Below are 115343 nucleotides of genomic sequence, written 5' to 3'. Positions count from 1 at the left end.
TAAATGGAATATTTTACAGTTGACTGTTGCATCTGTTTTTGCAGATATTCCGTTGCATGGGCAGAAGTTAATGGCTGTGAAAATAAGTAACCCTGTAATATGTCGCAATTTTGTCGTTTCAAGTATTCGTACTGCTGTTCTGTCTCAACGCCTTCTGCTACAACTTTTAGGCCAATGGTTTTGCCCATTGCAATCATGGCATTAACTATCGCATCTTGTTTGGCATTGCCAATTTTCGAGATAAAAGCTCGGTCAATTTTTAAAATGTCAATTGGATATTCGGTTAAGTAGGCGAGTGAAGAATAGCCTGTGCCGAAGTCATCTAAAGCGATAGAAATATGACGTTCTTTAATGGCATTTAACACCGTTTTGACACTGTCGGTATTTTCAATAAAGGCAGATTCAGTAATTTCCAATTCAAGATTTTTCCCTGAAATGGCATAGGTATTTAACACAGCATCAATGTCATGTAGAAGTTGGCCACGTAAAATCTGCTGCGCCACAATATTGACAGCAATGTTGATATTACTAAAACCAAGTTTTTGCCATGTTTGCAGTTGTTTGGCTGCCTCATGCAAGACGAATTGACCAATATCCGAAATCAGGCTGGTACTTTCGGCTAAAGGAATGAAAATGCTTGGCATGATCAGACCTTTGGTTGGATGCTTCCAGCGGATTAAGGCTTCAAAACCATTAATTTGATTATTGTGTGCATTAATTTTCGGTTGATAGTAAACAACCAGTTCATTGTTCTGAATGGCTTTTCTGAGATCAAGTTCAAGGTCGGTATATTTCGCAACAAAATTGGCTCTTTCATTGGAATAATAACGAATGGTATTGCCACCCAAGCGCTTTGCTTCTGTCAGTGCCTGTTCAGCATGGGTATTTAAATTATCTACTTGGCGACCATGTTCTGGGTAAATCGCAACACCAATTGAAATACTCACGAAGTATTCTTGGTCAGCCAAATAAAATGGCTTGCTGAAGGCTTCAACGATGTTATTACACAGTTGATGAATTGGTGGGTGCAAGGGTGACATTTCGTAAATGATCGCAAAGTCATCTGCACTTAAGTGGGCGACCAATAGCGCATCAATATTACTAATGCGTAAACGTTGTGCGACCTGTTTCAGCAGTTCGTTACCAGCTTGATTACTAATGATTTCATTCAATGCACGGAAACGATCAATATTTAAGCGAATTACAGCCAAATGTTGAATCGAAGCTTCATTGACCAAATATTGATGTAGTTGTTGTTGATAGTAAAAGCGATTTGGCAGATCAGTCAGCGTATCGTAATTGGTGAGGTAAGATAAACGCTGTTCTTGATGTTTGCGTTCAGTTTGGTCCGAGACAATGCCAATATAATTGATGACACGATCTTGCTCATTTTTCACTGCATTGATGTGGATCCAGAGGAAGCAAGATTTTTCAGAACTATAGGTTTCTTGAAATTCACCTTCATATTCATGCTCTTCACGGAGAGTATCGAGAATAGACAAATGGAAATTGTGGTGATGCTGTTTATTTTGTTTGGTGATTTCAAATAACTGTTTATTGATGATGGTTTGTTTATCGATGCCGGTAAGTTGCTCGTATTTTGGATTCACTTCAATGTAGTTAAAGTTTTCATCTAAAATAAAAATACCTTCAGACGCTTGTTCGAACACACTGGCGGCGAGTTTTAAACGCTCCTGATCTTTCTTTTCCTGATTGATATCACGATGAATACCCACCATCCGTAAAGGCGTATCATCTTTTGGATCCCTTAAAATCACTTGACCGACATCGTGAATCCAGGTCCACTCACCATTTTGGCGTTTAATTCTGAAGGTTTCTTCATAACGTTTAGTTTGACCGCAGAGGTGATTGTATAGCGTATTTTTTACCCGCTCGATGTCTTCTGGATGAATAATTTTATGTAATAGGGTGTAGTGATTTTCAGAATTTCGGGTAACTGCATTGCTGTGCGCATTGGTCACACCAACGGTATGATTTTCAAGATTCCAGTCCCAAGGGCGAATGCCCGCAGTTTCATGGGCAAAAGTTAAGTTCTGACGATGTTCTTCTAGACTTTCATTCATTTGTGTGAGGTCGAATGTACGCTCACGAACCTTCTGTTCCAATAAGTGATTATTAAACTGGAGTTGCGCTTCAATATCTTTAGATTTATTCACTTCACGTTGTAATTGTTGGCAAAGTTCTTCTGTCCATTGATTATGTTGTTCAGCAACATCAATCAATTGTTTATTCTTATCCAGTACCAAAGCTAAACGTTTATGAATTTTATAGGTGACTTGAGCACACAGGACTGTTGCAAAAAAAGAAGAATAATAAGCAAGATAGAACAAGGTGTGATCATGATCACGATGTAATAACTGAGATGCGATTAAAGGGAAGATACTTGGAATAAAAAATAAGAAAAAATAGCGAATATGTTGAGTTAAAAAGGTGAGTGCAATGATATGAGATGCCGTAAGTAACAAGGCAGTCAAAGTTAAAACATGCGACCCGACCAGATGAGGGACATCTACCATCAAATAGTGATTAATCACAATGGTATTGACCCCGATCAATAAGCCTGTAAAGAAACAAATCAACTGGAAAATGATGTTGGTTTGTTTGGTATAGCGAACCGAAGAATAGCGTTTTAATAGAAAATGACAGATACAAGTGAAACTAAACAAAAGGATGAGGGTAATGCTCATCCAAGTTGTGAAGATGTTGGATTCAAATGAATAAAAAAGACCAAACAGGGCGTAATCTAACAGACAAATACAAAATACGCTTAATACGAATAAACGTACATGATTTGGATAATCGATTTGATCCGTATAGATAAACTGTGGCAAATTTTTTTCCTGAACCCCTAACATACAAAGAATAATCCTTTTCATTTTTTATCTATATTTACAGTCTTTGTTTTTTTGTAAACAGAGCAGAGTTTTATTTTAAATTAACGCTAAACATAACAGAAAGCAATGCTACTGTTTTAGTTCGATGCAAAGTGATAATTTAAAATTGATAAAGCGACAACTGGCGCTGTTTCCGTTCTTAGAACACGATCACCAATACACCAGTTTTGAAACTGATGTTGATTGGCAGTGTTAATCTCTGCTTCACTTAAGCCACCTTCAGGACCAATAAGTAAGGCTAAATCAGGGGAGCTATTCAGCAATACATTGTTTTGGTCTTTATTGGGTGCGAGTACTAAACGTGTTGTAGGCAGCTCTGAACTTAGCCACTCTGTTAAGGGAATCGGGGCAAGGACTTGCGGAACGCGATTCATGCCACATTGTTCGCAGGCTGCAATTGCAACGGACTGCCAATGGTCTATTTTTTTCTGGTCACGGTCGTACTTTAAACGCATTTCACAGCGTTCGCTGGTCAGGAGTTGAATGGTCGTAACACCGAGTTCAGTGGCTTTTTGAATCGCATAATCCATGCGATCACCTTTACTCATCACTTGACCTAAAACAACTTTGAAAGGTGCTGTACGGTCTGCTGCTTCAAATTGATCAACAGAAACAAAAGCATTTTTTTTGTTGATTTGAGTTAGTGTTACGACATATTCACCACCTTTTCCGTTGAAAAAGATGGCTTGTTCTTGTTCTTTTGCACGTAGCACACGCACCCAATGATGAAATACCGATTCGGTTAATTCAACGGTATTGCCTGTATTTAATTCGGTTTCGATATAAAAACGATTCATGCTTGGGTTGTGCTCGTACAAATTAGTTTAAACCAAGATCGACAACCAGTTGTCGAGTCGGTTCGGTTTGGTTCATTGAATAAAAATGTAGGGTAGGTGCGCCACCTGCGATCAGGCGTTCACAAAGTTTTACAATCACTTCGTGACCAAATGCTTTGATGCTTGCGCTATCGTCACCATACGCTGCGAGTTGCTTACGAATCCAACGTGGAATTTCTGCACCTGTTCCATCAGCAAAGCGGATCAAGTTACTCGCATTGGTAATTGGCATGATACCTGGTGCAACTGGAATATTCACGCCAGCTTTAGTAATACGTTCAATAAAATAGAAATACGCATCTGGATTGAAGAAAAATTGAGTAATACCTGCATTCGCGCCTGCATTTACTTTTTCAACAAAACGTTGAATATCACTATCAAAGGTATCAGCTTGTGGATGCATTTCAGGATAAGCAGCCACTTCAATGTGGAAATGATCGCCTGAATGCTCACGAATAAAGCGGACTAAGTCTTGGGCATAAGGGAGTTCACCCAGACCGACCTGACCTGATGGTAAGTCACCACGTAAAGCGACAATACGATCAATCCCTTGAGATTTATATAAATCTAAAAGCTCAGCAATACGTGCTTTGTCATCACCAATACAAGAGAGGTGAGGCGCAACTGGTGTACCTTTGCCGTTAAAGTCACTAATCGCAGCGAGTGTACGTTCACGCGTTGAACCACCCGCACCATAAGTAATCGAGAAAAATTCTGGATTTAAGAGTTGTAATTCTTGATGAACAAGTTTTAATTTTTCCGCGCCCGCATCTGTTTTAGGTGGGAAAAATTCAAAAGAAATAGGAACACGCTTTGTCATTTCAAATCCTTTTTAAAATCGCTTGGAAATTTTAGAAAAAAGGGCAGTCCGTAAAACGTCTGCCCTGATTTTCTTAGTATTTATAAGCGTCAGATTTGAACGGACCTTCTACAGGAACGCCAAGGTAATCTGCTTGTACTTGCGTTAATTGTGTTAACACACCGCCAAAGCCAAGGACCATTGCAGCAGCCACTTCTTCATCTAATTTCTTAGGAAGAACTTCGACACGAATCGCTGCTTGTTTTTGCTCAGCAGGTAGGTCAGCAAATTTTTCAGCAAATAAATGCATTTGACCTAACACTTGGTTAGCGAAAGAACCGTCCATCACGCGTGATGGGTGGCCTGTTGCATTACCAAGATTCACTAAACGACCTTCAGAAAGAAGGATGAGGTAATTGTTTTCGTCTTCCGAACGATACACTTGGTGTACTTGTGGCTTCACTTCAACCCACTTGTAACCACGTAAGTATGCAGTGTCGATCTCTGTATCAAAGTGACCGATGTTACACACTACAGCACCTGCTTTTAAGCTATCTAACATTGCAGAATCACATACATGGTAGTTACCAGTTGTCGTTACAACAAGATCAGTATTGCCCAATAAGTCTTGGTTAATATCTTCTTTTTTGCCAGTTTGTACGCCATTTTTATATGGAGATACAACTTCGTATCCATCCATACATGCTTGCATTGCACAGATTGGATCAACTTCAGTTACACGAACGATCATGCCTTCTTGACGTAAAGATTGCGCAGAACCTTTACCAACATCGCCATAACCAATGACTAGTGCACGACGGCCAGAAAGTAACATGTCAGTTGCACGTTTGATAGCATCGTTTAATGAATGGCGGCAACCGTATTTGTTGTCATTCTTCGATTTAGTGATCGAATCGTTCACGTTGATCGCTGGTACTTTAAGCGAACCGTCTTTCCACATTTCCAACAGACGTTGTACACCTGTTGTGGTTTCTTCAGTAATACCGTGGATACGTTCTAAAAGCGCAGGGTATTTTTCATGAACAAGTGCAGTTAAGTCACCGCCATCGTCCAAGATCATGTTGGCATCCCAAGGCTGACCGTTGACGTTGATTTGCTGTTCTAAGCACCACACATATTCTTCTTCAGTTTCGCCTTTCCACGCGAATACAGGAACACCGCTTGCAGCAATCGCAGCAGCAGCATGGTCTTGAGTAGAGAAGATATTGCAAGAGGTCCAACGCACTTCTGCGCCGAGTTCAACCAATGTTTCGATTAAAACAGCAGTTTGGATTGTCATGTGGATACAACCCAAGATTTTTGCGCCAGCAAGTGGTTTAGCTGCTGAATAACGCTTACGTAAACCGATCAAAGCTGGCATTTCTGCTTCAGCAAGTTTGATCTCTTTACGACCATAGTCAGCAAGGGAAATATCAGCAACTTTATAATCTGTAAATGAAGCATTCACCGCGTTCATCAGGATCTCCTAGAAAAAATAGTATGGATCATTCTGTTCGCGGATGCCGTTGTTGGTTAAAACGAGTGTCTAACCGATCGTCGAGCCTGGCAAATTGATCTTTAGTGCCAATCAATTGTCGCAGCATCCCTCGACTGGGCATAATGATACTTGGAATTTGCATTTGTTCCAATGAAATTTTGTTTGAAATGGTTAGAAAATGAAGGATTAAATGATAGATACGTTTTAATTATTTTTATGAGCATCAATCAAGGATTCCAAATCCCTTTGAAACCCTGATATCTAGGGAAATTTGCCATTAGGCTTTTAAATGATCTTCAAACTCTTCACCCAGTTGCATTGCTAAAGCATTACCAGATAAATCGCCTGTGACTAAACCATATTCTTTTTTAAAGCTAAATGTGAAGCCACGGTTATCTGTCAGATTTTTAACCGAATATCCTAATTTTTCTAACCAAATACGGAAAGCCAATACGTTTTTTGCTTTAACAACTCTGTTTTTCATGACAGATCTCCTTGTGAACATGTATTTATTAATAAGGGTCGGTTAAATTTTTTTAAAGGGGGATTGCATAGATTTATTTTTCCACATGTAAGTAATGTAAATTTAGCGTAATTTTTATAGATATAATCTTATCTATGCTTTTATTAGTTGTTTGAATTTATTGTGAAAAATATTTTTTATAAATGTGGTGAAAATCAATTTTTAGGAAAAATATTCTTGAATCAAATGTAAAAAATGATTTCATTTTCCACTTTGTGGAGAAAGTAGAAAATGAATCAGTCGAAGCGATGGGATTTAATTAAAATTGATCTTTCAGACTACGAATTCGTGCAAACTCTTCTGCACTTTCAGTCCGCAGGAAGGGGTTGGTTTCAAGCTCTAATTCGATCGTACTTGGAAGGGTAATTTGATCTGCTTCTCTTAGTGCTTTGACTTGTTGCATGCGCTCTTGTAGTGCGACGTTATTTGGTTCAACAGTTAAGGCGAATTCAGCGTTGGCAAGGGTGTATTCATGGGTACAATACACTTTGGTCTGAATAGGTAACGCAGCCAACCGATTCAATGAGTGATACATTTGCTCCGCTGTCCCTTCAAATAGACGACCACAACCCATTGCAAATAAGGTGTCACCGCTAAACAGTGTCTCTATTTTTTCAATAAAATAAGTAATATGACCAAGGGTATGACCAGGTGTTGCAATAATTTCAACTTTAAGATCATTAAAATGAAAATGATCGTCATTTTGTAATGGATTTGAAATGAATGAGATTTTAGTCAACTCATCCCGTGGTCCATACACCAAAATATTCTGATCGGCGAGTAAACCTTCAACTCCACCTGTATGATCTTTATGCCAATGCGTCAGCCAGATTTGTTTAAGTTGTAGACCATGCTGCTCACAGAAATCAGTAACTAAACCAGCTTCTGTTGGATCAATGGCTACGACTTCTTGTGTATCTGTATCTTCCAATAACCAAATATAGTTTTTTAAGGCATTTTTTACGTCAATTGCATGAATCTTATAATGCATAGCCGAATCCTAAAGCTTTGTTTCGTGAGGTTATTGCGGTTTGGGTACCCATATGAGTGCCTATTTCTAGTGTAAGTGCAAATTCAGTCCAGTGCAAAACTCCTACTGATTTATAGTGCTGAATAATGACTTTCTCGGGCATATTTTGACAGCTAAGTTCAGCCGATATCTTTATCGTTGACAAGTGTCATATTTTCAATAAAGATGAGATAAAAGTTTTATAAGTTAATGATTTATCTTTAATCGTATAAAAATATTGAAGTAAAGCTAAATAATTTCAATGATTAGATTTAAAAAGAGAAATACAGATTTTTTACGATGGGTGAAAAGTAATAAATCTGAAAAACAAGAGGGGGCGTTATGTCTGAGCTGATCGATCATGAAGTGGTCGTTATCTTTAAAAAGTATTTATACCCGCTCTCTGCCAAACTTACAGAAATGCTGAATGAGCATTTTAGTCATCAGACTGAACGTCGGGGTTGCGGTTATACACAAGCGACGCGTGTCATTGCAGAGTTTGTTTCTCAAGTTCGAGATCCAATCGGGTTTCAGGATTTGCGTATTTTTGAAGATTATGACAGCAAAGGTTTAAAGAATATCTTGAACCAGAGTGCTTCCTATGGATTGGAACTTGATTCGTGGCGCAACTTAGATGTTAACCCAGCAGTTCAACAATGTTTGCAACGCTTAAATCCGCAAGAAACCTTTGCCCAAAATCTGCAACAGGAAGTTGATTTTCAAGCCAAGTTAAGAACCATTCATCAATATGCAGAACTTGAAGAGAGCCAGCTGATTTGTCAGCTTCTTAGCGATATTATTCTGCCGCAAAAAGCACAGCAGATTGGCATGATTGAGTGTCAGGCTTTAGAGGAAAAGCCCAAGGTCGGCTCTTGTCCAATGGCGGAAAAATTTTTCTTACGTATCGCACACCACCGTTTATTACGGCAGGGCGAAATCAATATTTTTGTGGATGAGCATGATCAACCCATCATGATGGAAAAATTGAATATGGGGGATAATCACTCTTGCATCAGCTTAGTTCCCTTGATGATGAACGGTGTTCGTTTGCCTGCCGGAAGTCTGTTTTCAACACATTATGAAATCGAGCAGCTCGAAAAGCATAAAAATAAGCAATATAAAGGCTATGTGATCCCGATTGCCGAGATGAATGGTTTTTGGTTTTTACGTTTAACAACTTTGGCTGTGTCACCTGAAAATCGTGCTCGGGCATTTGGATATCACTTTAAACAACAGGTCGATAATGGATTATTTAGACCTGATACAACCGAATTGAGTCAGCTGATGGAAATTGCGCGTGATCAGATTTACGTAGGGCATCCATGCTAAAAGCTTGTTATTCTCCACGCTATTTTGCAAAAACGCATACCAATAGCATGGAAAAACTCACTGCTGTTGCGGATGTATTACGTGCTCAACAGATGGTTGAATTGATAGACCCAGGCAGCATTGATGTTGAGCTATTAAAGAAATTGCACAATCCACAATATGTGGAAGCATTTTTATCGGGACAATCAGCATTTGCCACCATACAAGGGTTTAAGCCATGGAATGAGCAGCTGCGTGATGCAATTTTATCAGTTCAGGCAGGGCAATTGGTCGGGGCGGAAATTGCATTCAAAGAAGGTGTTGCTGCCAATATTGCTCAGGGATTTCACCATGCCAGTTATGAATCAGGTGCAGCTTACTGTACTTTTAATGGTTTAGCATTGGTTGCTAAGCAATATCCAGAAAAACGTATCTTTGTTTTAGATTGTGATCAGCATGGCGGTGATGGCACAGCTATTTTCACCAATCGAATGACCAATCTGATTAATTTTGGAATTTTTGGAATCCGTTTTGGCTGTAAGGCCAGTGAGCGGAGTTTGACGCGTTATATTCACCCTAAACAAGGTAATTTCGATTTATATCGTGAAGCGATTTTTGAGGCATTCCAATATGCTTCGCGTTGGGAGGCAGATTTAATCATTTATCAGGCAGGTATGGACTGTCATCAACATGATAAATACGGCTCTAAATGGTTTAGCACCGAGCTATTATTCGAACGTGATCGAATTGTCTTTGAGATGGCCAAGAAAATGAAAATTCCAATACTGTTCGTTTTGGCTGGGGGATATCAGGCATTGGATGATTTAGTGCCATTGCATGTAAATACTTTTAAAGCGGCGAATGAAATCTATTTTCCTTAAGTAAAAATACAAGACATAAAAAAACGCTCAGCTGAGCGTTTTTTCTATTTTTTCTATCGCAGTTTTGCTAACCAATCACCGAGCATTTGTACCATCTGAACCAACAGTAATAACACGATGACTGTTAAAATCACGACACTGGTGTCGAAACGCTGGTAACCATAAGAAATTGCCAAGTCACCAATACCACCCGCACCAACAGCACCTGCCATTGCAGTTGCACCGATGAGCGAGATCGTACCCGTAGTCAAATTCAGAATCAGAGAGCTACGTGCTTCAGGAATAATAAATTTAAAGATAATTTGCCAAGGTGAAGCACCCATTGCTTGTGCGGATTCGACAATGCCTTCATTCACTTCAAGTAATGAAGTTTCAATTAAACGACCTAAATATGGGCCGACATAAATGGTTAAGGGCACAATCGCAGCCCAAGTCCCAATCGATGTTCCAACCAACATTTTGGTCAGTGGAATAACAGCAATCAATAAGATAATGAAGGGAAGGGAACGTAGTGCATTCACAATTGGGTTTAGGAAATAATAAATCGCGCGATTTTGTAAGATGCCACCCGTACGGGTAACCACCAAGGTAATGCCTTGGATAAGTCCCCAAATACAGCCAAACAGCAGCGAGAAGAACACCATTTGGAAGGTTTCTTGTAGTGCAGTAACAAATTGGTCGATGGATAAGGAACTATGCCAAAACGGAGCGGTGACTTGAGTCAACCATTGTACGATTAAATCTCTCATTGGCTAACCACTCCAGACTGTTCAACTTTCACGCCTTGAAGCTCAAGAAATTTAACAGTTTCTTGAATGGTCAGCGGATCACCTAAGAGTTGGATGAACATTTGTCCAATCACGGTGCCATTAATTTCGGTCATGTTCGCGAAAAGAATATTCAGACTGATATCAAATTGCTTAATCGCAGCCTGAATCACGGTTTCCTGCGCTGATGTACCCAAGAATTGCAAACTATAGATGCTATTGTGATGTTTATGCTCAAGATTATTCAGAATATTGATCGGCAACTGTTGTTGTAATACGGTTTGAATAAAGGTTTTAGTGGTAGGGTGTTGTGGCTGACTAAAAATATCCAGTGTCGGGCCTGTTTCAATCACATGACCTGACTCCATTACCGCCACATAATCGCATACCGATTCGATTACATCCATTTCATGAGTGACCATGACAATAGTGATGTTTTGTTCTTGATTGATCTTTTTTAATAGCGCCAAAACAGATTTGGTGGTTTGTGGATCAAGTGCAGATGTTGCTTCATCACAGAGTAAAATCTTTGGATGATTTGCCAGTGCACGAGCAATCCCGACACGTTGTTTTTGCCCACCTGAAAGTTCATCAGGATAGGCATCTTTTTTATGTTTGAGATCAATGAAATCAAGCAATTCAGCGAGACGTTTTTCTCGCTCTGCTTTGCTATGACCTAATAATTTCAGCGGTATTTCAATATTTTCAGACACAGTTTTGGTCTGAAGTAAATTGAAGTGCTGAAAGATCATGCCGATATTTGCACGTTCTTGACGAAGTGTACGCGCATCCATTGCGGTAAAATCTTTTTGATTAATGATCACTTGTCCCTGAGTCGGGCGCTCAAGTAAATTAATCATACGGATAAGCGTACTTTTACCTGCACCACTGTAGCCAATAATGCCAAAGATACTACCGTCTGGGATCTCTAAATTGATCTGATCCAGCGCGTTAATCGTTTGACCTTTCAACTGATAGTGTTTCGAAATGTTTTTAAATTGGATCATGTTCGTCAATACTATGCAAAAAAGAAAAAACAGGCAAAATCACTTTGCCTGTTTTATTTGGGGGTATTATATTACGAATTCGCTTCTGTGAGGTAGCTTGTTGGTTTATTTACGTCAACTTTAGTACCAGCAAAGTGTTCTTGAACATATTTCTTCACTGCTTCCGTATGATAAAGCGCGCCAACTTTTTGGAGTACTGCATCATCCTTACGTGATTCAGCAGTTGCCAATACATTGACATTTAATTTGGTGCTTTGATCAACTGGTTCATAGTAGATTGCATCTTTAAGAACGTTTAAACCGCCTTCCATTGCAAGTGTATTACCCAATAGAATCGCATCAACTTCATCTTTAACACGTACAGCTGTTGCCATTTGAATTGGTTTGATCACGATTTTTTTGCTGTTTTCGATAATGTCAGCAGGCGTGCCTTTTACGGGGTCGAAGTCAGCTTTTAATTTGATTAAGCCAGCACTTTGTAAAAGTAATAATGCACGTGATTCATTGGCACCGTCATTTGGAATCGCAATGGTTGCGCCTTCAGCAAACTCTTCAACTTTCTTTACTTTGCTTGAGTAGATACCCATTGGTTCTAAGTAAGTGGTTGAAACAGGAGCAATCTTGTCTTTATTTGCAGCATTGAATGCAACAAGGTAAGCGTAAGATTGGAATGCGTTCAAATCAACTTCTTTATTCGCGGCTGCAGTGTTCATTGCAACGTAGTCTGTGAAGTTCTTGATTTCGAGTTTAAGTCCAGCGGCTTTAGTTTCTGGTAATGTTGCGATATAACGCCAAATATCAGCGTCTGAACCTGTAGAAGCGATTACAACGGTTTGTAATGCAGCAGCATCACCTTTTTGTTCAGTAGATGCGGTATCTGGTTGTTTACTGCAGGCTGCAAGTAATAACACAGATACACTTAAAAAAAGACTAATCAGCTTTTTCATGTATAAATCCTAATCGGAAAATGTCGAGAAAATCATCATTTCTCTAGCATTAATGATTGCAATAGGTTTGTATGTTGTAAATTGACATCGCACTCAAAACAATCCCTGAATTATTCTTAAAGTTTGAACAAGTGTGATAGATCTACAACATCCGAAAAGTAGATGAATATTCATGTTCCAATTCAGTATATACAGATAGGAACCAACTATTCATCTCATTTTCAAATCAAATTTGGATTTAGCTGCAATTTGTTTTGTTAGGTTCAATATTCTAGACATTTAAAAATAATGAAAAAGAATATACAGTTAACATAAAAACAACATCTAAAATTTCGGCAATCATAGCAATAATTTATGGGCGGTTATAGTGGAACAGCTTGTACTTCGCAGCTTAACAACCTGCTTGCTAGAAGAAAATTATGGCCTAAGTAAATATAAATAAATGATAGTTTTATAAATTTTTCCAAAAATATAAAGAGAGGAATCAGTTGAATAATAAATATATATTTTTCTGAATTTTATATTTAAATAATGAATATAGAATTCATATTTATGCGGTTTATGGAATAAAAAAAGCCTTCCGGAGAAGGCTTTTTTGCTCAACAAAGCTTATTCAGCTTTTTCACGAGCAATTGCGCGGTACCCGATGTCACTACGGTATTGCATACCTGTAAAGGTTACTTGACCGCATACCTCTAGTGCATTGATTTGTGCTTCAAGTACGGTATCACCCAGTGCAGTCACACACAGTACACGACCACCCGCAGTAATCACATGTCCATCAGCACTCATCGCCGTGCCTGCATGGAAAATCTTGGTGTCTTCTGGAGATTGACCAAGACCTGAAATCACATCGCCTTTGCGTACAGTTTCAGGGTAACCACCAGCAGCAAGAACGATACCAATCGATTTGCGCTCATCCCATTCAGCTTCGCTTGGCAAGTTACCTGCAATACCAGCCTCAACCAAATCAACTAAAGATGATTTTAAGCGCATCATGATCGGTTGAGTTTCAGGATCACCAAAGCGACAGTTGAATTCGATCACACGTGGTTGACCTTGTTCATCAATCATCAAGCCTGCATATAAGAAACCTGTATAAACGTGACCATCCGCAGCCATACCATCAACGGTTGGGCGCATCACTTCGTTCATGACACGTTCAAACACTTCTGGGGTTACCACTGGTGCAGGAGAGTAAGCACCCATACCGCCAGTGTTTGGACCTTCATCGCCTTCAAAAATACGTTTGTGATCTTGTGAGGTGGCCATTGGCAAAATGTTGTTGCCATCGATCATACAAATGAAGCTTGCTTCTTCACCAGCGAGGAACTGTTCGATAACAACACGTGAACCTGCATCACCAAACTTGTTACCCGCAAGCATATCGTCAATCGCAGCAAAAGCTTCTTCGTTGGTCATTGCCACGATTACGCCTTTACCTGCAGCTAGACCGTCCGCTTTAATTACGATAGGTGCGCCATTTTTTTCAACATAGGCTTTTGCTGCATCCACTTCAGTGAAAACGTCATAAAAAGCCGTCGGAATGTTGTGGCGTTTTAAGAAGTGTTTGGCAAATGCTTTAGAACCTTCAAGCTGTGCAGCGTACTGGGTTGGGCCCCAGATTTTTAAACCTGCTTCACGTGCTGCATCTACCACACCATTGACTAATGGTGCTTCAGGACCAACAATCACCAATGCAATATCATTTGCTTTTGCAAATGCGATGATTGCTGGATTGTCTAGAATATTAAGCTCTACGTTTGTACATTTATCTTCTGTTGCTGTGCCTGCATTACCTGGCGCAACGAAAACTTGAGTGACTTTTGCATCTTGTGCGATTTTCCATGCAAGTGCATGTTCACGGCCACCGCTACCCAAAACTAAAATATTCATTATTAAGTTATTTCCCTTTTTCAGTATCTAAGAATATACCTGTTCAGAATAAAAAAGTCCCCCTTAACCTCTCCCTTACGGAACTACAATCGTTCCTCATCTCCTGAGAGGAGAGGGAACCCATATTGATATTGGTGTAGTCTCCCTCCTTTTAGGAGGGAGATTTAGAGGGAGGTAAATAAGATGGAATTTTTAAAGTAGTATTAGTGACGGAAGTGACGCATACCTGTGAACACCATTGCGATACCAGCTTCATCCGCTGCTGCAATGGTTTCTTCGTCGCGCATTGAACCGCCTGGTTGGATAATACATTTAATACCAGCCTTAGCCGCATTATCAATACCATCACGGAATGGGAAGAATGCATCAGATGCCATTACCGCACCTTCAACCACTAAACCTGCATGTTCAGCTTTAATCGCTGCAATACGTGCTGAGTTGACGCGGCTCATTTGACCTGCACCTACACCAATCGTTTGACGATCTTTTGCATAAACAATTGCATTTGATTTCACATATTTCGCTACTTTCCAAGCAAAGATCAAATCATCAATTTCTTGTTCAGTTGGCGCACGTTTGGTCACAACTTTAAGATCATCTTTAGTGATCATGCCTAGATCTTGGTCTTGAACCAATAAGCCGCCATTCACGCGCTTATAGTCAAGCTGTGCTGCACGAGCGTCAATTGCTGGAAGCTCACCACACACCAACACACGTACATTCTTTTTCGCACCTGTGATTTCAAGTACACCATCCGCAACGCTTGGTGCAATAATCACTTCAACGAATTGGCGATCTACAATTGCTTGTGCTGTCGCAGTGTCCAATTCACGGTTGAATGCAATGATGCCACCGAAAGCAGATTCAGGATCGGTTGCATAAGCAAGATCATAAGCTGCTTTGATACCATCCAATGAAACAGCAACGCCACAAGGATTTGCATGTTTAACGATGACACAAGCAGGCTTCGCAAATGATTTCACACACTCAAGTGCTGCATCGGTATCTGCAATATTGTTATAAGAGAGTTCTTTGCCTTGTAATTGCTTCGCGGTAGAAACAGATGCTTCTTTTGCATTTTCTTCTACATAGAATGCTGCGTTTTGATGCGGGTTTTCACCATAACGTAAATCTTGTGCTTTATTTAGTTGGGTATTGAAGGTACGTGGGAACAGATCCGCTTCACCTTCAGTTTTGCCAACACGCGCGCCTAAATAAGATGCGATCATGCCATCGTATTGTGCAGTGTGCTCAAATGCTTTTACCGCTAAGTCGAAACGAGTTTCGTAAGAAAGTCCACCATTTGCTTTTAATTCAGCAATCACTGTGTCGTAATCAGCTGCATTCACGATAATGCCTACTGAAGCATGGTTCTTTGCAGCGGCACGAACCATCGTCGGACCACCGATGTCGATATTCTCGATTGCATCTGCAAGTGAACAGTTCGGTTTTGCTACTGTTGCTGCGAATGGATACAGATTTACAATCACCAGATCAATCGGATCGATGTTGTGTTCTTGCATCACTGCTTCGTCCAGACCACGACGAGCTAAGATGCCTCCATGAATTTTTGGATGTAATGTTTTTACACGACCATCCATCATTTCGGGAAAACCTGTATGCTCAGAAACCTCTACTACGGCGATATTGTTGTCTTTAAGCAACTTATATGTACCGCCCGTAGATAAAATTTCTACCCCTAGAGCTACAAGATTTTGAGCGAATTCAACGATTCCGGTTTTATCAGATACAGAGATTAAAGCACGTTTGATAGTCATGATTTTAGTCAACAGTTTGAAGTCTACAGATTGAAAATAAAAGGCAAAAAAAATGCCCACGAGAACGTGAGCATTTTATCAATTATTCACTCATTAAACCGTGAGCTTTTAACTTTTTGCGTAAAGTTCCGCGGTTAAGGCCTAAAATCTCAGCGGCACGTGTTTGATTACCGCGAGTATATTCTAAGACCACAGATAAAAGAGGTTTCTCCATTTCTGCTAAAACCATGTCATAAACTTGAGATGGTTGCTCACCTTGCAATTGTGCAAAATAATGACGAACTGCGCGATCTACATGGATGCGAAGAGCGACATCAGATTGAGCCGTAAAAATAGGAGATTTGCTATTCATGCGTTTTAATCCGAAAAATCAAAATATCACTTGGGTAAAGTGATATAAATGTGGTCTAAATTACTGAGTCCTGTTTTAGATCCTAAAACAGTGACTCTAAAACAATGGGACTATTAGCTTGCCACAAATCCTCGAATTGTGTAAAAAATAAGCGTAACAATAGTTAAATATTTGTTACAGCCTACTTTTAAAAACAAAAAAACCAACAATGCGCTTATGGGATAGAAGCACAGTTCGTTTAACGATTTTATTGTCTATAAATAACGAGGAGTAAGTAGGTCAAAGCATTCGTGGCGCGTATCATACCACTGTCAGCGAAAAAGTGAGCAAATTAACTTCACTTTTTTTTGTTTTTTTGTCACTTTTTTGAGCTTTTAGGGCTGTACAAATTCTAAACTATAGTCATTAAAGCTATTTTTGCTTTTTGGAAGAGTAAATTCGAAGCGAAAAGGGCTGTTGGTTGGAATACGTTGAATCGTTTTCAAACTGTCGACTAAATAATCTTGTGGTTTGAGCATTACGTTAAAAACGGCTTCGTCGTTTTGTTTGAGCACGACTTTAATAGGTGGTAGTGCCACACTATTTTCGTGGTGATTCAACAGCACACCAGAAAAAACGGTTGAATCTTTCTCGGCCTGCTTAATTTTTACTTTTTCAAAGCTGAGGTATTTATATTGCTCAGTACTGGTTTTGCATGAAAAAATGCTGCATGCATAATTAAACATTTGATTCAGTGCTGGGCTTTCATGCATCAGTTTTGGGTTGAACCATAGAATCTGAAATGCAAAAACTAAAATTAAAGCAATATTGCCCATACCCCACAAGGTGTAATACAGCCACCCATGCTGTTTGTCATTGTTCTCATGATCGATCAACAAAGTATCTTCAGATAGATTTAAATTGGGTAGGGCGGTAACGGGTTCGGTATTAAAGTAATTCAGATTATTGAGATAAGTTAATAAATCAATATTTGAGTTTTCAATTTTCTGATCGAAGATTCGCAAAATCTGCATTTGCTTTTCTGCAAAGGAGCTATCAGGTTGAATTGAAGAAAAGAGTGAGCGATTTGTCGGAGTGGGGATATCTTCGCTTTCTGATTCTAATAAATTGGTCAATGCATTAAAGTTAATCACGCATTTCGGACAACAAACCATGCCCTGTGCAACACTGAGTTGTGAAAGGGTCACTTTGTACACAGTTGAACATTTAGGGCAGCGGGTTTGTTTTTCACTCATAAGTAACAATGTTCTCAAATTGTTGTTTTACGTTTTCCTGAAATGCGACACCAGTTTTCTTCACGCTTTTCAATCTCTAATATATCAAAAAACTGTGAGTAAACACTAGAAACATCAGCAACTTGCTCTTCAATTACACCTGCAAGTGCGAACTCACCCTCATTTTTTAATAAAGTTGAGAATTCAGGCGCAAGCGCCATTAACGGTGCCGCTAAAATATTTGCGACAAGGACGTCTGCTTGTTGTGGTTTAAATTCTTGATCAAATTCTTCTGGTAATCCTACATAAAGACGATCAAGTACACCATTCAAATCTGCATTTTGTTTTGTAGCAAGTACAGCTTGCGGGTCAATATCCGTTGCATAAACTTTTTTTGCACCTAATAAAAGTGCCGCAACGCCTAAAATACCTGAACCACAACCATAATCGATTACGATCTTATCTTTTACATCAGTTTTACCTAACCACTGTAAGCATAAAAAGGTACTCGCATGGTTGCCCGTACCAAATGCAAGACCTGGATCTAACTTGATGTTGGTTGCATCTGCTTCTGGCGGTTCTAACCACTCTGGAACGATCCAGTATTTTTCACCAATTTGAATTGGCTCGTAAAAATCCATCCATGCACGTTCCCAGACTTGATTTTCCAAGTATTGGTGGCGCATAGGAACATCTGGAAGTTGTACTTTGAGGAATGCTTCTAAAGTGTCGACATCAATTGGGTCATCTTCTTCTTGTTGATAAATGCCCGTGACGATGACTTTATTCCAAAGTGGTGTTTCTCCTGGAAGTGGCTCTAGCAAGGCTTGATCTTCTGCATCATCCAAAGTAACACTTACCGCACCCAATGACAGGAGTAATGTTTCGGTGAGTTCAACTTGATTTTGATCAACAGTAATATGAATTTGTAGCCAGTTCACAGGAAAACCTAAATAAATGTATTTGTGCGTATTGTAATAGATTAAAACTTATTAAAGGGATTATAAAATAGACAGATTACAATTTTAAGCGCAAATATCTCAGTAAGTGGGTGTTATGAGATTGTTTTTGTAGCCAATAAATAAAAAAGAAGGTCATAAAGACCTTCTTAATGATTATTGCAATTAAGGTGCTGTCTGCTCAACATCTGGTGCAACTGGAGGTGCTGGAGCCACTGGTGGGGCCTCTACAGGTTCAGTTACAGGACGAGGTGCAGATTGCGTTTCTGAAAGACGGCTTTGTGTTTCAGGTGTCGCATTATTGGCAGGTGTTGGTGGTTGGAAGGATAATTTACCTGCTTCATTCGGTTCACATGAACCATTGAAAACAACGCCTTTATATGCAAAAGAAACTGGGTCACCTTGTTTTTTGCCTTTACAAACCTGCTGATATTTCTTGGTTTGCTGATCTTGGGTTGCCTTGGTATCTGCATGTGCAGCTACGCTAAAACATAGGCCACAAATAAGAGATGAAAATAAAAGCTTTGTGTTCATGTCATTTTCCTAAAGTATTTGTTATGCACTTTTTAGGATAAGAAACTGAACAGATAAAACAGTGGTGTTCAAGTTAATAGTGATGATTCGCTGTGTGAAGTCTAAGAGGAAAATGCAACAGAAGGTTTCTTTTTGTGTATTCTGTAGCCAGAACAGTGGCTTGAAACCTACAACAATGTTGATGGTTTTTGCCAATTTAATGGAAAACTCCTATATAATACTCTGTCATTTTTTGAATACACATTTACCACTATGCACTATCCTAAAGTTTACGACGTTATCGTAATTGGTGGCGGTCACGCTGGTACGGAAGCGGCGCTTGCTGCTGCACGTATGGGAAGACAAACATTATTGTTAACGCATAATATTGAAACTTTGGGGCAGATGAGCTGTAACCCTGCGATCGGTGGTATTGGTAAATCACATCTTGTCCGCGAGATTGATGCACTTGGTGGTGCAATGGCACTCGCTGCTGATAAAGGTGGTATTCAGTTCCGTATCCTAAATTCTCGTAAAGGTGCGGCTGTGCGTGCAACACGTGCGCAAGCGGACCGAGTACGTTATAAAGCTGCGATTCGTGAAACTATAGAAAATCAGGCGAATTTGGATATTTTCCAACAAGCAGCAGATGATTTAATTGTAGAAGGCGATACTGTTAAGGGTGTTGTCACTCAAATGGGTATCCGTTTCGATACTAAAACAGTGGTATTGACGACAGGAACATTCTTGGGTGGTGTGATCCACGTTGGTTTACAAAACACAAGTGGTGGTCGTGCAGGTGATCCGCCATCAATTGCATTGGCTCATCGTTTACGTGAGCTCAAATTACCTGTTGGACGTTTAAAGACTGGAACGCCACCGCGTATTGATGCACGTAGTGTTGATTTCTCAGTAATGACGCCACAACCTGGTGATTTCCCATCGCCAGTGATGTCATTCATGGGTGATGCGTCAATGCACCCTGAACAAGTCAATTGTTATATCACGCATACCAGTGAAAAAACCCACGAAATTATCCGTGGTGGTTTAGACCGTTCACCAATGTACACTGGTGTAATTGAAGGTGTTGGTCCACGTTATTGCCCATCAATTGAAGATAAAATTCACCGTTTTGCCGATAAAGATTCACATCAAGTGTTCTTGGAGCCTGAAGGCTTGGATACTCATGAGCTTTATCCAAATGGTATCTCGACTTCTTTACCATTTGATGTGCAGTTCAATTTGGTGCGTTCGATCCGTGGTATGGAAAATGCGCATATCCTTCGTCCAGGTTATGCGATTGAATATGACTATTTCAATCCACAAGCGTTGAAATTCACACTTGAAACCAAAGCGATTCAAAACTTGTACTTTGCTGGTCAAATTAACGGTACGACTGGTTATGAAGAAGCGGGTGCACAAGGCTTACTTGCAGGTTTGAATGCGGCACGTCGTGCGTGGGAACAAGAAGAATGGACACCGAAACGTGATCAAGCATATATGGGCGTATTGGTCGATGACCTGATCACTTTGGGTACCAAAGAACCGTATCGTATGTTTACTTCACGTGCGGAATACCGTTTGATGTTACGTGAAGACAATGCCGATCAACGTTTAACGTCAATTGGTCGTGAACTTGGCCTAGTTGATGATGCGCGTTGGGCTGCATATAGCGAAAAAATGGAAGCAGTTGAGCGTGAAACCTCTCGCTTACAACATTTATGGGCTGCGCCAAACAACCCAATGGGTAAAAAATTCGTTGAAATGACGGGTGCTGATCTCAGTAAAGAATGTAGTGCGATCGATTTGTTGAAACGCCCAAATATCAACTTTGCTCAAATTGCTGAATTAACGGGTTCAGAAGTATCTGAACATGTGGGTGAGCAAATTGAAATTGCAGTGAAATACGAAGGCTATATTAATCGTCAACATGAAGATGTTGCGCAATTAAAGCGTCTTGAAGAAACTAAGATTCCTGCTGATTTTGAATATGATGGTATTTCTGGTTTGTCGCGTGAAATTACCTTGAAGTTAAAAACAGTTCGTCCTGAGACTTTAGCGCAAGCAAGTCGTATTCCGGGTGTTACACCAGCTGCAGTTCAGTTGGTGATGATTACTATCCGTAAAAACAATATGGCGAAGAAGTCGGCTTAAACTTTTATTCGACACATTGAAATAAACATTAAAAAAACACCCTTTATAAAAGGGTGTTTTTTTCTTATAGATGTTCTTATAGGTCGTATTTAATTATGGGAGATGAGTAAATGAACAATTGGATAATTTTATTCATTGCGATTACTGCAGAAGTGATCGCAACATCTGCCTTAAAAAGTAGTGAAGGTTTTACTAAACCTGTTGCGTCTATCGTGGTTGTAGTTGGCTATGTAGTTGCATTTTATTGTTTGTCTTTAACCTTAAAGACCATTCCTGTAGGCGTTGCTTATGCGATTTGGTCTGGTGTCGGGATTGTTTTGATTACCACCGTGGCTTGGTTTGTATTTGATCAAAAGCTGGATATCTGGGGAATTATTGGTATTGTCTTGATCATGAGCGGTGTACTTATCCTTAATTTGCTGTCTAAAACCAGCTCGCATTAATTTTCTAATAATAAAAAACCGAGCTGTATTAGCTCGGTCCTAAATTAAGTTTTCAGAGTTAAATTATCGACCTGCGAAATCAAATATGCCATTGATATGAAAAATACGATTCAGTGTAGGATTCTTTTCATCTTTATAAAGTAATGGTGTATTTGAAAAAGTTACTTTGGTATTTGAGGTATCATAATTAATTCCTTGGCAAGGATGGTTTTTATCACAGCTAAAATTGTTTTCAAAACGTTTTAGTAATCCTGTAGTAATATCAACCCCTAATTTAATTTCTTTAAAGTTAATTTTTTCGATACTGTTATTGAGAAGGGTTACTTGAAGGGTGTCGTTTCCAAACTCCTGTTTATTATTATTGATTGTATCAAAGTACAATGCAGGTTGGTTGAAAGGAGGGATATATGTATTTTTATCATCAGGTGTGATTGTAAATTGTGTAAGTGGCTTATTTACTGTTATTGAACCATCTAACTTAAGATTAGTTGCGATGCACTCTGAGGGTGGATTGTGTATTTGTTGATATTTTGTCTGATTAAAAGTTAGATTTACCTTGTCTATAGTTTCTTGTACTGTAATAGAGAGTGGATTTTGGACAGGAATGTTGGTGTCAATGAGGTCTAGACACCCAATTGTTGGCAGTGCTTGATAGGATTTGGTATAAACAGAGGAATTCGACCCATTGTTGTAAGTAGTTAGTGTGGTAAATAAATCTGATTTAAGACCTTGATTAATTCCATTATCAGTATATGTGTTAAAAGTAACACTTGTGGATTCTGGTTCGTAAATTATACCGATTGGAGAGATTGGTTGACTATTTATTGAAAGATTAACTTCACTTGTTTTTCTGATGTTTTCAAATGTTTGAGGTGGGGTAGATAGTTTTCCTATTAATTTCCCATTTAATGTCATGAAGCGTTTGGTAGTATTAGTCGAACCATCTACAGTTAGGTTTGGAGTAGATAGTTTTGTATTGTTAAATATAATTTCACTATTACCTGTTTTATCATCAAAGTTTAATTGAATGTTTTTGCAAACATCATAGAATGACTTGCTGCAAGCATATTGCATAGATCCTATTTCTAGTTGACCAGTTTTGATCCTTTTACTACCAATTGAAACGGCTAATATTTCTTTAAGTATTGGGTCATAATTAACATGGAGTGTCTTATTCGTATCGTTTTTATCGAAATTGTAGCTCAAAATAATTGAGGTACTTTCTTTGTCAAAATGATGTGTAACTGAGTATGCATTTACTTCATCATTCTGATTGCTACTTCTATTTGAAATTTGAATGATCGGATCTGCATCTTTTTGCAAACTTAACGTACTTTGAAACTCAGTTGTAAAGGGTGTTAAGAATGGGGTCGTGTCTTCAGTTATTTTACTATCATTTCTATCCCCACCACCACAAGCTGAAATTATAACTGCTGTGGTTAAAATGGTAATACAAGATTTAATCTTTAACATTTTTAGTTTTCTACATGGATTATTTTAGAGAGGAATAATATCTATTAATGATGTTCTTTCAAAGTGTTTTAAATAATTTTTGTGATTAAAGCCCAATCAAAATGATTGGGCTCAGTAGGAGGCACAAGAGGATATTTATAACGCTACCTCAATCCCTTGTTTTAAATTCTGTTGATCAAATTGTGTATTGGCATCAATTTGAGCATAGGCTTTCGGTAATAACCGACGTGCTACCCGATTTACTCTTTTTTCCAACCATTTCGGCATGTTGATCGCCAAGGGATTAGTTTCCGTTACTGATACATCAGTCATGACTCGCGTTCCCATAATGTAATCAAACCATGGCTTAGTCACACACCAATTGGCATTTTGATTGCTAGTCATGTGGTGATCATAGTGCCAAGGAATCCGTTTTTTTGCGAATTCTGGGTCTAGGTGTGATTTGGCATGCACTTTCCAATAATTCCAAATGCCATAGTACAAACCTGCGGTAAAGAAGGGTGCAACGGGCAGAAAAATCGTGGATGCAGCAGCTAAGCCGATGAGTGCTGATTTCTCATTGTACATCTCAGAATTTTTAAACATTGACTCAGCATAGCCCTCATCATGAAAGCCATTTAAGCGAGCGCGTTTGTGATGGGCAATATGGGTAAAGAAGGGGCTGTTTCTATTTTTGCTTGGAAATTCATGTAACCATACTTTGTGAAAGTACCATTCCATACCATTTGCAACAAAAACACCTACTGGAAAACCGATCATGCTGGATTACCTCGTCTAACATAGATCGAATTTTAAAAAGAGAAGCGCAAAAAGTTTTGACTGATCTGACAGTTTTAAGCTGCCTATCCAATCAATTTAAGCCTGTTTACGTTGTCGATATGCTGTAGGTGTCTCTCCAGTCCAGCGTTTAAATGCTCTTGAAAATGCTGAAGGTTCGGAGAAACCTGTGAGATAAACGATTTGATCAATACTTTCCTGTGTCTGGGAGAGTAAGCGACGCGCAAGGCGTTCACGATAATGTGCAATAACTTTTTCGTAGCTGGTATTTAACAGTTGTAGATCTGCTCTTAAGCTACGAGTGCTACGTCCCAAATACTCAGCAATGATGTTTTGATCAAATTCTCCAGACTCTAATAAACCACTGGCCAAGATTTTTTCGATTTCGTTTATAAGCTGGTGTTTGTTTAATAGCTCAAGCTGTGAGGCAGCATGATGTTCATGCACTTTTAACAGTTCAGGTTCATGTGCAGCAGAGGGTGTTGTTAATTGTGCTGAATCAAAGCAAATGTAGCCATTATCTTGACCGAGTTTGACAGGACATCCCCATATTTTCTGATATTCCTCTTGATCTGCTCCGTTTAGATACGGCAAACCGATTTCAAGTGGTGTAAATGTTTCGTCACTAATATATTTAAAGAAGTTCAGTAGAATGCCGATTGCACATTCCAGATAATGCCGAACAGGATGATTGAGCCCTGAAATCATTACCCTATGTTCATTTATCATTTCTAAGTTAAATGACATGGCATCGGTGAGTAAGGCCTGATATCGAATGGTTCGTTTGAGACCTTCACCAAATGTTGCGCTACTTAGAAAAAGATATTCAATCACTTGCCCGCGAAAGGGTGGAACATTGTGACCGACATGTAAACCAATATCGGGATCATGACTAATTTGTTCTGCTGCTTGCCAAAAGCGTTGCTGTGTAGCGTTGTCACGCCGTACGAATTTATCAGGTGGCTGATCGGGTAAATGAACACGCGCAAATATGGCAGCGGCATCTAAATTCATCTTTTGCATGGTTTGATAAACCATCCATAAAAAGATGCCTGCATCACTGGTTTTTTTTGAAGTCATAAAACAGGGAAAATACGAGTTTTAAAACAATATACGCTGTTATTTTTAAGATAGAAATGGATTGCAACTAAATCAAAAGGGGAAAGGTACTTATACGCTGATAAGTACCTTGATTAAAAGGCTTATTCAGTCACTTCAACGGTCACGCTGTATGTATAAGATTGAGCGATCGGTTGTTTGGTATTATCTGTATTTGCTTCAGGATAAGCAGTGGTAATGAGATAAATACCTGCTTCATTGAATTTCACTTCAACTTCACCTTTGGCGTTGGTTTTCACATGCGGCTGATCACGTTTTGCATTGGGTTGGTAACTGCTTGCACCTTTAAACACATCAACTTCTAAATTTGGCACTGGTTTACCATCCATTAAAACCTGAGCCTTAAATGATTCACCCGCATACAGTTCATTTGGATGGGTGATAAATTTGAATTCAAAGCCTTTGTTGGTCACTGCAGGTACAGCACTTGGTTTGCCCTTGGTGATAAAACTTTCAGCAATATAGGTATTGATGGTTTGAGCCGTTTTTGCATTTGCAGGAATTTGGTCTTCAGCAATAAAACGAGGTGGTTGATTTGCTGGTGCTTGAGGCGCTTTTTGCTCTGCATTATTACCTTGTGGCGGCATCGGGTTTGCATTCGCAGGGCGTTGAGGGCGAACACGTAACCAACGACCATCAATCAATGCATATTTGGTTGGGTTGCCTGCCGCATTTTGCGTACGAAGACGATAGGTGCCATCTGTGGTTAAATTGACTTCAGCGATATTGAATTTTTTTAATTCTGCTGCTGCTTTAATGGTTTCAGTTTTTCCTTCAGGCGTTGTCACCTGATAATCTGTTTTAAAGTTACGGCTTGGAACAAAGAATTTTTCAACAGTGATTCCACTTTGAAAGCTGACGTTATCTGCTTTGCTGTCAAATACTTCTGGCAATAAAAAAGGGCTTGCTGTGTGAGCAAAGCTGAATGTTGGCAGTGCAGAAAATAAGGCAACAGTAAGTAGATGACGCATGAAGAATTCCTTAAAAGAGAAATAAACAAAAATGCAAAAGAATTGCTACAATCTACTTGATAACGAGTATCAGTTGCAATATTATTTCGATAAATTTTTAATCGTTTTTATGCCATTAGACATCTAAAGATGAACACGTTATTTTTCTCCCTAATGTGTATCTTAAGTGAATGGAATGTTTTTGATTTTATTGAAAATAAAACAGTTTCACTTTCATGTTCTTTTGGTTGTAATTCATGCGTGAGACCAAGCCATTTGCTTTTGATAAAGCGCATGTATTGGCTTAGGTAAATCTTAGAAAAGGAACCTTAACGATGTCATCAACGCAACAAGCTTTTCGCCCAATTCAAATTATATTTCGTTTATCACCGTTGATGGCAGCTATCGCTGTATTCATGTCGCCAATTACAGCAACTCAGGCCAATGAAAATGCTATAAAAGACCCTCAGATATTACAAGCATCCATTCAGACGCCAAGTTATAGCTTTCATCAAGATCATATTTTAGGAACTTCTTTAGATGTTGTTGTAACTACTGTGCATCAAAAAGATGCAGAAAAGGCATTACAGGCAATTCAGAACGAAGTGGCACGTTTGGATAAGATTTTATCGGTGTGGCGTGATGACAGTGAAATCAGTCAGCTCAATCGTGAACAGCAGATCGAAGCTTCTTCTGAACTTTATGAGGTAATTGCTGCTTGTGAACAATGGCGTAGTGCGACCTGTGGTGGTTTTGATGCACGTTTAGGCCAATTGATTCAGCTATGGGAACAAAGTCATCAGGTACAAAATCTGGATGATCAAACCCAAGAAGCCTTATTACGCCAGTTAAAGACACAGAGTATTGAGTTAAATCCAAAAACTAAACAGATTAAGCTTGATTCAGCCGTCAAAATTGCACCAGATGCCTATGCAAAAGGCTATGTAATTGATCGGGCGTTGATTGCTGCTAAACAAGCCGTGCCACATTTACAGGGGATTTTGATCGATATTGGTGGCGATATGCGGGTGTGGGGTCAATCACCACAACAAGCGGGCTGGAAGATCGGTATTCAAGATTCAAATGAACGCTTTGATAATACAGCACCAACACAAGTTTTAAATATTAAAGATCAAGCTATTGCTTTTAGTGGACAAGGCTATCGTTCGTTGGCAGGCCAATCGCATTTGCTCAATCCACAAACAGGTATGCCAATTCAGAACGTAGAGCAATGTGTCGTGGTCGGACAGTGCGCTGCAGATGCGGATGCTTTGGCAACGGCTTTAACAGCAATGTCACCTCATGAAGGCATGCAGCTGATTGAACAATTGGTTGGTTTTGAAGCCCAGTTAGTTGCGAGTGATGGCAGCAGCTATCAAAGTTCAGGTTGGTCTACGCTTTTAGATGCCAATCAACCTGCGATCATGCGACATGTGGCTGCTAATGGTGCAGCAACGGCTTGGCCTAAAGGTTATCAGGCTCAAATTGAAGTGAATATTCCAAAACTTGCCGTTGATAATTATCGTGCACCTTATGTTTCCGTTTGGGTGACAGACAGCGATAAAAAATTAGTTCGTACGCTTGCCGTTTGGGGCAAAGATGAGAAGTGGTTGAATTCAAACTATGTATGGTGGCGCCGTTATGGTCGTCAAATGCCAAACTTGGATGCAGTGGCTAAGCCATCACGTCAACCAGGGCAGTATCGTTTAGCTTGGGATGGTAAAGATGAGGCTGGTAAAGCTGTAGATGCGGGTAAATATTTAATCCATATTGAAACCTCTCGTGAGCATGGCGATCATTCTTATCAAAGCTTCGAGTTAGAAGTAGGGCCAAAAGCGGTAACAAAAACACTTCCTGCACAGGCAGAAATTGGTACGCTGAAATTAAACTTCCAACGTGGTGCTTAATTAAAAGCCCCATTTATTGACGAGGCTTGTCTCTTGTATCAACGTCGTGATTTTTACCGCCATGCACGCTATGTGCATGGCTGGCTCTCTGCATTTGCTTTCATCGTACTGATTTTTTTTGCTGCAACAGGATTGCTACTCAATAACCCAGATTGGTTTAAATCATCCAATGATGAGCAAATCGTAAAACTCACTTTGCCAACTGCTTTTGTGAGTGCTATCCAAAAACAAGAGAATCCAACTCAGGCGATTCTGGATTTTGTTCGCGACAAGCAGCCACTGATTGGACGTTATAAAAGCAGCGAAGTGATTGATGGGGAAGTGATGATCCGTTTGGAGAGTCCAGCAGGTTCAACAGATCTCTGGGTGTTGATGGATCAAGGCGAAGTCGAAATTACCCAAAAACCAGCAACTACCGTTTCATTGCTCAATGATCTGCATCGCGGTAAAAATGTCGGTGCAACATGGCATTGGCTCATTGATATCAGTGCGATCATTATTATTTTATTGTCCTTGGCGGGCTATATTTTATTTCTCACCATTAAAACCCGTTTAATTACGCATTTGCTGCTCACCGCAGCTAGTTTAGCGGCAATTATTTTACTCATTTGGTTTGCCATTTAAGGTGACATCATGACTCAGGCTGTGCTGATCGTTATTGCTATATTGGCAATATTATTGAGTCTGCATCTTTTTGTGATTGTATGGCTATATTGGCAGCAAAGAAATTCAAAATCATCACCGCAATCGTATCCTGCTTATTTGGTGGTCTATGCCAGTCAGTCTGGACATGCCGAAATCTGGGCGAGGCATACGGCTGAGCAATTGCGTTTAGTTGATGATCAGATTGTGGTCAGAAATATTCAAGATCTGAGTATCCATGATTTAACTGAGCAACAGCGAATTCTATGGGTGGTCAGTACCTATGGTGAAGGAGATGCACCGGATAGTGCACAATCTTTTATCAATAAAGCTTTTACTCAAGGCTTGGATTTATCCCATTTATCTTTTGCAATATTGGCTTTGGGGGATCGACGCTATGCTAACTTCTGTCAGTTCGGGCAGAGATTAGAACAATGGTTAGTTCAACAACAGGCACATGCTCTATTTGATACAGTGTTGGTAGACCAACTGAATAGCCGTGATTTGGAACAATGGTTGAGTGGTTTAGAACAACTGACCTCAATGCAATTCAGCGACTTGCCAAGCTCACAACAGATGTTGCAATTAAAATTTGCTCATCGGCAGTGTTTAAATAAAGGTAGTATCGGCGAGCCTATTTATAAAGTTCAATTGATTGGTGATGAGGACTTGGTTTGGTCATCAGGTGATATTTTAGAGATCCAATGCGAAAACAATCTGGATGATATTGAGGCTTTTTTGCAATCACAGCAACAGCAGGTTACTTCTGCTTTGGCGACTCAATTAAGTACCCTGAATTTAAGAAAATTGCCGCCGCAAGCAGAGCAATCTTTTGAACTGTGGATGGCCCAATTTGAGTACTTACCCAAGCGTGAATATTCCATTGCCAGTTTGGCTGAAAATGGTTTTATTGAGTTGGTGGTGAGGCAACAACATACGGAAACAGGTCTGGGTTTAGGTTCTGGCTGGCTGACACAAGGCTTACAGCAAGACCAAATCTTACAAGCTCATATTCGTCATAATCCAAGTTTTCATTTGCCGCATGATGCGAGGCCTTTGATCTTGATTGGCAATGGTACGGGGATTGCGGGTTTACTGGCGCATTTACGTCAGAGAGAGCATTGGGGTTATAAACAAAACTGGCTGATTTTTGGTGAACGACAGCAGCAATTTGATCATCTTTATCAGACTGAAATTCACTATTGGCAGCAACATGGTTTTCTTGATCAAGTCGATTATGCATTTTCTCGCGATCAAGTTGAGAAAGTCTATGTGCAAGATTGTTTAAGAGGCCAATCAACTCGATTACTGACTTGGGTGGCACAGGGCGCAGCAATTTATATCTGCGGTAGCCTTAAGGGAATGGCGGGTGGCGTTGATCAAGCCTTAAAAGAGATTTTAGGTCTTGATTTGGTGGAGCAACTCAAACAGGAACAACGCTATCAACGCGATGTGTATTAATCGGATTCAGCTAAAACCAGTGCTTTAATCTTGCTGGCTTTCTCAAAATGATCCAGTTGATGTCGCATAATCCACCACTCAGCAGCCTCCATGAGAAGTTCTGGATTATCATTTTTATTGGCAAAGAAAGCATAAAATGAAAGTCCTACATTGCTGCCTTTTTTGGTAATTTTTTCATCGCAAATCTGTAGGATTTTAGCTTTTAATTCGGTTCTCATCTTGAGTTCTAAGTGGCTAATCAGAATTGGGTGCAGATCATAGCATCCTAAACATACGCGATTGCCATCATTTAGTTTTAATATTTATTTTGAAATTAAAAAAGTCAGCTTGAGATAAGCTGACTTTCGATGCTTCAATCATTTTAAAGCGCAAGAAAATTAGAATTTTTTCTCAAGGCTAAACTGTAATGATGGGATACTTTCATTGGTTCTCGCCTGATATAAGCTGCCATCGGTTTGGTTGGTAAGGCGTTCCTTATAATTGGTACTCAAGACATTATTGAGATTAAGACTTGCTGCCCAACCATGGCTAAAGCGTTTGGTTGCACTTAAATCTAGACTAAAACGTTCATTGGTGGTGCGATCATAGGGCTGGCCATCTAAGGTACGGCTAAATTCAGGCGTGTAACTGACGTTCACGCTGGTCGATAATTGCCAAGGCTTATAACTATAAGACATACCTGCACTGGCATTATAGGGTGCGACATCACTGACCAAACGTTCATTATGTTGTCCATCTTCAATCTTGGCGCGAATCGTTGACACTTGCCCGTTGAGCATAAACGCGTGTCCAGCTTCAGTTTGTTTTAAAGCATAACGTCCTGAGAATTCAACACCATAAGTGGTTGCTTGGTCTTGGTTTTGTGGGCGCTCTACATAACGTGTGCCTTCAAGTGCAATGACTTTTTCAATGTAGTCTTTAATTTCGCGATGATACGCCGTGACACTCACACCACCACTCGCAGAATCATAGGCAAGGGTGGATTCAGCTGCACGGATTTTTTCAGGTTTTAAATTAGGATTACCACCACGATCAGGATTATTCAAGCTACCTGCATCGCTATCGGTAGAGACAGTCACATTCGGAATCAGCCGATCTGTATTCGGACTTTTAAATGCTTGGCTCAAGTTGGTTTGAATTGACCATTGCTCAGTGAGATCAAAACGATAAGCCAAAACTGGACTTAAATGTTGATCTTGATAATCAACCAAGCCTGAACGATTAAGCCATTCTTGACGCGCACCTAAAGTCACGGTTTGGCGGTCTGTAAAACGCCAGCTACCCTCACCATAAACAGCATAGCGTTGTTCATCCAGACTTTTGCTGACATTACTATCGAGTTCATTACTACGAGTATCAAAACCAAATTTAATCTGACGGTCTTTATCTAATTTACGAACGCCATCATAGGCAAGACCGTACTCATTTACCGTTTCATCGGTATAGATTGTATTTTGTGGCGAGCGTGTGAGCTGTGTTTCCGTTTGACGTTCAACAGACAAGCGGATTTTATCACTCAGGTCTTTGTCTTTACGTTCATAACGCGTGTTTAAGCGAATACTATCATTCTTGTCATCTTGAGTTTGATTAGATGAATAACCATCCATTTTGATATTTCGGTAGAATAATTCTGCAATCAACTTTTGTTGATCATCGAGATCGTATTGTAAACGAGGGGAGAACATCTGCATGGTACGGTTGGTGGTACGAAGTTGTTCGCGTGTTCCCGTTGCTGTTTCAGTTTTGGTGATTGACGTGTTGTCCATCCACATCTGATTGGCTGAAACGCTATATGACCACTGGTTTTCACGACCGTCTGCTTGAATGTTGATTTGCTTGCGTTCAGATTGTTGTTCACCGCTATCACGCAATCCATAGCCGAGTTTGACTGAGCCATTTAAACGGGTATCTAGAGGCTCTTTTAAAATAATGTTAATTACCGCTGAAGATGCAACAGAGGCTTGAGCAACACTTGGTTGCTTGATCACTTCGATCCGTTCAATCATTTCTGGAGTAATGGTGTCAATAACTGACATACCACCACGTGGGCCACCTTGTACAGGCTCACCATTGAGCAAAAATGTGGGTGCACCACCACCACGGAAACGCATGCCTGAAGCACCGCCGCCACCGCGAGGACCTTGACCAAAAGCAGGGATTTGAAAACCAGCAGCGCGTCGTAAAGCATCCATCACAGACTGGTCGCCATATTGCAGCATTTCTTCTTGGGTAATAATGGTTTTAGGTACAGCACTAATATCATCATCTTTTACTTTTTTGGGTTCGGCCGAAGCCTTGAATGAGAGAGTAGGCAAAACCTGAGGACTTGACTCGGACGCTGCGGGTGTAGAACTCTCGGTAGCTGGTTCGGCAGCGAACATTGAAGCACTTATACTGAGTAATGCTGAGCTAAGCACACTGAGTTTTCCACAATAAACAGCATATTTCATTCTAGAACCCCAAAAAATGATCAAATTATTTTCTGTGTAGCCTAATGTACAATTGTGTAGAAAAATGGAATTTAGTGCCGATAACTCAAAGATTTAAAAATATTTTTATCATTAACCAGCTTAATAGAAAAAATAGCTCAAATTCTAAATGAACAATAAATAAGCTTTGAATTTTAAAAATAGTGTAAAAGTTGGTGAAAATGAGAATGATTTTTATTAAAATTGTAGTGTTTTTTTATTTTTAATATTTTTTTAATTTTTGTCTGAGTTTTTTTGAGAAATTTTATGAGTTCTTTACCTTTGAATATGCATCACAAGCCTATTTTTAAATTTAGCTTGTTAACCATGATGCTGTTGCAAGCACAGTATGCTTTTGCCAATGAGGTAGCGGCACCAACAGCAGTGATGCCAACCATTAAAATTGAAGCGATGAGCGAGCTTGATCCAATCAAAAGTTATATTGATTATGATCAGGCAAGTGTGACGCGTAATGGTCTTAAGAAAAAAGATATCCCACAGACTGTCGATACAATTGATGTGCAAAAATATAAAATTTATGGGGCAAATGATCTCAGTGTCATGCTACAGGGGACACCTGGCGTTACAACGACATATGATACGCGTGGCGATGGTATTATGATTCGTGGATTTAGTGCAGATACTAGTGATATTTATCGTAATGGTGTACGTGAAGGGGGACAAGTACGCCGTAGTACTGCCAATGTAGAACGCATCGAGATTTTAAAAGGTCCTGCATCTGTACTTTATGGTCGTGGTGCAGGCGGTGGTGTTGTGAATATGGTGACTAAGTTTGCCAATTTTGATTCAAAAAGCTCTGTTGGTGTTTATGGCGGATCTTATGAGAATATTGGTGGTACTTTAGATATCAATCAAGTCGTGAATGATAATTGGGCTGTACGTTTAGTTGGTGAGAAGTCAGATACGAATAGTTTCCGTTCAGGTATTGGTGCTAAGCAATCTATGTTTTCACCAAGTGTGACTTATCGTAGTGATGATGAAAAACTACTTTGGACTACAGAATACACCTACGATAAATTAGATCGTATTCCAGATCGTGGACCATCATTTTCGGTATTAAGTCGTTTCCCTGAAAATATCTTGAGAGAAACAGGTTTTGCAACCTCATCGGATTTTATTGTTGATGAATTACAAACAGTGCGTACTGATTTAAAGTATGAGTTTGCACCTGATTGGAAGTTCCATTGGGCATTAAGTTATCGACAAGCTAATCAAGACTTTGATAACTTCTTTGGGGGGAGTTATTGTACTGACAATGTGAAAGGCTGCAAACCAGGTTACATCAAGCAATCATATGCTTGGCAAGAAACCATGAACAAAACGACAACTAACACCTTTGATATTACAGGTAAGTTTAATACAGGGAAATTAGAGCACCAAGTGATGGTAGGTGCTGACTGGTCACATGAAGACAGAGAACCTAAGTTGGGTAACTATTCAAGTGGAGATAGTGCTGGGCTCTATTATCAATTAATCAATCCATATAATACAAAAGATTATCAAACCTCTTTTGATCGTAGTCTTGGTCGACCAAATGCAACTTCTTATACTCACCAAAACAATGATAGCCTAGCGTTCTTCGTACAAGATTTAATTTCATTAACCCCAACGTTAAAAATGATGCTTGGTGCTCGTTATGATCAATATGAAGTGAAAACACAGGATACTTTAATTGGTTCAAAAACATATGGACAATCTGTCTCTATGGATTCAGAGACATTTAGTCCAAATGTCGGTTTTGTTTGGCAACCGATTGACAGTCAAAGTTTCTACACATCATATAGTAAGAGTTTTGCACCATTTGGCGGTAGTGCAGGGGTTTCACCATTTACGAATGGTACAGTTGATTTGAGAATGGTAAATGCTGAACCTCAATATAACGAGCAATACGAAATTGGTGTTAAAAGTGATTGGCTCAATGATCGTTTGAACACGCAGTTCTCTGTATTTGATATCCGTAAGAAAAATATTCGCTATCGTCCCGATCCTGACAATCGACCTTTTGATTATGTAATTGGTGGTGAACATCAGTCAAAAGGAGCTGAATTTAGCTTTATTGGTCGTGTACTTGATAATGTATTTATTCGTGGTGGTTATGGATATACAGATGCAAAAGTGAAAGATGATAAAGAGAAGTCAGCAAATACAGGTCATTATTTAGCGAATGTAGCGAAAAATACAGGTAATTTATTTATCCGCTATTTACCCGTAGAAAATATCTATACCGAGGTTGGTGCGACCTATAATGGTTCTCTATATACAAATATTACAAATGCACCAGATACAAAACTTGATGGATGGACACGTCTAGATGCAGCTGTGGGGTATAAAGGAGAGCATTGGGGAGCTACTTTAGCAGTGAGCAATCTTACAGATAAAGTATATTGGCGCTCAAATACAATGCCAGGCACACCACGCAACTTCTTGGTGCGTTTGAACTATCAGTTCTAACCCCTAAAAAGCGTCAATGTAAAGATGAGCACTTTTACTTAGGTAAAAGTGCTTTTTTGTTTTACGTACTGAAAATGAAGCTTTTTTCTATTTTAAAGATGTAAGTTTAATCTATCTTATTGAATTATATAAAATGTCATTGCTAAAAAAACTGGAATATTCTAATATTTGATTGAGTGAAAATTAAGCAAAAAACTTATTGGAATAACTATATAATTGTGATGTGGTTATCATTTGTGATTTTGATATGCGTTTTTGTTCTCCTTTTCAGTCTTTTTTGTTAGCATTAAAGAAAACTTTATAATAGAGATAATAATAATGAAGATTAAAATTGCGATTGTCTTGGCTTTCTCTATATTTATTTTGGGTTATGTGGCTTATGTCGACGCCCAAGCAAAGAAACGTCAAGAATTGATGAAAATTGTTCAAGATGCTGAAAACAGCTTGAATACGATACAGCACAATCCGCATACGCATTTGTCCTCCTATCAGCGTAGTAACTAGTGCTTTTAGGGTTATACAGTATGGCATATTGCTCCAATCATCCAAGATTGGGCATCAAATGCGCTTTTTTTGTCTTGTGGTACTCAAGTTTTGAATAGAATCTGTTAAAATATTTACCATTAAATAAAAAGCTGCATGTTGATATGCGGCTTTTTACGTTTTGATATCGGAATCGAATTTATACATATCCTCGTGTAACAAGTGCAAAGCTGGCATATAGATTGCTTTTAGCCTTGTATACCTTTTTGTGTACATTCAAAAAAGATTGCAAACACAAACGTATAGATTTCACATTCTACGATCTTAGATTTCAACAGGTGCTATGTTATGACAACGCCTAATGCTTCGGCTGGTTTGTTAGAACGCTTATTTAAGTTGAGCGAGAACAAAACCAACTTTAGAACGGAAGTTCTAGCAGGTGTAACTACATTTTTAACGATGTGTTACATCATCATTGTAAACCCACTCATTCTCTCTGAAACTGGCATGGATCATGGTGCTGTTTTTGTTGCAACCTGTTTGGCTGCGGCAATTGGGTGTTTGGTCATGGGGATTATTGCGAACTACCCAATCGCACTTGCACCTGGTATGGGCTTAAATGCTTATTTTACCTATTCCGTCTGTTTAGGTATGGGCGTACCTTGGCAAACTGCTCTCGCTGCAGTTTTTGTGTCAGGTTTGGTATTCCTTGCGATTAGCTTCTTTAAAATTCGTGAAGCGATTGTCAATGCGATTCCAATGTCACTTAAGTTTGCAATTGGCGGTGGTATTGGTTTATTCCTCGCATTAATTGCACTTAAAAATGCAGGCATTATTGTTGATAATCCAGCGACTTTGGTGGGCCTAGGCGATATCAAGCAACCTACAGTATTGTTGGCATTGTTCGGCTTTTTAATGATTGTAGTTTTGCATCAGTTTAAAGTACGTGGTGCGATCATTCTCAGTATTTTGGTTGTGACTGGGATTGCAACTGCAATGGGCTTAAATGAGTTTAAGGGCGTTGTTGGTCAAGTTCCTTCTTTAGCACCAACTTTTATGCAAATGGACTTTGAAGGTCTATTTACTGCCAGTATGGTCGGGGTGATTTTCGTCTTCTTTATTGTCGATTTATTTGATAGTACAGGGACTTTGGTGGGTGTGTCGCATCGTGCAGGTCTGCTTCAAGATGGTAAATTACCACGCTTGAAAAAAGCACTATTCGCAGATTCAACTGCAATTGTAGCGGGTGCTGCTTTAGGTACATCGTCAACTACACCTTATATTGAATCAGCTTCTGGTGTTGCGGCAGGTGGACGTACGGGTTTAACCGCAGTCGTTGTTGCATTCTTATTCATTGGTTGTTTGTTCTTGGCGCCATTGGCTCAATCTGTTCCAGGTTTTGCAACAGCACCTGCATTGTTATTCATTGGTGTGTTGATGATTCAAGGGATCACACATATCGATTGGGATGATATTACTGAAGCTGTTCCTGCATTTTTAACTATCGTGTTTATGCCATTTACCTATTCAATTGCAGATGGTATCGCGATGGGCTTTATCAGTTATGCATTGGTGAAATTACTGACAGGAAAAGCAAAGACAGTTCCTTATATGGTCTGGATTATTGCGGCACTGTGGGTATTCAAGTTTGTTGCATTTGGCGGCTAAGCTAATTCTTTTATCATTTTCTTCTTGAGCTGTATGTGTTTGCAGCTCATTGTGAAGAGAGCCTAAAGGGGCGTTATTTCGATAACACCCTTTTTTCTTTAGACGTGGAGTTAATATGAATCAAATCGAGCTGATTCGTGCTTTACCCAAAGCCGAATTGCATGTGCATATTGAAGGGACTTTTGAACCAGAACTGATGTTTGCAATTGCACAGCGTAATCAGATTCAGATTCCTTATCAATCGGTTGAAGAAGTGAAGCAAGCCTATAACTTCCATAATCTTCAATCTTTTCTAGATATTTATTATGCAGGCGCGAATGTGCTGGTGCATGAGCAAGATTTCTATGATCTTGCTTGGGCATATTTTGAAAAATGTGCTGAAGACCGTGTGGTACATACCGAAATGTTCTTCGATCCGCAAACGCATACTGAGCGTGGGGTTGAGTTTGCAACTGTATTGGCTGGTTTGAAACGTGCCTGTACAGATGCGCAAGAAAAGCTGGGAATTAGTTCTCAGTTGATCATGTGTTTCTTGCGTCATTTAAGCGAAGAAAAAGCATTTGAAACACTTGAGCAAGCATTGCCATTCAAAGATGACATTATTGCGATCGGTTTAGACTCAAGTGAAGTTGGACATCCACCAGCGAAATTTGAGCGTGTATTTGCTAAAGCCCGTGAAGCTGGTTTCTTGATCGTGGCACATGCGGGTGAAGAAGGTCCACCAGAGTATATCTGGGAAGCTTTAGACTTGTTAAAAGTAAACCGTATTGATCATGGTGTGCGTTCTGAAGAAGATGAACGCTTAATGGGGCGTTTAATCGCTGAGAAAATGCCTTTAACAGTTTGTCCTTTAAGTAACTTAAAGCTTTGTGTTGTAAAAGACATGGCTGAGCACAACATCCGCCGTTTATTGCAGCAGGGCGTACATGTTACTGTGAACTCAGATGATCCTTCATATTTCGGTGGTTATATGAATGATAACTTTGTGGCGATTCAGCAAGCTTTAGATTTAAGCAATGATGAATTAAAGCAACTGGCAATCAATTCTTTTGAAGCTTCATTCATTTCGGATGAAGAAAAGCAAAAGTGGATTGCAGAAGTGAAAAAGATCTAATTAAAAAAAACCGCGTAAAGCGGTTTTTTTTAGTCTCAAAATTATTTGGGTTGGCGCAACATGCTGAGCAAGACATTATCTTTATCAATTAGGTGATGTTTAATTGCAGCCAAAGCATGTCCAGCCACGAGTAGGCCAGCGAACCATGAAAGATAAATATGTAGCGGTTTAACAATTGCTAGTAATTCTGGATTGTCTTGTACTAAGCGTGGAATTTCGAATAAATATAAAACTGGTGCAGGGTGTCCAGCACTCCAACTAAATAAGCAGCCAGTAATTGGCAGCGCTAATAGCATTAAATAAAGGAATAAATGACCAACATGCGCCAACATTTTCATTGTTGGTGACATGGTGTCTGGTAACTCTGGTGCAGGGTGGGTATAGCGCCAAAAAATACGGATAACCACTAAGAAAATAATAGTGGTGGCTATATTTTTATGTAGGGTAATCACAGTTCCCTTGAAGCTACCATCGACGTCATAGCTGAGAAAGTTGCCACTGTAAAAGCCAATCAGCCAAGCAGCGATAAAAATTGCAGCCATGAGCCAATGTATAACTTGTGCCGTACGCGTGTAATATTGTGCTGAGGTTGGCATTGCAACATCCTGGCTTTGTTATAGATAGATTTTTTAATTCTAGTTAGCGCTTTTTATTTCGCATATATCGGAAGTGTAACGGAGCGTTTTATGTGTAGAACGTTCAGAGTTATCTAAATCATTTATCATTGTTTAATTATGTAAAGATGAAGCTGAGTCATATCATAAAAGGTGTCATTTAGGCACAATACGCCTGCCAAAATTTAGATATAGGATAGAAATTATGAAAAAGTTGGTACTTATTGTTGCCCCTGTTGTTTTAGCTTTAACAGGTTGTGTTACCCCAGATGGAAATAACTCAATGGGTACAACTTCACAGCAGTTAGGTATGGCAGCATTAAAAGTTGCTGTAAATGCAAAATGTATTAATGAAATTAATACGCTGCCAGCATGGAAAACGGCTACACGTGTAATGACAGCTGAACAGCGTGAAAATATCCAAACTGAAGTTTGTGGCTGTGTCAGTGAAAAAGCACCAAACAGCGTAACAGGCGTTGAATTAGCAACAGCTGCAATTGATCCAACAGCACGTGCGACGATTGTGACTCAAGTGGTTTCTCAAACTGTAAATGCTTGTGTAGCTGAAACATTCAAGAAAGCAGGTTAAATAAGATAAGGCTGAGTCATCAGCCTTTAGAGATTTTTTATGAGAGTTGCTGGTGTAGATGAGGCAGGGCGCGGACCTTTGGTGGGTTCTGTCGTTGCTGCTGCAGTTATTTTGGATCCGAACAATCCGATTGAGGGTTTAAACGATTCTAAAAAACTGACTGAAAAAAAACGGGAAAAACTGTTTTTAGAGATTCAGGAAAAAGCTTTGGCTTGGTCGATTGCCGAAGCAACACATGCTGAAATCGATGAGTTTAATATTTTACAAGCGACTTTCCTTGCGATGCGTCGTGCAGTTGAGGCATTGAATACTCAGCCTGTAAAAGTAATTGTTGATGGTAATCAGATTCCAAAGGGCATCACTATTCCTTGTGAAGCAATTGTTGGTGGCGATGCTAGCCATGCAGAGATTAGTGCTGCCAGTATTTTGGCGAAAGTTACACGTGATCGGCAAATGTATGAGTTGGATCAGCAATACCCTGATTATGGTTTTGCTAAACATAAGGGATATCCAACCAAAGCACATTTTGAGGCAATTGCGGCCCATGGTGTAATTGATCAACACCGTCGTAGCTATGGACCAGTAAAGAAAGCTTTGGGTCTATAAAAACAATTAAAGCGACTAAGAATAGTCGCTTTAATTTTTGGAGAAGAATACTGGGTATTAACGATTGAAGTTATTATTTCGAGGAAAATCGTTATTATCTTCTTCAAAAGAATGTTGAAAATCTTGATCAAGATGTTGCAGATGCTCATGCATGGCACGTTCATGTTGGATACGTTGGTAAATTTCCTCACGATGCACAGAAACTTCTTTTGGAGCATTTACACCAATACGCACCTGATTGCCTTTTACGCCAAGCACAGTAACACTGACTTGATCCCCAATCATTAATGTTTCTCCGACACGACGGGTCAGAATCAGCATGTTTATCTCCTTGCTAAACGCTTAAACTTGCGACAGGGAATTCATTGTTCGAAAGCACAGCTTAATATACAGAAAATTCTAACAGAAATATGTAAAAAACATTTTTTTTCGTAAGTTCTGTGAGAATCATCTTTACAACCTCAAGGCTTAATATAACAGAGCCACTATAAAAAAAACTATAGTGGCTCTGTTTTTTTCTTATTTACTTGCGAGTAAATATGTTTAAGCAGCTATTAATTAAGCACGTACACTGCTTTCGCCGTGTTCACGATCTAAACCAAAAGCTGTATGTAAACAACGAACTGCTAGCTCTAAGTAGTTTTCTTCAATGATCACAGAAATCTTAATTTCTGATGTAGAAATCATGAGAATATTAATGCTTTCATCAGCCAATGCGGTAAACATTTTGCTTGCTACACCAGCATGAGAACGCATACCTACACCAACGATAGACACTTTTACGATGTCATCGCGCGTCACAACTTCACAACCTTCGATGCTGTTGGCTGTTTGCTCTAAAATCGCTTTTGCTTTTGCTAAGTCATTACGATTTACAGTAAAAGTAAAATCAGTTGTGCCATCTTCTTCAACATTTTGGATTATCATATCCACTTCAATGTTTGCATCACTGATTGGTGACAAGATTTTAGAGGCAATACCTGGTTCGTCAGGAACACCCAAAATTGTTAATTTTGCTTCGTCACGGTTAAATGCAATACCTGCGATGATTGGTTGTTCCATGTCGTCTTCTGCCTCAGTCGTAATTAGTGTGCCTACGTTTTGTTTGAAATCTTCATCAAATGCGCCATCGTCATCATTATCAAAACTTGATAATACGCGTAATGGAACTTGATACTTGCCTGCGAATTCAACAGAGCGAATTTGTAAAACTTTTGAACCCAATGATGCCATTTCAAGCATTTCTTCAAAAGAGATACGGTCAATTTTCTTCGCTTTTGGCGCAACACGTGGGTCGGTAGTGTAAACACCATCAACATCGGTATAGATTTGGCACTCATCGGCTTTCAAAGCTGCTGCAAGTGCAACACCAGAGGTATCTGAACCGCCACGACCTAAGGTTGTGATATTGCCATTGGCATCAAAACCTTGGAAACCTGCAACAACAATGACGCGACCAGCGTCTAAATCATTGCTCATCACATCTGTATCAATCGATTCGATACGTGCTTTGGTAAACGCGCTGTCAGTTTTAATACCAACTTGACGACCAGTATATGATTTAGCTTCTACACCAATTGAATTCAGTGCCATCGCTAACATGGAAATCGTTACTTGTTCACCCGTTGACACCATTTGATCTAATTCACGTGGGTCAGGGGTGCTGGTAATGGCTTTGGCAAGCGCAAGTAAGCGGTTGGTTTCACCACTCATTGCTGATACAACCACGACCACCTTGTGACCATGATCATGCCAGCGCTTGACACGACGAGCAACATTTAAAATGCGCTCAGGAGTACCCATAGAGGTACCGCCATATTTTTGAACGATTAATGCCATAGTTGTTCCATATAAGCCATGACCCTGAGAGGCATCAGGGTCAGTTACACAAAAGTGAAGTCTTTATTATTGCTCAAGCCAAGCAGGTAATGCTGCGATGACTTGATCAAACTTCTCGTTAAGTGGCGCGCCACCTTGTGCTAAGTCAGGTTTACCACCACCTTTACCACCAAGCTCTTGAGCTAAGTGTTTGATGATGTCACCTGCTTTTAGAGTTGCAGCGTATTGTTTAGCGACGGAAGCGATTAAACTCACTTTATCACCTTCAACACCAGCTAAAATAATGACTGCATCTTCTAATTTTGATTTTACGCTGTCATGAAGATTGCGTAATGATTTGGCATCTAAACCTTTTACCGATGTGATAAGCGTTTGACGACCTGCAATTTCTTTCACTTGATCTAAAAGTTCAGCTGCTTGGAAGCTGGCTAATTTTTGATTCAATTGTTCGATTTGCTTTTGTAGGCTAGAAGCAGTTTCAACAATTGCTTCAACTTTCTCTACAGTTTGGTCTTTTTGAGCTTTCAACAAACCGTTAATGATTTGGATATCTGTTTCAGCTTTTTGAACCACTTCAAGTGCTTTAGTGCCAGTTACGGCTTCAATACGACGAACACCCGCAGCAACACCACCTTCAGAGGTGATCTTAAATAAACCAATATCACCCGTACGCTTAACGTGAATACCACCACAAAGTTCGATAGAGAAGTTTTTCTCTTCAATAATAGAACCCATAGACAGTACGCGCACTTCTTCGCCATACTTCTCACCGAACAGCATCATTGCGCCTTTGGCTTTTGCTGATTCAATATCAAGTAATTCAGTTGTTACAGGGCTGTTCGCAATAACTTCAGCATTGACTAAACGTTCAATCTGTTGCAATTGCTCAAACGAAACAGGTTGGTCATTGGCAAAGTCGAAACGTAAAATGTCACTTGCAACCAAAGAACCTTTTTGCTGTACATGCTCACCAAGAATTTGACGTAAAGCAGCATGGAGAAGGTGAGTCGCTGAGTGATTACGCGCTGTTGCTGCACGAATGTCCGCTTTAACGGTAGCTTCAACATTTTGAGTGGCTTTGAGGCTACCCATGGTCACGATACCTTGATGGACAAAAGCACCACCAGATTTTTTAGTATCTTGAACTTCGAAAATACCTGTATCGTTTTTGAAGATACCTGTGTCACCGATTTGACCACCGCTTTCTGCATAGAAAGGGGTTTGGTTCAATACGATCAGTGCTTCGTCACCTTCGTTGATTTCATCAACCTGAACGCCATCTTTATAGATTGCAACAATTTGACCTTGGCCTTGAGTTGCATCATAGCCGTCAAATTGAGTTTCGCCTTCAACTTTTACAATGCTGTTGTAGTCAACTGCAAACTTACCTGCATCACGAGCACGTTGGCGTTGCGCAGCCATTTCAACTTCGAAGCCCGCTTCATCAATGGTAAGGTCACGCTCACGTGCGATATCAGCCGTTAAGTCCGTTGGGAAACCGTAAGTGTCATACAGTTTAAATACAGTTTCACCAGCAATCACATTGCCTTTCAGTTGAGCTAATTCACCTTCTAACAACTTCAAGCCTTGCTCAAGTGTTTTAGCGAATTGCTCTTCTTCTTTAAGCAGTTGGGCTTCGATGCGTGTTTGCTGCGCTGCAAGTTCAGGATATGCTTCACCCATGACTTCAATCAGTGGTTGTAGCATCTTATAGAAGAATGAACCTGTTGCACCTAGCTTGTTACCATGACGTACGGCACGACGAATGATACGACGCAACACATAACCACGGCCTTCATTTGAAGGATTTACACCGTCAGCAATCAAGAATGAACATGAACGTGCATGGTCAGCAATGACTTTTAATGATGCTGGATATTCAACTGGTTTATTTTGTGCTTTCGCTTCGGCTTCAATTGCAGTGGTATCTAAACCGATGATTTCAGCGGCTGCTTTTAATAAGTGTTGGAACAGGTCAATTTCATAGTTTGAATTCACATGTTGCAGTACAGCAGAAATACGCTCCAAGCCCATACCTGTATCCACAGAAGGTGCTGGAAGAGGGTGCATGGCACCATCCGCAGTACGGTTGAACTGCATGAAAACGTTGTTCCAGATTTCGATGAAACGGTCACCATCTTCTTCTGGTGTACCTGGTAAACCACCCCAGATGTGGTCACCATGGTCAAAGAAGATTTCAGAACATGGACCACAAGGACCTGTATCACCCATTGCCCAGAAGTTATCTGATGCGTATTTTCCACCTTTGTTATCGCCGATACGAATAATACGATCTGCGTCTAAGCCGATCTCTTTATTCCAGATCTCAAAAGCTTCATCATCAGTATGATAAACCGTCGCATATAAACGATCTTTCGGAAGGGCTAACCATTGTTCGCTAGTTAAGAAATCCCAAGCAAATTTCAACGCATCACGTTTGAAATAATCACCAAAAGAGAAGTTACCTAACATTTCAAAGAACGTGTGGTGACGTGCTGTATAACCTACGTTATCGAGGTCATTGTGTTTACCGCCGGCACGGACACATTTTTGTGATGAAACAGCACGTACATAGTCGCGCTTTTCTAAACCTAAGAAACAATCTTTAAACTGGTTCATACCAGCATTGGTAAACAGCAAAGTTGGGTCGTTGGCGGGAACGAGAGAACTCGAAGCGACACGTGTATGCCCTTGCGATTCGAAATAACGCAAAAATGCTTCACGGATTTCAGCTGATGTCATAAAGCGAGTACTCACAACCAAGACACTCCATAATTTTGAATTTGGCTATATGCAACAAGGTACGTTGTGTCTAATGTTCTACAATCGAACCCAGTGCGTGGCATAGATTTTAAAAGTGCTAAATTATAACGGAAAATACCTGCCTCACCAACGATTTTACAAGCAATATCATATAAAACTGTGTTTAAGCTAAAAATCTATATTCAACAATGCGCTTGATGTTTTACCATATAGCATAGAAAAGATGATGTTTTTATGAATAAGGACCCTACATGCAACGTATCGCTATCAATGGATTTGGTCGAATTGGTCGAAATGTATTACGTGCATGGTTTGAAAGTCCAAAACAGTTTCAATTTGAAATCGTTGCCATTAATGACATCGCAGATGTGCAAACTTTGGTGCACTTGTTTAAATACGATACGACGCATGGTCGTTTTGCTGGACAAGTTCAAATTCAGATTGAAAATGAACATATTTTTCTCAATATCCAGTCCAATCAACGTGAGTTAAAACTACAGGTTTTTAAGCAGGCTCAGCCAGAATTATTACCTTGGGCAGATTTAAAAATAGATGTGGTGTTGGAATGTACAGGTCTATTCCGTTCACGTGCTGATGCGACTCGCCATGTTGAGGCAGGCGCGAAGCGTGTGATTATCGGTGCAGCCCCATTTGATTCGGTCGATGCTGCGATTGTCTATGGTGTTAATCACAATGACGTAAAGGCCACAGATCAAATCATTTCTAGTGTCTCGTGTACCACTCAGGCTCTCGTACCATTGGTCAAAATTATTGATGACGCTTTTGGTATTGATACTGCATTAATGACAGAAATCCATGCGGTTACAGCAGATCAATCGGTATTGGATCATGCGCATCGGGATTTACGTCGTGCACGCGCATCAGGTCAAAATATTATTCCAACGACTTCGAGTGCCTTAGGTGCGTTAAAACAAGTCATGCCAAAAATGGAAGATCGTATTGATGGTTATTCGATTCGCGTACCAACCATAAATGTAGCCGCGATTGACTTAAGTTTTGTTTCGCATTCACCAATTACAGTACACAAAGTCAATGAGGTTTTGAGCAAAGCAGCGCAATATGATTATGCGCAGATCATGCAAGTGACGGATGAGGATCTGGTTTCAAGTGATTTTAATCATTCGCCATATTCATTGATTGTTGATTTAACGCAAACCATGGTTGTGGGACATCAAGCGAAAGTTTTTGCGTGGTATGATAATGAATGGGGATATGCAAATCGCTTATTGGATTTGTGTGAATCTTTTTGTGATTAATTTTTAATAAAATATAAAAAATAATGTGGAGTAATAATTGATGTTGATCTGGGGATTTATTGCTGTTTTATTGGCAGCGGTTGTGTTTTTATTCTGGCTGCAGTTTAAAAATGTAGAAGTACCAAACCAAGACGTTCAAGTTTTGCAACTTGAAGAAAAAGTTGTGCATTTAGAGTTGCATCTGAAAAAGAGTTTGGAAATCATGCAAGATCTGGCCAAGAAGATGCATGTGCAACAAGAGGTTCTAGATCGAACTGTGGCAAATATTGCTGCCTTAGAAAAACAAAATGTTGAAATGGTGAATTTGCTAGAAATCGTAGTAAAAGGCGGGAAAGGAACTGAATAAATATTAAGCTAACTCTAAGAGTCTTTTATAAAAATTCAGATTCGAGATAAGTTCGAGGTATTGAATGAGTCCAGACTTGGAGGAATTGGTGGTTCGTCTCACCACCGAGGAGGATTGGAAAATCCTTAAAACCGTTCGTTTAGAGTCGCTGCTTGATAGTCCAGATGTTTTCGCTGCTAATTATGCGACTACAGAGAAATATAGTGAATCAGAATGGCGTGACCGTGCCTCACAAAAGACTAAATTTCAATATGTTTTAGCAATTAAAGGGGATCGGGCAATTGGGATTATTGGTGGAACTCAAAACGCTGTACATGAATTTAATGTGATCGCGATGTGGGTTAATCCTATATTTCGTGGCAGTGGTATAGCTGATCTGCTGGTTTCTGCGATTAAGAATTTAGCCGTTTCTAAATGTCACTCTAGGATTGTATTAAGCGTATCTCCAAAAAATGAGCGAGCAGTCTATTTATATTCTAGGCATGATTTTGTGTTTATACCTGAATGGGAATCTTTAGCCCTGAGTTCAGGTGAAAGAAGTCAAAAAATGGAATGTGTGATTTTTTAATATGAGCTAACAACAAGACCTTAAGGCGTTTCATTTATTTTGAGTAATCGCTGCTTAAAAGGCTCGGAATTTCGGAAAGGCAGGCTGGCATGTAACTCCCAAGCAATCAATGTTGTAAAAATCAAACTTGATCAATTGCAAGCAGGGCAATAGTTCAGATGTTAGGCAGTTCTTAGCGACAAGAATATGGACTTATACTCTCAGTGATTAGTTTCAATCTATTGAATCTACTCATTAATTTTACCTCAGTGATTAAGTGAATAAGGCATTAAACTAGAAAGATTTATTCAAATTCGAAGGTGCATCACAGAAATCTTCGTGCTACACTACGCTGAATCGGGCATTCACCCGATTTTTTTATGTGGTTGCTTTTTGTGTGGATGCTTCCACATTGAACAGATTTTAGGTTTGGAACATGGCCATTTCAGAGACATGGTTGCTCCCTGACGGGGTAGCAGATGTATTGCCAGAACAAGCGCAAGTTGTTGAAACCTTGCGTCGAGAAGCGTTAGATTTCCTCGCAGTTCGAGGTTATCAATTGGTGTATACGCCATTTATTGAATACATCGAATCGCTCTCGCTACTTTCAGAATCTAATCAAGATTTAGATTTAGTTACCTTCAAAGTTATTGATCAACTGTCTGGCCGTTTACTCGGTGTGCGTGCGGATATGACGCCGCAGGTTGCGCGTATAGATGCTCATGTTCGACCAATTGAAGGCGTAGCACGTTATTGCTATGCAGGTTCAGTCTTGCATACCAAACCACAGAATTTCAATGCAACACGTGCGCCTTTGCAGTTAGGTGCAGAGTTGTATGGTCATGACAGCATCGAAGCAGATGTTGAAATGATCAACGTCATGTTGGCGTTAATTGAGCATACCCATACTTTAGAGGGTGCTCATTTAGATTTAGGTCATGTCGGTTTATTCCGTAGTCTGGTTAAACGCGCTGGCTTAAATAAAAATACCGAAAGTGAACTTTCTGATTTATATCAGCGTAAAGCTTTCCCAGAGTTAGAAGAATTCACTCAAGATTTAGCGATGGGTGCAGATTTTTATGCATTAGGTCGTTATGCAAGTGACCTCGATGCACTAGAAACGCATTTAAGCCAAGATATTTTAAATGATGCGGATTTCAAAAATGCATTAGCTGCTTTGAAATCTACATTAGCGCAAATCCAGTCACGTTGGTCGAATCTGAACATTGGGATAGATGTGGTTGAGTTACGCAGCTATCACTATCATACAGGTTTGATGTATGCCATTTACGCACCGAATCGTGCCGCACCATTGGCTCAAGGTGGTCGTTATGATGGTATTGGTGAGCATTTTGGACGTGCGCGTCCAGCAACTGGATTTAGTTGTGATTTATATGCTTTAGGCGCGACACAGTTTGTAGAAATTGAAACTGTGGTTGCACCGAAAGGCAATGATCAAGATTTATTAAATGCAATTGCAGATGTACGTGGCAAAGGTTCACGTGTGGTGCAGTTGTTGGGTAATGATGATTTAAGCTCAGTGCCTTATGCGACCCATCAGTTGGCGTCTCAAAATGGGCAGTGGGTGATTGAAAAAATTTAATTGCCAAGTTTTTAAGACTTGGTTTCCAATTTTAACAGCATGATGTAATGAGGCTATTATGGGCAAAAATGTTGTGGTACTTGGTACCCAATGGGGCGACGAAGGAAAAGGTAAAATCGTCGACCTGCTCACAGATCAAGCGGCTGCGGTAGTTCGCTATCAAGGCGGACACAACGCAGGCCATACGCTTGTGGTAGGTGGTAAGAAGACTGTATTACACCTCATTCCATCAGGTATTTTACGTGAAAACGTATTGTGCTTAATCGGGAATGGTGTTGTTCTTTCTCCTGAAGCCTTGATTAAAGAAATGGCGATTTTGGAACAAGAAGGCGTACCTGTTAAAGAGCGTTTACGTATTTCTCCAAACTGTCCACTTATTTTGCCAAACCACATCGCGCTTGACCAAGCACGTGAGAAAAAACGTGGTAACGCGAAAATTGGTACAACTGGTCGCGGTATTGGCCCAGCTTACGAAGACAAAGTTGCACGTCGTGCTGTACGCGTAGCAGATTTGATTCGTGGCGGTGCTTTACTTGAAGAAAAACTCAAGGAAATGCTTGAGCTTCACAACTTCCAACTTTCTCAATTCTATGGCGTTGAAGAAGTTAAGTTTGAAGATGTACTTGCTCTTTGTGATGCATGGCGCGAAGTTCTTGCTCCATTAGTGATTGATGTAACGACTGTATTACATAATTACCGCAAAGAAGGTAAGGCAATCATGTTCGAAGGTGCGCAAGGTTCATTGCTTGACATCGATCATGGTACTTATCCATTCGTAACCAGCTCGAATACTACTGCTGGTGGCGTAAGCTCTGGTTCAGGTATGGGCCCATTGCATTTAGACTATGTATTGGGTATTACCAAAGCATATACAACACGTGTAGGTGCAGGCCCGTTCCCAACTGAGTTGCATTACGATGCGGCAACAGATACAGGTGATGCGATTGGTCGTCACTTAGGTACAGTTGGTCATGAGTTTGGTGCGTCTACTGGCCGTCAACGTCGTTGTGGTTGGTTCGATGCTGAGATTTTACGTCGTTCGGTTGACGTGAACTCATTATCTGGTATTTGCCTAACTAAGCTTGATGTATTAGATGGTTTAGAAGAAGTAAAAATCTGTGTCGGTTATGAAGATGTAGATTCTGGCTGTGCAGGTTCTTCTGATGCGATTTCATTTGAAAGCTTGAAACCGATCTATGAAACCATGCCGGGTTGGAGCGAGTCTACTGTTGGTTTGACTCAAATTGATCAACTTCCTGCAAATGCATTGGCCTATGTACGTCGTATTGAAACTTTAATTGGTTGCCCAATTGATATCGTTTCAACAGGTCCTGACCGTGCAGAAACAATCGTATTGCGTCATCCATTTTCAGCATAAGCTGAATCGATGACAAAAAAGCTCTCATGAATTTGAGAGCTTTTTTTATGGGAAATATTTAGGGAGAGCGTGTTAAATGACCTTAAAACTGATTGCTGAAGATTTTATTCAACCAGAACATATCGATATGGTGTTGCCGTTGTATCAAGAACTTGTTGAGAAAACTAAAGCTGAGGCTGGATGTATTGCCTATGATCTTTATCATGACCATAAACAAAAAGGGCATTTTGTTTTTATCGAAGAATGGGTTGATCGTGAAGCACTGGATTTACATGTACAGTCGGAGCATTTCCAAAAATTAGTGCCTCAGGTTGATCAATATCAAATACAGGCTGGGCGTTTTACGCATCTGTATCGCTTCGAAGTTTTATTATCTGATAAAAAAGAAGATGAATAAGTTGATTTTGACGCAAAGATCAGCGATAGCAAAAAATTAGATTTTGATTCCAATCTTTGTTATTTCACAGTCTAAAAAATCCTCGTTATAGTGATTCTACGTTCAAACAAAGAGGGTTTAACCATGACTAAAAAGAGAATCCGCTACAATGGCTATGAATTAGCGTGCCGATGTTAATTTAAATCTAAGCGCTTAAAAAGGTACAAACCAATTTTGATCAAGGCGGGGAGAGAGGTTGGTTTGAACATTTAAAGAATAAAAATAATACTGAGTGTTTGATAATAAAATTTATAAAAAATCGAAGAGAACCGAAAGGTTCTCTTTTTTATTGGGCTTGCTCTTCAATCTCTCTCACTGCGTTATAAACGGCAGCGGGTTCAATATTCAGCATTTTCTTACCAAAACTTCTGAGCCACCACACCAGTTGTGAGGTAAATGGAACAGTTGCAGAGACTTCGACAATGTTTTCTTCTAGATGTTGGATGATTTGATCCTTACTCAGCTGGCTTTCGTAGAAACTCTTGGCTGTACTCTCGGTCATGGTCAGTTTTAAATGAATTTGTTCGGTTGGCTTGCTGTAGTCAACACGGAAACCCAATGCACCTGATTCAATATAATTATCAATTTCAAAGTTCACAGGATGTAAGGCGCGACTTTCCAATACCGTTGCTGCTTTAAAGCGGTGCAAGGCGAAGGTTTGTACTTCAGTTTTATCATTTCGGGTACAGATTAAATAAATCACTGCACCTTTTTGAACCAAAGCCAGCGGATTGAGGATATAGGTCTTATCTTCGCCTTGATGGGTACGGGCGCGATAAATACATTCGATCTGTTTGTCTTGTAATAAACCTTCATAAATCGCTTGTTGTGCATGTTTGTCGACAACAGGCGGAATCAAGGGTTGTGTCGCCGGTACAATACGAACACGGTTGATCCATTGTCGAACATTATTTTGTGTCGATAGGCTACGTTTAGCCAGATCAAACCAAGGTGTCATTTCTTCTAATAAGCTTGGTGGAAGTAAGTGACGTAAATGCTCTTCGACCATCATAAACGTAACTGCTTGCGAGCTGGTCATGTGGGGCAAGCTTTGAATTGGTGCGTCTGAACGCCAACGCCAGCCTTGTGGTACGGTTTTATTACTCTCGATTGGGAAACGCTGAGCAATTTGATTTAAATCACGCTGAATGGTACGCAGACTGATATCAATGCCTTCGCGTTCTAATATTTCTTGTAATTCGCGTGTGCCCATCCATTTCCCAGTAGAAAGGCGGGATAAGATTTGCCATTGGCGATAAAGGCTATTGGATGTTTCTTTTTCTTGTATGGATGACATAAGCGAAATACGTAATTCAATGGTCTAAAGCTGACACAATAAAAAAACTATACTTAATTATCAAGTCCATCCTATCTAGATTACGTATTTACGACTGAAATGACCCTAGTTTTGCTTAAATATTCTAAGTCTGGTTGAAAATTGATCATTTTGTATAAGTGGCATTGAAATTGCTTCCTTTAGATATAAATAAATGATGAGACGAGGTTTCTATGTCAGAACAAGAACACAACCTACATATCAGCACAGATTATTACGCACCAGAACCCAATCCAGCGGCGTCCGTTGATACCTCTACATTTATTTCGCAGCTCAATGTGACCACCAATTTATTTGAGCAACTTAAATCACAATTTTTCAATGAAATGTTAGATGACAAAAGTTTTAACGGTGAAGCGTCCAAAAAAATTGAGCAATGGTTGAGTATTCGTAGTCTTGACGATTTAAAAATTCTAGAAGCACAAGCAAAACAGCATTTCTTATATCAAGGTATTACTTTTAATGTTTATGGTGATCAGGAGGGTGCTGAGCGTACCATTCCTTACGATTTGATACCGCGTGTGATTGAAAAGAAGCAATGGGAAAAGATCGCGACGGGCTGTGCACAACGAGTCAAAGCATTAAATTTATTTCTAGATGATATTTATCATGGACAGCATATTTTAAAAGAAGGTTTGATTCCCGCAGAACAAGTGATTGCGCACGAAGCATTTCAGCCGCATATGCTAAAGCACCAGTTGAAAGGCAAGGTTTATTCACAAATTAGTGGCATCGATATCATCCGTGACGGGCAAGGCGATTTCTTTGTATTGGAAGATAACCTACGCACACCATCAGGTGTATCTTATATGCTGGAAAGTCGCAAAATCAGTCAGAAATTGATGCCAGATCTGTGTAGCAGTAATAATTTACAGGGGATTGAGCAATATCCAAGTTTGTTAAGGGCGATCCTCGAAGAAAATGCTTATGTCGATCAGCCATTAATTGTGGTGCTAACACCTGGGCGTTTTAACAGTGCCTATTATGAACATTCATTTCTAGCGCGTGAAATGGATGTACCACTGGTGACCAGTCGAGATCTGTATGTAGAAGATGATAAGGTTTTCGTCAAAACTATTCGTGGTCGCCAACAGGTAGACGTTATCTATCGCCGTGTTGATGATGAATTCCTAGATCCTCTTAGTTTTAGACCTGACAGCACTTTGGGTGTGCCTGGACTGATGTCTGCTTATCTACAGCATAATGTTGTGATTGCCAATGCACCAGGAACAGGGGTGGCAGATGACAAATCGATTTATCCATATGTCGATCAGATGATTCAGTTTTATTTAGGTGAAGTACCTATTTTAAATAATGTGCCAACTTATCAATGTCGAGAGGCGGAACAGCTGGATTATGTGCTCTGTAATTTAGAAAAATTAGTGGTGAAAGAAGCACAAGGCTCAGGTGGTTATGGCATGTTGATTGGTCCTCAAGCAGATCAACAACAGATCGATTGCTTTAGACAGAAACTGATTGAGACGCCACATTTATACATTGCACAACCAACTTTAGCTCTTTCAGTCGCTCCAACAATGACAGCAGAAGGCGTTGCTGAGCGACATATTGATTTAAGACCTTTTGTACTCAGCTCACCTTATCGAACTGAAATTGTGCCGGGTGGCTTAACACGTGTTGCCATGCAAGCAGGCTCTCTCGTGGTGAACTCTTCTCAAGGTGGTGGAATTAAAGATACATGGGTGGTTGAAACCTTACGTTCCTGAACCATATCCACAGCCCGAAGATGATAACAACGCGGGCTGTGTGACTGAATATTAAGAAAAGGGAGGAAATTTATGCTTTTACTTAGCTCAAGCGCTCAACATATTTATTGGTTAGGACGTTATTTATTCCGTATTGGTCATGTGGCAGGACATTTACCTTTTGATGATAATTATCAGGCATCAGAATTTGCACAGGCACTTTGTTTACATATTGATAATGCAGAAAACTTGAATCAATTTATGTTAGATCGTCAGCAGCCTTATTCTTTATTGAGTCAGCTTGAGATTGCGCGGGACAATATTCAGGAGTTGAGGGGATTATTAACCGCACAGGCGTATGCAGAACTTAATTATCTGATCAAAAATGTGGCAGCAGATGGATTGGCCATTCAGGATGTGGTACATAGCTGTTGTGAGATTCTGAAAGCTGAGCAAGAAGATATTTTTCTATTTTTTCATATTGGGCAATGTATTGAGCAAATTGATACCTATTTTCGGTTTCAACACAATACACATGCTGTCTTTGATGCGATTGATCCAACCATTGAGCGGTTATATCATTTGGGATGGCAAGACTTACAACCGTGTTGGGAGACATTAAAAGAACAGCCATATTTAAATCAGTTTTATGCATTTACCTATAAATTGGAAAATCAATTTGAGGCATCCTCATGAAACTTATGGTGAATCACCAAACGCATTATCAATACACTGAGATTGCGCGGAACAGTGTCCAATCCATCAAAATGATGCCACAAAGTTCACGGCATCAGAGTGTAGAGAATTGGCATATCAGCGTGCCAGGACAGTATTCGTGTCAACGTGATGCGTTTAATAACCTATGGATTACCGCAACGCAACGCCATGATTATCGTTATTTAACCATCATGGCACAGGGTGTAGTGGATTTGCATGCGACTGAGTTGGGTTATTTTGAGACAGATGTTTCAGCATTACTGTTTTTACAACGCACGGCAATGACCTGCTGTGACCTGACCATGACGGATTTTGCGCATTCGATTGTTACTGTAAAAGACCGCCACCATTTGATTGTTTTATCAGAAAAAATCTTACAACAAGTTCCATATCAACCTGAAAGCACCTCGGTTACGACCTCAGCTATTGATGCCTTTTATGCGGGTCAAGGAGTGTGCCAAGACCACGCACATATATTAATTGCCATGTGTCGTGCATTACAATTACCTGCACGTTACGTTTCGGGCTATATCTACGATGAAAATCAGCCACACCTCGCCAGTCATGCATGGGCAGAGGTTTTTGTGGATAATGAGTGGTATTGTTTCGATGTAAGTAATCAGATATTTACACCCCAAAACCATATATACGTTGCAGTTGGACGTGATTATTTAGATGTGGCACCTGTTCGTGGTATTCGTGAGCAAGGTGGGGTAGAGAGTATGATGTCTGTGGTGCAGGTTTTGGCGTGTTGAATGTAAAGAGAGAAAGATGACCTATTGTTGCGCATTAAGATTAGAGCAAGGTTTGGTATTGATTAGTGATACCCGAACCAATGCAGGGGTCGATCATATTTCTGTATTTCGTAAGTTGCATACCTTTGGTGTTGAAGGTGAACGTTTTATTGCTTTGCAAACAGCAGGTAATTTGGCGACGACACAAGCCGTGATCGGGCATTTGCAAAATGCCTTGGCTTTGCATCAAGAGCCGAATTTGTATAGTGCCAATACCATGTTTGAAGTGGCTGAATTGGTAGGAAAAACCTTACGCAAAGTGCTTGAGGATATTACCAGTGATACTCAAGAACAGATGAATTATTCGTGTAGCATCTTGGTCGGTGGGCAAATTCAAGGCGAGGAGATGCAGCTTTATAATGTTTACCCACAAGGGAACTTTATTTGTGCAACGACTGATACACCGTATTTCCAAATTGGTGAAAGCAAGTACGGAAAACCTATTTTAGATCGTGCTTTACACTACGATATGCCTTTGGATGATGCACTGCGCTGTTCACTCATTTCTTTTGATTCGACTTTGCGCTCGAATGTTTCAGTGGGCTTGCCTTTAGATGCACTGGTTTACCATAAAGATAGTTTTAAAATTCCAGAAGGTAAGCGGATTGGTGAGGATGATCCTTACTTTACTCAGATTAGTCGACAGTGGTCTGAGACCTTACGTCGTGGTTTACAAGAGTTACCCAAGCCAACAGCGGACTATGGTTTATAACTTCCGCGAATTCCCTCAAAAGCATGTATAGATCCTTTTGAGGTAGAATCTTCCTAAGATGTTGTTATATTTTTGCTTAGAATACGATCGAGCGACAGTATGCTTGGCCGAGATGTAATCAGTATCGCCAGAATGAACATATACAATAGGTCGTGTACATAGAAGAACCAACTCAACCAGCTTATCGGATCTAAGCCGCTTGGAATCGTATGAATCCCAACCGTGTATAGTGCTGTCAGGCAAATCATAAACAAGAAAATACTACTGATCTGAGTCAATAATCCTAAAATCAGAAATAAACCTGCAAGCATTTCAGTCGCTGAAACAAAAGTACTCATGATTGCTGGAAATGGAATGCCTGCATCAATGATTGTTTCCAACATAATCAGTTTATTTTTTTCGATGAAAAGTTTGTTGATGCCTGTAGTAAAGAAAAAAATGCCGATCGAAATTCGGATCAAAAAGAGCACGAATTGCTGGATCGGCATTTTATACAGCTGATTATCGTAAATCAGTTTTAACATGTTGGATGTAAATGGTTAAAACTGTATTAGAGATAAAACCCAAAAGTTGATCAAGTATGGTTTAGTTACCCAGTTGTCGCACAGGTCGTTGAGTGAGGCGGCAAAGTAACTCATAGCCAATGGTTCCATTGGCAGCAGCAACATCATCGACTAAGCGAGATTGACCCCAAAGCTCAACTTTTGTGCCGATTTCTGCTTTAACATTGCTGATATCAATGGCGATCATATCCATGCTGACACGGCCGACCACAGGAACAAGTTGTTGATCGATGGCAACAAAGTTTTGCTTCACATAAGCGCGTGGATAACCATCGCCATAGCCAATCGAAACAATGGCAATCTGTGACGTACATGACGCTGAGTAGGTCGAGCCATAACCGACAAATTCACCTTGTTGAATCTGATTGAGGGCAATAATTTCGGCACTAAATGTCATGACAGGCTTTAGATCGAGTTCATGTACATTGCGATCCGCGAAGGGTGAAGCGCCGTAAAGCATGATACCGGGACGAACAAAATCAAAATGCAGTTCAGGGTATTTATAAATCGCAGCAGAATTACAGCAAGATACCAAGATCGGTTCACAGGCTTGTTTCACCTGTAAGAATTGTTGTTTCTGCTGCTCATTTAAGGGATGGTCTACGTCAGCATTGGCAAAATGCATGGCAAGCACACAGGTAAAACCTTCGGCTTTTAAGCGTTGAATCACGTCAATGATTTCATCGACTTTAAAACCCAGACGATTCATACCGCTATTTAGTTTTACCCAAACCTTTAAACCCAACGCATTATAAGTAGCTTTATGTTGAATCAACCATTCAACTTGTTGGTTGTGATGCACGATGCATTCAAGCTTGTGTTCGATGACCTGTTGCATCTCATCTTCAGCAAACACACCTTCAATCAGTGTAATCGGCTGAGTGTATCCAAGTTGCCTGATCTCCAAAGCTTCTTCTAAACAGGCGACACCAAAAGCATCCGTGGCCTCTAAGGCGGCTAAACAGTTTTTGACTCCATGTCCATAAGCATTGGCTTTGACCATACTGACGATTTTTGAATGTGGAGCAAGTTGTTTAACACGGTTTAAATTATATCGCAGTGCTTCACTGTCAATATAAACTGTTGCTTGGCGCACCCTGAGTTCTCCTTTGGGTCGACTTGGATTGTATATAAAATAGAAATAGTTTGAATGTTATTCGTCATCTTCATACTGAGCATAAAACTCAGGCGAGAGATTACTAAAACGCGTATATTGACCTTCAAATGCGAGACGTACACTACCAATTGGACCGTTACGTTGCTTACCGATAATGATTTCAGCAGTACCAGCTTCTTTAGATTCTTTGTTGTAGACTTCATCACGGTAAATAAACATGATCAAGTCGGCATCCTGCTCGATCGCACCCGATTCACGCAAGTCTGACATTACTGGGCGTTTGTTTGGTCGGTTCTCCAAACTACGGTTAAGCTGAGACAGTGCAATTACAGGACATTGCATTTCTTTGGCCAAAGCTTTTAAGCTTCGCGAAATTTCCGAGATCTCGCCGACACGGTTATCGCCCATGCCTGGAACTTTCATGAGCTGTAAGTAGTCGACCATGATGCAGCCGATTTTACCATCATGCATTTTAGCCACACGACGTGCGCGTGCACGAAGTTCAGTTGGTGGCAGGGCAGATGAGTCATCGATATAGAGATGCATTTCTTGTAGCTGAAGAATGGTCCCAGTGACTTTGGTCCATTCGTCTGCATCGAGATTACCTGAACGTAGATGGCCCTGATGGACTTTACCCATAGCAGAGATCAAACGCATGGCAATCGAGTCTGCTGGCATTTCCATCGAGAATACGAGTGCAGGTAGGCGGTTATATTGCAGTACACTTTCGACCAAGTTCATAGCGAACGTAGTTTTACCCATCGATGGACGTGCTGCAACAATAATCAAATCTCCGGCTTGCATCCCTGATGTTTTATTATCAAGCTCTAAGAAGCCTGTGGTTAAACCAGTAATGTTGCCATCTAATTTAGACAGTTCATCTAGCTTGGTAATCACATCTGCGGTCACTGAGCTGATTGATTTAGGACCTGAATCTTTTTTATTGTTATTGTGCTGTTCTGCTAAAGAGAAAATACTAGTTTCTGCTAAATCAAGAATTTCACTGACTGGACGACCTTTGGTGTCATAGGCATTTTGTAAAATATCACTGCTGATCTTGATCATGTTACGCAGAGTTGAGAATTCCTTGATTTTATTTGCATAAATTTCAAGGTTGTAAAAGCTTGATGGAGAGTCTGCCATCAATTGCATCAGATATTCTTCACCACCAATGGCATCTAACAGGTTTTGTTTAAGCAACCAGTCATTCACCAAAACAGCATCATACGGTGAGTTTTCTTGTGCCAGTTTTTCGATGGCACGATAAATATATTTGTGACGTGTCGCATAAAAATCATTTTCTTTAAGCAAGTCGCTGACTTGTTCAAATGATTCAGCAACTGTCATTAACGCTGCCAATACTGCTTGCTCAATTGCAAGATTATGAGGTGGAGTGCGAAATTCTTTTAGTTGACCTGAGTCACTCACTTTACTCTCTGTGTTTGGAGAATTTTTTGTAAAATTGGCATTCGCCTGTGACATAACAAGACCTAATAAAAAGATGAAACAAAACCGAATGACTATCTTAATCCAAATGGAGGTCATCGGCACAATTTAATTCAGTGAAAATTGTGAAAGTGATGCAATAGCATAATAGATAGTCACTTCTGCTATTGCATTTAGTACTATGGTGCTTATGTATTAATTGAGATGAAAAGACCTTGTTTTAAGGTTTTACAAACCAGTCCTGTACAAATTTTCCATTTTTTAAGCGATAAGCTGAAAGGCCGTAGCGAAGGTTATTCTTTTGGGCATCTTTAACAAAGCCATTGTCTTTTCCTAAAGAATAGAGGAAAGCATCAAGCAGGAGTAGGGTGGTATCGATAAACCACCAAAAGCCTAAACCGCCAAAAGTAATCAATTTTAAAATACCGCTGGTTTTTTTACCGAGATAGAAACGGTCTACGCCAAAGAATCCTAAAAACATAGCAAGCACCAAAGCGATGATACGATTTTTCTTTTGCATACGTGATCCTATAGAGATGAAAATTATAAAATTTAAAACTTAATTAGATTTTTTTTTGTATTTTTTTAGAGATAAAAAAAAGAGCATGTAAAACATGCTCTTTTTCTTTGCAGAAATTACTCAGATACGATAGTAACGAGAACTTCAGCAACAACATCATGATGCAATTGGATTGCGATGTTGAATTCACCAGTGTGACGAAGCGCACCGTTTGGTAAACGAACTTCTGCACGGTCTACAGTAAGACCAGCATGAGTTAAAGCGTCAGCGATGTCACGAGTACCGATTGAACCGAAAAGTTTACCTTCGTCACCAGCTTTCGCAGTGATTACGATGTTAACTTCGTTCAATTGTTCAGCACGTGCAGTTGCAGCAGCTAAGATGTCAGCTTCTTGTTTCTCAAGTTCAGCACGACGAGCTTCAAAAGCTGAAGTGTTAGCTTCAGTTGCAGCTACTGCTTTACCTTGAGGAATCAAAAAGTTACGACCATAACCAGCTTTAACTGATACTTTATCGCCTAATTTACCAAGATTCTTAATGCGTTGTAATAAGATAACGTCCACAGCTCACCTCACTTACTTATGGTTGTCAGTGTACGGAATCAAAGACAAATAGCGAGCTTGTTTAATAGCTAACGCTAATTGACGTTGATAACGAGCTTTAGTACCTGTAATACGGCTAGGAACAATCTTGCCGTTTTCAGTGATGTACTGTTTTAAAGTGTCGATATCTTTGTAGTCGATGTACGCAACATTCTCAGCTGTAAAGCGGCAGAACTTGCGACGACGGTAAAAACGTGCCATTGAGGTTCTCCTTATTCAGCTTCTGGAACTGCTTGTTGTGCTTCTTCACGTTGAGCTTTACGCGCACGTTTTTCTTCAGCACTTTTAGCAAGCAAAGATTCTTCAGTAATTGCGTTTTCACGACGGATAATGATGTTACGAATAATTGCATCGTTATAACGGAACAATTCTTCTAACTCATCAAGAGTCGTTTGACCACATTCCACATTCATAAGAATGTAGTGTGCTTTGTGAATTTTGTTAATCGGGTAAGCCAATTGGCGGCGGCCCCAATCTTCTAAACGGTGAATTTGACCTTCAGCTTCTTTGATCTGAGAGATATAGCGTTCAACCATACCTACAACTTGATCGCTTTGGTCTGGATGTACCAATAGTACGATTTCGTAGTGACGCATTGTCAGCTCCTTACGGTTTAAGCAGCCCCTAATTAAAAAATTAGAAGCAAGGAGTCATAACTAAAAAGTTATGTCGCAAATTGCGAAGCGGGGATTATATGCAAATTGACGCTATAAAGCAAATTTGCCATAGTCTTTGCGATATATTTTTTAAATAAAAATAGGTAATAAAAATGGAACCACAATTTATAAAAACGGTGGCCTTGATTGAGTCGATTTTGCAGTCGAATACAGAGGAGGCATATTCAGATACTTTTGAGCAATATCAAGGTGACATTTACAAACCTTAATGATCGTCGATTGGCGTGAAGAGGATTTACCATTACTGTTTATTATCAGAATCAAACTTTGATTATTCCTTATCAAGGTGAGGGCGCAGATCGAGATACAACTTTAAAAGCACTCAACCAAATTTTGCAGCCTGATTATGAAATCCGGTTTTGTATGGCATCTGATGGTTCGGATACACTTGCGTTTTTACCTTTGCCAAGTTCATTGTGACAACAGTTAGATCAGAAATATACCAATAGGATTTATCAATTGTTTAGGACGTTTGAGCAAGACAGCACTTTCTTTGGTTAGGCGAAAGTCAGCAATGAATTTTCTTATTTTAAAGAAGCAAAAAATTGCTTTGAATATCTATTTATGATGTTTCATTTAGGCAATAAAAAACGCAATGTTTTTATTGCACGAAATGATAAAAATTGGGAGAGCATAAAAAGATAGAGCATTCTCTATCTTTTAAAAAATAGGAAAGAATGGTGCAGGGCTTTTAAAGGTGAAGCTAAAGCTTAAACTGATAACAGTAATGAGGATTACTGAGAAAAGGAAAAAGCGTTTGGCCCAAAGCTGATCATCTTCTGCCTTAAATCCTAAAATAGCAATGTAGAACCAGTAAACGCAAAGTATATTACAGATGACCAAGAACACGATATTGGTGTATCCATATACATATAATGCATTCATCGCTAGAGTAAATAAAACCACATAAATTAGTGATTCGATTTTTGTTCTAAGGATTGAACGGGCTACAGGTAAAATAGGAACGCCTGCATTTTTATAGTCGTCAAAACGATAAATTGCGATCGCCCATGAATGCGGCATTTGCCATAAAGCATATGCAACAAAGATCAATAGGGCCGCCATATCGAACTGATGACTTACAGCCACATAACCAATAACAGGAGGACTCGCTCCAGAAATACTACCGATCACGGTTTGATGGATTGTGGTGCGTTTACTCCACAAACTATAAAAACCGACATAGACTACAAAACCAATGACAGCGAATAAAAAAGCATAAGCATTAACATAAAACCAGAGCATGCTAAAGCCAATCACACCTAAAACCAGCGCATAGCACATGGCAACAGTAGGGGAAATGGTTTTGGTCACAAGTGCACGGTTCATGGTGCGTTGCATTTTCTGATCGATGTCTTGATCAATTACGTTATTGACTACACAACCAGAAGCAACCACTAATGTTGTTCCGAGAAGAGTAAGTAATAATAAGAGACAGTCTATAGAGCCTTGGGCGGCTAAGAAGAAGCCGCCCAAGGTGGTAATAAAATTACCGAAGAGAATTCCTGGTTTAGTCAGGAATAAGTACTTTTTCCACATGACGATCAGTTTAGATCATCATGTTGTAGTGTAGGTAATTCATAATCCACACAGAGCCGACTAAAAGTACAGCGATACATAAAATTGTGTAGATAAATGCAATAAGGTTCCAACGCTGATCAGACGATGTATTCATGTGCAAGAAATACACAAGTTGTACAAGTACCTGAGCAACAGCAGTAATTGCAATTACTGTAACTAAAATGCCACGACTAAAACCACCAGCCATCACCATCCCGAAAGGGATGATGGTAAGGATGACAGATAGGATAAATCCAATCGTGTATTGTTTAAAGTTACCGTGTGACGCACCTGCAGCATTATGGTCATGACTACTCATTAGAGAACTCCCAGTAAGTAAACGACGCTGAATACACAGATCCAAACGATGTCAAGGAAGTGCCAGAACAAGCTTAAGCAAGCAAGACGACGTGTATTCGGTAAAGTCAAACCATTCTTTTTAATTTGGTAGATTAATACCAGCATCCACACTAAACCAGAAGTTACGTGGATACCGTGTGTACCAACCAAAGTAAAGAATGCAGATAAGAATGCACTGTGAGTTGGACCATGGCCTTCGTGTACAAGGTGATGGAACTCATAGATTTCCATACCAATGAACGATGCACCAAAAAGGAATGTAACAAACAACCAAGTGATCACTTGATTTACATTCTTTTTATAAGATGCAAGTACAGCAAAACCAAATGTTACCGATGAAATCAATAAGGCAAATGTTTCAGTTAACACGAAGCCTAATGAATCATGGAACAGGTCATATGCACTTGGGGTTCCTGGCGGGATATGACTGCTTAATACAGCGAACGCAATGAAGAGTGATCCGAAAAGAATCAAGTCACTCATCAAGTATGTCCAGAAACCAAAGACCGTTAAGTCAGTATCATCATGTTCATGATGACCATCGTGGCCGTGGTTGTCGTGATGAAGTACTTCAGCCATTTCCTTAGTCCTTCTTCAAGTGTTTTTCAAGTAAAGCATAGCGTTCGTTTTCAATACGCTCAACTTCAGCAGCAGGAACGTAGTAATCAACATTCTTAGTGAATGAGCTTACGATCAAGCTAACAATAGCTGAAACGAATGAAACAACAGCGAGCCACCAAATATGCCAGATGAGTGCAAAGCCAAGAATTGTAATGAACATTGCAATGACAAAACCAGCAGCACGATCAGTCGGCATGTGGATGTCTTCATATTTAGTGTTACGTGCGTATGCTACACCATTTTCTTTGTCAGTCCAGAAACGGTCAACGCCGCTAGCATCTGGTTCATGCGCAAAGTTATAGAACGGAGCAGGAGATGACGTTGCCCATTCAAGGGTACGGCTATCCCATGGATCGCCTGTATGGTCCATGTTGTCCTTACGTTGTAAGAAACCAACGATGATTTGCATTAAGAAACATGCAATACCGATCGCGATAAGAACAGCACCAAACAATGCAATCGCTAAGTATGGATCCCACTCAGGGTTGTCATATGTATTCAAACGACGAGTCATACCCATGAAACCAAGGATATAAAGTGGCATGAATGCAAAATAGAAACCAATGAACCAGAACCAGAACGCAGCTTTACCCCATGCTTCGTTGAGCTTCCAACCAAACATTTTCGGCCAGTAGAAGATGATGCCGGCAAACATACCAAACACCACACCACCGATAATTACGTTATGGAAGTGAGCGATCAAGAATAATGAGTTGTGTACAAGGAAGTCCGCAGGTGGAACAGCCATAAGTACACCAGTTAAACCACCGATACCGAATGTTACAAGGAAGCCAAGCGTCCATAACATAGGAGTTGTATAGGTGATGCGACCTTTATACATTGTGAATAACCAAGAGAAGATTTTCACACCTGTAGGAATCGCAATAACCATGGTCATGATACCGAAGAACGCGTTAACGTTCGCACCAGCACCCATGGTGAAGAAGTGGTGAAGCCATACAACGAACGCAAGTACAGTAATCGCAATCGTCGCATACACCATAGACTTATAACCGAACAACGCTTTACGAGAGAAGGTTGCAACGATTTCTGAGTATAAACCAAATGCTGGTAATACTAAGATATATACTTCAGGGTGACCCCATGTCCAGATTAAGTTCACATAAAGCATTGGGCTACCGCCAAGCTCATTTGTGAAGAAATGGAAGCCGAAGTAACGGTCTAAAGTAAGCATTGCAAGTGTACCTGTTAATACAGGGAATGATGCAATGATTAATACAGCCGTACAAAGTGAAGTCCACGTGAAAATAGGCATATCCATTAATTTCATGCCAGGTGCACGCATTTTGATGATGGTAACAAAGAAGTTAACACCAGATAAAAGCGTACCTAGACCAGAAACCTGAAGTGCCCAGATATAGTAGTCAACACCCACACCAGGAGAATATTGAATGCCAGATAGAGGAGGGTAAGCCATCCAACCAGTCGCAGCAAATTCACCTAATACAAGCGAAAGCATCATTAAACCAGCAGCACCAGCGAATAACCAGAAGCTTAAAGAGTTCAATAATGGGAAAGCAACGTCACGAGCACCAATCTGTAAAGGTACAGAGATGTTCATCATACCAACAACGAGACCCATTGCTACGAAGAAGATCATGATGACACCGTGTGCGGTGAAGATCTGGTCGTAGTGGTCAGGATGTAAGTAACCTTCGCCGCCGCCTTTCGCGAGGAAAAGTTGTAGACGCATCATGATCGCATCGGCGAAGCCACGCAACAGCATGACTACAGATACGATGATATACATGATACCAATCTTTTTATGGTCTACAGTGATAAACCATTCGTTCCACAAATATCCCCATTTCTTGAAATAGGTGATACCGCCTAATACAGCAATTGCACCAAGTGCCATAAAGACCATGGTGACAAGTACAAGGGGTTCAGTTGGGATAGAATCCCACCCTAATTTACCAAAAATCATATCCATGTCTTATTCCCCTTGAGCAGCGTGTTCTGCTGCAGCATGAGTTTCTGCTGTTGCATGTCCAGCAGAATGGTCAGCACCGTGATAGTTACTCATGTAGTGGTTGATGATTGTTTCAAACAATTTTGGCTCAACTGATGAGTAATAAGTCACTGGGTGTGGCTTAGTCGGGAACGGTTTCATCGCTTCAGCTTTAGCAAGCGCTTCTTCATCACCAGCAGCTTTAGCACGATTCACTAAATGCTCGATCTGGTGTTTAGAACGATCACCATCTTTAAGTGTTGCTAACTCAGCTTGGTCAAGTGTGCCTTTTTGAATTGCTTCAGGGTTGATACTTGTACCATTGCCAGCTTTTACTGCTTCTACCCATTGTGCAAATTCTGGCTCAGTCACGCTATGTGCTTTAAAGCGCATTTGTGAGAAACCGTAACCTGAATAGTTTGCTGAGAAACCACGGAAAACACCTGGTTCATCTGCTAATAGGTGAAGGTGAGTCTGCATACCAGCCATTGCATAGATCTGGCCGCCTAACTGTGGAATGAAGAATGAGTTCATTGTGAAGTTAGAAGTGATCTTAAAGCTTATTGGTGTTTGTTCTGGGAAGCGTACTTCGTTTACCGTTGCAATGTTTTGCTCAGGATAGATAAAAATCCATTTGAACTGTTCAGCGACAGCTTGAATAGTCAATGGTGCTTTATCTGATTCTAACGGACGGTAAGGGTCGTACTTGTGGGAACCCCACCAAGTTAACCAAGCTAAAATACCAATAATAATGACAGGTACACCCCATACAACGATCTCAATTGTCGTTGAGTGTGCCCAAGTAGGTTTATAGTCTGCATCTTTATTCGATGCGCGATATTTCCAACCAAACCATAATGCCATAACGATTGATGGAATCACCACCAACAGCATTAAATAGATCGCAGTCATCATCAGGTTGCTTTGACCTTGACCAACTGGACCTTTATTGTTTAGAAGTACCATATCACCGCCACACCCAGTCAAGAGCGCAGCCATCGTTGATAAAGACAATACAGCTAAAATCGTTTGTCTCATTTTACAACCTCGGTGAAGAGTCCCATTCCCTAATTAAAATTATGGGATAGCGATTAAAGTGTCGCGTGATTGATAAGGATTGGTTAAAAAATGCTTAGCAATCACGCGACACCGCAACGTTGTTGGGCATTATGCCTTATATTGAAAAACTAAGCTACTCATAAAGTCGTGTGAAATACTTGTTTTAAAACCCGATTTATTTTGTAGGGATTGTTATTTGCATCTGTGTTTTTTATATAGATATCAGCTTAATACATAAAAAAAGAGGAATAAATCCTCTTTTCTTTATCGATTTGTGATTACTGCTTAATGACCTTGGTTTTTGCCAATTTATCGTGCAAAGTTTGTCTCTTTTTCCCAAAAGCAAATAGAGATTCTAAAACAGAAATCAATGGGACAGTGATTAGATTCAAAATAATGAAAACAATACTTCTCAACCAAAAGCCACGAATTGTGCTGACGGGTGCTGAGGTTTCAGCATCAACAATTTTGATTTTGGTTAATTTCTTGCCAATACTCTGACCTGATTTTCCAATCAAAAAAGCTTGTATCATGAGCATGATAATAATATAGGCACACATTGCTATCCACGCTTGGGATGGAACAATTGCAAATATTTCTGTCTGAACTTTTTGAGCCAAAGCGATGTCTGATGAACGATCTGCCATGAGTTGTAACAGTTGTTCGTTGAGTTGGGTAAACTTTTGTGCTTCTTCAGCGGTGAAAAAACTTGTGAGTATAAATGTGGCAGGGAGCCACAAAAATATATCAATCACTTTTGCAAGAAAACGTGAAGGTATAGAAGCCAAGTCTGATACTTTTTGCTCAACTTTGATTGTGTAAGTTGGTTCGTTCGTTTCAGTTTTAATTTGAGAACTAAAAGGAGAGTAACCTACAGGTTCGTAGACAAGTTTACCTTGTGTCAATTCGCCAAGTGTTTTCCATTCGGCCATACCTTCGTGCCAAGCCAAATCTGTCAATAAAACTTGTTGACTGGCTAGCATTTGGTTCACTTGTTCTAAACTATAAGGTCCTGCTTGTTGATTATTACGAGCCAAGTAAATTTGCATAATTTTAAAATCTCAATTACAGAAGATGAAAAAAGACCCTGCGAAAGAGGGTCTTTTTCTAAAAAAGACTAGGCTTTCTTGATTTGTTCTTCAGCAAGGAAGAACCAAGTATCAAGTACTGAGTCAGGGTTAAGTGACACAGATTCAATACCTTGTTCCATGAGCCATTTAGCAAGGTCAGGGTGATCCGAAGGACCTTGACCACAAATACCAACGTATTTTCCTGCTTTACGGCAAGCATGAATTGCCATAGACAGAAGTGCTTTAACTGCTGGGTCACGTTCGTCAAATAAGTGAGATACGATACCAGAGTCACGGTCAAGACCGAGTGTTAATTGTGTTAAGTCATTTGAACCGATAGAGAAGCCATCGAAGTGTTCAAGGAACTGTTCGGCCAATAATGCATTGGTTGGAAGTTCACACATCATGATAACTTTAAGGCCATTCTCACCACGTTTCAAACCATTCTGAGCAAGAAGCTCGATTACACGTTTTGCTTCAGAAACTGTACGTACGAACGGGATCATGATTTGGATATTGGTTAAACCCATTTCATCACGTGCTTTTTTCAAGGCACGGCATTCAAGTTCGAAACAGTCACGGAAGTTATCAGAAACATAACGGCTTGCACCACGGAAGCCCAACATTGGGTTTTCTTCTTCTGGCTCGTATAACTTACCACCAATTAAGTTTGCATATTCATTTGACTTGAAGTCAGACATACGCACGATCACTGGTTTTCCTGCAAATGCAGCAGCAAGTGTTGAAATACCTTCAACTAACTTTTCCACGTAAAATTCGATTGGAGAAGAGTAGCCTGCGGTACGAGCCATAACTGCAGCACGAGTTTCGCGCGGTAAGCTTTCAATATTTAATAATGCTTTTGGATGCACACCAATCATTCGATTGATGATGAACTCAAGACGTGCAAGGCCAATCCCTTCGTTTGGAATTTGAGCGAAGTCAAATGCACGGTCAGGGTTACCGACGTTCATCATGATTTTAAACGGTAGCGATGGCATTGAATGAATAGAATTACGTTGAACTTCAAAGTCTAACGCACCTTCATAAATAAAGCCTGTATCACCTTCAGCACATGAAACAGTCACTTCTTGGCCGTCAGTTAGTACTTCTGTTGCATTACCACAACCCACGATTGCTGGAACACCTAACTCACGCGCAATAATTGCTGCGTGACAGGTACGACCACCACGGTTGGTCACGATTGCAGCAGCACGCTTCATCACTGGTTCCCAATCTGGGTCAGTCATGTCAGATACAAGTACGTCACCGTCCTGAACCTTATCCATTTCTTTAATCGACGTTACAACACGCACTTTACCTGAACCAATGCGTTGACCGATTGAACGACCTTCACAGATGACAGTACCGCGTTGTTTTAATAAGTAACGTTCCATGGTGCCGACATTTTGACGGCTTTTTACAGTTTCAGGACGTGCTTGAACGATATAGATTTGACCATCATCGCCATCTTTTGCCCATTCGATATCCATCGGTGAGCCATAGTGTTGTTCGATGATTAAGGCTTGTTTTGCCAATTCATGTAATTCGTGATCATTTAATGCAAATTGTTGACGTTCTGGTTTTTCAACATCAACGACAACAACTGATTTACCCGCAGCGCCTTCTTCACCATAAATCATTTTTTGGTGTTTAGAGCCGAGGTTGCGGCGTAAAACCGAGTGTTTACCCGCATTTAAAAGCGGTTTAGATAAATAGAATTCATCTGGGTTTACAGCACCTTGAACGACCATTTCGCCCAAACCGTAAGATGCAGTAATAAAGACCACATCACGGAAACCTGATTCTGTATCAAGCGTAAACATAACGCCAGCAGCACCAGTTTCAGAACGAACCATACGTTGTACACCAGCAGAAAGTGCAACAACACTATGTTCAAAGCCTTGGTGTACACGGTAAGCAATTGCGCGGTCATTATAAAGTGAAGCAAAAACTTCTTTAATCGCGATAAGAACGTTATCAATGCCACGGATGTTCAAGAAAGTTTCTTGTTGCCCTGCAAAAGACGCATCTGGTAAATCTTCAGCTGTAGCAGAAGAGCGTACAGCAACAGCGATATCTGGGTTACCGTTTGAAAGTGCAGCAAAAGCTTCACGAATTTCTTGTTCTAATGTCGCGGTAAGCGGAGTTTCAACAATCCAATTACGGATTTTTGCACCAGTTTCAGCAAGTGCATTTACATCTTCTACATTTAGCTGAACAAGTTCAGCTTGAATACGAGCGTTTAAGCCGCTTTGATCCAAGAACTCACGATAGGCAGCAGCAGTAGTTGCAAAGCCACCAGGTACCGATACACCAGCATTGGATAAATGGCTGATCATTTCACCCAGAGATGAGTTTTTCCCACCTACGAGCTCGACATCGTGTTTTCCTAATTTTTCCAGACCGATTACGCGCGCTTCCAAAGTATTTACTCCACTTTTTTTGCAGTATGAATGACCATCATTGGTATGAAATTATACGAAAGTGCTTAGAATTAGTGTTTTACTAAGCGACAGTCATGTTAGATGAGTTTACTATAAAGATTATAGAGCACTAAGACAAATGTTTGAGGAGAATTTTGATGCCCGAAAGTAAACAAATTAAACGGAGCGTATTTTTTATTTCAGATGGGACCGCAATTACCGCAGAAACCCTTGGACATTCACTACTTGCGCAATTTCCGAACGTTGATTTTGACATCCATATCATGCCTTATATCACGACGGAAGAGGCTGCCATGAACGTGGCTGTAGAGATCAATGCATGCCAGAGTAGAGATGGGTCTTTACCCTTGGTTTTTGATACTTTGGTCGATCCACATGTCCGTGAAATTATCAATACTGCTAAAGCCGTAAATTTGGATGTTTTTGAGGGCTTAATTAGCAAACTAGAACAAGAAATTGGTGTTCCTCCGACAACCTTAGTTGGACAAACCCACGCGGTAACTGATTCTGAATATTATAAAGCGCGTATCGATGCTGTACATTTTGCACTGGACAATGATGATGGGGCAAGAACACGTCATTATGATAAAGCGGACATTATTTTAATTGGTGTATCACGCTCAGGAAAAACCCCAACCTCAATTTATTTGTCATTACAATTTGGTATTCGTGTTGCAAACTATCCATTAACTGAAGAAGACTTGGATGACAATCGTTTGCCAAAAGTATTGCGTGAACATAAAAACAAGCTGTTTGGTTTGATGATTGATGCTGAACGTTTGGTCGCGATCCGTAACGAACGTAAAGCGAATAGCCGCTATTCAAGTTTCAGCCAGTGTCAAATGGAATTACGTGCGATTGAAGGGATCTATATTTCTGAAGGGATTAAATATTTAAATGTCACGGAAATGTCGATTGAGGAAATCTCAACACGTGTCTTACAAATGACGGGTTTAAAACGTCGTATTGGCTAATCAGGCCTGACTACCTCAGTCATTTAGATGGGGTAGTCTGTCGTTTTTTAGATCGTCTTTATTAAAGAAAGTTTGATAAAGATCGTTAATCTAAAATAAATAATTGATATTAAAAAATAAAGTAAATCTAACTGATCAATGCTGTAATTGGTGATAATTTTATTGCATTTCTGCTATAATACTGTGATTTAATTCTCACTTTTATTGTTGGTGGTCTATGGCTTTTATTGCAACTGAATATCTTGATAGAAAGAGTTCTGTTTGGAACAGAAGTCTGTGAACTTGGCTATTCCCTTTCACTCTAATCATCAACTGAGTGAGGCCCAACAAAGTATTTTTAACCGTATTCCGAGTCTGGTCTGGCTGCTCTCGGAGTACGGAGATGCGTATTTTTTTAATAGTTTAAGCCAAGAGTATATTGGTTTTAATGACTTAGAACATTTTGCAAAAGACTGGATCGATTTAATCCATTCAGAGGATAGATCAATCTTCCAAAGTGAGTGGCAGCAGGCATTTACCGATAAATCCTCATTTCAAATTGAATGCCGATTAAAACATCAGTCTGGTGCGTATCGATGGTTTTTATTGTCAGCAAAATTTATAACGGCAAATTCAGAGGAAAAAGCGCATTGGTTTATCAATAGCGTTGATATCCATGAAACCAAGCAGTATCAACAAAACTTAGTTCAATGTATTAATGCCCAAACCAACATGTTGGATAATAGTGTTGATTGCATAAAACTATTAGAAGTCGATGGCTCTTTACTGCATGTCAATAAAACTGGGTGTATCGCGCTCAATCTCCCTCAAAGCCAAAATAGCTTTGGCATGAAGTGGGCTGAGCTGTTACCTGTGGAAATAAGATCCAAGGCGAGTTATGCCTTAAAAACGGCACTCAAAGGTAAGGCTGCACGTTTTCGTGGGATGAGTGGAGAAGGGAATGAAAGACAATATTGGGATAATTTACTCACGCCGATATTGAATGATAAGGGCCAGACCGTGCAGGTTTTGTGTCTGTCTCGTGATGTGACCACACAACGACAAACTGAAATTCAATTACAGCTTTCGAGTGAGTTGGACGATTTAACAGGATTATATAACCGTCGTTTCTTCAAATTACAACTCAAGCGCGCACTACATCGACATAAAAAAGACAAGAAGTTACTCGGCTTGATGTTGCTGGATTTAGATTACTTCAAGCATGTTAATGATACGCTTGGTCATGCAGCTGGAGATCATCTACTTCGTGTTCTGTCTAAGCGAATAGAAAACACTTTGCCTGAACATACTTTTGTCGCTCGTTTAGGGGGTGATGAGTTTGCTATTGTCGTCAATGGAATTGAGACCCAAGGAGAGCTTGAAAAAATAGCAGTGGATGTTAGTCGACTGTTAGAAGCTCCGATTACCTATGCTGGTAATTTGATTAATGGCAGTATGAGTATCGGTTGCGCGATTTATCCTCGAGATGCCAAAGATTCAGCCAATTTAATGAAATGTGCAGATACTGCGCTCAATGATTTGAAAGCAACAGGGCGTGGCGGTTTTCGTATGTTTAATCAGCAGATGCAAGTTGCAGCTCAAAACATTGCGATTCAATTAAATGATGCGCGCCATATTATTCGTGATGACCTTATCGTCCCATTTTACCAGCCGAAAGTGCGTTTAGCGGATGCGAAGGTGGTTGGTTTTGAAGCATTGTTGCGTTGGCAAACGGTTGATCAACACATTCATTCACCTTGTAATATTGAACAAGCATTTCAAGACTATATTCTGGCAACAAAAATCAGTGATGCGATGCAGAATAAAGTTTTTAAAAATATTGCAGCCTGGATAGCACAAGGGTTGGATGTTGTGCCTGTTTCAATCAATGCAGCACCAGTCGAGTTTCTCAAAGACAATTATGCTGAGCGTTTACTTCACCGTTTAAACGTCTACAACATTCCACATCATTTAGTAGAAATAGAAATTACTGAACATATCTTGGATGATCGTGGTTCTGACTATGTGATTCGAGCATTAAATTTATTGAAACAACAAGGCGTTAAAATATCATTGGATGACTTCGGTACGGGACATTCCTCTTTAACCCGTTTACGGGACTACCCAGTAGACTGTTTAAAAATTGACTGTGATTTTATTCGTCAAATGAATGATGACGAGGCGATTTTAGCCATTGTACAGGCAATCATCGCTTTGGGGCCAAAACTGTCATTGGATATTGTTGCGGAAGGTATTGAGAATACAGAACAATTAGAACTCTTAAAATCTTCTGGATGCTCAATCGGACAGGGCTATTTATTTAGTCGAGCTGTAAACGCAGAACAAGCGACAGAGATGCTCCAAGCTGGAATTTAAATGGATGGTGAATCTACAAGGCTGATTGGGAAATGAACCTTGTAGACTCAAGCTAAAGATTTAGCTGTTTTTAATATCCATCAATAAACTGAAGTTATCTAAGCGTCTTTGCGTATCGTAAATATCACAAGTAAAGATGAATTCATCGACATTATATTGGGCTGCAATTTTATTTAAGCCGGCTTTAACGGTTTCTTGAGAACCAATTTGTGCCATTGCATAAAAATTCTGAATTGCCACTTGTTCAGCACTCGATGCTAGACCTTCAGTTGAATCAATCGGTGGTTTAAGCTTTAAGCTATGACCGCGGATTAGATTCAAAATACGTTGATATGAACTGGTTGCCAGATATTGAGCTTCTTCATCGCTTGCAGCAACGACTGTTGGGACACCCATTGAAACATAGGGTTTATCGAGGTATTCCGAAGCTTGGAAGTTATCACGATAGATTTCGATGGCTTGACCTAACATTCGTGGTGCAAAATGAGAGGCAAAAGAATAAGGCAGTCCAAGTTTTGCGGCCAATTGTGCGCTAAATAAACTTGAGCCGAGTAACCAAACAGGCACATGGGTATTTTGACCTGGAGTGGCGATAATTCTCTGATTCGGTTGCGGTGCTTTAAAATATTGCAGAATCTCCATTACATCTTGAGGGAATTGATCTTCGGTTTCCTGACGGCCGCGGCGTAAAGCACGCATTGTCATTTGATCTGTACCTGGTGCACGACCCAAACCGAGTTCAAAACGATCTGGGTAGAGTGTGGCTAGCGTTCCAAACTGTTCTGCAACCACCAATGGTGCATGGTTTGGCAGCATGATACCGCCTGAACCCAAACGGATATGCTGCGTGTTTGCAGCAATAAATCCGAGTAAAACTGCCGTTGCTGAACTGGCAATCCCATCCATATTATGATGTTCAGCCAACCAAAAACGCTCATAACCTAATTTTTCCGCATGTTGTGCGAGTTCTAATGCATGACGTAGAGAAAACTCGATACTCTTGTCATCTCGAACAGGAGCAAGTTCTAGGATAGAGAATTTTATATCTTGTATTGATTTCATCATGGTGTCTCAAAACTATATATCGAAATAATACGATATAAGTTTGGCTTTGTATATCGTTTTACATCGATATATTGTTTTGATCAAATAAAAAAAGCGCCCGAGGGCGCTAAAGGGGTAAACGTTTTGATCTGATTAACGGTGTTTGTACCAGCCACGATGGCGACCATTGTCATGACGATAACTTTCACGAGAATTGTAATAGCGACGATCATCATAAGAACGACGGTTATCGTAACGACGGTCATAGCGGCGATCATCATAACGTCGATCAGCATCGCGGTCCTGACCCACTTTTTGACCTAAAGCTGCACCACCAGCTGCACCGAGTGCCGCACCAATATAACCACCATTGCTTCCGCCCATATTACGGCCAACGGTATAACCACCCACACCACCTAAACCACCACCAATAGCAGCTTCAGTACGGTCACGTCGATTACTCGATGCAGCTGCACCGCCAGCACCACCGATTGCGGAGCCAATCATTGCGCCAGTATCACCACCCAGTTGTTTTCCTAAGGCGGTACCAACCACACTTCCTAGAGCAGAGGTTGCTGCTACACGCGTTGTATTATCTGCATGTGCAACGGTCATCATTGAAGAGGCTGCTAAGATAACGCTACATAACCACATATTTGATTTCATGGTGAAACTCCTTATCCATTCTTTTGGACAATATTCTTTTTGCTTGGGACAAATGTAACAAGACTTGTGAGTGAAAATATGGAGCGCAATACCTAGATTGAGAGTGTTTGACGAGGGTTTTGTTGGTGTTCTATAACAAATGAAGAGATTGTGAATAAATTATAAAAATAAAGAATGAATAGGCAACGAGCAACAGCCTGCGTTGTAATCGAGTACAATGGGCGCAGTTTCGCTTAGGATTTATTTATGCTGCTGGAAAAAATTTTGCAATCACAAGGCTTTGGTTCACGTAAGTATTGTCAGCAGTTAATTAAAAATGGTTCTGTTCAGATTGAAAATCAGGTCTGTGATAACCCGAAACAGAATTTCAATACAGATCAACTGGTCTTTCAGGTATTTGGTGAAGAATACCAATATCGAGAGCATGTCTATATTGTTTTAAATAAACCGCAAGGCTATGAATGTTCGCATCAGGCGACACATCACAAAAGTGTATTTAGTCTTTTTCCTGAAATTTTGCTGCATCGTGGGATTCAATGTGTGGGCCGTCTAGACCAAGATACTACAGGCCTATTATTGCTGACCGATGATGGACAATATCTACAGGCATTAACTCATCCACGTAAACATGTACCCAAAGTTTATCATGTGACCACAGCAGATCCTGTTACAGCTGAACAGCAAAACGGCTTAGAGCAAGGTGTCGAACTGCGTAATGAAAAAGGCATCTATGCCGCCACCGATGTGCGATTATTCTCGGAACATCAAATTGCAATGACCATTCACCAAGGTGTTTACCATCAAGTGAAACGCATGCTGGCAGCTGTTGGAAATAAAGTTGAGGTCTTACATCGTCATCAAGTGGGTTTACTTGAACTTCCTGACTTAGAGGAAGGTGAATGGATCTACTTAACTCCTTCGCAAAAACAGTTAAGTCAGAATATCGCTTTAGATGAATGATTACTTTAAAAAACAATGAAAGGTTTTGAACTCACTGTCTTGAATAAAGCCCATTTGTTCGTATAGACGGTGAGATTGATAATTATTTTTTTGTGTTTCTAAGCTGATACGTTGTGCATTCTCATGACGCGCGAATAAGATCGCGGTATCAATCAGTTGTTTAGCGGAACCTTGTTTTCGATAAGAGGGAGTGACATAGACATCATCGAGAATATAGTAGGTTTCGCAAGCTACAGAAGAAAAAGCAAGGTAGAGTAGTACAAAGCCTGTAAATACATCATCTTTTACATGAATAAAAATGACACTGTCTTTATTGTCGAAGCGATGTTTTAAAAACTGATACGATTGTTCAATATTTGAGGATGCACCGTAGAACTGACGGTATTCGTCAAACAAGACAGCAAGTTGATGAAGATCTTCCTTTGTTGCTCGCTTAACAATCATTCCTGTCCATCCTTACACTTATTCATTTTATTAGGACTGTCAGGATAGCGAAAAAAATTCAGCTTAAAAAATAAAAACTTGTTTATAAATGCAACATTGTTAAGTTTTGTCACTTTCGCCGAGAAGTGCATTTAGCTCTTCAAACAGGTCTTCATGATCATCTTCAATTTCGACAGAAGATGGATTTTCAGTACTGGCTGCTGCTTTTGATTTACGCAGTTTTAGTAGCTGTTCCATGTTGATGTTTTGATTTTCAATTGCAAACGGAATCGACTTGGTGAGTACCACTTGTTTAAAGAAAAGACGAACGGCTTGAGCAGGGGAGATACCCAACTGTTTAAACACTGCAAAAGCTTGCTTCTTTTCCTGTGAATCGAGGCGAACCTGATAAACTTCTGTTTTTCGCATGAAGAATAAGACCAAATATTTTTAGTTATCGTCATGTATTTTAAACCATTGCAATGTAATTTCAATATTTTTGAAGTGAAAAATAGAATTTTTGTCATTACGTTGTGTTGGCAATGCAAGTTCAAAGGTGGAACTAAAGTGCATTTCCCGATTTGAAATGGGGTCAATAAAGTAAATTTCTTTGGCAAGTAGCTGCAATGGCTGGCTAAAATCATCCTCTGCTTTATGTTCAATATGTGGATAAAAAGAATCGTTAAGTATCGGAATATTCAGATAATTTAAATGCACACGTAATTGGTGCTGCTTTCCTGTTTTGGGACTAAGTTTATATTTAGCATATTGTTGGTCATGCATTAACAGTTCAATTAAAGTCTCCGTATTACTGGGTTTTTCGGCATTGATTTGCATTGTATAAAAAGGCTGACCTTTTTCTAAATGTAGCTGCAAAATTTGCGGAAAATCCAGTTCAGGTCGATATTTTGCAATGGCATGATAGGTTTTTTGCACTTTTCGTTCGGCAAAAAGCTGCTGATATGCGCTTCTTGAGGCGGCTTTTTTGCAGAATAAAACCACACCTGCTGTTTCTCGATCAAGTCGATGGATGGGGGTGAGATCTTCGTAGCCAGTTTGTTTTTTCAGTCTGACCAAGAGGGTTTCTTGTACGTATTGTCCCGTTGGTGTCATGGTCAAAAAGTGTGGTTTATCGACGACAAGTAAATCATCATTTTCAAATAGGATTTCATGTTGAAATGGAACATGTACTTCATGTGCGAGAAAACGATAATAAAAAATATGAGTATTGGCTGTATAGCGGCTTTCTACTGTGAGCTTGGTGCCATCCGCCGCATAAATCAGCTCATCTGCAAAACGCTGTTGCCATTCGCTAACTTGAATATGTGGAAAATGTTGGCAGAGATAATCAAAAATGGTCGACGCAGAAACGTCATGAGGCAAAAAAACTTTACTGGCACTGACACCATTAATGAGCGGAGGCGTAAATTCAATGATTGATGACATACAGCGATATCGACTCGGTATAAACGATGTAAAAAAAGCCAGTTTAAAAGGAGTTTATTAGGCTTTAAAGCAGGGCAATGTTATCATAGCTGCTATCCCAATTATGTTTTATTTGCCATGTCATCTTCAGTGAAATTTACTTTAAATCATGAACAAGACACACAGCGTTTTGCACATATCCTTTCTGAACAGGTACGCTCTGGCATTATTTATTTAATTGGTGATTTAGGTGCTGGAAAAACCACTTTTACCCGTTATTTCTTACAACATCTAGGGCATCAAGGCTCAGTAAAAAGCCCGACTTATACCTTGGTTGAGCCTTATTCAATCCAAGGTAAAGAAATTTTTCACTTTGATTTATATCGTCTGGATGACCCTTATGAATTAGAGCTGATGGGCATCCGTGATTATTTAGAAACGCCCGATGCTTTATTTTTGTTTGAATGGCCATCGAAAGGTGGAGATGAAATTCCAAAACCTGATGTGGTGATTGATATTCAAAAATCGGATGATGAGTTGACACGGTTTGTCACGCTAAGCACTGAATCTGAATCTTTATCTCAAACTTTGCAGGAACAATTGAATGGCGCATGATTCAACTCGTCGTATTCATACCCTTGATGCTGCCTTAGCCAACCAGATTGCGGCGGGTGAGGTAATTGAACGTCCATCATCTGTGGTCAAAGAATTATTAGAAAACTCAATTGATGCGGGCGCAACTGAGTTAATTATCCGTGTTGCACAGGGCGGTTCAACGCTGATTGAAATCATTGATAATGGTAATGGTATTCATGCAGAAGATTTACCTTTAGCGGTGATGCGTCATGCCACCAGCAAAATCCAAACTGCTGATGACTTACATGCGATTGTGAGTCTGGGATTCCGAGGAGAGGCTTTAGCGTCAATTGCAGCCGTATCACGCTTAACTCTGACCAGTAGTCAGGATGAGCAAGGTGTCGGCTATCAAGTTGAAGTGAATGGTACGGCTTTTGATCATCAACAGATTCAGGCAGTCGCTGCACAAAAAGGTACACACATTCGTGTACAGGATTTATTTTTTAATGTGCCTGCACGTCGTAAATTCTTAAAAAAACCAACCACAGAATTTAATCATATTGAAGAAATTGTTCGCCGTCTGGCTTTAACCCATTTCGATATTCGTTTTGTACTGGAGCATAACGATAATATTCGTTTAAACCTGCCTGTCGCTGACAGTGGTGAATTACGCTATCAGCGTGTGCAACAGTTATTAGGCCAGCAATTTATCCAAAATGCGTACTGGATCGATTCAGATAGTATCAATATGCGCTTATCAGGTTGGTTGGGACATCCTTCCGATGCGCGTGCACAAGCTGATATGCAATATGTGTATGTGAATGGTCGTATTGTCAAAGATAAAACCATTTCACATGCGTTGCGTATGGCCTATGACGGAATTTTGCATGGTCATCAACATTCATCCTATTTGTTATTTTTAGAAGTTGATCCTGAAAATATCGATGTCAATGTGCATCCGACTAAGCATGAAATCCGCTTTTTAAACCAGCGTGAAGTGCATGAATTTGTACGTCACTATGCCAAAGCAACCTTGTCTCAATTTCAGACGGCGAGTGCCGATTTAGCACAGGCAATGAAAACAGATGAGGCGGATGATAATTTTAATTATCAACCACAGCCAAAATACCAAGAACAATTCAATTTACATCGTGCGGCGATAGAAGCAGAACCGCAATCAAATCAACCTGCTGAAGTATCGACAGATTTGTTGACTGAATTTAATCAAAGTCGACCACAAGCTGTGCAATACAATTCATCGCAAGCTCAGCAGCCTCGATATAATGGTTCTGCACAGTTGAATAATGCACTCAAAAGTTATTTAGCACCTTTACGCGAAGACGCGGAAGATGGAAATGATCAAGGTCCATCACGAGTGGATGAGTTTCCACTCGGTATTGCGATCGCACAACTGCATGGCATTTATATTCTGGCCCAAAATACTGAAGGCTTGATTATTGTGGATATGCATGCGGCACATGAACGTATCTTGCTGCAACAAATGAAGTCAGCATGGGATAAACCTGAATTTTGGACGTCTCAGCAGTTATTGATTCCAAAAATTGTATCTATCACACGCATGCAAGCGACACGTATCGAAGATTTACAATCACAATTGCAACGGCTCGGTTTAGAAGTCGATCAATATGGTGATGATCAAGTGATTGTGCGTGGTGTCCCAGCGATTTTGCATAAAGCTGATTTTAGCAACCTTATTCCAGAACTGCTGAATGATCTTGATCCAAATGATGAAGCGAGAGGTTTATTGCAAAAACGTGATGAATTGCTCGCTGGGATGGCTTGCCACGGTGCTGTGCGTGCGCATCGTCAGTTAAGTTTATCGGAAATGAATGCTTTATTGCGTCAAATGGAACAAACCGAGTTTGCCAGTCAATGTAATCATGGGCGTCCAACTTGGCGTGCGTTTCCACTCCATCAATTAGATAAATTATTTGCTCGAGGAGAGTAGTTTTACATGTCAAATCAATTGCCCGTCATCAATTTAATGGGGCCTACCGCAAGCGGTAAAACAGCATTGGCATGTGAACTTTATGAGCGTGGAAATTGCGAACTGATTTCAGTCGATTCAGCTTTAGTTTATAAAGATATGGATATCGGCACAGCGAAACCAACCAAAGCAGAACAAGAGCAATATCCGCATCATTTGATTGATATTATTACGCCTTTAGAGGTGTATTCGGCAGCACAATTTGTTGAAGATGTTTGCCCATTGATTGATGATATGCATGCCCGTGGTAAGACCCCGATCTTGGTGGGTGGAACCATGTTGTACTTCAAAGCCTTGCTTGAAGGTCTGGCAAGTAATTTACCCAATGCGGATCAAACGATACGTGATGCCATTCTTCAGAAAGCTGAACAACAGGGGTGGCAATCTGTCTACGAAGAGTTGGTTGAGGTAGATCCTGTTGCAGGAGAAAAGTTTAAAGTATCGGATAAGCAGCGCATCATTCGTGCGCTTGAAGTGTTTCGAATCACGGGTGAACCGATAACAAAACTACAAGCTGAACAACCTAAAAATCAACCATATCGTTACATATTTCATAACTACGCATTAATGCCAGATCGTTTAGAATTACATCAACGCATTGAGCAAAGATTGAGCAAAATGTGGAATATTGGTTTTTTGAATGAAGTAGAGGAATTGATTAAAAAATACGATTTAAATGATGATTTACCGTCTATGCGGTCTGTTGGTTATCGTCAAGCTTTAGATTTTTTACTAAAAAGTGACTTAAGTCTCAAAAATAAAGTAGAAATGGAGAACAAAGCCCTTTTTGCGACGAGGCAATTAGCTAAACGTCAATACACATGGTTACGTTCTTTGCAAGAAATACACGATTTTAAAACTTACGTGACGATAAAGCAGGCGAAAGAAGACTTGCGAAACTTCTTTGGATAAAGCAAAATTCGCAGGCTGTCTTTTTATAATTTTTAGTTGAAAAATAAAGATAGTTTTTTTGCGCTGATTTAAAAATTTTTTGGAGTTAAAAATGTCTAAAGGTCAAACTTTACAAGATCCGTTCTTAAATTCTCTCCGTAAAGAACGTATTCCAGTTTCTATTTTCCTTGTAAACGGTATCAAATTGCAGGGTCATATTGAGTCATTTGACCAATATGTTGTTTTGTTGAAAAACACTGTAAGTCAAATGGTTTATAAACACGCGATTTCTACAGTTGTTCCTGCGCGTAACCCACGTCCTGCTGGTGCTCAAGGTACTGCTGGTGGCTTCCCTGCACAAGGCGCTACTGGTGGCTTCGGTGGTCAAGGCGCTGCTGGTGGCTTCGGTGGTCAAGGTGGCGGCTTCGGCGGTCAAGGCGGCTTCGGTGGTCAAGGTGGGGCTTCGGTGGTCAAGGTGGTGGCTTCGGCGGTCAAGGTGGCGGCTTCGGTGGTCAAGGTGGCTTCGGTGGTCAAGGTGGCTTCGGTGGTCAAGGTGGCTTTGGTCATCAAGGTGGCTTCGATGGCGAAACTAAATTCGAAGATGGTCAAGAAGACGAAAACAATCGTTAATTGATTGATGATCTTTAAGAAAATGCCAGTCTCACGCTAGACTGGCATTTTTTTGTCTATTAAAAAGCTAGAATAAATACTATGGAAATGATTGTTGCTGCGGCATGTTGTAGTGTATTGGTCTCAATTTTGCTGAAATACTTAAAGGCAAAGGGATTTGATGTTTTTCAAATGATTGCGTGGAATTATTTGAGCGCAAGCCTTTTATGTTTTTATTGGTTTAAAACCGATATTACGCATATCTCTTTGAATCATACCCCTTGGTGGTTAATTCTTATTTTAGCAGTGTTATTACCCAGCATATTTTTATGTTTGGCGAAGTCTTTGCAATTTGCAGGTATCCTGAAAACGGAAATTGCTCAGCGGCTTGCAGTCATACTGTCGTTATTAGCTGCCTATTTTATTTTTGGGGAGCAGTTTAGCCAATTAAAATTAATTGGCGTCGTACTGGGCATCATTGCGATTTTAGCGATTATTATCGGACAGGCCACAGAGCAGGCAAGTAAAGGCATGAATTTAAAATCAGCCTTGTTTTTGTTTAGTGTTTGGGCGGGTTATGCTGCTGTAGATATATTACTTAAATATAGTAGTAGTTTAGGCTTGCAGTTTGCAGTCACATTGAATTTAACGTTTATTGCAGCCTTTATTTTATCCATCGCTTATATCGCAATTACTCAACCCAATTGGCAGCCTAAAAATATTTTTACAGGTTTATTTTTAGGTGTACTCAATTTTGCCAATATTGCCTTATATGTCAAAGCACATATGATTTTCAAAGAAACGCCAGCCATTGTTTTTGCTGGGATGAATATTCTTGTCGTGGTACTTGGCGTTCTGAGTGGTGTCGTATTATTTAAAGAACGCTTAAAAGCTTATACCTGGATTGGATTGATCTGTGGTGTGGTTGCAGTCCTGTGTTTAGCCAAAGCAATGATGTAAAGCGATTTGGCTAAATTTGATGGAAGTAAAATTATGACTGGTAAGAGACTAAGTAAGGAAGAGCGCAGACAACAATTGTTGCAGGTGGCTCGTTCAATTATTCGAACTCAGGGTGTAGAAGCCCTAACCCTAGGATATTTAGCAGAGCAAGCTGGTATTACTAAGCCAATTGCATATCGACATTTTATTGACCGTGAAGGGTTACTGATTGCGATTTATCAGGAGTTTGATGATAAACAGACTGCAGAGCTTAATCGGTCTTTAGCTGCCGAAGCAAAAACCTTACAGCAAACCATTCATATTTTTTGCGATGCTTATTTAAGTTGTTTTATCTCAACGGGTCCAGAGGTTGGATTGGTCATTGCTGCTTTGTCTGGTAGTGATATCTTGCAAAACTATTTTCAGCAATGTCAGCAAAAATTCACAGAAATTTTTAAACAAAGCATCCATCCATTTATTCAATTGGATGGAAAAGAGGGTGAAGCAATCGTGATCGCGATCATGGGCTTGATTGAAACGGTATCGACAGCAGCAAGTAAAAATCAAATTGATGCACTGACTGCACAGCAGGTGATGGAAAATTCACTTTTAGTTATTTTACAAGATTATTCAGCGATCTAAATATAGGCAGCAAAAACCGAGTTGACAGCATAAGTTACTATTGGTAACTTGTGTGAATCATCTATTCGGAATGGATCTATGTCTAATTCAAATAAACTTCAGCATGCTTTGATTGTTATAACGCATCCAGATACACAATCACTTTCTCATCAGATTGCACAGCATATTTCTCATGATTTAACTGGAAAGGGTGTTTCAGTAGAAATTGCCGATTTATATAAAGAAGGTTTTCAAACTGCGATGACGCTTTCTGATATTGAAGCTTATCGTGGTCGTCAAGCTTTGGACGCAGATGTCCAATTTGAACAAGCGCGCTTTGATCGTGCGGATGTTGTCTATTTTATTTTTCCTGTGTATTGGTGGTCGATTCCTGCTTTCTTAAAGGGCTGGTTTGAACGTGTATTTAGTCAGGACTGGGCTTACAAATACGATGAACAGGGAAATCTATTGGGTACTTTAAAAAATATTCCAGTTAAACTGATAGGGACTGCAACAGGGACGCAATCTGGGTATGATCGGCATGGTTATACACAAGCGATTCATAAACAAATTGTGGAAGGCATTTTTGCCTATTGTGGGATCGATGATGTTCAAACCTCAATGCTATTTAAAGCAGATTTTATTCAGGCCGATGATCTGAAGGTCTTTTTTGAAGAATTAGACCAGACGGTTTTAAGTCAATCTCAAATCCATACGAATGCATAATGCTAAGCCCTAATAATAAGATGTAATTGGTCATTATTAGGGCAATTATTCAATAAATACTTTTATAGACGAGTAAAAACCACTTCATCTGGTAGTCGTGATTTTGGCAGTTTGGCATTGAAATCACTGTCACTACGATAACCGAGTGCAACAATCACAGAAGCTTTTAAGCCTTTTTCAGTCAAACCAAATTCTTTATTAATGAGTTCTCTATCAAACCCTTCCATCGGTGTTGCGTCAATTCCTTCTAGGCCTGCTGCAAACAACAGTTGTCCGAGTGCAAGATAGGTTTGGTTTTCCATCCATGCAGGAAGATTTTTCAGTTCATTACGATAGAATTCAACATAACCAGAACGTGTGGCACGTTGTCCTTGTTTGGCAGTTTCATCTTTAAAGCGACCACTGGCATCATCTTGCTGTAATAATTGTTCTAAGTATTCAGCAGAAATATCGGTACGCGTGCAAAATACTAAGGTATGTGAAGAATTGAGAACTTTGGCCGCGTTATACACATAATTGCCAGTCAATGCCGATACGATACGCTGCTTTGCTTGATCAGATTCAGCAACCAAGAAGTGCCAAGGTTGAATATTTACCGAAGAAGGGCTGAAACGTAAAATTTCGAGTAGTTTTTCAAATTGTGCTTGAGGAATTTTTTTCTCTGCATCATAAGCTTTTGTGGCATAACGTGTTTTTGCTGTAGCTAAAGTATCCATCCGTCATTTACTCGATTTTAAAATTTAATTTATTTTACTTGATCTAAATTTCACGAAAAGTAGCTAAATGTGATTTCTATATAGATTTAAGTCGTATATGAGCTTTATCAGAGCGACTAAAGCTCTGATAAAGCGCAAGGAGATAAGCGACCGAAGGTTTAGCGAAGTGCAAACAAATGTTTTATAAAAATATTCAGAAATGAGGAAATAGATTAGTGCAGCTGTTAAAAAATGATCAATAGAACCACTGTTTAAAATCTAATTGATAGTTTTCTTGTGGGCTGAGTTCTAAGATCCAAGCTGAATCTGCTCGCCAATCTCCCAAAACAATACGTTGTTTGTTAAGGACATGGTGAATCTCTGGACGATGGGTGTGACCGTGAATTAAATAATCAACGTGTTCGATCACGGATTCTACGGCTTGAGCATTAACATCCATAATGTCATAGCTTTTCAGTTGTTTGGTTTCGCTACTTTTTTTACGAAAACCATTGGCCAGTTTTTGTCTAAAGCTGAGGGGTAAGCTTTTCAGAAAGCCAAGTAATAGAGGATTTCGAATCACTTTACGAAAACGTTGATAAGCAACATCATCGGTACAGAGCGCATCGCCATGTTCCAGTCGGAACGTATGTTGCTGAATATTTAAGGTATAAACGTCAGGCAGTAAAATGCCATCGAATTGCTTTAAGAATTTTTGACCTAAGGCAAAATCGCGATTGCCCACTTGGAAATAAACTTGGTTGTTCGCTGTGGTGAATTTTTGCAAAGCACTGACAATTTCATCTAACCATGGGGCAGTGTAATCATCACCAATCCAAGCATTAAACCAATCACCCAAAATATAGAGTTGCGTGTTTTTATCCTGATATTGTTTCAATAAAGCCAAAAACCCTCGAACGAGTCGAGGGTGATCAGGTGACAAATGTAGATCTGAGATAAACAGGTAGGTCACACTTTTATCCTTTTAAATCTCCCTAAATCCCTCTTTAAGAAAGAGGGACTTTCCTCCCTTTATAAAGGGAGGTTAGGAGGGATTATTATTCAGAGATAATTTTAGCAGATTCAATTACAACGTTCTCTAAAGGAACGTCTGCGTGATAACCACGGTTACCAGTACGTACGCCTTTGATCGCTTCTACAATATCAAGACCTTCAACGACTTTACCAAATACTGCATAACCCCAGCCTTGTGCTGTTTTACCAGTGTGGTTTAAGAAAGAGTTGTTTTTAACATTGATAAAGAATTGAGCAGATGCAGAGTGCGGAGCTTGAGTACGCGCCATTGCAATTGTGCCTTCATCGTTGCTTAAGCCGTTGTCAGCTTCGTTTTCGATTGAATCACGTGTTGCTTTTTCTTTGAAGTTTTCATCCATGCCACCGCCTTGGATCATAAAACCATCAATCACGCGGTGGAAAATTACGCCGTCATAGAAACCGTCACGTACATATTCTAAGAAATTTGCAACCGTTTTTGGTGCTTTTTCAGCGTTAAGCTCAAGAACAATACGACCTTTGTTGGTGTTTAATTCGACTTGAGGAAAACTCATTACATTAATCTCCTAAACATGGGCAAATTGACCATGGGTTTTTGGTTGAGAGAAGCATAAGCAAACTGTAAACTACAAGGCAAGTAAAAAACGTTAAAATCTTTCAGAAAAAGCAAAGATTGCGTTTTTATTTCCCATTTTTAACTGTAAGAAGTGATTTACACCCTATGAAGCCAAATGATGTTGTTTCTGAACTGCCAAAGACCCCGACGCCGAATACCCATGCCTCTGTCGATGCCGCGCAGCAAGAACAACAGGCAGGCTTAGATTTTGTTCGTCAAGTGATTACCGACGATCTTAAAGAAGGGCGTACCCAAAAAGTAGTAACACGTTTCCCACCTGAACCAAATGGTTATCTGCATATTGGTCATGTCAAAGCAATTTGTTTGAACTTTGGTATTGCCGAAGAATTTGATGGTCTATGTAATTTACGTTTTGATGATACAAACCCAGATGCCGAAGAACAAGAATATGTTGATGGTATTGCCAATGATGTGAAATGGTTAGGTTTTAACTGGAATGGCGAGCCTCGTTACGCTTCTGGTTATTTTGATCAACTTTATGCATGGGCTGTTCAGTTGATTGAACAAGGTGATGCTTATGTTGATTTGCAAACACCAGAAGAAATCAAGCTGAACCGCGGTAATTTTGTTGAGCCTGGTAAAAACTCGCCATATCGTGATGCGACTGTTGCAGAAAATCTTGCGCGTTTCGAACAAATGCGTAATGGTGAAATCCAAGAAGGTGGTGCTGTACTTCGTGCCAAAATCGACATGGCAAGCCCGAATGTGCACATGCGTGATCCGATTCTTTATCGCGTACTACATTCAGAGCATCACCAAACGGGTGATAAATGGAAAATGTACCCAATGTATGACTATGCTCATCCATTGTCTGATGCGATTGAAGGTATTACCCATTCACTCTGTACTTTAGAATTCCAAGATCACCGTCCATTCTATGACTGGATTGTTGAGAAAGTGCACTCGCAAGCTGTACCACGTCAGTATGAGTCTTCACGTTTAAACATCGATTACACCATTACCTCTAAACGTAAATTGCGTAAATTGGTTGAAGGCAATCACGTACATGGCTGGGACGATCCACGTATGCCAACAGTTGTCGGTATGCGTCGCCGTGGTTTTACCGCAGAAGGTTTACGCGATTTCTGTAAGCGTGTTGGTGTATCGAAAACTGATGGTATTGTTGATGTGGCAATGCTTGAGTTCTGTATTCGTCAGTCATTGGAAAATGCAGCAGCACGTGGCATGGCAGTACTGAATCCATTGAAAGTGACATTGACCAATTTACCTGAAGAACTAGATCTCACTCATGCACGTCATCCAAACGTGGATATGGGCGAACGTATTATTCCTTTAACACGTGAGCTTTATATTGATCGTAAAGATTTCGAAGAAGTGCCACCTAAAGGCTTTAAACGTCTGATTCCTGATGGTGAAGTGCGTTTACGCCATGCTTATGTCATCAAATGCGATGAAGTGATTAAAGATGCCAATGGTGAAGTAATTGAACTTAAATGTTCAATTGACCCTGAAACTTTAGGTAAGAATCCTGAAGGTCGTAAGGTAAAAGGTGTGATTCATTGGGTCTCTGCGACTAAAGGTGTGCCTGCGGAAGTTCGTATTTACGATCGTTTATTTACTGAAGCTGCACCAGATGCAGATGATGATTTCTTGGCAAATCTAAATCCTGAATCATTAAAAGTGGTTCAAGCGGTGATTGAGCCTGCTTTAGCACAAGCGAAACCTGAGGATCGTTTCCAGTTTGAACGTGAAGGTTACTTTGTTGCGGATCAACATGATCATCAAGCTGAAAAGCCTGTGTTTAACCGTATTCTGGATTTAAAAGACAGTTTTAAAGCAGACAAGAAGTAAGTGTGAAGCAAATTCTCCTCACTGAGTGTTTGGAGAATTAGATTTAGACTGAAAAAGCCCAATTTTAAAATTGGGCTTTTTTATTGAGACTCTAAAAGAATGAAGTTTTAAATATTCAGATTGTCTAAGAACGTTTGAATGACCAATCGGCACTGCTGTTCTAACTGTGCTGCATAAGCCTGATTATCTTGACGCAATTGAGGAATAGATAAACCCGCATGGCGTATTTCACAAGTATGGCCAATCAGCCATTTTTCAAAATTTTCTTCAGCGATTTCAAGATGGAACTGCAAGGCCAAGATATTATTTCCCACAGAAAAAGCTTGATTTGGATAGATCGCTGAACTTGCCAATAAGGTACTATTTTCAGGTAAATCAAAAGTGTCACCATGCCAGTGCAGGACTTCAACGTTTTCTAATGCGGCTAAGGGATTCGTCTCAAGCACTTTAATGTCTAATTTACTCCAACCAATCTCTTTTTGGTGTCCAGCATAGACTTTTGCACCGAGTGAGAGTGCAATGAGTTGTGCACCCAAACAAATACCAATGGTTGGTTTATTGGCTTTTAAGCGTTGTTTTAACCCAGCAATTTCATCCACTAAAAAGGGGTAGTCTTCTGTTTCATAAACACCGATTGGTCCACCGAGAATCACCGTTAAGCCATCATAATTAAGCGCTGGACTTAGATCATCCACACCCGCTTCAAAATAACGGACGCGAAAACCCAATTGATAAAAAATATCTTCTAATGAACCTAGGTCTTCAAAAGCAAGATGTTGAATGGCATAAACGGTTTTTAGGTGAGTGGCGAGGGGCATGACCGAGTACCAATGAGTAAAAATTATGTTGTATCTTAAATCATTTTTAAGACCGATGTGTTGACCTTATGCGTGTTGGACAGCACTGGAAAAATAGGGCTGTCCAATTACTCAGTTAAAAAAGCAATCTGCGTTGATGATGTTCTTCTTCCAAAATTGGAACCACATGTTCATCCTTCAAATCGACACCAGATAATCCTAGTCGTTTGGAGTTATGCATTAATGCCAATAAGCGTTGTGTGGCAATTGGAATACTTAATCCTGCGGGACGAATATTTGAAATACAGTTACGTTGTGAATCTAGGCAACCACTTTGCGCTTCCCATGTGTAGTAGAGCCCCATACTGTCAGGTGAACTGAGACCGGGACGTTCACCGATCAGCATAACCAACATACGAGCCTGAAAAATTTCAGCGATTTGATCGCCCAAAGCAACACGGCTGTCTGTGGCAATTGCAATTGGGGCTAAGGACCACTGTTGTTCTGCAAAAGGCTGGATCAGTGCCTGAATAAAAGGCAGTGCATTTTCTTCAATGGCACGGGCTGATAGGCCATCGCCAATCACAATACAGACATCATAAGCCTGCGAATCTTTTTGCATCTGCTGAAGCTGTTGTATCGAAGCGGTTGAAAGTAAACGTCCTAAATCAGGCCGCTTCAAATACAGCTCTTTATTTTCAGCCTGACTTTGTACATGGATTGGGTTTAAGCCCAATTGTTGTAATTGCTCAGTCAGTAATTCGACATTCAAGGACTGAAAAACCGCATCTTTGGCTTGGGCATGGCTCAGTTGGAAATCAAGCAATGCATGGGTTGGAATGCTGCATCCTGCACGTCCAATGGCAATACGGGCATCGGTAAACTGTTTTAGTGTTTCCCACTGGTCTTGATGCGCCTGTGCAGGAAATTGAATGTCTTTAGAAAGTTTCATTGTATTCTCCTTAATGCATCAAAAGTTTGGAGAATTGAGCAGGCATCTGTTTAGCCCAATGAATTTGTTGTTGCTGCTGTTTTAAAATCCCTTGTTGTTCTAACCAATGTGAAAATTCAGGGGCAGGCTGTAGCCCAAGCAGTTGTCTGAGATAAAGCGCGTCATGAAAAGAGGTGGTTTGATAATTCAACATCACATCATCCGAACCCGGAATGCCCATAATAAAATTAATACCTGCTGTACCAAATAAGGTCAGCAGCACATCCATATCATTCTGATCGGCATCTGCATGATTGGTATAGCAAATATCACAGCCCATTGGCAGACCGAGCAACTTGCCACAAAAATGATCTTCTAGGCCTGCGCGAATAATTTGTTTTCCGTCGTAGAGATATTCAGGGCCAATAAAGCCGACCACGGTATTGACCAATAGGGGATTGTATTTGCGCGCCACAGCATAGGCACGTGCTTCGATAGTTTGCTGATCAACGCCGTGATGTGTATTACTCGACAGGGCACTGCCTTGTCCGGTTTCAAAGTACATTACGTTGTTGCCAAGCGTACCGCGGTTTAAAGCTAGTGTAGCTTCATAACCTTCCTGTAACATTTGAAGTGAAATACCAAAACCTTCATTGGCTTTTTGTGTACCTGCAATAGATTGAAACATCAGGTCAATCGGAACATTTTTTTCTGCCAGCTGAATGCCAGAGCTAATATGGGTCAGAACACACGATTGGGTCGGGATTTGATATTCCTGAATGACATGGTCGATCAGCTTTAACAGCTCAGAGAGATTATGCAGATTGTCTGTTGCAGGGTTAATGCCAATCACTGCATCGCCATTGCCATACATCAGACCATCTAAAATACTGGCGGAAATACCCAGCACATCATCGGTGGGATGATTGGGTTGTAAACGCGTGGATAAATGTCCTTTTAAACCGATGGTATTGCGAAATTGGGTAATGACCTCACATTTGCTTGCGGCATAAATCAGATCTTGATTACGCATGATTTTACTCACAGCTGCGACCATTTCTGGGGTTAAACCCGCTGCAAGCTGTTGCAGTTTTTCGGTGGTTGCATCTTCACTGAGTAACCAGTTACGAAAATCGCCCACCGTAAAATGCGCAATCGGTGCAAACAGATCAGCGCGATGTTCATCAATAATCAGACGGGTAATTTCATCGGTCTCGTAATCCACTACGGTTTCATTTAAAAAGTTCTTTAACGGCACATCTGCAAGCGTAATTTGTGCAGCAACACGTTCAGTAGCATCCTGTGCAGCAACCCCTGCCAGTTGATCGCCAGAACGTAAAGGGGTGGCTTTTGCCATCAAGGTTTTAAGATCAGCAAACTGATAGTGTTGTTGGGCCACGATTTGACGGTAACGCATGCGCTTCTCCTTAATCTTTCTGATTATTGCTTTTCATCTGCCGTGATCTGTGCAAATTCTTCTTCTGGCGTCCCTTGTATAAGTTGATGACGGCTGTAAAAGATAAAATAGGCAATAAAGACCATATAAATGCCTGCTGCAATACACCACACTTTAGGATTGACCAGAAAACCTGCGACAACTGCAATAGCAGCCAAAATTAAGGCAATGCTCGAGGTGACGATACCACCAGGTGTTTTATAGGGGCGGTGCATTAGGGGACGAGATACGCGCAGCTTAATATGCGAAAGCATCATCAAGACATAAGAAATGGTTGCCCCGAAGACTGCAATTAAAATAAGCAAATCGCCTTCTTTGCTTAAAGACAAGAAGAAGCCAATGATGCCTGGAATGATGATGGCTAAATAAGGGGCGTGATTTTTATTGGTTAATGACAGTGATGTAGGTAAATAGCCCGCACGGGAGAGCGCAAAAATCTGGCGAGAATAGGCATAGATAATTGAAAAGAAACTGGCGATAAGCCCTGCAAGACCGACAAAATTGACAAAGTTAGCCAGCCATGTACCTTGTCCATAGACTTTGACAAGGGCATCGACCAATGGCGCACTGGAGTTTTGTAAGGTACTGGCACCGGCTGCACCTGCGCCTAAAAATAGAATCAATAGGGCAAAGGCGGTTAAAATTAACATCGCACCAATCAGTCCGCGTGGCAGCGATTTTGCAGGGTCTTTGGCTTCTTCAGCAGCTAAGGGCACACCTTCAACGGCCAAGAAAAACCAAATCGCATAGGGAACCGCTGCCCAAATGCCTAAATAACCATAGGGAAGAAAGCTGCTTGCGCCAAATTGTTGCCCTGCAGGAATATCAAACAGGTTCTGTGAATTAAAATGAGGCAACATCGCAACGATAAAAACAGCCAGTGCAATCGCTGCAACCAAGGTGATGGCAAACATAATTTTAAGAGCTTCACCAGCACCTTTTAGGTGAATACCCATAAAAATCAGATAACAAGCTAAATAAACTTGCCAACCACCAATGCCGAATAGAGATTCACAATAGGCCCCAATAAAGACCGCAATGGCGGCAGGCGCAATCGCATACTCAATCAGAATCGCGGTACCTGTTAAATAGCCACCGAGTGGACCAAATGCGATACGGGCAAAACTATAGCCGCCACCCGCTGTTGGGAGCATGGTCGCCATTTCGGACATGGCCAGACATAGGCAGAGATACATCACGGCAACGACTGCGGTGGCAACAAACATGCCACCCCAACCCCCTTGAGCGATACCAAAATTCCAGCCCGCGAAATCACCTGAAATGACATAGGCGACTCCTAAGCCGATCAGTAATAACCAGCCCACGGCACCTTGCTTGAGTTTTCTTTGGGCAAAATAATCTTCAGAAGAGGTTGCAGATGCTGAAAGTGCAGAAATAGGTTCTTGGTTGTTCATACAAAGCTCCGTGTATGGGTCTCATCAGCAAGATGCAAAAGCAATGCCGATGTTGCACACCTTGTGCCAAAATTAAATTTCTATTTGATTGCTTGATCCAGTTTGATTGAGAAAATACGGTGTTTATCGAATCATCAGTACATTATGGTTTAAGGCTGTATAAGCCTATGTCGCAAGGCTTATACAGTATTTGATCCTTCTATCGACTTAGAAAAAGCCCATGGCTTTGGTTGAATAACTCACCAACAAGTTTTTGGTTTGTTGATAGTGGTCGAGCATCATTTTGTGGTTTTCACGGCCGACACCTGACTTTTTATAGCCTCCAAATGCAGCATGGGCAGGGTAGATGTGATAACAATTGGTCCAAACTCGACCCGCTTCAATGGCACGACCTGCACGATAGGCGGTATGGGTTGAACGTGACCAGACCCCAGCACCTAAGCCATACATGGTGTCATTGGCAATCTGAATGGCTTCATCAAAATCCTTAAATGTGGTTACCGACAGTACAGGGCCAAAGATTTCTTCCTGAAACACTTGCATGTTGTTATGACCTTTAAAGATGGTCGGTTCGATGTAGTAACCATTGCCAACCTCTTGGCGACCATGCCCACCCAATAGCACTTCTGCACCTTCCTGTCGGCCTGTATCGATACAACGCAGGATTTTTTCTTGTTGTTCTAAGGAGGCTTGCGCACCGACCATGGTGTCGGTATCGAGGGGATGTCCAAGTTTGATGCGTTTGACCCGTTCAATGGCTTTTTCCATAAACTGATCGGCAATACTTTCCTGAATCAAGGCACGCGATGGGCAGGTACAGACTTCACCTTGATTCAGCGCAAACATGGCAAAACCTTCAAGGGTTTTATCCAGAAAATCATCGTCATGATCCATCACATCGGCAAAGAACACATTCGGTGATTTTCCGCCTAGCTCTAAAGTCACTGGAATGATGTTTTCAGTGGCATATTGCATGATTAATTGCCCAACTTGGGTTGAGCCAGTAAACGCAATTTTGGCAATACGTGGACTGGTTGCTAGTGGGCGGCCAACTTCGGCACCATAACCATTGACGATATTGAGTACACCTGCAGGTAATAGATCCTGTATCAGCTCAGCCACCAATAAGATCCCAACAGGTGTTTGCTCCGCAGGTTTGATCACCACGCAGTTGCCCGCAGCCAATGCCGGTGCCAATTTCCATGCCGCCATCAAGATTGGGAAGTTCCAAGGGATGATTTGCCCAACTACGCCGAGTGGTTCATGAAAATGATAGGCAATGGTGTCTTCATCAATTTCAGAGATACCACCTTCCTGTGCGCGAATACAGCCTGCAAAATAACGGAAATGATCAATGGCCAAAGGGATATCAGCCGCCAGTGTTTCACGGACAGGTTTACCATTATCCCAAGTTTCAGCAACCGCCAGCATTTCCAAATTGGCTTCCATACGGTCAGCAATTTTTAGTAATAAATTAGATCGTGTGGTTGGAGAGGATTTATTCCATTCTTGCTTGGCTTTGTGGGCGGCATCCAGTGCCAATTCAATATCTTCTGCACTCGAGCGTGGGATACGAGTAAAACTTTTGCCATCGACAGGAGAAATATTGTCGAAGTAGACTCCTTTAACAGGGGCAACCCACTGTCCACCAATAAAGTTTTCATATTGGTCTTTAAAATGGATTTTTGAACCAGATTGATTCGGATCAACATAGCGCATATACATACTCCTTTATGTGTTGTGATATTTTTAAATAAAGTACTGGGTACGTTATTGAGAATGACGTTATCGCGTTGAAGGTTGGAAAAAGGTTGGAATTGCATGTAAGGGAATAGGGAAATTACAAATGCATACAAAAAGGGAATTACAGCAACAGCGGGCATTGGTTGAGCAACTCAGGGCACAAAGTAGCCTCAATCCACAACATGCCGAAAAAATGGAACAGAGTATTGCCAGTTCCTGGGAGCGTTCTACACGCGCTGATATTCCTAAAGAACGTTTAGCTGCACCGTTGCTCGATCAAGTTTCGACACAAACAGGTTCATTGGCCTTGGCATTACAGGCTTGTCAACAAGACCTCAAGCATGTTGCAGAACAGTCAGCGATGGTGCTTGCGGTTGGAGATGTCGGCAGTACCATTATTTGGACGGCATCCTGTACCCAAATGCGCAATGCTGCCGAACGTGTCCATTTTGTTGCAGGTGGGCAATGGCAGGAAGAACTGGTTGGCACCAATGCGCTGGCACTTTCGCTCAAGACGCAGAAATCAAGTTGTGTATTTTCCAATGAACACTATATGGCATCGGTACATGATTGGGTTTGCTATGCTGCTCCAATCCTAGACCCATACTCCAAACAAGTCTTAGGCGTAGTAGATTTATCCACCACATGGGAAAACCACAATAGTTTAGGTTTGTTAGCGGTCGAGCGCTGTGCTGCAATTATCCAAATGGCGGTACAACAATTACAGCAACAACATCTGTATATACGTACTTTTAATACGGCGCAGGTCTTGGTCAATGGCAAGCACTTAAGCTTAAGCCCGAGACAAGTGGAAATTCTGGTGATTTTGGCTTTATGCCCGCAAGGGCTGAATTTAGAGAATTTACATCAGGCTTTGTATGGGGAACGCAAAGTCAGTATGGGGACATTAAAAGCGGAGATGTCTCATTTAAGAGAGCACTTGGGGGACTTACTTGGCTCTCGTCCGTATCGCTTGAATGTACCTGTTGAGGCGGATTTCCTGCAACTGGAACAAGCATTGGATGCCGGCTATATCAACACCGCACTACAAGGCTATACCGGCATTTTTTTAGCAAAAACCGAAAGTCCATTTTTATGTGCTTGGCGGGATTGTTTGGAATCCCGTTTGAGTCACGCCATTTTTCAATCAGAGGGCAGCGACGCTTTATTAAAGCATTTGGCTTATTGTCCTGAAGCGGTTGATGCGGCGGAACGCTTATTGGAATTATTGCCTGCATCTCATCCTGCTAAAAATATGCTCAGTAAGTACCAAGACCACTGAGCATTAGGATCATTATAAAAAGACCATCTAGGTTATTTGATTTTTTCAGCTAGCCATGCAAAAAGCTGTTGATACACCTGCTCACGTACAGGTGGTGCAGACAGTACAAGATCATGCAAACCATTTTGAATAGACAGGGTTTGCACATCACCTTTCATTTTCTTGGCATTTTGCGTCATATCATTAACATCCAAAATCACATCACTTTGCTGTGCATCAATACCCCATTTTTTAGGGAATTTGGATTGATGTGAATGCATGATTAGGGTAGGCACATTTAAGGTCACACCTTGATGGATTTCTTTTTGTGCTTCATGAATTGCCGTGACAAAAGAGAGATGTACAAAAGGCATGGTTTTCGGTTTCCAATCCAGATTGAAATCCCATTCACCGTAAAAATCTTTATGCAAGCTTGGTGTGTACCATGGGTTTAGACCACTTGGAAATTTTGCATTCGGTAAGCGTTTACCCACTTCACTGAGTAAGGGAATCCCGACTTTTTTCTCAATAACACTTTTATAGAAGTCATAAAACGGGCTGTTGTTCCAAACCGCTTTAATTAAACGATGATCAGGATAATGTGCAGCATATAAAGTCGCAATTAAACCGCCTGTCGAATGTCCTGCCAATACAACCTGATTGTGATTTTCTTGACTGATCACTTCGAGTGCCTTGCTGATTTCAGCATCGTATTCGCGTAGATCTAAAACGTAATAGAGTTTTTGATGAGGCAGTTTTGAGCGACCATATTTTCTGAGGTCGAGTGCGTAAAAATCGTAACCATGCTGATTGAATTGTTCAGCCATTTCTTTTTGAAAAAAATAGTCTGCAAAACCATGGATATATAAAACTGCTTTTTTGGTCGCTTCAGCGGCCTTCTTGCGGACCAAGGTCGCAACAACTTTTCCATCATAATCATCAGCGAAATTTAAAGTCAGTTGCTGATAATCTTCACCAAGTATATCTGTTTGATATTCATAAAGATTTGAAGTAGTCATTTTTATAGATCAAGTCTGAATTCATTAACAAACACATTAAATGAAAACCCTTGGATGTCAATGTAATTATACGACACCTAGCGTTCGCGAATTGGATTTGCGTTTTTATTTTTGATAAAAAATCGTTAAGCTATGCGTTGTTGTTTTTGACTGAAGAAATTATGAAACAAGAGACTGCACTCAAGTTACTCAAGGCTGGGGAAAATGTTTTTTTAACGGGCTCAGCAGGTGCAGGAAAAACCTATACGCTTAATCAGTACATTCATTATCTTAAAGCGCGTAAAGTACCTGTTGCGATCACTGCATCCACAGGGATTGCGGCGACGCATATGAATGGCATGACTATCCATACTTGGGCGGGAATTGGTATTAAAGACCGTTTGACTGATGATGATCTGAAACGGATGAAAGAGCGTAAATATTTAAAAGAGCATTTAGAAAATGCCCAAGTCTTGATTATTGATGAGATTTCAATGCTGCATGCCAAACAATTGAATTTGGTCAATCAGGTATTGAAATATTTTAAAGAAAGTGACGAAGCCTTTGGTGGGATTCAAGTAATTGTTGCTGGTGACTTCTTCCAGTTACCGCCAGTTGGTAAAAAGGATGAAAGCAATCGCGATAAATTCTGTTTTATGTCGGATGCTTGGGTTGAAGCCAAATTCCGTGTTTGTTATTTGACCGAACAGCATCGTCAGGATGATGAAATCCTCAATCAGATTCTCAATGCGATTCGTGCACAGAATATTCAAACGAATCATCTCACAGCATTACAACAATCACGTCAGCATGATATTGGCGAGACCTTTACTCGTTTATACACACACAATATGGATGTCGATAATATTAATTATCAGCACCTGAATGAAATTGATAATGAAAGTCATCAATTCAATGCGGTTGTCGATGGTAATGAAAAGCTGATGGAAACCTTAAAATCATCAGTGCGTGCGCCTGAAGAACTCACCCTAAAGAAAAATGCCAAAGTGATGTTTGTTAAAAACAACTTTGATATGGGCTATATCAATGGTAGTTTAGGTGAAGTGATTGGTTTTGAAGAAGACGATAAGCAGGGCATTCTGCCTAAAGTGAAGTTGACTGATGGCACAACATTTTTAGTCGAACCTGAAACGTGGTCGATTGAAAATGAAGCGGGTAAGGCAATTGCCAGTTTCCAACAGATTCCGTTGCGTTTGGCATGGGCAATCACCATCCATAAAAGCCAAGGGATGACTTTGGAAGCTGCAGAGATCAATCTCACCCATACTTTTGAGAAAGGTCAGGGCTATGTAGCTTTATCACGTTTAAAGTCACTGACTGGACTGAAGCTACTTGGTTTCAATGATCAGGCGCTTGAACTGGATAGTTTGGCAATTAAAGCAGACCGCCGTTTTCAGGAATTATCGACCGAAGCGGAAGTCAACTTTGAAAATGTAGATTTAACCACACAGCATAATGCCTTTATTCGCCATTGTGGTGGCACGCTGAATGCGACTGAAATTGCCCGTAATGAAAAGAAAATCGCCAAAGGTGCAAAACAGAATTATGCCGCAGCGACCTTGGATGAAACCCGTACTTTATTTGAAGAAGGCTATGAAATTGAAGATATTGCGCATGAGCGTGGTTTAACGCCTGCAACGATCATTAATCATTTGGCACGTTTGCATAAAGAGCAGGGCTTGGATATTTCGGTTGCCAGCCCGGGTGATGAAGTGATTGAAGAAGTGCGCAAGATTTATAAGCGTTTGCATAAACGTAAAAATCCAGAGCACTTTACCGATGACGGCTCAATAAAATTGCGTCCTATCGTTGAAGCCACCAGTCCGCGAATGGCTTATGACCAAGTCCGTTTGGCTTTATTATTTATTGAATAGGAACCATAAAAATGCCGCATTTAATTGCAAACTATTCAGCTAATTTAACTGAATTAGATCCACATCAATTATTAAAAGATGTGAATGTCGCATTAATTGAAACGGATTTATTTGTCGCAAATGATATTAAATCTCGTGCATTTAAAGATGAGATATTTTTAATTGGTTTGAATGAGACAGAAGAAGCTTATATTCATTTAAAACTGTATTTATTGAGTGGTAGAACGCAGGAGCAAAAACAAGCAGTCGGAGCGGCATTGTTGCATCGATTGGAACAAAAAAGCTATATCCAGTCTGAGGTCAGCTTTCCGATACAGTTGTGTGTCGAAGTGATCGATATGCCGAAAGAAAACTATTTTAAGGCAACGGTCTTGGACTGAAATCCGCAATTCTGATCAAGTTTAAAGGATGTGAATCTGGCAAATTAACTTTCATCAAATGATTGAGTTAAATGTATGACGCTATATGATCAGAAGTTGCAGCGCGTATGTGAATATATCCAACAGCATTTAGATGATGAGCTTGATTTAGATACATTAAGCCAAGTTGCATCTTTATCTAAATTTCATTTCCACCGTATTTTTTTAGCAAATATCGGTGTGAATTTGATGAGGTTTATTCAATTATCCAGATTGAAACGTGCATCATTCCAACTGGCATTTTCTGCTGATATCAAGATCATTGATATTGCCTTGCAGTCTGGTTTTGAGAGTCCTGAAGCATTTAGCCGTGCATTTAAACGTTCATTTGATCAAACCCCAAGTGCTTTTAGAGAGCAGCCAGATTGGCTATCTTGGCATCAAAGGTTTGTTTTTTCTTTACCTCAGAGAGGAATCGTGATGAACGTTAATGTTGTAGAAAGAGCCGAAGAGAAAATTGCATTTATATCACACTACGGCGCACCAGAACGTGTGTTTGAAACGGCTGCACAGTTTATTCAGTGGCGCAAGGAAACGGGCTTATCTCCCTTGGCGAAAAGCAAGACTTATGGAATTCCATTTTCTGATCCAGAACAAACCTTAAGTGATGATTTTCGTTTCGATATTGCTGGAACAATCACGGTGGATGTTCCTGAAAATACGTATGGTGTAAGTACTGGTATGCTCCCCAAAGGGAAATATGCTGTAGTTCGGCACTTGGGTAGTCATGATCATATTAAAGACAGTGTTTACTATCTATATCGGGATTGGCTGCCACAATCAGAGTTAGAAGTAGGAGATTTCCCTGTCTTTTTTCATTATCACAATTTTGTTCATGATGTAGATGAATGTGATTTGATTACAGATATTTATTTACTACTAAAATAAGTCTGAGGCTCTGCTGCGAAGCAGAGCTATACAATCTGAATGTCCACATACTGTTGGATTAAATTATCATCGAGCATATGTACATAATCTAAAAATGCCACATTAAAGCTTCCCACCGTTTGCGCATGTTCATATGCAAGTTTACCCGCGATGGCAAAATGTATATGTGAAGCCAGTGCAGCAATACTGGCTGTACTCACTGCATGATAGGCCGCTGTTAATGCGCCTAATGCACAACCTGTTGCGGTAATTTTAGGTTGTAAATAACACCCACCATTGACTTGAATGACCGCATCAAACTGCTTGGAAATGATGTAATCCGACTCACCTGAAATGGCAATGCATTCAGAATGCTGTAACAGACTTTTTGCTTGAGCGTAGACATCATGGCTATTTAAAGTGCTATCCACACCTTTAGACTGGCTTTGGCTACCTGCCAATGTACTAATTTCTGAGGCATTACCACGAATGATTGTCGGCTTAAATTGTAAAAGTTGCTCAACAGTTTTACTTCGCCATTTTAAAACAGGACCATATCCCACAGGATCAAGTATCCAAGGCACTTGATGTTGATGCGCTGTCTTGGCTGAAATTAACATCGCTTGGGTTTGTTCTGTTGTGGGTGTACCGACATTAATACTTAAAGCTGAACTAATTTTTGTAAAGTCTTCTGCTTCAAAAGGGTTGTCGATCATGGCTGGTGAAGCACCCGCTGCAAGCAAAATATTGGCAACATAATTGTTTGCAACACTATTGGTGATGCATTGCACTAATGGTGTTTGTTGTTGTAAAGCACGCCAAGCTTCTATGACTTGATCGATCAGTTGTTGTTTGTGTGACATGACACATCCTTCATAAGTATGATTTTGATATTGCTATTTTTAGCGTGTGAAATAATGATCTTGATGTTTGCAGCGACGACAGATCAAAGAGACATAATCTTTCGCATCATAATCGACAATTAAATCGTTTGAACCACAATACATACAGCGTTTAACTGAATAAAAATTTAATCGAGGCTCGATTTTTCGCCAAGACTTCCAAACAGGCTGAATAAAAATACTTTCGTCATAACCCAAAAACTTAAACAGCAGTACTTCACTCATTTTACTAAATGGGATGGTGTATGGTCTTGGTAGTGTAGTGGTTTCCCAACGTTCTGCGAGTGCGCGCTCACGATATTGTTCCAGTGTTTTTTTCAGCAAATTGGTGTTGATAAACTTATCATTTCTTGGCTGTAAGGCCTTTTGTTTATAGAGATATTCCAATGCGGTTTGGATCAAATAAAAAATTTGGCCTACAGCTAAGCCTTCCATTAAACGATAGCAAAAAGCTTGGAAGCTACGATTTCCTGCAATCTGAATGCCCCAAGTACGACAGTAAAACTGCATAAATTGTACGATTTCTTGATAAAGCACCAAATAAAGCACGTCTTTTACTTCATCTGTGGTTTTAAATGGGACGCCTAAACTGAGATTTTCATAGAACCATTGGCGTAACTGATGCGTGACACTGAACAGGCTCGGGTCTGAATAACCATCGAGTCGGAGATTGAGATAAAAATGTTCAGTTTCCAAATTATCATTTTGTGGCTTAAACACGCCTAATTTTAATAACTCTTGGACTAAATGGTTCTGGAATAAATAGTTGGGAGTAAAATCATGATATTTAATATTTTTCCAATGAATCAATTCGTCATGTTGTACATCTTCACGGGCATAACTGTCCAATAGACTCAATAAGAATAATTTATGTAAAAAGCTGAGTTGATTCAGGCTATAAATTACTTCGTCTTTAATTTTGTATTTGCGTTGTTCTTGCAAAATTGTTTGTTGGGTTTGTTTTTTCCGTTGCGCTGTACATTGCGCGCAATGACAATTCAGCTTGCTGTCACTTTTAAAGACACGATGCTGGCAGTGGCTGCATTCGTGAAATTGAAATTCTTGACTGTATTGTTCGGCTTCAACCCAAAACATGGAGGCTTGGCACAGAGGGCAATGGCTACTTTCATCTAACTGTTTCTGTAGAATCTGTAAATCCATTGATATTAAACCTATGACCATTAAAAAGAGAATTATACATGCTGTGCTAGCAGAGTGATGCAAAGTTTATAGATGGAATAGAACTAAGATCAAAATGTGACTGAATTGGATGAAATTTATATCAAAATTAAAGCAAATGTCAGTAGCAATTATGCATGTCCTAAAATGTGCGGCTAGGTTGGGTTTTCTAAATTTGCTCGCATTGTCACCTAGATTTAAATCTGTAACGTATAGTGGAAAGCATTAATATTAAAATATGTGAACTAATTAAAATTTTATTTAATTTTAGATAGTTAAATATGACTTAGCTATGTTGACTGTTACTGAGCATTAGAATAAAAATGGAATGACAGACGGATCGATTTTGCATTACGGAGCTTATTATGCAAAGAAACTCACTCATGAAAGGATTCATGGGCATCTCCTTGGGATTGTTCACGACAATTAGTTTTGCTTCCACACCTGAAGGGTTTTGGAAAAGTATTGATGATCGTACAGGCGAGCAACTTTCAATCGTAGAAATTAAGAAGAAACCTGATAATACCTATACAGGAACAATTGTATATCGCTATCCTGTTCCTGGTGGTGGCACGGTTTTGACGCATTGTGTGAAATGCCCTGAACCATTTAAGAACAAACCAATTCAAGGGTTACAAATTGCTTGGGGCTTAAAAGAAGATCCGAAGAATCCAAATCAATATATTGATGGACGCGTACTGGAACCCAAAACAGGTAATATCTATAAGGGCAAAGCGCAACTGAGTGCTGATGGTAAGCGTTTACGTATGCGTGGCTATATGGGGATTTCTGCGCTTGGGCGTACCCAAGTCTGGATTCGTACCGATAGTGCCAATCCTTAATTAAATAGTATTGTTTTTTAGAAAGCCTAAACGACTCGTTTGGGCTTTTTTATTTGTACTAAAGAATATATGCGTTGGTGTTAGATTGAGCGGTTAGATCAGTTATTTCTTATACAAATGAACGCTAGCGTACAGTGTAACTTAGATAAAAGTGTGATAATTTCCGTGCATTAAACCTATAAAGATGAATAGGTTACTTTTTTAAGACGGGGTTAATATGCTAAATCGAATGCTCATGAATGGAATCATGGGGCTCACTCTTGCTTGTGCCAGCGCAACGACTTTCGCTGCTTCTATTGAAGGTTACTGGAAAAGCATCGAAGAACGTACTGGTGAACAACTCTCAATTGTAGAAATCCGTAAAGGAAATGACGGCCGTTATCATGGGAAGATTGTTTATCGTTATCCAAACTCTCATGGCATTGCACTCACGAATTGCACCAAATGTGCAGCACCGAACACCAATAAGCCAATTCTTGGACTAGAAATCTTATCGGGCTTTAAAGAAGATCCAAATAAGCCTGATTCATATATTGATGGTCGTGTTTTGGAACCAACTTCTGGTCGTGTCTATAAAGGTAAAGGCGTGGTGACTGGAGAAGGTAAACGTTTACGTATGCGTGGCTATATGGGCGTTTCAGCTCTGGGCCGCACTGTTGTGTGGTTACGTACTGATAATGCAACACCTTAATCGAAAATAAAAAACCTCGAATTCGCTTCGAGGTTTTTTTATGGTTAAAGTAAGTGATTAAACAGGGCATGGTAAGTTTTCGTCCTCCTGACCGATTTTTTTGGCTGCAATAAGTGCTTGGACTTTTTTACTCGGCAGTTTTTCTTTGCCAAGTGCATCATAGGTATTCACGATATTAGTCACTTCTAAGGTTGTCAGTTCAATTCCTTCTGCTGTTAAAAAAACTGAAATTACATGATGATCGACGCCAGCTTTAGCCAGATCATGGATTGCTTTGATATTTTCTAAACGATATAGGTGTGCTTTTAATTCCATCGTCATAACCCTCACTTGTTTTATTGTATTTACCTAGATTGGCATATAGGGTTAAGCAATAACCGTGCACAAAATGTAAAACTCAGGAAAAAAATGTAAGTTGCGCGATAGAACGCAATTGGTTCTGTATTTTTTATTTAAGATTGGAAAACGATGTTGTAATTTTGTCTAAATGATCGGGCAATTTGCAGATCAAATTTGAAAACCTGAATAGTAAACCCAATAAAATTATTAAAACTGATACCGAGCCGTAAAGACAGGTTTTATAAGTTGGCGTATGATCTGATAGAGTTTCACCGATGCTTGTGACAAAAGTGATTTGTCACAAGAATTTAGGCGAAATAAGGCATGATTTGTGCAACCGAATGACTTTAATCAAGAAGTCTTGCCAACAAGACCATCTAAACGACATGATGAAAGATAAGGAATACTGATGAATATTGCGGCACAACCTCCCGTACAAGCAGATCAAACCATTTACCTCAAAGATTATCAAAAACCATCTTTCTTGGTTGAATCAATTAACTTAGATATTCAAGTCTATGATGATCATACGATTGTTGACTCAACCTTAGTGATGAAACGTCAAACGACTGGTGCTTTGGTGCTTTTGGGGCGTGATCTTGAATTAAAGTCGATTCAACTGAATGGGCAAATCCTGAGTGCAGCGCAATATGATTTAGACGATGAGCAATTGGTGATCACAGATGCACCAGATCAGGTCATTTTGCAAATTCAAGTGGTGATTCACCCTGAGTCAAATACGCAGCTTGAAGGTTTATACAAGGCGGGTGATTTATTCGTGACTCAGAATGAGCCCGAAGGTTTCCGTAAAATTACCTTCTATCCTGACCGTCCTGATGTATTGGCTGAATTTACCACGCGAGTAGAAGCAGACAAGAAATATCCAGTATTGCTTGCAAACGGGAACTTATTGGAAACGGGTGAGGCTGGAGAAGGCCGTCATTTTGCGATCTGGCAAGATCCAACCAAAAAACCGAGCTATTTATTTGCGTGTGTGATTGGCGATTTAGCAGTATTGAAAGATCGTTATACAACCTCTGAAGGCCGTGATGTTGCTTTGGAGATTTATGCGATTGAAAAAGATATTCCAAAATGTCACATCGCGATGGAAGCTCTAAAGCATTCAATGCGTTGGGATGAGGAGCATTACGGTCGTCCTTACGATCTCGATAACTATATGATCGTGGCAGTGAGTCAGTTCAATATGGGGGCAATGGAGAACAAAGGTTTAAATATCTTTAATACTTCTTGTGTGCTTGCCGATGAAGAATACACCACCGATGCTGCGATCATGCGAGTACAGTCGGTGATTGCACATGAATATTTCCATAACTGGACAGGCAACCGAATCACCTGTCGTGACTGGTTCCAATTGTGTTTAAAAGAGGGCTTAACGGTTTTCCGTGATCAGTCTTTCTCTGAGGATTTACAATCAGCAGCCGTACAACGAATTGATGATGTAGCGGTATTGAAATCGCATCAATTCCCAGAAGATGCTGGTCCATTATCGCATCCGCCACGTCCAGATCATTTTGTTGAAATCAATAACTTCTATACCGCGACAGTGTATGAGAAGGGTGCTGAAATCAATCGCATGATGGCAACGTTATTGGGGAAAGAAAAATATCGTCAAGGGACTGATGAATATTTCCTGCGTCATGATGGGCAAGCAGTTACGGTTGAAGATTGGGTTGCGGCATTGAGTGCAGGTTCGGGTGTTGATTTATCTAACTTCCTCACATGGTATAACCAACCGGGGACGCCAAAGTTAGAAGCTCAAGGTGAATATGATGCTGCTGCACAGACTTACCGTTTAAGCTTCAAACAAAGCTTGAAAGCACATCCAAAATATCCAAACCTCAAAGCAGTGCCAATTCCTGTGGCTCTGGCATTATTTAATGCCAATACAGGTGAACAATATACCTTGCACAGCACTGATCTGTTTGTGAATGAGGTCAAAGATGGCGTGTACTTATTTGATCAAGATGAAGCAACAATTGAATTTACAGGGGTGACTGAGCAACCTGTTGCCTCGTTATTACGTAATTTTTCTGCCCCTGTGAATTTAGTTTTTGATTATTCTGATGATGATCTTGCGTTCTTGATTCAGCACGAAACCAATGGCTTTAACCAATGGCAAGCGACACAAACCTTATTGGAACGTATTCTTTTAGAAGACCATAAGGTAAATACCTATATTCAGGCAATTAAAAATACCTTGCCAGACTTAGTGAATAAAGATCCGTTATTGGCATCGCGTTTATTTGATGTACCAAGTGAAAACTATTTAGGCAGTCGTATTGATCAAGACTATGAGCCTGAATTGATTCGTGAGAAACGTGAAGCTGTGCTGGATCGTTTAGCACGTGATTTAGGTTCATTCTGGAAAGACACTTATTTGGCCTTAGATCCAGACAAGCAAAAAGAGTTTTCTTTGGCAATGGGCGTGCGTTCATTGAAAAATATCACTCTGAATATGTTGGCTCGTCAAGGTGATGCGTCTGTGTTTGATTTGGCTTATACCCAATATCAACAAACAGGCAATATGTCTGAGCGTTTAGGCGCATTACGTGTTTTAGTCTGGAATGATGCACCACAAGCGCAAGCAGCACTTGCAGATTTCTATAATCGTTTTAAAGATGAAGCCTTGTCTTTAGATCAGTGGTTTAGCATCCAAGCTTCAAATCCTTGTGCGACAGCGGAAACGATTGAGTATCTGACCAAACATGCGGATTATGATCTGGGTACACCAAACCGTATCCGTGCCGTGAGTGGTGGACTTGCTGCAAATCCAGTTAATACGTGGAGCTTCGGTGTTGATCATTTCATTGAGCTTGCCACTTATCTGGATGAGAAAAACCCAATCTTAGGTTCGCGTTTATTACAAGTGCTGTCACGTTGGTACACTTTGGCTGAACCACAACGTAGTCAGGTACAACAAGCCCTTAAAGCATTGCAACCTAAAGTAAAATCGAAAAATGTAGCAGAAACATTGAACAGTCTACTTAGTATTTAATTTAGTGATTGAATGAATAGGAAGAGGATGTCGTCAGACATCCTTTTTTATTTGACAACTGGTATTGTCAGAAATAGTATGGAAATCATTCGAATGTAACGGATGACTGCAATGGAAATAAAAACAATCACATTACCGACACGTCAAATTGAAGTTGAAGTGTATGCACCTGCATCAAGCTCGGAAAAAGCATCAGCCATATTATTGCTACATGAGTTATTTGGTATTTTAGATGTCTACCGCGAAGATGCCCAAGACTTGGCTGATCGGGGTTATTTGGTTTATGTGCCTAATTTATTTAGTGGTGGTGCAGTCAAATATTGTATTCGTGCCATGGTGAGTAAGGCTGGCCGTATCAATGCTGCGAAGAGTGAAGTCAATCAAGAAATTCATGTCTTGTTAGATGCCTTAAAGGCAGATCCTCGATCCAATGGTCGTTTAGGCATGTTAGGGCAGTGCTTAACGGGGGGCTATGTGATCCAGATGGCGAAGCGGGAAGATATGCTAGCACCTGTGGTTTATCATCATTCTCTGGGGATTCAAGGGGCGGGTGTTCCAAACAAAGAGTCTCTGGATGAAGTTCGGATATTACAAGGACATTGGTCAACCGTAGATCCATTTTGCCCAGCAACCAAGCGTAATAAATTGATCCAGCAATTGGGTGATCGGGTTGAAGCTTATACCTATAACATGCCGCATGGCTTCCGTAGCGTGAGTCGGGGTTTGCCTGAAGCCCAAGTGGTGTGGCAGCGGACTGTGGATTTCTTTGAGCGAGAATTAAAACAAAACACAATATAAATCATTGGAACAACAGGTTATTATTTAATGAAATTCATTTATAGAAATAAAAAAGTGAGGGGAATATATGTCTCAACAATACGCATATGCGGGCTTCTGGATACGTTTCGGTGCCGCGATTATTGATTCAATCATTGTGATGGTTGCCATGATTCCATTGACCATGATTTTTGGAGGCGGCAATACCACAGTTGCTTCTGATGGTTTTTCATCATTCCAATTTATGTCTACGGCAGATTGGATTTGGCAAATTCTCGCCGCAGTCTTTTATATTTTCTGCTGGATTAAATTTGCAGGAACACCGGGTAAGCGTCTGCTTCGATTAAAAGTGCTGGATGAAAAAACGGGTGAAAATGTGACTGTCGGGCAGGCTATCATTCGCTACATTGGTTATATCCCAGCAACATTAGTCTTTTTTATTGGTTTAATCTGGGTCGCTTTTGATGCGAAGAAGCAAGGCTGGCACGACAAAATGGCAAAAACTGTTGTGGTAAGAGAGCTTTAATTTAGAGCGAAATCTTATCATGTAATAAAAAATTCATAAGATAGGGCTTGTGAATCAATTCGCATGTCCTATAATGCCGTTGAGTTTATTCACGGAGATCCTAAATGGGAAGTTGTTCGAGGTTCGGGTTTAATAAAGGATTAAGCCAAAGCGAATACTGAGCAAGCGAGCCATTAAGGTCGGCTATCTTGCAATGAGATAGCTTTGCTAAAAATTATCTAAACCCTCCTATAAAATTTTGCTGTATCCACAAAATTTATTGTATTGACTGCATCCTGTTTAGTTTCTCACCTAAAATGGGGAGAAGCCTATGTTTTTTCATGCTTCCATTCAATGGCTTGCTGTTCTTAACGTATTTATTTTATGTGGATTATTGCTGACTCAAAAGAGTAAGGCGGGTCCACTCATCAACACCGATGATATTTCTATTACAGCAGCGCAGCAGTGCCAGCTAGAAAGTACTTATAGCTATAACAAAGACGGCACTTGGTCTTATCAAGTCGTACCTGCCTGTAATCTCAATCAAAATTTAGAAGTATCTTTGGGCTATCACTCAAGTAAAGATCAAGATCAGATTCATGGCTTTTCGGTTCAAGCGAAAAGCATTTTAAAGCCAATGGAGAATGACTGGGGCGTTGCCAGTAGTTTACAGCTATCCCGTGATGATGTTGCTCATCATGGGGATTTAAACTGGTTTTTGAATGTTCCTGTCAGTTTTCAACTTTTAGATCAACGTTTAGCATTGGATACCAATCTCGGTTATCAACGGGCCGATGAGCGTCTCGTTCGCTGGGGAATTGCTTCAACCTATACGCTGACCGAGCATGTCGGTGTAACAGTTGAAACATATAATCAAGATCGCCAAGCGCCATTTTTCCAGACAGCGTTGCAATATAGTTTGATTCCCAATGTCCTTACTTTGGAAGCCTCCTTTGGCGATCGCCTACATCGTTTAAAACAGCATTGGTTTGGACTTGGTTTGAGTTATACGCCGTCATCATAATTGCCTTAAACTCACTTTAGCCACCCTTAAAATGATTGAAAATAAATAGGTGTAAGATGCAATTAAAGTTTTTACAAAATATTGATTTATCAAATATTGCTGACACGTTGGTCAGCCTGTCCGTTGCTTTTATTCTCGGCGCATTAATTGGCTTTGAACGTCAGTATCGACAACGCACGGCAGGACTCAGAACCAATGTTTTGGTGGCTGTCGGTGCTGCAATTTTTGTCGATATTGCGACCAATTTAACGGGTGCAGAAGGTGCAGTCCGCGTGATTGCCTATGTGGTTTCAGGTATTGGTTTCTTGGGTGCGGGTGTGATTATGCGCCAAGAAGGCAATATTCATGGACTCAATACAGCTGCTACTTTGTGGTGTTCAGCTGCTGTGGGGGCATCTGCTGGTTCAGACTTAATTATTGAAGCTGTGTTGGCGACAGCTTTTATCCTAGCTGCAAATACTTTGCTTAGACCGATTGTACATGCAATTGATCGTCGCCCTATTGATGATGATACCGAGGTTTTACATGTCATCTATATTATTTGTGATCGCAGCCAGAGTAAGGCAGTGATGGATGAACTCAATTTAACCCTAAAGCATCATAGTTATCCTGCCAAAGATATTGAAGTAACCCCTTTTGGTGACAAAGAGGTAGAAATTGAAGTTACTTTAATTGCCACATCAATTGATGCAGAAGAAGCGCAGCATATTACTAATCATCTGAATGCCATGCCGCAAATTCGACAGGCATTTTGGGATAAAAATACGATTAATTAAGCCATTAGAAATTTTTTCTATATCATGGCATTGGGATACATTGTCTCATTAATGATATATAAAATGTCTATTGTTTCACATAAAATGACGCCAGCTTGATAACAATGAGAACAGTATGAGTTCAGAAGCACATTCAATCAGTTTAATTGCGCCAGTGGTCTTGCTTGCCGCTGCTGTAATTGCCGTTCCAATTTTTAAACGTATTGGCTTGGGTTCCGTCCTTGGTTATTTAATTGCAGGCCTGATTATTGGCCCATTTGGTTTTGCATTTTTTCATGATTCGGCTTCGATCTTACACATTGCAGAACTTGGGATTGTGATGTACCTGTTTGTGATTGGTCTGGAGATGCAGCCCTCACATTTATGGAGTTTAAGGCGTGAAATCTTTGGACTAGGCACCTTGCAAATTGTTGCCTGTGCTTTGGCATTGACTGGCGTGGGCTTATTGTTTGGTTTTACTTGGCAAGTTGCCTTTATCGGTGCGGCTGGTTTTGTCTTGACCTCAACAGCTATTGTGATGCAGCTGTTGGGAGATCGCGGTGATATCGCTCAACCGCAAGGCCAAAAGATTGTCGCAATTTTATTATTCGAAGATTTATTGATTGTGCCGTTACTGGCGATAGTTGCCTTTATGGCACCTAATCATGTGGTTGAGACGACCTCAACTCGTTTAGAAAGTATCGGGATTGGCTTAATTGCGATTGCAGGCTTAATTGCCGCAGGATATTGGTTATTAAATCCATTGTTTAGACTGTTGGCTGCGGCAAAAGCACGAGAGGTGATGACAGCTGCTGCGCTGCTGGTTGTTTTAGGTGCAGCATTGTTGATGCAAGTCAGCGGCTTATCAATGGCAATGGGTGCTTTCTTGGCAGGGGTATTGTTATCTGAATCAACCTTTAGACATCAAATCGAAGCAGATATCGAACCCTTCCGCGGTTTGTTACTGGGTTTGTTCTTCCTTGGTGTTGGAATGTCACTGGACTTGTCTGTGGTTGCACAGAACTGGCAGCTGATTGTCAGTGGTGTTTTAGCCATGATGTTTGCCAAGGCCCTGATGATTTACATCGTTGCACGTGTCACCAAGAGCCCACATACAGAGGCCTTAGATCGAGCATTATTGATGGCGCAGGGTGGTGAGTTCGCTTTTGTCCTGTTTGCAGCCGCAGTCAGTGCTCAAGTGATTGACAACTCGGTGAAGTCAAATCTCACAGCGATTGTGGTGCTGTCGATGGTCCTGACACCAATTTTAGGCATTATCTTTAAGCGTTTTACTGAAACCAAAGATGAGATTAATTTGGATAATGTAAACATTGCCGAAGGTTTGAGCGGTAGTGTGCTAATGATTGGTTTTGGCCGTTTTGGTCAAGTGACCAGTCAATTACTTTTGGCAAGAGGTGTCGATGTCACCATCATTGATAATGACATCGACATGATTCAAAACGCCGAGAAATTTGGCTTTAAAATTTATTATGGTGATGGTTGTCGTTTAGATATTCTGCATGCTTCGGGTGCATCTTCCGCTCAAGCCATCGTCGTTTGCGTAGACAGTAAAGAAACCACCAATCGGATTGTCGAGTTGGTCACCCATGAATTTCCATTAGCAAAACTGTTGGTTCGTTCTTATGACCGTGAACATTCGCTCTATTTAGTGAAGCATAAAGTGGATTATATGATTCGAGAAACCTTCGAGTCTGCGATTAAATTTGGCGGCGTGATCTTGCAAGAATTAGGCGTTGATGAAGACGAAGTACAACGCATTACGGATGAAATTCGTGATCGTGATGATGAGCGTTTTGAAACAGAAATCGCTGCGGATGATGTCTATGCAGGTGTAGGCTTACAATATACACATTCACATCCGCGTCCAACAGCGCCATTAATTCGTCCTAAAAAAGCAGCACGTATTTTAAATGATGAAGAAGCACAAAAGGATCTAGAGGAAAAGTAACAACTGACTCTATTGCCCAATAAGCCTTGGTCAATCTAAGGCTTATTTTTTGCTTTAAATCTAAATAAGATCAGTACGAAGATACCTAGTAATAAACCCCAAAACGCTGAGCCAATGCCCCAGAATTGGACACCAGAAGCACTGCATAAAAAGGTGAGTAGCGCAGCTTCACGTTCTTCGACATTTGAGAAAGCAACTGCAATGTTATGGCTAATTGTCGCAAATAAAGCGATCCCAGCAAGTGCCACAATAAAGATCTGTGGGAATGACATCAGTAGGCTAACTAAAGTTGCCGCAAAAAGCCCCATTATGATATAGAACAGACCACAGCTAATACCTGCAATATAACGTTTACTTGGGTCAGGGTGAACTTGATCATCTAAGCTGACAGCAGCACTAATTGCTGCTAAATTGATTGAGAAACAGCCGAAAGGCGCAAAAGCAGCATGAGCAACACCTGTCCAACCGACCAATTGATTGACATGCGGGTGATAGCCATAGCTTTTGATCATGGCAATACCAGGTAGGTTTTGCGAAGTCATATTAATCACAAACAAGGGTAAGGCTAACCCTAGTAATGCGGACCATGAGAATGAGGGTTGCATCCAAATGGGTTGAGTCAGTGACCATGAGATTGCTTGTAATTTAAAGTCAATAAACAATGGACAAATGACAGCACCTAAAATCACGGTCAGCACAATACTGTATCGTGGAAATAAGCGTTTAGAAACAAGGTAAATCACCAACATACTTAGTACGAAACCAAGATGGCTTTCTAAGCTGCTAAAAATCTGAATACCAAATTTTAATAAGATCCCTGCCAGCATGGCACAGGTTAAGCTTTGTGGGATATGTGCCAATAACTTCTGGAAAATGCCTGAAAAGCCAACAATGGCAATAGCAATACCACAGATGAGGAAAGCACCGATCGCCTCATAGAGATCATAATGTCCAGTTGAGGCAATGATCAATGCAATCCCTGGTGTCGACCATGCGGTGGCAACAGGGTATTTGTATTTCCAAGACAGAATTAAACCTGATAAACCAATCGCAAGTCCCAATGCCCAAAACCAAGAACTGATTTGTGCTGTATTTGCACCTAAAGACTGGGCGCCTTGGATTACCAAGATTGCGGAAACACTAATCCCGATAAGGAAGGTAATAAAGCCAGCAAAAACGGCAGGAATTGAGAAATCTTGGATGAGACGTTGCATCTATGCATCTATACTTGATTAAAATTTGTTGAAAAGTATATCGTTAATGCGTCTTAAATCGTAGTTCTAAAATGATTGAATAAATTGATCATTCAATCAAAAAACTGTACTAGGTTAAAGTTGAAGTCGCCAGTCTTAAACCGAAACCAAAGAATAAGATTCCAACCAGACAAATTCCTGCCGCTGCCAATTTATAATTATGTTTGAAAAAGCCTGCAAGTTTTACCCCTGAAAAAATCAGGGCAGTTAAATAGCTAAAACTTACAATCTGGACAATCAGCGCTAACATTAAAAAGCTAATTGCGGGGTAGGCATAGTCAGGTTCTACAAACTGTACAAAGAAAGAAAGGAAAAATAAGATTGCTTTAGGATTAAGTAGACTGATACTGAGTGCTGTACGGTATGGATGTACTTGATCAAGTTTAGGCAGATCGGCTAACTCAGCATGATGAGGTGGTTTATTCCATGTTTGATAAGCACCTTGTAATAACTTAAAGCCCAAGTAAGCGAGATAACAAGCACCAGTTAATTTGAGAATAATAAACAGAATCGGGAAGGCTTTGAGTAAAGAAGCTGCGCCTAAGACCGTACACAGAATTAAAATCGAATCCCCAGTAAATACCCCACAAGCTGCAGCATAACCTGTGCGAATACCATAACGAGATGCCACGGACATGACATATAACGAGTTCGGACCGGGTAATAACACAATTAAGATTGTACCAATAATATATGTGGTTAAATCTGTTATGCCGAACACAGTGAACTCATTAAAAAACCGATTTTCGCTAATATAGCAAAAATCGGTTTTTATAGGTGAAAAATCGACTAATTATGGTTTGATTTCAGCATCAATACCAAAAGATTGACGCAGTAATAAACTGAGCTGGTCGCGTGCCTTGATAAAACCATCAATACCGCCTTGCAGTAATTGGAATGCCATCAAATCTTGCTCAAGTTCAGCTTTGAAACTTTCTTTACTTTGTGCAGCGCGTTCTATTTTTTCAGCTTGTTGGGCAGATTCAACACTAAGCTGTGCTTCAATCACTTGTTGATCTTGTTCCAACTGGGCCAATAGATTTGGAGCAATGGTGAGTAAGTCACAACCCGCGAGACCAAGTACTTGTGCAGTACTACGGAAGCTAGCACCCATCACTTGCGTTGCGATGCCATTTTGCTTGTAGTAGTTATAAATCTTTTTCACAGAAAGTACGCCTGGATCTTTGGCAATCGGATATTGCTCAACGCCTTCAGCTTTTTTATACCAATCTAAGATACGACCTACGAAAGGCGAGATAAGCGTTATTTTTGCATCAGCACAAGCCTGTGCTTGATGTAAGCCAAACAATAAAGTCAGGTTACATGGAATACCTTCAGCCTCTAAAACTTTTGCAGCTTGGATACCTTCCCAGGTAGATGCGATCTTAATCAGGATACGAGATTGTTCAATGCCATAACCCTGATAAAGTTTGGACAACTCACGAGCTTTGGCAATGGTTGCTTCAGTGTCATAAGATAATGAAGCATCGACTTCAGTGGATACACGCCCATCGATCAATTTTAAAATCTCAACACCAAACTTCACCGTCAGAATATCAATGGTGCGTTCAATCAACTCATCACTTTGATAACCTTCCTGCTTTGCTTGAGTATATGCATCTTCAATCAATTCTTTGCTTTCTGGTTGTTCAGCAGCAGCAGTAATCAGGGATGGGTTCGTTGTTGCATCTAATGGGCGAAATTTTTCAATCGCTTCTAGATCACTACTATCGGCAACAACTGTGGTTAAATTTTTTAATTGGTGTAATGCGTTCTGAGTCATTGATATCGCGTTCTTAATAAACAATATTATTGGTAATTTCTTTTATAACACAATCCAGACGAAAGCAAAGCATCGCTTTTGTTGGTGGAGTGATTCCTTAAGGTTATCTTTATATTACTGAGCATGTTGACGCTGTTTACGAATATGATCAATCAGGAATCTCGCTGCAGCACCTAACTCACTTTCTCGACTCCACACCAGATCAACATAGTATTCAAATTTTGGTGTGAAATCATAAAGCTCTAAGATTTTTAACTTTTTCTTAAGCTCTGGGTTTTCATTAAACATTTCTAAAGGAAGAACTCCCCAACCTAAATTGCGAACAATCATCATACTTGCAGAGTGATGGTTATCTGTTCGCCAATAGTCTTTTGAATAAAGCAGTTCGGGTTTGATGGTGTTATCACGGCTAGCCACAACGATTTGCCGTGTCTGTACCATTTGCTCAAATGAAACTTGATCAAGTTGAGCTAAAGGATGGTTTTTAGCAATCACGGGAACCAAGGCTTCTCGCTTTAACTCAACAAATTGTTCTCGGCTATCC

Annotated in this window: 107 protein-coding genes and 1 pseudogene (2 of these 108 running past the window's edge); 47 read left to right on the top strand and 61 right to left on the bottom strand. The window is 40.3% G+C overall.

Annotation, left to right across the window (positions count from 1 at the left end; genetic code table 11):
• The 6 genes from FPL17_RS07960 to gloB form a co-directional block, all read right to left on the bottom strand.
• On the bottom strand, positions 1-2876 hold the 5' portion of the coding sequence (locus FPL17_RS07960; protein ID WP_159884365.1) for a bifunctional diguanylate cyclase/phosphodiesterase. 1 nt of this gene lie to the left of the window's left edge; the window shows 2876 of its 2877 coding nt (coding positions 1-2876); its start codon is at positions 2874-2876; only part of the stop codon is in view: it crosses the left edge, with 2 bases visible at positions 1-2.
• Positions 2877-2992: 116 nt separating this feature from the next.
• Positions 2993-3712 (bottom strand): 16S rRNA (uracil(1498)-N(3))-methyltransferase, encoded by a 720-nt coding sequence (locus tag FPL17_RS07955; protein WP_159884363.1) that lies wholly within the window; start codon positions 3710-3712, stop codon positions 2993-2995.
• 22 nt (positions 3713-3734) lie between these two features.
• Positions 3735-4571: a methylenetetrahydrofolate reductase [NAD(P)H] gene (gene metF / locus FPL17_RS07950; RefSeq protein WP_005189862.1), complete on the bottom strand. Its 837-nt coding sequence runs from the start codon at positions 4569-4571 to the stop codon at positions 3735-3737.
• A 73-nt stretch (positions 4572-4644) separates the two neighbouring features.
• A complete protein-coding gene (gene ahcY, locus FPL17_RS07945) occupies positions 4645-6027 on the bottom strand; it encodes an adenosylhomocysteinase (RefSeq protein WP_005211580.1) in 1383 nt (460 codons plus the stop codon).
• 298 nt (positions 6028-6325) lie between these two features.
• A complete protein-coding gene (locus tag FPL17_RS07940; protein WP_004771531.1) occupies positions 6326-6532 on the bottom strand; it encodes a hypothetical protein in 207 nt (68 codons plus the stop codon).
• Positions 6533-6830: 298 nt separating this feature from the next.
• The gene (gene gloB, locus FPL17_RS07935; protein ID WP_005189857.1) at positions 6831-7562 is read right to left on the bottom strand and encodes a hydroxyacylglutathione hydrolase; all 732 of its coding nucleotides are present in this window, start codon (positions 7560-7562) and stop codon (positions 6831-6833) included.
• 360 nt (positions 7563-7922) lie between these two features.
• On the opposite strand from gloB, the gene FPL17_RS07930 reads away from it, so the two are divergent.
• Positions 7923-8909: a hypothetical protein gene (locus tag FPL17_RS07930; protein WP_159884361.1), complete on the top strand. Its 987-nt coding sequence runs from the start codon at positions 7923-7925 to the stop codon at positions 8907-8909.
• Complete coding sequence (locus tag FPL17_RS07925; protein ID WP_159884359.1) at positions 8903-9769, top strand: arginase family protein; 867 nt, start codon at positions 8903-8905, stop codon at positions 9767-9769. The genes FPL17_RS07930 and FPL17_RS07925 overlap by 7 nt, the downstream gene beginning before the upstream one ends.
• A gap of 53 nt (positions 9770-9822) precedes the next feature.
• On the opposite strand, the gene FPL17_RS07920 is transcribed toward FPL17_RS07925, so the two are convergent.
• The 9 genes from FPL17_RS07920 to FPL17_RS07880 form a co-directional block, all read right to left on the bottom strand.
• Positions 9823-10518, bottom strand: coding sequence for a methionine ABC transporter permease (locus tag FPL17_RS07920; protein ID WP_004654491.1), 696 nt, complete (start codon positions 10516-10518; stop codon positions 9823-9825).
• Positions 10515-11543 carry a methionine ABC transporter ATP-binding protein gene (locus tag FPL17_RS07915; RefSeq protein WP_005189850.1) on the bottom strand — a complete coding sequence of 343 codons (1029 nt, stop codon included), beginning with the start codon at positions 11541-11543 and terminating at the stop codon, positions 10515-10517. The genes FPL17_RS07920 and FPL17_RS07915 overlap by 4 nt, the downstream gene beginning before the upstream one ends.
• Positions 11544-11614: 71 nt before the next feature.
• Positions 11615-12490, bottom strand: a complete 876-nt coding sequence (locus FPL17_RS07910) for a MetQ/NlpA family ABC transporter substrate-binding protein (protein WP_005151915.1) — start codon at positions 12488-12490, stop codon at positions 11615-11617.
• Positions 12491-13099: 609 nt separating this feature from the next.
• A complete protein-coding gene (gene purD, locus FPL17_RS07905; protein WP_005189848.1) occupies positions 13100-14386 on the bottom strand; it encodes a phosphoribosylamine--glycine ligase in 1287 nt (428 codons plus the stop codon).
• Positions 14387-14589: 203 nt separating this feature from the next.
• A complete protein-coding gene (gene purH / locus FPL17_RS07900) occupies positions 14590-16164 on the bottom strand; it encodes a bifunctional phosphoribosylaminoimidazolecarboxamide formyltransferase/IMP cyclohydrolase (RefSeq protein ID WP_159884357.1) in 1575 nt (524 codons plus the stop codon).
• A gap of 82 nt (positions 16165-16246) precedes the next feature.
• Positions 16247-16516, bottom strand: a complete 270-nt coding sequence (gene fis, locus FPL17_RS07895) for a DNA-binding transcriptional regulator Fis (protein ID WP_001086304.1) — start codon at positions 16514-16516, stop codon at positions 16247-16249.
• 374 nt (positions 16517-16890) lie between these two features.
• Positions 16891-17751, bottom strand: a complete 861-nt coding sequence (locus tag FPL17_RS07890) for a DUF3426 domain-containing protein (RefSeq protein WP_159884355.1) — start codon at positions 17749-17751, stop codon at positions 16891-16893.
• Positions 17752-17765: 14 nt separating this feature from the next.
• Complete coding sequence (gene prmA, locus FPL17_RS07885) at positions 17766-18671, bottom strand: 50S ribosomal protein L11 methyltransferase (RefSeq protein WP_159884353.1); 906 nt, start codon at positions 18669-18671, stop codon at positions 17766-17768.
• Positions 18672-18854: 183 nt separating this feature from the next.
• Complete coding sequence (locus tag FPL17_RS07880) at positions 18855-19223, bottom strand: hypothetical protein (RefSeq protein WP_005189842.1); 369 nt, start codon at positions 19221-19223, stop codon at positions 18855-18857.
• 252 nt (positions 19224-19475) lie between these two features.
• On the opposite strand from FPL17_RS07880, the gene mnmG reads away from it, so the two are divergent.
• Both mnmG and FPL17_RS07870 read left to right on the top strand, forming a co-directional pair.
• Entirely contained in the window at positions 19476-21356 is a 1881-nt protein-coding gene (gene mnmG, locus FPL17_RS07875; protein WP_159884351.1) for a tRNA uridine-5-carboxymethylaminomethyl(34) synthesis enzyme MnmG, read from the top strand.
• 110 nt (positions 21357-21466) lie between these two features.
• Positions 21467-21799, top strand: coding sequence for a DMT family transporter (locus FPL17_RS07870; protein ID WP_005189836.1), 333 nt, complete (start codon positions 21467-21469; stop codon positions 21797-21799).
• Positions 21800-21862: 63 nt separating this feature from the next.
• Here the strand turns inward: FPL17_RS07870 and FPL17_RS07865 are convergent, their stop codons facing one another.
• The 4 genes from FPL17_RS07865 to FPL17_RS07850 all read right to left on the bottom strand — a co-directional run bounded on the left by FPL17_RS07865 (position 21863) and on the right by FPL17_RS07850 (position 26139).
• Positions 21863-23272: a hypothetical protein gene (locus FPL17_RS07865; protein WP_159884349.1), complete on the bottom strand. Its 1410-nt coding sequence runs from the start codon at positions 23270-23272 to the stop codon at positions 21863-21865.
• A gap of 135 nt (positions 23273-23407) precedes the next feature.
• Positions 23408-24031: a sterol desaturase family protein gene (locus tag FPL17_RS07860; protein ID WP_159884347.1), complete on the bottom strand. Its 624-nt coding sequence runs from the start codon at positions 24029-24031 to the stop codon at positions 23408-23410.
• A gap of 96 nt (positions 24032-24127) precedes the next feature.
• The gene (locus tag FPL17_RS07855; RefSeq protein ID WP_159884345.1) at positions 24128-25129 is read right to left on the bottom strand and encodes an AraC family transcriptional regulator; all 1002 of its coding nucleotides are present in this window, start codon (positions 25127-25129) and stop codon (positions 24128-24130) included.
• A 122-nt stretch (positions 25130-25251) separates the two neighbouring features.
• Positions 25252-26139 carry a DUF4198 domain-containing protein gene (locus tag FPL17_RS07850; RefSeq protein ID WP_159884343.1) on the bottom strand — a complete coding sequence of 296 codons (888 nt, stop codon included), beginning with the start codon at positions 26137-26139 and terminating at the stop codon, positions 25252-25254.
• 314 nt (positions 26140-26453) lie between these two features.
• Between FPL17_RS07850 and FPL17_RS07845 the strand changes: the two genes are divergently transcribed.
• From FPL17_RS07845 to FPL17_RS07835, 3 genes are read left to right on the top strand one after another with little or no spacing between them, the layout of a single operon-like run.
• Positions 26454-28025: a DUF2271 domain-containing protein gene (locus tag FPL17_RS07845; RefSeq protein WP_159884341.1), complete on the top strand. Its 1572-nt coding sequence runs from the start codon at positions 26454-26456 to the stop codon at positions 28023-28025.
• A gap of 33 nt (positions 28026-28058) precedes the next feature.
• Positions 28059-28649: a PepSY-associated TM helix domain-containing protein gene (locus FPL17_RS07840; protein WP_159884340.1), complete on the top strand. Its 591-nt coding sequence runs from the start codon at positions 28059-28061 to the stop codon at positions 28647-28649.
• A 9-nt stretch (positions 28650-28658) separates the two neighbouring features.
• Positions 28659-30128, top strand: coding sequence for a sulfite reductase subunit alpha (locus FPL17_RS07835; protein WP_159884338.1), 1470 nt, complete (start codon positions 28659-28661; stop codon positions 30126-30128).
• Here FPL17_RS07835 and FPL17_RS07830 read toward each other — a convergent pair.
• Entirely contained in the window at positions 30125-30346 is a 222-nt protein-coding gene (locus FPL17_RS07830; RefSeq protein WP_005189826.1) for a DUF6500 family protein, read from the bottom strand. The genes FPL17_RS07835 and FPL17_RS07830 overlap by 4 nt on opposite strands.
• A gap of 159 nt (positions 30347-30505) precedes the next feature.
• A complete protein-coding gene (locus FPL17_RS07825; RefSeq protein ID WP_159884336.1) occupies positions 30506-32578 on the bottom strand; it encodes a TonB-dependent receptor plug domain-containing protein in 2073 nt (690 codons plus the stop codon).
• Between the two features lie 285 nt (positions 32579-32863).
• Here FPL17_RS07825 and FPL17_RS07820 point away from each other — a divergent pair, with 285 nt between their 5' ends.
• The 4 genes from FPL17_RS07820 to FPL17_RS07805 all read left to right on the top strand — a co-directional run bounded on the left by FPL17_RS07820 (position 32864) and on the right by FPL17_RS07805 (position 38333).
• The gene (locus FPL17_RS07820) at positions 32864-35068 is read left to right on the top strand and encodes a TonB-dependent receptor (RefSeq protein WP_159884334.1); all 2205 of its coding nucleotides are present in this window, start codon (positions 32864-32866) and stop codon (positions 35066-35068) included.
• Between the two features lie 318 nt (positions 35069-35386).
• On the top strand, positions 35387-35572 hold the full coding sequence (locus FPL17_RS07815) for a hypothetical protein (protein ID WP_005151956.1): 186 nt from the start codon (positions 35387-35389) through the stop codon (positions 35570-35572).
• 327 nt (positions 35573-35899) lie between these two features.
• Complete coding sequence (locus FPL17_RS07810; RefSeq protein ID WP_005189822.1) at positions 35900-37219, top strand: NCS2 family permease; 1320 nt, start codon at positions 35900-35902, stop codon at positions 37217-37219.
• A gap of 115 nt (positions 37220-37334) precedes the next feature.
• Entirely contained in the window at positions 37335-38333 is a 999-nt protein-coding gene (locus FPL17_RS07805) for an adenosine deaminase (protein ID WP_159884332.1), read from the top strand.
• Positions 38334-38374: 41 nt separating this feature from the next.
• On the opposite strand, the gene FPL17_RS07800 is transcribed toward FPL17_RS07805, so the two are convergent.
• Entirely contained in the window at positions 38375-38929 is a 555-nt protein-coding gene (locus FPL17_RS07800) for a cytochrome b (protein ID WP_005189816.1), read from the bottom strand.
• Between the two features lie 223 nt (positions 38930-39152).
• Between FPL17_RS07800 and FPL17_RS07795 the strand changes: the two genes are divergently transcribed.
• Together FPL17_RS07795 and rnhB are read left to right on the top strand one after the other, a co-directional pair.
• Entirely contained in the window at positions 39153-39536 is a 384-nt protein-coding gene (locus FPL17_RS07795) for a hypothetical protein (protein ID WP_005189814.1), read from the top strand.
• Between the two features lie 39 nt (positions 39537-39575).
• Complete coding sequence (rnhB, locus tag FPL17_RS07790; protein WP_005211625.1) at positions 39576-40142, top strand: ribonuclease HII; 567 nt, start codon at positions 39576-39578, stop codon at positions 40140-40142.
• A gap of 57 nt (positions 40143-40199) precedes the next feature.
• Here rnhB and csrA read toward each other — a convergent pair whose 3' ends face one another.
• From csrA to alaS, 3 genes are all read right to left on the bottom strand, one after another.
• Positions 40200-40463 carry a carbon storage regulator CsrA gene (csrA, locus tag FPL17_RS07785; protein WP_005151969.1) on the bottom strand — a complete coding sequence of 88 codons (264 nt, stop codon included), beginning with the start codon at positions 40461-40463 and terminating at the stop codon, positions 40200-40202.
• Positions 40464-40700: 237 nt separating this feature from the next.
• The gene (locus FPL17_RS07780; protein ID WP_005189808.1) at positions 40701-41981 is read right to left on the bottom strand and encodes an aspartate kinase; all 1281 of its coding nucleotides are present in this window, start codon (positions 41979-41981) and stop codon (positions 40701-40703) included.
• Between the two features lie 66 nt (positions 41982-42047).
• A complete protein-coding gene (gene alaS / locus FPL17_RS07775; protein WP_171519514.1) occupies positions 42048-44738 on the bottom strand; it encodes an alanine--tRNA ligase in 2691 nt (896 codons plus the stop codon).
• Positions 44739-44995: 257 nt separating this feature from the next.
• On the opposite strand from alaS, the gene FPL17_RS07770 reads away from it, so the two are divergent.
• From FPL17_RS07770 to FPL17_RS07745, 6 genes are all read left to right on the top strand, one after another.
• Positions 44996-46021, top strand: coding sequence for a type I glyceraldehyde-3-phosphate dehydrogenase (locus FPL17_RS07770; RefSeq protein ID WP_159884330.1), 1026 nt, complete (start codon positions 44996-44998; stop codon positions 46019-46021).
• Between the two features lie 40 nt (positions 46022-46061).
• Entirely contained in the window at positions 46062-46367 is a 306-nt protein-coding gene (locus FPL17_RS07765) for a hypothetical protein (RefSeq protein ID WP_159886820.1), read from the top strand.
• A 64-nt stretch (positions 46368-46431) separates the two neighbouring features.
• Positions 46432-46935, top strand: coding sequence for a GNAT family N-acetyltransferase (locus FPL17_RS07760; RefSeq protein WP_159884328.1), 504 nt, complete (start codon positions 46432-46434; stop codon positions 46933-46935).
• A 415-nt stretch (positions 46936-47350) separates the two neighbouring features.
• The gene (locus FPL17_RS07755) at positions 47351-48517 is read left to right on the top strand and encodes an ATP phosphoribosyltransferase regulatory subunit (RefSeq protein WP_159884326.1); all 1167 of its coding nucleotides are present in this window, start codon (positions 47351-47353) and stop codon (positions 48515-48517) included.
• A 58-nt stretch (positions 48518-48575) separates the two neighbouring features.
• Positions 48576-49895, top strand: a complete 1320-nt coding sequence (locus FPL17_RS07750) for an adenylosuccinate synthase (RefSeq protein ID WP_004805984.1) — start codon at positions 48576-48578, stop codon at positions 49893-49895.
• 76 nt (positions 49896-49971) lie between these two features.
• Positions 49972-50292 (top strand): putative quinol monooxygenase, encoded by a 321-nt coding sequence (locus tag FPL17_RS07745; RefSeq protein WP_159884324.1) that lies wholly within the window; start codon positions 49972-49974, stop codon positions 50290-50292.
• A 325-nt stretch (positions 50293-50617) separates the two neighbouring features.
• Here FPL17_RS07745 and FPL17_RS18935 read toward each other — a convergent pair whose 3' ends face one another.
• A complete protein-coding gene (locus FPL17_RS18935; RefSeq protein ID WP_159884322.1) occupies positions 50618-51628 on the bottom strand; it encodes a helix-turn-helix transcriptional regulator in 1011 nt (336 codons plus the stop codon).
• Between the two features lie 212 nt (positions 51629-51840).
• Here FPL17_RS18935 and FPL17_RS07735 point away from each other — a divergent pair, with 212 nt between their 5' ends.
• From FPL17_RS07735 to FPL17_RS07720, 4 genes are all read left to right on the top strand, one after another.
• Complete coding sequence (locus tag FPL17_RS07735; RefSeq protein WP_151715748.1) at positions 51841-53391, top strand: circularly permuted type 2 ATP-grasp protein; 1551 nt, start codon at positions 51841-51843, stop codon at positions 53389-53391.
• A gap of 72 nt (positions 53392-53463) precedes the next feature.
• Entirely contained in the window at positions 53464-54066 is a 603-nt protein-coding gene (locus tag FPL17_RS07730; protein WP_159884320.1) for an alpha-E domain-containing protein, read from the top strand.
• Entirely contained in the window at positions 54063-54842 is a 780-nt protein-coding gene (locus tag FPL17_RS07725) for a transglutaminase family protein (protein ID WP_005204722.1), read from the top strand. The genes FPL17_RS07730 and FPL17_RS07725 overlap by 4 nt, the downstream gene beginning before the upstream one ends.
• Before the next feature lie 16 nt (positions 54843-54858).
• Positions 54859-55593 carry a proteasome-type protease gene (locus FPL17_RS07720; protein ID WP_005189775.1) on the top strand — a complete coding sequence of 245 codons (735 nt, stop codon included), beginning with the start codon at positions 54859-54861 and terminating at the stop codon, positions 55591-55593.
• A 53-nt stretch (positions 55594-55646) separates the two neighbouring features.
• Here the strand turns inward: FPL17_RS07720 and FPL17_RS07715 are convergent, their stop codons facing one another.
• The 7 genes from FPL17_RS07715 to rpsF form a co-directional block, all read right to left on the bottom strand.
• Positions 55647-56117: a DoxX family protein gene (locus FPL17_RS07715; RefSeq protein WP_159884318.1), complete on the bottom strand. Its 471-nt coding sequence runs from the start codon at positions 56115-56117 to the stop codon at positions 55647-55649.
• A 61-nt stretch (positions 56118-56178) separates the two neighbouring features.
• Complete coding sequence (gene alr, locus FPL17_RS07710; RefSeq protein WP_159884316.1) at positions 56179-57252, bottom strand: alanine racemase; 1074 nt, start codon at positions 57250-57252, stop codon at positions 56179-56181.
• Positions 57253-57309: 57 nt separating this feature from the next.
• Complete coding sequence (dnaB, locus tag FPL17_RS07705; protein WP_004806002.1) at positions 57310-58755, bottom strand: replicative DNA helicase; 1446 nt, start codon at positions 58753-58755, stop codon at positions 57310-57312.
• Positions 58756-58939: 184 nt separating this feature from the next.
• Complete coding sequence (locus tag FPL17_RS07700) at positions 58940-59239, bottom strand: TM2 domain-containing protein (RefSeq protein WP_005189766.1); 300 nt, start codon at positions 59237-59239, stop codon at positions 58940-58942.
• Between the two features lie 116 nt (positions 59240-59355).
• Positions 59356-59802: a 50S ribosomal protein L9 gene (gene rplI / locus FPL17_RS07695; RefSeq protein WP_005152015.1), complete on the bottom strand. Its 447-nt coding sequence runs from the start codon at positions 59800-59802 to the stop codon at positions 59356-59358.
• Between the two features lie 12 nt (positions 59803-59814).
• Complete coding sequence (rpsR, locus tag FPL17_RS07690) at positions 59815-60042, bottom strand: 30S ribosomal protein S18 (protein ID WP_000090661.1); 228 nt, start codon at positions 60040-60042, stop codon at positions 59815-59817.
• A gap of 11 nt (positions 60043-60053) precedes the next feature.
• A complete protein-coding gene (rpsF, locus tag FPL17_RS07685; protein ID WP_004806006.1) occupies positions 60054-60437 on the bottom strand; it encodes a 30S ribosomal protein S6 in 384 nt (127 codons plus the stop codon).
• A gap of 348 nt (positions 60438-60785) precedes the next feature.
• Between rpsF and FPL17_RS18995 the strand changes: the two genes are divergently transcribed.
• Positions 60786-60938 (top strand): hypothetical protein, encoded by a 153-nt coding sequence (locus tag FPL17_RS18995; RefSeq protein ID WP_228277599.1) that lies wholly within the window; start codon positions 60786-60788, stop codon positions 60936-60938.
• A gap of 240 nt (positions 60939-61178) precedes the next feature.
• Here FPL17_RS18995 and cyoE read toward each other — a convergent pair whose 3' ends face one another.
• The 7 genes from cyoE to ppsA all read right to left on the bottom strand — a co-directional run bounded on the left by cyoE (position 61179) and on the right by ppsA (position 69586).
• Positions 61179-62057 carry a heme o synthase gene (gene cyoE, locus FPL17_RS07675; RefSeq protein WP_159884314.1) on the bottom strand — a complete coding sequence of 293 codons (879 nt, stop codon included), beginning with the start codon at positions 62055-62057 and terminating at the stop codon, positions 61179-61181.
• A 10-nt stretch (positions 62058-62067) separates the two neighbouring features.
• Positions 62068-62397 carry a cytochrome o ubiquinol oxidase subunit IV gene (locus FPL17_RS07670; protein ID WP_004806013.1) on the bottom strand — a complete coding sequence of 110 codons (330 nt, stop codon included), beginning with the start codon at positions 62395-62397 and terminating at the stop codon, positions 62068-62070.
• Positions 62397-63017: a cytochrome o ubiquinol oxidase subunit III gene (gene cyoC / locus FPL17_RS07665; RefSeq protein ID WP_004806016.1), complete on the bottom strand. Its 621-nt coding sequence runs from the start codon at positions 63015-63017 to the stop codon at positions 62397-62399. The genes FPL17_RS07670 and cyoC overlap by 1 nt, the downstream gene beginning before the upstream one ends.
• 4 nt (positions 63018-63021) lie before the next feature.
• Positions 63022-65013 carry a cytochrome o ubiquinol oxidase subunit I gene (gene cyoB / locus FPL17_RS07660; RefSeq protein ID WP_004806017.1) on the bottom strand — a complete coding sequence of 664 codons (1992 nt, stop codon included), beginning with the start codon at positions 65011-65013 and terminating at the stop codon, positions 63022-63024.
• Between the two features lie 3 nt (positions 65014-65016).
• The gene (cyoA, locus tag FPL17_RS07655; protein WP_005189756.1) at positions 65017-66069 is read right to left on the bottom strand and encodes a ubiquinol oxidase subunit II; all 1053 of its coding nucleotides are present in this window, start codon (positions 66067-66069) and stop codon (positions 65017-65019) included.
• Between the two features lie 299 nt (positions 66070-66368).
• Positions 66369-67139 carry an RDD family protein gene (locus tag FPL17_RS07650; protein ID WP_005189753.1) on the bottom strand — a complete coding sequence of 257 codons (771 nt, stop codon included), beginning with the start codon at positions 67137-67139 and terminating at the stop codon, positions 66369-66371.
• 68 nt (positions 67140-67207) lie between these two features.
• Positions 67208-69586: a phosphoenolpyruvate synthase gene (gene ppsA, locus FPL17_RS07645; RefSeq protein WP_005152026.1), complete on the bottom strand. Its 2379-nt coding sequence runs from the start codon at positions 69584-69586 to the stop codon at positions 67208-67210.
• 158 nt (positions 69587-69744) lie between these two features.
• On the opposite strand from ppsA, the gene ppsR reads away from it, so the two are divergent.
• Together ppsR and FPL17_RS07635 are read left to right on the top strand one after the other, a co-directional pair.
• Positions 69745-70581, top strand: coding sequence for a posphoenolpyruvate synthetase regulatory kinase/phosphorylase PpsR (ppsR, locus tag FPL17_RS07640; protein WP_005152027.1), 837 nt, complete (start codon positions 69745-69747; stop codon positions 70579-70581).
• Between the two features lie 276 nt (positions 70582-70857).
• The gene (locus tag FPL17_RS07635; protein WP_159886818.1) at positions 70858-72936 is read left to right on the top strand and encodes a sensor domain-containing protein; all 2079 of its coding nucleotides are present in this window, start codon (positions 70858-70860) and stop codon (positions 72934-72936) included.
• 60 nt (positions 72937-72996) lie between these two features.
• On the opposite strand, the gene FPL17_RS07630 is transcribed toward FPL17_RS07635, so the two are convergent.
• Together FPL17_RS07630 and FPL17_RS07625 are read right to left on the bottom strand one after the other, a co-directional pair.
• The gene (locus FPL17_RS07630; protein WP_167515401.1) at positions 72997-73998 is read right to left on the bottom strand and encodes an LLM class flavin-dependent oxidoreductase; all 1002 of its coding nucleotides are present in this window, start codon (positions 73996-73998) and stop codon (positions 72997-72999) included.
• A 135-nt stretch (positions 73999-74133) separates the two neighbouring features.
• Positions 74134-74646 carry a glycine zipper 2TM domain-containing protein gene (locus FPL17_RS07625; RefSeq protein WP_005204696.1) on the bottom strand — a complete coding sequence of 171 codons (513 nt, stop codon included), beginning with the start codon at positions 74644-74646 and terminating at the stop codon, positions 74134-74136.
• Between the two features lie 246 nt (positions 74647-74892).
• Between FPL17_RS07625 and FPL17_RS07620 the strand changes: the two genes are divergently transcribed.
• Positions 74893-75606 (top strand): pseudouridine synthase, encoded by a 714-nt coding sequence (locus FPL17_RS07620; RefSeq protein ID WP_159884311.1) that lies wholly within the window; start codon positions 74893-74895, stop codon positions 75604-75606.
• Here FPL17_RS07620 and FPL17_RS07615 read toward each other — a convergent pair whose 3' ends face one another.
• The 3 genes from FPL17_RS07615 to FPL17_RS07605 form a co-directional block, all read right to left on the bottom strand.
• Positions 75607-76050, bottom strand: coding sequence for a GNAT family N-acetyltransferase (locus FPL17_RS07615; protein WP_004654380.1), 444 nt, complete (start codon positions 76048-76050; stop codon positions 75607-75609).
• A gap of 99 nt (positions 76051-76149) precedes the next feature.
• Positions 76150-76458: a type II toxin-antitoxin system RelB/DinJ family antitoxin gene (locus FPL17_RS07610; RefSeq protein WP_005152044.1), complete on the bottom strand. Its 309-nt coding sequence runs from the start codon at positions 76456-76458 to the stop codon at positions 76150-76152.
• 21 nt (positions 76459-76479) lie between these two features.
• Positions 76480-77475: a pseudouridine synthase gene (locus tag FPL17_RS07605; RefSeq protein WP_159884309.1), complete on the bottom strand. Its 996-nt coding sequence runs from the start codon at positions 77473-77475 to the stop codon at positions 76480-76482.
• A 117-nt stretch (positions 77476-77592) separates the two neighbouring features.
• On the opposite strand from FPL17_RS07605, the gene tsaE reads away from it, so the two are divergent.
• From tsaE to FPL17_RS07570, 7 genes and pseudogenes are all read left to right on the top strand, one after another.
• Positions 77593-78069: a tRNA (adenosine(37)-N6)-threonylcarbamoyltransferase complex ATPase subunit type 1 TsaE gene (gene tsaE, locus FPL17_RS07600; RefSeq protein ID WP_159884306.1), complete on the top strand. Its 477-nt coding sequence runs from the start codon at positions 77593-77595 to the stop codon at positions 78067-78069.
• The gene (mutL, locus tag FPL17_RS07595) at positions 78059-79999 is read left to right on the top strand and encodes a DNA mismatch repair endonuclease MutL (protein WP_159884298.1); all 1941 of its coding nucleotides are present in this window, start codon (positions 78059-78061) and stop codon (positions 79997-79999) included. Before tsaE ends, mutL begins: the two co-directional genes overlap by 11 nt.
• 6 nt (positions 80000-80005) lie before the next feature.
• Positions 80006-80950 (top strand): tRNA (adenosine(37)-N6)-dimethylallyltransferase MiaA, encoded by a 945-nt coding sequence (gene miaA, locus FPL17_RS07590; protein ID WP_004806046.1) that lies wholly within the window; start codon positions 80006-80008, stop codon positions 80948-80950.
• A gap of 91 nt (positions 80951-81041) precedes the next feature.
• Positions 81042-81559: pseudogene (hfq, locus tag FPL17_RS07585) on the top strand (RNA chaperone Hfq).
• Between the two features lie 81 nt (positions 81560-81640).
• Positions 81641-82498 (top strand): EamA family transporter, encoded by an 858-nt coding sequence (locus FPL17_RS07580; protein ID WP_004806050.1) that lies wholly within the window; start codon positions 81641-81643, stop codon positions 82496-82498.
• 33 nt (positions 82499-82531) lie between these two features.
• A complete protein-coding gene (locus FPL17_RS07575; protein ID WP_159884296.1) occupies positions 82532-83119 on the top strand; it encodes a TetR/AcrR family transcriptional regulator in 588 nt (195 codons plus the stop codon).
• Positions 83120-83197: 78 nt separating this feature from the next.
• Entirely contained in the window at positions 83198-83824 is a 627-nt protein-coding gene (locus tag FPL17_RS07570; protein WP_159884294.1) for an NAD(P)H-dependent oxidoreductase, read from the top strand.
• A 62-nt stretch (positions 83825-83886) separates the two neighbouring features.
• On the opposite strand, the gene nfsB is transcribed toward FPL17_RS07570, so the two are convergent.
• The 3 genes from nfsB to FPL17_RS07555 all read right to left on the bottom strand — a co-directional run bounded on the left by nfsB (position 83887) and on the right by FPL17_RS07555 (position 86087).
• Positions 83887-84540 (bottom strand): oxygen-insensitive NAD(P)H nitroreductase, encoded by a 654-nt coding sequence (gene nfsB / locus FPL17_RS07565; protein WP_159884292.1) that lies wholly within the window; start codon positions 84538-84540, stop codon positions 83887-83889.
• 235 nt (positions 84541-84775) lie between these two features.
• A complete protein-coding gene (locus tag FPL17_RS07560) occupies positions 84776-85492 on the bottom strand; it encodes a UDP-2,3-diacylglucosamine diphosphatase (protein WP_159884290.1) in 717 nt (238 codons plus the stop codon).
• A gap of 85 nt (positions 85493-85577) precedes the next feature.
• The gene (locus FPL17_RS07555) at positions 85578-86087 is read right to left on the bottom strand and encodes a peptidylprolyl isomerase (RefSeq protein WP_004661403.1); all 510 of its coding nucleotides are present in this window, start codon (positions 86085-86087) and stop codon (positions 85578-85580) included.
• Positions 86088-86254: 167 nt separating this feature from the next.
• Here FPL17_RS07555 and FPL17_RS07550 point away from each other — a divergent pair, with 167 nt between their 5' ends.
• On the top strand, positions 86255-87982 hold the full coding sequence (locus FPL17_RS07550) for a glutamine--tRNA ligase/YqeY domain fusion protein (RefSeq protein WP_159884288.1): 1728 nt from the start codon (positions 86255-86257) through the stop codon (positions 87980-87982).
• Between the two features lie 107 nt (positions 87983-88089).
• Here FPL17_RS07550 and FPL17_RS07545 read toward each other — a convergent pair whose 3' ends face one another.
• The 5 genes from FPL17_RS07545 to exaC all read right to left on the bottom strand — a co-directional run bounded on the left by FPL17_RS07545 (position 88090) and on the right by exaC (position 94300).
• The gene (locus tag FPL17_RS07545; RefSeq protein ID WP_159884286.1) at positions 88090-88800 is read right to left on the bottom strand and encodes a glutamine amidotransferase; all 711 of its coding nucleotides are present in this window, start codon (positions 88798-88800) and stop codon (positions 88090-88092) included.
• Between the two features lie 115 nt (positions 88801-88915).
• A complete protein-coding gene (eutC, locus tag FPL17_RS07540; RefSeq protein WP_159884284.1) occupies positions 88916-89731 on the bottom strand; it encodes an ethanolamine ammonia-lyase subunit EutC in 816 nt (271 codons plus the stop codon).
• Positions 89732-89741: 10 nt separating this feature from the next.
• On the bottom strand, positions 89742-91127 hold the full coding sequence (locus FPL17_RS07535; RefSeq protein WP_159884282.1) for an ethanolamine ammonia-lyase subunit EutB: 1386 nt from the start codon (positions 91125-91127) through the stop codon (positions 89742-89744).
• A 23-nt stretch (positions 91128-91150) separates the two neighbouring features.
• The gene (gene eat / locus FPL17_RS07530) at positions 91151-92581 is read right to left on the bottom strand and encodes an ethanolamine permease (RefSeq protein ID WP_159884280.1); all 1431 of its coding nucleotides are present in this window, start codon (positions 92579-92581) and stop codon (positions 91151-91153) included.
• A 207-nt stretch (positions 92582-92788) separates the two neighbouring features.
• Entirely contained in the window at positions 92789-94300 is a 1512-nt protein-coding gene (exaC, locus tag FPL17_RS07525; RefSeq protein ID WP_005189696.1) for an acetaldehyde dehydrogenase ExaC, read from the bottom strand.
• Positions 94301-94427: 127 nt separating this feature from the next.
• Here exaC and FPL17_RS07520 point away from each other — a divergent pair, with 127 nt between their 5' ends.
• Positions 94428-95606 (top strand): transcriptional regulator, encoded by a 1179-nt coding sequence (locus FPL17_RS07520; protein ID WP_159884278.1) that lies wholly within the window; start codon positions 94428-94430, stop codon positions 95604-95606.
• A 32-nt stretch (positions 95607-95638) separates the two neighbouring features.
• Here FPL17_RS07520 and FPL17_RS07515 read toward each other — a convergent pair whose 3' ends face one another.
• Positions 95639-96604, bottom strand: coding sequence for an alpha/beta hydrolase (locus FPL17_RS07515; protein WP_151715773.1), 966 nt, complete (start codon positions 96602-96604; stop codon positions 95639-95641).
• A 161-nt stretch (positions 96605-96765) separates the two neighbouring features.
• Here FPL17_RS07515 and FPL17_RS07510 point away from each other — a divergent pair, with 161 nt between their 5' ends.
• The 3 genes from FPL17_RS07510 to FPL17_RS07500 all read left to right on the top strand — a co-directional run bounded on the left by FPL17_RS07510 (position 96766) and on the right by FPL17_RS07500 (position 99785).
• Positions 96766-98478: an AAA family ATPase gene (locus tag FPL17_RS07510; protein WP_159884276.1), complete on the top strand. Its 1713-nt coding sequence runs from the start codon at positions 96766-96768 to the stop codon at positions 98476-98478.
• An 11-nt stretch (positions 98479-98489) separates the two neighbouring features.
• On the top strand, positions 98490-98858 hold the full coding sequence (locus FPL17_RS07505; RefSeq protein WP_159884274.1) for a 5-carboxymethyl-2-hydroxymuconate Delta-isomerase: 369 nt from the start codon (positions 98490-98492) through the stop codon (positions 98856-98858).
• A gap of 75 nt (positions 98859-98933) precedes the next feature.
• The gene (locus tag FPL17_RS07500) at positions 98934-99785 is read left to right on the top strand and encodes an AraC family transcriptional regulator (RefSeq protein ID WP_159884272.1); all 852 of its coding nucleotides are present in this window, start codon (positions 98934-98936) and stop codon (positions 99783-99785) included.
• A 26-nt stretch (positions 99786-99811) separates the two neighbouring features.
• On the opposite strand, the gene thiM is transcribed toward FPL17_RS07500, so the two are convergent.
• Positions 99812-100627 (bottom strand): hydroxyethylthiazole kinase, encoded by an 816-nt coding sequence (gene thiM, locus FPL17_RS07495; RefSeq protein ID WP_159884270.1) that lies wholly within the window; start codon positions 100625-100627, stop codon positions 99812-99814.
• A gap of 39 nt (positions 100628-100666) precedes the next feature.
• The gene (locus tag FPL17_RS07490; RefSeq protein WP_159884268.1) at positions 100667-101827 is read right to left on the bottom strand and encodes a hypothetical protein; all 1161 of its coding nucleotides are present in this window, start codon (positions 101825-101827) and stop codon (positions 100667-100669) included.
• Positions 101828-102210: 383 nt separating this feature from the next.
• On the opposite strand from FPL17_RS07490, the gene FPL17_RS07485 reads away from it, so the two are divergent.
• Together FPL17_RS07485 and FPL17_RS07480 are read left to right on the top strand one after the other, a co-directional pair.
• Positions 102211-102687 (top strand): DUF2147 domain-containing protein, encoded by a 477-nt coding sequence (locus tag FPL17_RS07485; protein WP_005189667.1) that lies wholly within the window; start codon positions 102211-102213, stop codon positions 102685-102687.
• Between the two features lie 217 nt (positions 102688-102904).
• Positions 102905-103378: a DUF2147 domain-containing protein gene (locus tag FPL17_RS07480; protein WP_005189664.1), complete on the top strand. Its 474-nt coding sequence runs from the start codon at positions 102905-102907 to the stop codon at positions 103376-103378.
• A 57-nt stretch (positions 103379-103435) separates the two neighbouring features.
• On the opposite strand, the gene FPL17_RS07475 is transcribed toward FPL17_RS07480, so the two are convergent.
• Entirely contained in the window at positions 103436-103693 is a 258-nt protein-coding gene (locus tag FPL17_RS07475) for a hypothetical protein (protein ID WP_004652954.1), read from the bottom strand.
• Positions 103694-104126: 433 nt separating this feature from the next.
• On the opposite strand from FPL17_RS07475, the gene pepN reads away from it, so the two are divergent.
• The 6 genes from pepN (at position 104127) to FPL17_RS07445 (ending at position 111763) form a co-directional block, all read left to right on the top strand.
• Entirely contained in the window at positions 104127-106733 is a 2607-nt protein-coding gene (gene pepN / locus FPL17_RS07470) for an aminopeptidase N (protein WP_159884266.1), read from the top strand.
• 111 nt (positions 106734-106844) lie between these two features.
• Entirely contained in the window at positions 106845-107531 is a 687-nt protein-coding gene (locus FPL17_RS07465) for a dienelactone hydrolase family protein (RefSeq protein ID WP_159884264.1), read from the top strand.
• Between the two features lie 67 nt (positions 107532-107598).
• On the top strand, positions 107599-108036 hold the full coding sequence (locus tag FPL17_RS07460; protein ID WP_004808009.1) for an RDD family protein: 438 nt from the start codon (positions 107599-107601) through the stop codon (positions 108034-108036).
• Between the two features lie 310 nt (positions 108037-108346).
• Entirely contained in the window at positions 108347-109039 is a 693-nt protein-coding gene (locus FPL17_RS07455) for a hypothetical protein (RefSeq protein WP_159884262.1), read from the top strand.
• A 56-nt stretch (positions 109040-109095) separates the two neighbouring features.
• Positions 109096-109815 (top strand): MgtC/SapB family protein, encoded by a 720-nt coding sequence (locus FPL17_RS07450; protein ID WP_159884260.1) that lies wholly within the window; start codon positions 109096-109098, stop codon positions 109813-109815.
• Between the two features lie 115 nt (positions 109816-109930).
• Complete coding sequence (locus tag FPL17_RS07445; RefSeq protein ID WP_151715783.1) at positions 109931-111763, top strand: monovalent cation:proton antiporter-2 (CPA2) family protein; 1833 nt, start codon at positions 109931-109933, stop codon at positions 111761-111763.
• A 35-nt stretch (positions 111764-111798) separates the two neighbouring features.
• On the opposite strand, the gene FPL17_RS07440 is transcribed toward FPL17_RS07445, so the two are convergent.
• From FPL17_RS07440 to aceR, 4 genes are all read right to left on the bottom strand, one after another.
• On the bottom strand, positions 111799-112977 hold the full coding sequence (locus tag FPL17_RS07440) for a benzoate/H(+) symporter BenE family transporter (protein ID WP_151715784.1): 1179 nt from the start codon (positions 112975-112977) through the stop codon (positions 111799-111801).
• A 109-nt stretch (positions 112978-113086) separates the two neighbouring features.
• Entirely contained in the window at positions 113087-113737 is a 651-nt protein-coding gene (leuE, locus tag FPL17_RS07435) for a leucine efflux protein LeuE (RefSeq protein ID WP_005211719.1), read from the bottom strand.
• Positions 113738-113809: 72 nt separating this feature from the next.
• Positions 113810-114799, bottom strand: a complete 990-nt coding sequence (gene tal / locus FPL17_RS07430) for a transaldolase (protein WP_159884258.1) — start codon at positions 114797-114799, stop codon at positions 113810-113812.
• 114 nt (positions 114800-114913) lie between these two features.
• Positions 114914-115343, bottom strand: the 3' end of a protein-coding gene (aceR, locus tag FPL17_RS07425) for an HTH-type transcriptional regulator AceR (RefSeq protein ID WP_151715786.1). The gene runs 461 nt beyond the window's last position; 430 of the gene's 891 nt are visible here — the last part of the coding sequence; its start codon lies beyond the right edge, outside the window; the stop codon is at positions 114914-114916.

This window comes from Acinetobacter dispersus (genome assembly GCF_009884975.1).
GTDB classification, from domain to species: Bacteria; Pseudomonadota; Gammaproteobacteria; order Pseudomonadales; family Moraxellaceae; genus Acinetobacter; species Acinetobacter dispersus.
The sequence above is the reverse complement of the archived record's forward strand: the minus strand, read 5'-3'. Positions and strand labels throughout refer to the sequence as shown.

Excerpts from the sequence above, each read along its gene's own strand:
- FPL17_RS07720 (WP_005189775.1), top strand. The coding sequence starts at position 54,859 with ATGACCTATTGTTGCGCATTAAGATTAGAGCAAGGTTTGGTATTGATT.
- FPL17_RS07465 (WP_159884264.1), top strand. The coding sequence starts at position 106,845 with ATGGAAATAAAAACAATCACATTACCGACACGTCAAATTGAAGTTGAA.
- FPL17_RS07835 (WP_159884338.1), top strand. The coding sequence starts at position 28,659 with ATGACTCAGGCTGTGCTGATCGTTATTGCTATATTGGCAATATTATTG.
- FPL17_RS07445 (WP_151715783.1), top strand. The coding sequence starts at position 109,931 with ATGAGTTCAGAAGCACATTCAATCAGTTTAATTGCGCCAGTGGTCTTG.
- FPL17_RS07545 (WP_159884286.1), bottom strand. The coding sequence starts at position 88,800 with ATGCCCCTCGCCACTCACCTAAAAACCGTTTATGCCATTCAACATCTT.
- cyoC (WP_004806016.1), bottom strand. The coding sequence starts at position 63,017 with ATGGCTGAAGTACTTCATCACGACAACCACGGCCACGATGGTCATCAT.
- FPL17_RS07650 (WP_005189753.1), bottom strand. The coding sequence starts at position 67,139 with ATGCAAATTTACTTGGCTCGTAATAATCAACAAGCAGGACCTTATAGT.
- FPL17_RS07940 (WP_004771531.1), bottom strand. The coding sequence starts at position 6,532 with ATGAAAAACAGAGTTGTTAAAGCAAAAAACGTATTGGCTTTCCGTATT.
- FPL17_RS07460 (WP_004808009.1), top strand. The coding sequence starts at position 107,599 with ATGTCTCAACAATACGCATATGCGGGCTTCTGGATACGTTTCGGTGCC.
- FPL17_RS07700 (WP_005189766.1), bottom strand. The coding sequence starts at position 59,239 with ATGCAAAAGAAAAATCGTATCATCGCTTTGGTGCTTGCTATGTTTTTA.
- FPL17_RS07810 (WP_005189822.1), top strand. The coding sequence starts at position 35,900 with ATGACAACGCCTAATGCTTCGGCTGGTTTGTTAGAACGCTTATTTAAG.
- miaA (WP_004806046.1), top strand. The coding sequence starts at position 80,006 with ATGTCAAATCAATTGCCCGTCATCAATTTAATGGGGCCTACCGCAAGC.
- FPL17_RS07850 (WP_159884343.1), bottom strand. The coding sequence starts at position 26,139 with ATGCGTCATCTACTTACTGTTGCCTTATTTTCTGCACTGCCAACATTC.
- FPL17_RS07755 (WP_159884326.1), top strand. The coding sequence starts at position 47,351 with ATGGCCATTTCAGAGACATGGTTGCTCCCTGACGGGGTAGCAGATGTA.
- FPL17_RS07450 (WP_159884260.1), top strand. The coding sequence starts at position 109,096 with ATGCAATTAAAGTTTTTACAAAATATTGATTTATCAAATATTGCTGAC.
- FPL17_RS07870 (WP_005189836.1), top strand. The coding sequence starts at position 21,467 with ATGAACAATTGGATAATTTTATTCATTGCGATTACTGCAGAAGTGATC.
- FPL17_RS07490 (WP_159884268.1), bottom strand. The coding sequence starts at position 101,827 with ATGGATTTACAGATTCTACAGAAACAGTTAGATGAAAGTAGCCATTGC.
- thiM (WP_159884270.1), bottom strand. The coding sequence starts at position 100,627 with ATGTCACACAAACAACAACTGATCGATCAAGTCATAGAAGCTTGGCGT.
- tsaE (WP_159884306.1), top strand. The coding sequence starts at position 77,593 with ATGTCATCTTCAGTGAAATTTACTTTAAATCATGAACAAGACACACAG.
- cyoE (WP_159884314.1), bottom strand. The coding sequence starts at position 62,057 with ATGTGGAAAAAGTACTTATTCCTGACTAAACCAGGAATTCTCTTCGGT.
- FPL17_RS07520 (WP_159884278.1), top strand. The coding sequence starts at position 94,428 with ATGCATACAAAAAGGGAATTACAGCAACAGCGGGCATTGGTTGAGCAA.
- FPL17_RS07505 (WP_159884274.1), top strand. The coding sequence starts at position 98,490 with ATGCCGCATTTAATTGCAAACTATTCAGCTAATTTAACTGAATTAGAT.
- FPL17_RS07515 (WP_151715773.1), bottom strand. The coding sequence starts at position 96,604 with ATGACTACTTCAAATCTTTATGAATATCAAACAGATATACTTGGTGAA.
- cyoA (WP_005189756.1), bottom strand. The coding sequence starts at position 66,069 with ATGAGACAAACGATTTTAGCTGTATTGTCTTTATCAACGATGGCTGCG.
- eat (WP_159884280.1), bottom strand. The coding sequence starts at position 92,581 with ATGAACAACCAAGAACCTATTTCTGCACTTTCAGCATCTGCAACCTCT.
- FPL17_RS07865 (WP_159884349.1), bottom strand. The coding sequence starts at position 23,272 with ATGTTAAAGATTAAATCTTGTATTACCATTTTAACCACAGCAGTTATA.
- eutC (WP_159884284.1), bottom strand. The coding sequence starts at position 89,731 with ATGAAACTTTCTAAAGACATTCAATTTCCTGCACAGGCGCATCAAGAC.
- FPL17_RS07930 (WP_159884361.1), top strand. The coding sequence starts at position 7,923 with ATGTCTGAGCTGATCGATCATGAAGTGGTCGTTATCTTTAAAAAGTAT.
- FPL17_RS07440 (WP_151715784.1), bottom strand. The coding sequence starts at position 112,977 with ATGCAACGTCTCATCCAAGATTTCTCAATTCCTGCCGTTTTTGCTGGC.
- tal (WP_159884258.1), bottom strand. The coding sequence starts at position 114,799 with ATGACTCAGAACGCATTACACCAATTAAAAAATTTAACCACAGTTGTT.
- rpsF (WP_004806006.1), bottom strand. The coding sequence starts at position 60,437 with ATGCGTCACTACGAAATCGTACTATTGGTACATCCAGACCAAAGCGAT.
- mutL (WP_159884298.1), top strand. The coding sequence starts at position 78,059 with ATGGCGCATGATTCAACTCGTCGTATTCATACCCTTGATGCTGCCTTA.
- FPL17_RS07620 (WP_159884311.1), top strand. The coding sequence starts at position 74,893 with ATGCTGCTGGAAAAAATTTTGCAATCACAAGGCTTTGGTTCACGTAAG.
- FPL17_RS07605 (WP_159884309.1), bottom strand. The coding sequence starts at position 77,475 with ATGTCATCAATCATTGAATTTACGCCTCCGCTCATTAATGGTGTCAGT.
- metF (WP_005189862.1), bottom strand. The coding sequence starts at position 4,571 with ATGACAAAGCGTGTTCCTATTTCTTTTGAATTTTTCCCACCTAAAACA.
- FPL17_RS07570 (WP_159884294.1), top strand. The coding sequence starts at position 83,198 with ATGTCTAATTCAAATAAACTTCAGCATGCTTTGATTGTTATAACGCAT.
- FPL17_RS07880 (WP_005189842.1), bottom strand. The coding sequence starts at position 19,223 with ATGAACACAAAGCTTTTATTTTCATCTCTTATTTGTGGCCTATGTTTT.
- FPL17_RS07670 (WP_004806013.1), bottom strand. The coding sequence starts at position 62,397 with ATGAGTAGTCATGACCATAATGCTGCAGGTGCGTCACACGGTAACTTT.
- purD (WP_005189848.1), bottom strand. The coding sequence starts at position 14,386 with ATGAATATTTTAGTTTTGGGTAGCGGTGGCCGTGAACATGCACTTGCA.
- FPL17_RS07725 (WP_005204722.1), top strand. The coding sequence starts at position 54,063 with ATGAAACTTATGGTGAATCACCAAACGCATTATCAATACACTGAGATT.
- FPL17_RS07770 (WP_159884330.1), top strand. The coding sequence starts at position 44,996 with ATGCAACGTATCGCTATCAATGGATTTGGTCGAATTGGTCGAAATGTA.
- purH (WP_159884357.1), bottom strand. The coding sequence starts at position 16,164 with ATGACTATCAAACGTGCTTTAATCTCTGTATCTGATAAAACCGGAATC.
- ppsR (WP_005152027.1), top strand. The coding sequence starts at position 69,745 with ATGCCCGAAAGTAAACAAATTAAACGGAGCGTATTTTTTATTTCAGAT.
- FPL17_RS07815 (WP_005151956.1), top strand. The coding sequence starts at position 35,387 with ATGAAGATTAAAATTGCGATTGTCTTGGCTTTCTCTATATTTATTTTG.
- FPL17_RS07860 (WP_159884347.1), bottom strand. The coding sequence starts at position 24,031 with ATGATCGGTTTTCCAGTAGGTGTTTTTGTTGCAAATGGTATGGAATGG.
- FPL17_RS07610 (WP_005152044.1), bottom strand. The coding sequence starts at position 76,458 with ATGCGAAAAACAGAAGTTTATCAGGTTCGCCTCGATTCACAGGAAAAG.
- rnhB (WP_005211625.1), top strand. The coding sequence starts at position 39,576 with ATGAGAGTTGCTGGTGTAGATGAGGCAGGGCGCGGACCTTTGGTGGGT.
- FPL17_RS07855 (WP_159884345.1), bottom strand. The coding sequence starts at position 25,129 with ATGACTTCAAAAAAAACCAGTGATGCAGGCATCTTTTTATGGATGGTT.
- FPL17_RS07745 (WP_159884324.1), top strand. The coding sequence starts at position 49,972 with ATGACCTTAAAACTGATTGCTGAAGATTTTATTCAACCAGAACATATC.
- FPL17_RS07485 (WP_005189667.1), top strand. The coding sequence starts at position 102,211 with ATGCAAAGAAACTCACTCATGAAAGGATTCATGGGCATCTCCTTGGGA.
- FPL17_RS07750 (WP_004805984.1), top strand. The coding sequence starts at position 48,576 with ATGGGCAAAAATGTTGTGGTACTTGGTACCCAATGGGGCGACGAAGGA.
- FPL17_RS07925 (WP_159884359.1), top strand. The coding sequence starts at position 8,903 with ATGCTAAAAGCTTGTTATTCTCCACGCTATTTTGCAAAAACGCATACC.
- mnmG (WP_159884351.1), top strand. The coding sequence starts at position 19,476 with ATGCACTATCCTAAAGTTTACGACGTTATCGTAATTGGTGGCGGTCAC.
- FPL17_RS07555 (WP_004661403.1), bottom strand. The coding sequence starts at position 86,087 with ATGAGTTTTCCTCAAGTCGAATTAAACACCAACAAAGGTCGTATTGTT.
- dnaB (WP_004806002.1), bottom strand. The coding sequence starts at position 58,755 with ATGTCACAGGCGAATGCCAATTTTACAAAAAATTCTCCAAACACAGAG.
- FPL17_RS07735 (WP_151715748.1), top strand. The coding sequence starts at position 51,841 with ATGTCAGAACAAGAACACAACCTACATATCAGCACAGATTATTACGCA.
- fis (WP_001086304.1), bottom strand. The coding sequence starts at position 16,516 with ATGAATAGCAAATCTCCTATTTTTACGGCTCAATCTGATGTCGCTCTT.
- rpsR (WP_000090661.1), bottom strand. The coding sequence starts at position 60,042 with ATGGCACGTTTTTACCGTCGTCGCAAGTTCTGCCGCTTTACAGCTGAG.
- exaC (WP_005189696.1), bottom strand. The coding sequence starts at position 94,300 with ATGCGCTATGTTGATCCGAATCAATCTGGTTCAAAAATCCATTTTAAA.
- FPL17_RS07800 (WP_005189816.1), bottom strand. The coding sequence starts at position 38,929 with ATGCCAACCTCAGCACAATATTACACGCGTACGGCACAAGTTATACAT.
- FPL17_RS07955 (WP_159884363.1), bottom strand. The coding sequence starts at position 3,712 with ATGAATCGTTTTTATATCGAAACCGAATTAAATACAGGCAATACCGTT.
- FPL17_RS07780 (WP_005189808.1), bottom strand. The coding sequence starts at position 41,981 with ATGGCATTAATCGTTCAAAAATATGGCGGTACCTCTATGGGTACTCCT.
- FPL17_RS07575 (WP_159884296.1), top strand. The coding sequence starts at position 82,532 with ATGACTGGTAAGAGACTAAGTAAGGAAGAGCGCAGACAACAATTGTTG.
- FPL17_RS07475 (WP_004652954.1), bottom strand. The coding sequence starts at position 103,693 with ATGGAATTAAAAGCACACCTATATCGTTTAGAAAATATCAAAGCAATC.
- FPL17_RS07455 (WP_159884262.1), top strand. The coding sequence starts at position 108,347 with ATGTTTTTTCATGCTTCCATTCAATGGCTTGCTGTTCTTAACGTATTT.
- FPL17_RS07730 (WP_159884320.1), top strand. The coding sequence starts at position 53,464 with ATGCTTTTACTTAGCTCAAGCGCTCAACATATTTATTGGTTAGGACGT.
- gloB (WP_005189857.1), bottom strand. The coding sequence starts at position 7,562 with ATGCATTATAAGATTCATGCAATTGACGTAAAAAATGCCTTAAAAAAC.
- FPL17_RS07510 (WP_159884276.1), top strand. The coding sequence starts at position 96,766 with ATGAAACAAGAGACTGCACTCAAGTTACTCAAGGCTGGGGAAAATGTT.
- FPL17_RS07825 (WP_159884336.1), bottom strand. The coding sequence starts at position 32,578 with ATGAAATATGCTGTTTATTGTGGAAAACTCAGTGTGCTTAGCTCAGCA.
- FPL17_RS07625 (WP_005204696.1), bottom strand. The coding sequence starts at position 74,646 with ATGAAATCAAATATGTGGTTATGTAGCGTTATCTTAGCAGCCTCTTCA.
- FPL17_RS07820 (WP_159884334.1), top strand. The coding sequence starts at position 32,864 with ATGAGTTCTTTACCTTTGAATATGCATCACAAGCCTATTTTTAAATTT.
- ahcY (WP_005211580.1), bottom strand. The coding sequence starts at position 6,027 with ATGAACGCGGTGAATGCTTCATTTACAGATTATAAAGTTGCTGATATT.
- FPL17_RS07615 (WP_004654380.1), bottom strand. The coding sequence starts at position 76,050 with ATGATTGTTAAGCGAGCAACAAAGGAAGATCTTCATCAACTTGCTGTC.
- FPL17_RS07845 (WP_159884341.1), top strand. The coding sequence starts at position 26,454 with ATGTCATCAACGCAACAAGCTTTTCGCCCAATTCAAATTATATTTCGT.
- FPL17_RS07830 (WP_005189826.1), bottom strand. The coding sequence starts at position 30,346 with ATGAGAACCGAATTAAAAGCTAAAATCCTACAGATTTGCGATGAAAAA.
- FPL17_RS07535 (WP_159884282.1), bottom strand. The coding sequence starts at position 91,127 with ATGCGTTACCGTCAAATCGTGGCCCAACAACACTATCAGTTTGCTGAT.
- FPL17_RS07480 (WP_005189664.1), top strand. The coding sequence starts at position 102,905 with ATGCTAAATCGAATGCTCATGAATGGAATCATGGGGCTCACTCTTGCT.
- FPL17_RS07910 (WP_005151915.1), bottom strand. The coding sequence starts at position 12,490 with ATGAAAAAGCTGATTAGTCTTTTTTTAAGTGTATCTGTGTTATTACTT.
- FPL17_RS07580 (WP_004806050.1), top strand. The coding sequence starts at position 81,641 with ATGGAAATGATTGTTGCTGCGGCATGTTGTAGTGTATTGGTCTCAATT.
- FPL17_RS07715 (WP_159884318.1), bottom strand. The coding sequence starts at position 56,117 with ATGTTAAAACTGATTTACGATAATCAGCTGTATAAAATGCCGATCCAG.
- FPL17_RS07915 (WP_005189850.1), bottom strand. The coding sequence starts at position 11,543 with ATGATCCAATTTAAAAACATTTCGAAACACTATCAGTTGAAAGGTCAA.
- FPL17_RS07765 (WP_159886820.1), top strand. The coding sequence starts at position 46,062 with ATGTTGATCTGGGGATTTATTGCTGTTTTATTGGCAGCGGTTGTGTTT.
- pepN (WP_159884266.1), top strand. The coding sequence starts at position 104,127 with ATGAATATTGCGGCACAACCTCCCGTACAAGCAGATCAAACCATTTAC.
- FPL17_RS07805 (WP_159884332.1), top strand. The coding sequence starts at position 37,335 with ATGAATCAAATCGAGCTGATTCGTGCTTTACCCAAAGCCGAATTGCAT.
- FPL17_RS07920 (WP_004654491.1), bottom strand. The coding sequence starts at position 10,518 with ATGAGAGATTTAATCGTACAATGGTTGACTCAAGTCACCGCTCCGTTT.
- FPL17_RS07550 (WP_159884288.1), top strand. The coding sequence starts at position 86,255 with ATGAAGCCAAATGATGTTGTTTCTGAACTGCCAAAGACCCCGACGCCG.
- FPL17_RS07890 (WP_159884355.1), bottom strand. The coding sequence starts at position 17,751 with ATGAGTGAAAAACAAACCCGCTGCCCTAAATGTTCAACTGTGTACAAA.
- cyoB (WP_004806017.1), bottom strand. The coding sequence starts at position 65,013 with ATGGATATGATTTTTGGTAAATTAGGGTGGGATTCTATCCCAACTGAA.
- FPL17_RS07760 (WP_159884328.1), top strand. The coding sequence starts at position 46,432 with ATGAGTCCAGACTTGGAGGAATTGGTGGTTCGTCTCACCACCGAGGAG.
- nfsB (WP_159884292.1), bottom strand. The coding sequence starts at position 84,540 with ATGGATACTTTAGCTACAGCAAAAACACGTTATGCCACAAAAGCTTAT.
- FPL17_RS07630 (WP_167515401.1), bottom strand. The coding sequence starts at position 73,998 with ATGAAATCAATACAAGATATAAAATTCTCTATCCTAGAACTTGCTCCT.
- FPL17_RS07795 (WP_005189814.1), top strand. The coding sequence starts at position 39,153 with ATGAAAAAGTTGGTACTTATTGTTGCCCCTGTTGTTTTAGCTTTAACA.
- FPL17_RS18935 (WP_159884322.1), bottom strand. The coding sequence starts at position 51,628 with ATGTCATCCATACAAGAAAAAGAAACATCCAATAGCCTTTATCGCCAA.
- FPL17_RS07500 (WP_159884272.1), top strand. The coding sequence starts at position 98,934 with ATGACGCTATATGATCAGAAGTTGCAGCGCGTATGTGAATATATCCAA.
- csrA (WP_005151969.1), bottom strand. The coding sequence starts at position 40,463 with ATGCTGATTCTGACCCGTCGTGTCGGAGAAACATTAATGATTGGGGAT.